The 109,680-nt window shown below is 68.1% G+C and carries 104 protein-coding genes, 1 tRNA gene and 9 pseudogenes (1 of these 114 only partly in view); 60 read left to right on the forward strand and 54 right to left on the reverse strand.

Annotated features, from left to right (window positions below):
- The coding region (locus AB5S17_RS12365; protein WP_369239754.1) for a transposase at nt 1-248 on the forward strand (248 nt) is incomplete at its 5' end.
- A 65-nt stretch (nt 249-313) separates the two neighbouring features.
- Here the strand turns inward: AB5S17_RS12365 and AB5S17_RS12370 are convergent.
- From AB5S17_RS12370 to AB5S17_RS12380, 3 genes are all read right to left on the reverse strand, one after another.
- On the reverse strand, nt 314-847 hold the full coding sequence (locus tag AB5S17_RS12370; RefSeq protein ID WP_369239756.1) for a hypothetical protein: 534 nt from the start codon (nt 845-847) through the stop codon (nt 314-316).
- 141 nt (nt 848-988) lie between these two features.
- Nucleotides 989-1,381, reverse strand: a complete 393-nt coding sequence (locus tag AB5S17_RS12375; RefSeq protein WP_369239758.1) for an FtsX-like permease family protein — start codon at nt 1,379-1,381, stop codon at nt 989-991.
- Nucleotides 1,382-1,415: 34 nt separating this feature from the next.
- Entirely contained in the window at nt 1,416-2,036 is a 621-nt protein-coding gene (locus AB5S17_RS12380; RefSeq protein WP_369239760.1) for a phosphatase PAP2 family protein, read from the reverse strand.
- A 391-nt stretch (nt 2,037-2,427) separates the two neighbouring features.
- On the opposite strand from AB5S17_RS12380, the gene AB5S17_RS12385 reads away from it, so the two are divergent.
- The 4 genes from AB5S17_RS12385 to AB5S17_RS12400 all read left to right on the forward strand — a co-directional run bounded on the left by AB5S17_RS12385 (nt 2,428) and on the right by AB5S17_RS12400 (nt 6,420).
- Nucleotides 2,428-3,270 (forward strand): ABC transporter ATP-binding protein, encoded by an 843-nt coding sequence (locus AB5S17_RS12385; RefSeq protein WP_369239762.1) that lies wholly within the window; start codon nt 2,428-2,430, stop codon nt 3,268-3,270.
- Nucleotides 3,267-4,148, forward strand: a complete 882-nt coding sequence (locus tag AB5S17_RS12390; RefSeq protein WP_369239764.1) for an ABC transporter permease — start codon at nt 3,267-3,269, stop codon at nt 4,146-4,148. The genes AB5S17_RS12385 and AB5S17_RS12390 overlap by 4 nt, the downstream gene beginning before the upstream one ends.
- A gap of 77 nt (nt 4,149-4,225) precedes the next feature.
- On the forward strand, nt 4,226-5,281 hold the full coding sequence (locus tag AB5S17_RS12395) for an ABC transporter substrate-binding protein (RefSeq protein ID WP_369239766.1): 1,056 nt from the start codon (nt 4,226-4,228) through the stop codon (nt 5,279-5,281).
- A gap of 122 nt (nt 5,282-5,403) precedes the next feature.
- Nucleotides 5,404-6,420 (forward strand): ABC transporter substrate-binding protein, encoded by a 1,017-nt coding sequence (locus tag AB5S17_RS12400; RefSeq protein ID WP_369239768.1) that lies wholly within the window; start codon nt 5,404-5,406, stop codon nt 6,418-6,420.
- Here AB5S17_RS12400 and AB5S17_RS12405 read toward each other — a convergent pair.
- The 6 genes from AB5S17_RS12405 to AB5S17_RS12430 all read right to left on the reverse strand — a co-directional run bounded on the left by AB5S17_RS12405 (nt 6,384) and on the right by AB5S17_RS12430 (nt 12,299).
- The gene (locus tag AB5S17_RS12405) at nt 6,384-7,811 is read right to left on the reverse strand and encodes a sensor histidine kinase (RefSeq protein ID WP_369239770.1); all 1,428 of its coding nucleotides are present in this window, start codon (nt 7,809-7,811) and stop codon (nt 6,384-6,386) included. The two genes, AB5S17_RS12400 and AB5S17_RS12405, sit on opposite strands and share 37 nt — an antisense overlap.
- On the reverse strand, nt 7,808-8,479 hold the full coding sequence (locus tag AB5S17_RS12410) for a response regulator (protein ID WP_369239772.1): 672 nt from the start codon (nt 8,477-8,479) through the stop codon (nt 7,808-7,810). Before AB5S17_RS12410 ends, AB5S17_RS12405 begins: the two co-directional genes overlap by 4 nt.
- A gap of 368 nt (nt 8,480-8,847) precedes the next feature.
- Nucleotides 8,848-9,240 carry a PepSY domain-containing protein gene (locus tag AB5S17_RS12415; RefSeq protein WP_369239774.1) on the reverse strand — a complete coding sequence of 131 codons (393 nt, stop codon included), beginning with the start codon at nt 9,238-9,240 and terminating at the stop codon, nt 8,848-8,850.
- Nucleotides 9,241-9,551: 311 nt separating this feature from the next.
- Entirely contained in the window at nt 9,552-9,869 is a 318-nt protein-coding gene (locus tag AB5S17_RS12420) for a hypothetical protein (protein WP_369239776.1), read from the reverse strand.
- Nucleotides 9,870-10,198: 329 nt separating this feature from the next.
- A complete protein-coding gene (locus AB5S17_RS12425) occupies nt 10,199-11,635 on the reverse strand; it encodes an ATP-binding protein (protein ID WP_369239778.1) in 1,437 nt (478 codons plus the stop codon).
- Nucleotides 11,622-12,299: a response regulator transcription factor gene (locus AB5S17_RS12430; protein ID WP_369239780.1), complete on the reverse strand. Its 678-nt coding sequence runs from the start codon at nt 12,297-12,299 to the stop codon at nt 11,622-11,624. The genes AB5S17_RS12425 and AB5S17_RS12430 overlap by 14 nt, the downstream gene beginning before the upstream one ends.
- 407 nt (nt 12,300-12,706) lie before the next feature.
- On the opposite strand from AB5S17_RS12430, the gene AB5S17_RS12435 reads away from it, so the two are divergent.
- Complete coding sequence (locus AB5S17_RS12435) at nt 12,707-13,033, forward strand: ferrous iron transport protein A (RefSeq protein ID WP_369239782.1); 327 nt, start codon at nt 12,707-12,709, stop codon at nt 13,031-13,033.
- A 4-nt stretch (nt 13,034-13,037) separates the two neighbouring features.
- Nucleotides 13,038-14,921, forward strand: coding sequence for a ferrous iron transporter B (locus AB5S17_RS12440; protein ID WP_369239784.1), 1,884 nt, complete (start codon nt 13,038-13,040; stop codon nt 14,919-14,921).
- A gap of 391 nt (nt 14,922-15,312) precedes the next feature.
- On the opposite strand, the gene AB5S17_RS12445 is transcribed toward AB5S17_RS12440, so the two are convergent.
- Nucleotides 15,313-16,110 carry a class I SAM-dependent methyltransferase gene (locus AB5S17_RS12445; protein WP_369239786.1) on the reverse strand — a complete coding sequence of 266 codons (798 nt, stop codon included), beginning with the start codon at nt 16,108-16,110 and terminating at the stop codon, nt 15,313-15,315.
- 112 nt (nt 16,111-16,222) lie between these two features.
- On the opposite strand from AB5S17_RS12445, the gene AB5S17_RS12450 reads away from it, so the two are divergent.
- Genes AB5S17_RS12450 through AB5S17_RS12460 form a run of 3 tightly spaced genes read left to right on the forward strand, consistent with a single transcriptional unit; the run spans nt 16,223 to nt 19,175 of the window.
- Nucleotides 16,223-17,362, forward strand: a complete 1,140-nt coding sequence (locus AB5S17_RS12450; RefSeq protein ID WP_369239788.1) for an ABC transporter substrate-binding protein — start codon at nt 16,223-16,225, stop codon at nt 17,360-17,362.
- A complete protein-coding gene (locus tag AB5S17_RS12455; RefSeq protein WP_369239790.1) occupies nt 17,359-18,426 on the forward strand; it encodes a FecCD family ABC transporter permease in 1,068 nt (355 codons plus the stop codon). Before AB5S17_RS12450 ends, AB5S17_RS12455 begins: the two co-directional genes overlap by 4 nt.
- Nucleotides 18,420-19,175 carry an ABC transporter ATP-binding protein gene (locus AB5S17_RS12460; RefSeq protein ID WP_369239792.1) on the forward strand — a complete coding sequence of 252 codons (756 nt, stop codon included), beginning with the start codon at nt 18,420-18,422 and terminating at the stop codon, nt 19,173-19,175. Before AB5S17_RS12455 ends, AB5S17_RS12460 begins: the two co-directional genes overlap by 7 nt.
- Nucleotides 19,176-19,391: 216 nt before the next feature.
- Here AB5S17_RS12460 and AB5S17_RS12465 read toward each other — a convergent pair.
- Nucleotides 19,392-19,755 (reverse strand): annotated as a pseudogene (locus tag AB5S17_RS12465) (YkvA family protein).
- A gap of 76 nt (nt 19,756-19,831) precedes the next feature.
- Here AB5S17_RS12465 and AB5S17_RS12470 point away from each other — a divergent pair.
- A pseudogene (locus AB5S17_RS12470) lies at nt 19,832-20,002 on the forward strand (FAD-dependent oxidoreductase); the annotation flags it as partial.
- Between the two features lie 23 nt (nt 20,003-20,025).
- Here the strand turns inward: AB5S17_RS12470 and AB5S17_RS12475 are convergent.
- Both AB5S17_RS12475 and AB5S17_RS12480 read right to left on the reverse strand, forming a co-directional pair.
- A complete protein-coding gene (locus AB5S17_RS12475; RefSeq protein WP_369239794.1) occupies nt 20,026-21,369 on the reverse strand; it encodes an ATP-binding protein in 1,344 nt (447 codons plus the stop codon).
- A 5-nt stretch (nt 21,370-21,374) separates the two neighbouring features.
- Nucleotides 21,375-22,034 carry a winged helix-turn-helix domain-containing protein gene (locus tag AB5S17_RS12480; protein WP_369239796.1) on the reverse strand — a complete coding sequence of 220 codons (660 nt, stop codon included), beginning with the start codon at nt 22,032-22,034 and terminating at the stop codon, nt 21,375-21,377.
- A 114-nt stretch (nt 22,035-22,148) separates the two neighbouring features.
- On the opposite strand from AB5S17_RS12480, the gene dsbD reads away from it, so the two are divergent.
- The 3 genes from dsbD to AB5S17_RS12495 are packed head-to-tail and all read left to right on the forward strand — an operon-like array spanning nt 22,149 to nt 25,477.
- Nucleotides 22,149-24,131 (forward strand): protein-disulfide reductase DsbD, encoded by a 1,983-nt coding sequence (gene dsbD / locus AB5S17_RS12485; protein WP_369239798.1) that lies wholly within the window; start codon nt 22,149-22,151, stop codon nt 24,129-24,131.
- Between the two features lie 6 nt (nt 24,132-24,137).
- Nucleotides 24,138-24,860: a L,D-transpeptidase gene (locus AB5S17_RS12490; RefSeq protein WP_369239800.1), complete on the forward strand. Its 723-nt coding sequence runs from the start codon at nt 24,138-24,140 to the stop codon at nt 24,858-24,860.
- Nucleotides 24,857-25,477: a DsbA family protein gene (locus tag AB5S17_RS12495; RefSeq protein ID WP_369239802.1), complete on the forward strand. Its 621-nt coding sequence runs from the start codon at nt 24,857-24,859 to the stop codon at nt 25,475-25,477. The genes AB5S17_RS12490 and AB5S17_RS12495 overlap by 4 nt, the downstream gene beginning before the upstream one ends.
- Nucleotides 25,478-25,642: 165 nt before the next feature.
- Here AB5S17_RS12495 and AB5S17_RS12500 read toward each other — a convergent pair whose 3' ends face one another.
- Together AB5S17_RS12500 and AB5S17_RS12505 are read right to left on the reverse strand one after the other, a co-directional pair.
- Entirely contained in the window at nt 25,643-26,788 is a 1,146-nt protein-coding gene (locus tag AB5S17_RS12500; protein WP_369239804.1) for a c-type cytochrome, read from the reverse strand.
- A complete protein-coding gene (locus AB5S17_RS12505) occupies nt 26,788-27,474 on the reverse strand; it encodes a cytochrome c (RefSeq protein ID WP_369239806.1) in 687 nt (228 codons plus the stop codon). The genes AB5S17_RS12500 and AB5S17_RS12505 overlap by 1 nt, the downstream gene beginning before the upstream one ends.
- Before the next feature lie 611 nt (nt 27,475-28,085).
- Between AB5S17_RS12505 and AB5S17_RS12510 the strand changes: the two genes are divergently transcribed.
- The 7 genes from AB5S17_RS12510 (at nt 28,086) to AB5S17_RS12540 (ending at nt 35,090) form a co-directional block, all read left to right on the forward strand.
- On the forward strand, nt 28,086-29,606 hold the full coding sequence (locus AB5S17_RS12510; RefSeq protein WP_369239808.1) for an ABC transporter substrate-binding protein: 1,521 nt from the start codon (nt 28,086-28,088) through the stop codon (nt 29,604-29,606).
- Nucleotides 29,607-29,703: 97 nt separating this feature from the next.
- A complete protein-coding gene (locus tag AB5S17_RS12515) occupies nt 29,704-30,645 on the forward strand; it encodes an ABC transporter permease (RefSeq protein WP_369239810.1) in 942 nt (313 codons plus the stop codon).
- The gene (locus AB5S17_RS12520) at nt 30,645-31,502 is read left to right on the forward strand and encodes an ABC transporter permease (RefSeq protein ID WP_369239812.1); all 858 of its coding nucleotides are present in this window, start codon (nt 30,645-30,647) and stop codon (nt 31,500-31,502) included. Before AB5S17_RS12515 ends, AB5S17_RS12520 begins: the two co-directional genes overlap by 1 nt.
- Nucleotides 31,503-31,508: 6 nt before the next feature.
- Nucleotides 31,509-32,615 (forward strand): amidohydrolase family protein, encoded by a 1,107-nt coding sequence (locus AB5S17_RS12525; RefSeq protein WP_369239814.1) that lies wholly within the window; start codon nt 31,509-31,511, stop codon nt 32,613-32,615.
- On the forward strand, nt 32,612-33,613 hold the full coding sequence (locus AB5S17_RS12530; RefSeq protein ID WP_369239816.1) for an ABC transporter ATP-binding protein: 1,002 nt from the start codon (nt 32,612-32,614) through the stop codon (nt 33,611-33,613). The genes AB5S17_RS12525 and AB5S17_RS12530 overlap by 4 nt, the downstream gene beginning before the upstream one ends.
- Entirely contained in the window at nt 33,606-34,592 is a 987-nt protein-coding gene (locus AB5S17_RS12535; RefSeq protein WP_369239818.1) for an ABC transporter ATP-binding protein, read from the forward strand. The genes AB5S17_RS12530 and AB5S17_RS12535 overlap by 8 nt, the downstream gene beginning before the upstream one ends.
- Nucleotides 34,593-34,598: 6 nt before the next feature.
- Nucleotides 34,599-35,090, forward strand: a complete 492-nt coding sequence (locus AB5S17_RS12540) for a RidA family protein (protein ID WP_369239820.1) — start codon at nt 34,599-34,601, stop codon at nt 35,088-35,090.
- Between the two features lie 43 nt (nt 35,091-35,133).
- Here AB5S17_RS12540 and AB5S17_RS12545 read toward each other — a convergent pair whose 3' ends face one another.
- Complete coding sequence (locus AB5S17_RS12545) at nt 35,134-35,895, reverse strand: IclR family transcriptional regulator (RefSeq protein WP_369239822.1); 762 nt, start codon at nt 35,893-35,895, stop codon at nt 35,134-35,136.
- 119 nt (nt 35,896-36,014) lie between these two features.
- Here AB5S17_RS12545 and AB5S17_RS12550 point away from each other — a divergent pair, with 119 nt between their 5' ends.
- Entirely contained in the window at nt 36,015-37,211 is a 1,197-nt protein-coding gene (locus tag AB5S17_RS12550) for an aminotransferase class V-fold PLP-dependent enzyme (protein WP_369239824.1), read from the forward strand.
- 182 nt (nt 37,212-37,393) lie between these two features.
- Here the strand turns inward: AB5S17_RS12550 and AB5S17_RS12555 are convergent.
- A pseudogene (locus AB5S17_RS12555) lies at nt 37,394-37,696 on the reverse strand (GntR family transcriptional regulator); the annotation flags it as partial.
- A gap of 212 nt (nt 37,697-37,908) precedes the next feature.
- Between AB5S17_RS12555 and AB5S17_RS12560 the strand changes: the two are divergent.
- A pseudogene (locus tag AB5S17_RS12560) lies at nt 37,909-38,262 on the forward strand (transposase); the annotation flags it as partial.
- Here the strand turns inward: AB5S17_RS12560 and AB5S17_RS12565 are convergent.
- Nucleotides 38,181-38,348, reverse strand: a complete 168-nt coding sequence (locus tag AB5S17_RS12565) for a hypothetical protein (protein ID WP_369240313.1) — start codon at nt 38,346-38,348, stop codon at nt 38,181-38,183. The pseudogene AB5S17_RS12560 and the gene AB5S17_RS12565 sit on opposite strands and share 82 nt — an antisense overlap.
- Nucleotides 38,349-39,061: 713 nt before the next feature.
- On the opposite strand from AB5S17_RS12565, the gene AB5S17_RS12570 reads away from it, so the two are divergent.
- The 3 genes from AB5S17_RS12570 to AB5S17_RS12580 are packed head-to-tail and all read left to right on the forward strand — an operon-like array spanning nt 39,062 to nt 44,348.
- Nucleotides 39,062-43,195, forward strand: a complete 4,134-nt coding sequence (locus tag AB5S17_RS12570) for a Pls/PosA family non-ribosomal peptide synthetase (protein WP_369239826.1) — start codon at nt 39,062-39,064, stop codon at nt 43,193-43,195.
- Nucleotides 43,192-43,659, forward strand: coding sequence for a GNAT family N-acetyltransferase (locus AB5S17_RS12575; RefSeq protein WP_369239828.1), 468 nt, complete (start codon nt 43,192-43,194; stop codon nt 43,657-43,659). Before AB5S17_RS12570 ends, AB5S17_RS12575 begins: the two co-directional genes overlap by 4 nt.
- A complete protein-coding gene (locus AB5S17_RS12580; RefSeq protein ID WP_369239830.1) occupies nt 43,656-44,348 on the forward strand; it encodes a 4'-phosphopantetheinyl transferase in 693 nt (230 codons plus the stop codon). Before AB5S17_RS12575 ends, AB5S17_RS12580 begins: the two co-directional genes overlap by 4 nt.
- Nucleotides 44,349-44,445: 97 nt before the next feature.
- Here the strand turns inward: AB5S17_RS12580 and AB5S17_RS12585 are convergent, their stop codons facing one another.
- On the reverse strand, nt 44,446-44,802 hold the full coding sequence (locus tag AB5S17_RS12585; RefSeq protein ID WP_369240315.1) for a hypothetical protein: 357 nt from the start codon (nt 44,800-44,802) through the stop codon (nt 44,446-44,448).
- Here AB5S17_RS12585 and AB5S17_RS12590 point away from each other — a divergent pair.
- Nucleotides 44,782-46,020, forward strand: a pseudogene (locus tag AB5S17_RS12590) (ISL3 family transposase); the annotation flags it as partial. The gene AB5S17_RS12585 and the pseudogene AB5S17_RS12590 overlap by 21 nt on opposite strands.
- Before the next feature lie 98 nt (nt 46,021-46,118).
- Here the strand turns inward: AB5S17_RS12590 and AB5S17_RS12595 are convergent.
- The 4 genes from AB5S17_RS12595 to AB5S17_RS12610 form a co-directional block, all read right to left on the reverse strand.
- Nucleotides 46,119-46,418 carry a hypothetical protein gene (locus tag AB5S17_RS12595; RefSeq protein WP_369239832.1) on the reverse strand — a complete coding sequence of 100 codons (300 nt, stop codon included), beginning with the start codon at nt 46,416-46,418 and terminating at the stop codon, nt 46,119-46,121.
- Nucleotides 46,419-46,616: 198 nt separating this feature from the next.
- Entirely contained in the window at nt 46,617-46,811 is a 195-nt protein-coding gene (locus tag AB5S17_RS12600; RefSeq protein WP_369239834.1) for a hypothetical protein, read from the reverse strand.
- A gap of 181 nt (nt 46,812-46,992) precedes the next feature.
- Nucleotides 46,993-47,067: transfer RNA gene (locus AB5S17_RS12605), tRNA-Gly, on the reverse strand.
- A gap of 107 nt (nt 47,068-47,174) precedes the next feature.
- On the reverse strand, nt 47,175-48,116 hold the full coding sequence (locus AB5S17_RS12610; protein ID WP_369239836.1) for a hydrogen peroxide-inducible genes activator: 942 nt from the start codon (nt 48,114-48,116) through the stop codon (nt 47,175-47,177).
- A gap of 111 nt (nt 48,117-48,227) precedes the next feature.
- On the opposite strand from AB5S17_RS12610, the gene AB5S17_RS12615 reads away from it, so the two are divergent.
- From AB5S17_RS12615 to guaA, 7 genes are all read left to right on the forward strand, one after another.
- Nucleotides 48,228-49,730, forward strand: a complete 1,503-nt coding sequence (locus AB5S17_RS12615; protein ID WP_369239838.1) for a catalase — start codon at nt 48,228-48,230, stop codon at nt 49,728-49,730.
- 265 nt (nt 49,731-49,995) lie between these two features.
- Nucleotides 49,996-50,286 carry a type II toxin-antitoxin system Phd/YefM family antitoxin gene (locus AB5S17_RS12620; protein WP_369239840.1) on the forward strand — a complete coding sequence of 97 codons (291 nt, stop codon included), beginning with the start codon at nt 49,996-49,998 and terminating at the stop codon, nt 50,284-50,286.
- A gap of 2 nt (nt 50,287-50,288) precedes the next feature.
- A complete protein-coding gene (locus tag AB5S17_RS12625) occupies nt 50,289-50,696 on the forward strand; it encodes a type II toxin-antitoxin system VapC family toxin (protein ID WP_369239842.1) in 408 nt (135 codons plus the stop codon).
- A 139-nt stretch (nt 50,697-50,835) separates the two neighbouring features.
- Nucleotides 50,836-52,140, forward strand: a complete 1,305-nt coding sequence (locus AB5S17_RS12630) for an RsmB/NOP family class I SAM-dependent RNA methyltransferase (RefSeq protein ID WP_369240291.1) — start codon at nt 50,836-50,838, stop codon at nt 52,138-52,140.
- Entirely contained in the window at nt 52,137-52,586 is a 450-nt protein-coding gene (locus AB5S17_RS12635) for a TspO/MBR family protein (protein WP_369239844.1), read from the forward strand. Before AB5S17_RS12630 ends, AB5S17_RS12635 begins: the two co-directional genes overlap by 4 nt.
- A 52-nt stretch (nt 52,587-52,638) precedes the next feature.
- Complete coding sequence (locus tag AB5S17_RS12640; protein ID WP_369239846.1) at nt 52,639-53,301, forward strand: 5'-methylthioadenosine/S-adenosylhomocysteine nucleosidase; 663 nt, start codon at nt 52,639-52,641, stop codon at nt 53,299-53,301.
- A gap of 78 nt (nt 53,302-53,379) precedes the next feature.
- Nucleotides 53,380-54,936, forward strand: coding sequence for a glutamine-hydrolyzing GMP synthase (gene guaA / locus AB5S17_RS12645; RefSeq protein WP_369239848.1), 1,557 nt, complete (start codon nt 53,380-53,382; stop codon nt 54,934-54,936).
- A 309-nt stretch (nt 54,937-55,245) separates the two neighbouring features.
- Here guaA and AB5S17_RS12650 read toward each other — a convergent pair whose 3' ends face one another.
- On the reverse strand, nt 55,246-56,151 hold the full coding sequence (locus AB5S17_RS12650; RefSeq protein ID WP_369239850.1) for an SDR family NAD(P)-dependent oxidoreductase: 906 nt from the start codon (nt 56,149-56,151) through the stop codon (nt 55,246-55,248).
- A 160-nt stretch (nt 56,152-56,311) separates the two neighbouring features.
- Entirely contained in the window at nt 56,312-57,235 is a 924-nt protein-coding gene (locus AB5S17_RS12655) for a LysR family transcriptional regulator (protein WP_369239852.1), read from the reverse strand.
- A 31-nt stretch (nt 57,236-57,266) separates the two neighbouring features.
- Here AB5S17_RS12655 and AB5S17_RS12660 point away from each other — a divergent pair, with 31 nt between their 5' ends.
- Nucleotides 57,267-58,142 (forward strand): alpha/beta fold hydrolase, encoded by an 876-nt coding sequence (locus AB5S17_RS12660; RefSeq protein WP_369239854.1) that lies wholly within the window; start codon nt 57,267-57,269, stop codon nt 58,140-58,142.
- Between the two features lie 203 nt (nt 58,143-58,345).
- On the opposite strand, the gene AB5S17_RS12665 is transcribed toward AB5S17_RS12660, so the two are convergent.
- A complete protein-coding gene (locus AB5S17_RS12665; protein ID WP_369239856.1) occupies nt 58,346-59,254 on the reverse strand; it encodes a LysR family transcriptional regulator in 909 nt (302 codons plus the stop codon).
- Nucleotides 59,255-59,294: 40 nt separating this feature from the next.
- Here AB5S17_RS12665 and AB5S17_RS12670 point away from each other — a divergent pair, with 40 nt between their 5' ends.
- Nucleotides 59,295-60,632: an ABC transporter substrate-binding protein gene (locus AB5S17_RS12670; RefSeq protein WP_369239858.1), complete on the forward strand. Its 1,338-nt coding sequence runs from the start codon at nt 59,295-59,297 to the stop codon at nt 60,630-60,632.
- 170 nt (nt 60,633-60,802) lie between these two features.
- Here AB5S17_RS12670 and AB5S17_RS12675 read toward each other — a convergent pair whose 3' ends face one another.
- The gene (locus AB5S17_RS12675; protein WP_369239860.1) at nt 60,803-61,675 is read right to left on the reverse strand and encodes a LysR family transcriptional regulator; all 873 of its coding nucleotides are present in this window, start codon (nt 61,673-61,675) and stop codon (nt 60,803-60,805) included.
- A 221-nt stretch (nt 61,676-61,896) separates the two neighbouring features.
- Here AB5S17_RS12675 and AB5S17_RS12680 point away from each other — a divergent pair, with 221 nt between their 5' ends.
- Together AB5S17_RS12680 and AB5S17_RS12685 are read left to right on the forward strand one after the other, a co-directional pair.
- Nucleotides 61,897-62,916 (forward strand): NADP-dependent oxidoreductase, encoded by a 1,020-nt coding sequence (locus tag AB5S17_RS12680; RefSeq protein ID WP_369239862.1) that lies wholly within the window; start codon nt 61,897-61,899, stop codon nt 62,914-62,916.
- Nucleotides 62,917-62,971: 55 nt separating this feature from the next.
- The gene (locus AB5S17_RS12685; protein ID WP_369239864.1) at nt 62,972-63,394 is read left to right on the forward strand and encodes a hypothetical protein; all 423 of its coding nucleotides are present in this window, start codon (nt 62,972-62,974) and stop codon (nt 63,392-63,394) included.
- Between the two features lie 210 nt (nt 63,395-63,604).
- Here the strand turns inward: AB5S17_RS12685 and AB5S17_RS12690 are convergent, their stop codons facing one another.
- Nucleotides 63,605-64,507 carry a LysR family transcriptional regulator gene (locus tag AB5S17_RS12690; protein ID WP_369239866.1) on the reverse strand — a complete coding sequence of 301 codons (903 nt, stop codon included), beginning with the start codon at nt 64,505-64,507 and terminating at the stop codon, nt 63,605-63,607.
- 122 nt (nt 64,508-64,629) lie between these two features.
- Here AB5S17_RS12690 and AB5S17_RS12695 point away from each other — a divergent pair, with 122 nt between their 5' ends.
- The 4 genes and pseudogenes from AB5S17_RS12695 (at nt 64,630) to AB5S17_RS12710 (ending at nt 66,800) form a co-directional block, all read left to right on the forward strand.
- Nucleotides 64,630-64,815, forward strand: a complete 186-nt coding sequence (locus tag AB5S17_RS12695; RefSeq protein ID WP_369239868.1) for a hypothetical protein — start codon at nt 64,630-64,632, stop codon at nt 64,813-64,815.
- Between the two features lie 65 nt (nt 64,816-64,880).
- A complete protein-coding gene (locus AB5S17_RS12700; protein WP_369239870.1) occupies nt 64,881-65,093 on the forward strand; it encodes a 4-oxalocrotonate tautomerase family protein in 213 nt (70 codons plus the stop codon).
- A gap of 62 nt (nt 65,094-65,155) precedes the next feature.
- Complete coding sequence (locus tag AB5S17_RS12705) at nt 65,156-65,896, forward strand: SDR family oxidoreductase (RefSeq protein WP_369240293.1); 741 nt, start codon at nt 65,156-65,158, stop codon at nt 65,894-65,896.
- 11 nt (nt 65,897-65,907) lie between these two features.
- A pseudogene (locus AB5S17_RS12710) lies at nt 65,908-66,800 on the forward strand (SDR family oxidoreductase).
- Nucleotides 66,801-66,892: 92 nt separating this feature from the next.
- On the opposite strand, the pseudogene AB5S17_RS12715 reads toward AB5S17_RS12710, so the two are convergent.
- Nucleotides 66,893-67,032: pseudogene (locus AB5S17_RS12715) on the reverse strand (IS3 family transposase); the annotation flags it as partial.
- A gap of 62 nt (nt 67,033-67,094) precedes the next feature.
- Entirely contained in the window at nt 67,095-67,991 is an 897-nt protein-coding gene (locus AB5S17_RS12720; RefSeq protein WP_369239872.1) for a LysR family transcriptional regulator, read from the reverse strand.
- Nucleotides 67,992-68,132: 141 nt separating this feature from the next.
- On the opposite strand from AB5S17_RS12720, the gene AB5S17_RS12725 reads away from it, so the two are divergent.
- Both AB5S17_RS12725 and AB5S17_RS12730 read left to right on the forward strand, forming a co-directional pair.
- A complete protein-coding gene (locus AB5S17_RS12725) occupies nt 68,133-68,774 on the forward strand; it encodes a glutathione S-transferase family protein (protein ID WP_369239874.1) in 642 nt (213 codons plus the stop codon).
- A 15-nt stretch (nt 68,775-68,789) separates the two neighbouring features.
- Complete coding sequence (locus tag AB5S17_RS12730; protein WP_369239876.1) at nt 68,790-70,442, forward strand: pyridoxamine 5'-phosphate oxidase family protein; 1,653 nt, start codon at nt 68,790-68,792, stop codon at nt 70,440-70,442.
- A gap of 177 nt (nt 70,443-70,619) precedes the next feature.
- Here the strand turns inward: AB5S17_RS12730 and AB5S17_RS12735 are convergent, their stop codons facing one another.
- Complete coding sequence (locus AB5S17_RS12735) at nt 70,620-71,105, reverse strand: MarR family winged helix-turn-helix transcriptional regulator (protein ID WP_369239878.1); 486 nt, start codon at nt 71,103-71,105, stop codon at nt 70,620-70,622.
- Between the two features lie 695 nt (nt 71,106-71,800).
- Here AB5S17_RS12735 and AB5S17_RS12740 point away from each other — a divergent pair.
- Entirely contained in the window at nt 71,801-72,418 is a 618-nt protein-coding gene (locus AB5S17_RS12740) for a ribonuclease D (RefSeq protein ID WP_369239880.1), read from the forward strand.
- A 490-nt stretch (nt 72,419-72,908) separates the two neighbouring features.
- Here AB5S17_RS12740 and AB5S17_RS12745 read toward each other — a convergent pair whose 3' ends face one another.
- The 7 genes from AB5S17_RS12745 to AB5S17_RS12775 form a co-directional block, all read right to left on the reverse strand.
- Complete coding sequence (locus AB5S17_RS12745; RefSeq protein ID WP_369239882.1) at nt 72,909-73,736, reverse strand: metallophosphoesterase; 828 nt, start codon at nt 73,734-73,736, stop codon at nt 72,909-72,911.
- Nucleotides 73,733-74,530, reverse strand: a complete 798-nt coding sequence (locus tag AB5S17_RS12750) for a 4'-phosphopantetheinyl transferase superfamily protein (RefSeq protein ID WP_369239884.1) — start codon at nt 74,528-74,530, stop codon at nt 73,733-73,735. The genes AB5S17_RS12745 and AB5S17_RS12750 overlap by 4 nt, the downstream gene beginning before the upstream one ends.
- A gap of 87 nt (nt 74,531-74,617) precedes the next feature.
- Nucleotides 74,618-74,989: a DUF4440 domain-containing protein gene (locus AB5S17_RS12755; RefSeq protein WP_369239886.1), complete on the reverse strand. Its 372-nt coding sequence runs from the start codon at nt 74,987-74,989 to the stop codon at nt 74,618-74,620.
- A 6-nt stretch (nt 74,990-74,995) separates the two neighbouring features.
- Complete coding sequence (locus tag AB5S17_RS12760; protein WP_369239888.1) at nt 74,996-76,003, reverse strand: NAD(P)-dependent alcohol dehydrogenase; 1,008 nt, start codon at nt 76,001-76,003, stop codon at nt 74,996-74,998.
- Between the two features lie 280 nt (nt 76,004-76,283).
- Entirely contained in the window at nt 76,284-77,624 is a 1,341-nt protein-coding gene (locus AB5S17_RS12765) for an ammonium transporter (protein WP_369239890.1), read from the reverse strand.
- Nucleotides 77,625-77,643: 19 nt separating this feature from the next.
- The gene (locus tag AB5S17_RS12770; RefSeq protein WP_229154447.1) at nt 77,644-77,982 is read right to left on the reverse strand and encodes a P-II family nitrogen regulator; all 339 of its coding nucleotides are present in this window, start codon (nt 77,980-77,982) and stop codon (nt 77,644-77,646) included.
- A 236-nt stretch (nt 77,983-78,218) separates the two neighbouring features.
- Nucleotides 78,219-79,097: an acyl-CoA thioesterase gene (locus tag AB5S17_RS12775; protein ID WP_369239892.1), complete on the reverse strand. Its 879-nt coding sequence runs from the start codon at nt 79,095-79,097 to the stop codon at nt 78,219-78,221.
- Nucleotides 79,098-79,220: 123 nt separating this feature from the next.
- On the opposite strand from AB5S17_RS12775, the gene AB5S17_RS12780 reads away from it, so the two are divergent.
- Nucleotides 79,221-80,471: a ubiquinone biosynthesis hydroxylase gene (locus AB5S17_RS12780; protein WP_369239894.1), complete on the forward strand. Its 1,251-nt coding sequence runs from the start codon at nt 79,221-79,223 to the stop codon at nt 80,469-80,471.
- Between the two features lie 20 nt (nt 80,472-80,491).
- Here the strand turns inward: AB5S17_RS12780 and AB5S17_RS12785 are convergent, their stop codons facing one another.
- From AB5S17_RS12785 to AB5S17_RS12795, 3 genes are all read right to left on the reverse strand, one after another.
- Complete coding sequence (locus tag AB5S17_RS12785) at nt 80,492-81,394, reverse strand: hypothetical protein (protein WP_369239896.1); 903 nt, start codon at nt 81,392-81,394, stop codon at nt 80,492-80,494.
- 59 nt (nt 81,395-81,453) lie between these two features.
- Nucleotides 81,454-82,158: a hypothetical protein gene (locus AB5S17_RS12790; RefSeq protein WP_369239898.1), complete on the reverse strand. Its 705-nt coding sequence runs from the start codon at nt 82,156-82,158 to the stop codon at nt 81,454-81,456.
- A gap of 173 nt (nt 82,159-82,331) precedes the next feature.
- Nucleotides 82,332-83,039, reverse strand: coding sequence for a dihydrofolate reductase family protein (locus tag AB5S17_RS12795; protein ID WP_369239900.1), 708 nt, complete (start codon nt 83,037-83,039; stop codon nt 82,332-82,334).
- A gap of 368 nt (nt 83,040-83,407) precedes the next feature.
- On the opposite strand from AB5S17_RS12795, the gene AB5S17_RS12800 reads away from it, so the two are divergent.
- From AB5S17_RS12800 to AB5S17_RS12830, 7 genes and pseudogenes are all read left to right on the forward strand, one after another.
- The gene (locus tag AB5S17_RS12800; RefSeq protein WP_369239902.1) at nt 83,408-83,758 is read left to right on the forward strand and encodes a DUF2849 domain-containing protein; all 351 of its coding nucleotides are present in this window, start codon (nt 83,408-83,410) and stop codon (nt 83,756-83,758) included.
- Nucleotides 83,759-84,025: 267 nt separating this feature from the next.
- Nucleotides 84,026-85,714 carry a nitrite/sulfite reductase gene (locus tag AB5S17_RS12805; RefSeq protein ID WP_369239904.1) on the forward strand — a complete coding sequence of 563 codons (1,689 nt, stop codon included), beginning with the start codon at nt 84,026-84,028 and terminating at the stop codon, nt 85,712-85,714.
- Nucleotides 85,714-86,229: a DUF934 domain-containing protein gene (locus tag AB5S17_RS12810; protein ID WP_369239906.1), complete on the forward strand. Its 516-nt coding sequence runs from the start codon at nt 85,714-85,716 to the stop codon at nt 86,227-86,229. Before AB5S17_RS12805 ends, AB5S17_RS12810 begins: the two co-directional genes overlap by 1 nt.
- A complete protein-coding gene (locus tag AB5S17_RS12815; protein ID WP_369239908.1) occupies nt 86,226-86,978 on the forward strand; it encodes a phosphoadenylyl-sulfate reductase in 753 nt (250 codons plus the stop codon). Before AB5S17_RS12810 ends, AB5S17_RS12815 begins: the two co-directional genes overlap by 4 nt.
- A 376-nt stretch (nt 86,979-87,354) precedes the next feature.
- Nucleotides 87,355-88,281 (forward strand): annotated as a pseudogene (gene cysD, locus AB5S17_RS12820) (sulfate adenylyltransferase subunit CysD); the annotation flags it as partial.
- The gene (cysN, locus tag AB5S17_RS12825; RefSeq protein ID WP_369239910.1) at nt 88,281-90,041 is read left to right on the forward strand and encodes a sulfate adenylyltransferase subunit CysN; all 1,761 of its coding nucleotides are present in this window, start codon (nt 88,281-88,283) and stop codon (nt 90,039-90,041) included. The pseudogene cysD and the gene cysN, both read left to right, overlap by 1 nt.
- Nucleotides 90,038-90,217, forward strand: a complete 180-nt coding sequence (locus AB5S17_RS12830; protein ID WP_369239912.1) for a hypothetical protein — start codon at nt 90,038-90,040, stop codon at nt 90,215-90,217. The genes cysN and AB5S17_RS12830 overlap by 4 nt, the downstream gene beginning before the upstream one ends.
- A 69-nt stretch (nt 90,218-90,286) precedes the next feature.
- On the opposite strand, the gene AB5S17_RS12835 is transcribed toward AB5S17_RS12830, so the two are convergent.
- From AB5S17_RS12835 to AB5S17_RS12850, 4 genes are all read right to left on the reverse strand, one after another.
- Nucleotides 90,287-90,481: a Trm112 family protein gene (locus tag AB5S17_RS12835; RefSeq protein ID WP_369239914.1), complete on the reverse strand. Its 195-nt coding sequence runs from the start codon at nt 90,479-90,481 to the stop codon at nt 90,287-90,289.
- 96 nt (nt 90,482-90,577) lie between these two features.
- Nucleotides 90,578-91,255, reverse strand: a complete 678-nt coding sequence (locus tag AB5S17_RS12840; RefSeq protein ID WP_369239916.1) for an LON peptidase substrate-binding domain-containing protein — start codon at nt 91,253-91,255, stop codon at nt 90,578-90,580.
- Between the two features lie 121 nt (nt 91,256-91,376).
- Nucleotides 91,377-92,402, reverse strand: a complete 1,026-nt coding sequence (trxA, locus tag AB5S17_RS12845; protein ID WP_369239918.1) for a thioredoxin — start codon at nt 92,400-92,402, stop codon at nt 91,377-91,379.
- Nucleotides 92,399-92,902: a prolyl-tRNA synthetase associated domain-containing protein gene (locus tag AB5S17_RS12850; RefSeq protein ID WP_369239920.1), complete on the reverse strand. Its 504-nt coding sequence runs from the start codon at nt 92,900-92,902 to the stop codon at nt 92,399-92,401. The genes trxA and AB5S17_RS12850 overlap by 4 nt, the downstream gene beginning before the upstream one ends.
- Before the next feature lie 484 nt (nt 92,903-93,386).
- On the opposite strand from AB5S17_RS12850, the gene folD reads away from it, so the two are divergent.
- Both folD and AB5S17_RS12860 read left to right on the forward strand, forming a co-directional pair.
- Nucleotides 93,387-94,292: a bifunctional methylenetetrahydrofolate dehydrogenase/methenyltetrahydrofolate cyclohydrolase FolD gene (gene folD / locus AB5S17_RS12855; RefSeq protein WP_369239922.1), complete on the forward strand. Its 906-nt coding sequence runs from the start codon at nt 93,387-93,389 to the stop codon at nt 94,290-94,292.
- A 102-nt stretch (nt 94,293-94,394) separates the two neighbouring features.
- Nucleotides 94,395-94,910: a methylated-DNA--[protein]-cysteine S-methyltransferase gene (locus AB5S17_RS12860; protein ID WP_369239924.1), complete on the forward strand. Its 516-nt coding sequence runs from the start codon at nt 94,395-94,397 to the stop codon at nt 94,908-94,910.
- A gap of 155 nt (nt 94,911-95,065) precedes the next feature.
- On the opposite strand, the pseudogene grpE reads toward AB5S17_RS12860, so the two are convergent.
- The 3 genes and pseudogenes from grpE to AB5S17_RS12875 all read right to left on the reverse strand — a co-directional run.
- Nucleotides 95,066-95,722: pseudogene (gene grpE, locus AB5S17_RS12865) on the reverse strand (nucleotide exchange factor GrpE); the annotation flags it as partial.
- Between the two features lie 195 nt (nt 95,723-95,917).
- Nucleotides 95,918-97,030: a heat-inducible transcriptional repressor HrcA gene (hrcA, locus tag AB5S17_RS12870; RefSeq protein WP_369239926.1), complete on the reverse strand. Its 1,113-nt coding sequence runs from the start codon at nt 97,028-97,030 to the stop codon at nt 95,918-95,920.
- On the reverse strand, nt 97,023-97,427 hold the full coding sequence (locus AB5S17_RS12875; protein WP_369239928.1) for a helix-turn-helix domain-containing protein: 405 nt from the start codon (nt 97,425-97,427) through the stop codon (nt 97,023-97,025). Before AB5S17_RS12875 ends, hrcA begins: the two co-directional genes overlap by 8 nt.
- Nucleotides 97,428-97,713: 286 nt before the next feature.
- Between AB5S17_RS12875 and betI the strand changes: the two genes are divergently transcribed.
- From betI to AB5S17_RS12890, 3 genes are all read left to right on the forward strand, one after another.
- Nucleotides 97,714-98,319, forward strand: a complete 606-nt coding sequence (gene betI, locus AB5S17_RS12880) for a transcriptional regulator BetI (RefSeq protein ID WP_369239930.1) — start codon at nt 97,714-97,716, stop codon at nt 98,317-98,319.
- Nucleotides 98,316-100,007, forward strand: a complete 1,692-nt coding sequence (gene betA / locus AB5S17_RS12885) for a choline dehydrogenase (protein ID WP_369239932.1) — start codon at nt 98,316-98,318, stop codon at nt 100,005-100,007. The genes betI and betA overlap by 4 nt, the downstream gene beginning before the upstream one ends.
- A 236-nt stretch (nt 100,008-100,243) precedes the next feature.
- Entirely contained in the window at nt 100,244-100,435 is a 192-nt protein-coding gene (locus AB5S17_RS12890; protein ID WP_369239934.1) for a hypothetical protein, read from the forward strand.
- A 118-nt stretch (nt 100,436-100,553) separates the two neighbouring features.
- Here AB5S17_RS12890 and AB5S17_RS12895 read toward each other — a convergent pair whose 3' ends face one another.
- The 6 genes from AB5S17_RS12895 to hemC form a co-directional block, all read right to left on the reverse strand.
- Nucleotides 100,554-101,357 carry a glutamine amidotransferase gene (locus AB5S17_RS12895; RefSeq protein ID WP_369239936.1) on the reverse strand — a complete coding sequence of 268 codons (804 nt, stop codon included), beginning with the start codon at nt 101,355-101,357 and terminating at the stop codon, nt 100,554-100,556.
- Nucleotides 101,347-101,814: a TerB family tellurite resistance protein gene (locus AB5S17_RS12900; RefSeq protein WP_369239938.1), complete on the reverse strand. Its 468-nt coding sequence runs from the start codon at nt 101,812-101,814 to the stop codon at nt 101,347-101,349. The genes AB5S17_RS12895 and AB5S17_RS12900 overlap by 11 nt, the downstream gene beginning before the upstream one ends.
- Before the next feature lie 51 nt (nt 101,815-101,865).
- Nucleotides 101,866-103,521 (reverse strand): heme biosynthesis protein HemY, encoded by a 1,656-nt coding sequence (locus tag AB5S17_RS12905; RefSeq protein ID WP_369239940.1) that lies wholly within the window; start codon nt 103,519-103,521, stop codon nt 101,866-101,868.
- Nucleotides 103,522-103,531: 10 nt separating this feature from the next.
- Nucleotides 103,532-106,078, reverse strand: coding sequence for a COG4223 family protein (locus AB5S17_RS12910; protein WP_369239942.1), 2,547 nt, complete (start codon nt 106,076-106,078; stop codon nt 103,532-103,534).
- Between the two features lie 136 nt (nt 106,079-106,214).
- Nucleotides 106,215-106,913, reverse strand: a complete 699-nt coding sequence (locus AB5S17_RS12915; RefSeq protein ID WP_369239944.1) for a uroporphyrinogen-III synthase — start codon at nt 106,911-106,913, stop codon at nt 106,215-106,217.
- A gap of 37 nt (nt 106,914-106,950) precedes the next feature.
- Nucleotides 106,951-107,889 carry a hydroxymethylbilane synthase gene (hemC, locus tag AB5S17_RS12920; RefSeq protein WP_369239946.1) on the reverse strand — a complete coding sequence of 313 codons (939 nt, stop codon included), beginning with the start codon at nt 107,887-107,889 and terminating at the stop codon, nt 106,951-106,953.
- Nucleotides 107,890-108,167: 278 nt separating this feature from the next.
- On the opposite strand from hemC, the gene tsaD reads away from it, so the two are divergent.
- Nucleotides 108,168-109,322, forward strand: a complete 1,155-nt coding sequence (gene tsaD / locus AB5S17_RS12925; RefSeq protein WP_369239948.1) for a tRNA (adenosine(37)-N6)-threonylcarbamoyltransferase complex transferase subunit TsaD — start codon at nt 108,168-108,170, stop codon at nt 109,320-109,322.
- A protein-coding gene (locus tag AB5S17_RS12930; RefSeq protein ID WP_369239950.1) for an NAD(P)H-dependent glycerol-3-phosphate dehydrogenase crosses the window boundary here: on the forward strand, nt 109,319-109,680 show its beginning. Its footprint extends 622 nt past the window's final position; the window shows 362 of its 984 coding nt (coding positions 1-362); it begins with the start codon at nt 109,319-109,321; the stop codon falls past the right edge of the window. Before tsaD ends, AB5S17_RS12930 begins: the two co-directional genes overlap by 4 nt.

Genomic DNA, 109,680 nt, shown 5'->3' on the forward strand with positions numbered 1-109,680 from the left:
TCGCCTTCCCCGAGGAAGTCCGCAAAATCATCTATACTACGAATGCTATAGAGGCACTGAACTCAAAGCTTCGCCGGGCTGTCCGCGCCCGCGGCCATTTCCCGAGCGACGACGCGGCGATGAAGCTGCTCTTCCTCGTCTTGAACCGGGCCGAGAAGGAGTGGAAGATGCCACCCCGTGAATGGGCGATGGCCAAGGCTCAGTTCGTCATCCTCTACGGCGACCGCTTCACGCAGGCCATGGCCTGACAATGTTCAACCGCCCGCCCGCACACGGAATTCCCGACACTGCCGGCTTCTCGACAAAGCCGGGATCAGAGACGGCTGACGCCTGGATCTCTCTGCTTTCGGCGTTTCGAGCTCCGCCGGAGGACGCCCAAGCCGACCAACAGGACGATCGAGCCGATCGGCCAGGACCACTGGCTGAGGTGTTCGATCAAAAGCGACTCGAACCGCAACGCCATCCAGAAGAAGACACCGACGTAGACGAACGCCACACACGCGTTGATCGCCGCGAACCGGCCGAACCCAATCCGCAGATAGCCGCTGGCGAGGAAGATGGGGGGCAGCAGCCAGGGGACCAGGCGCGCCGTCAGGGAGGCGTAGAAGGTGCTTCCCGTGAGATATTCCCGGCCGGACGCGATGTTGCGGTCCCCGACGAACCGGCGAATTCGGCGCGAGCGCGCCGCGAGGACGCCAAGGCCGTAGAGGAACCAGTCGCTGACGACGACACCGGCGTAAAGGGTCCCGAGCGTCAGCTCCGGCGACAGTTCGCCCGCTGCGACCAGCCCTGCGCCGGCCACGAGCGCCGCTTCCTCGAGCACGAACGGCCCGAGAAACAGCACCATCAGCTGCAGCGCCGGGTGACCGGCGCACTCTGCGAGATATTGGGTGATCGTATTCGTCAAGCGGAGCAGCCCCTCGTATCAGGGCAGCAGTGATACCCCTTGCACGCCGATTGGTGGAGACTGCGGCTTTCACCCATGCGATCAGGCGCTCGCTTCCCTTTGCACTCTTGCGAGCGTCGACCAGGTCGCCGCGACCGTGGCGAGGGCGCCGATGGCGACGAAGCCGAGAAGAAGCGCGAAAGGATAGGACAGCGCGTCCGGCGGCGGGTCGAAGATGCCGGAGAGGAGCTTCACCAGCATCTCTGCCGCCACGACGCCGATCGCTGCGCCCGCGATCGCGCCGGGGACGAGAACGAGAAGCGCCTCGCTCCAGAGGAAGCCGCCGATGTCGCGCGCCGTCGCGCCGAGGGCGGCGAGGATCTCGGCCGTGCGCCGACGCTCGGCGAAGCCGAGGAACAGCATCAGGCCGGTGGCGCCGGACAGGAGCACGACCGCGAAGGCCAGTTCGATGGCGGTCAGCCGGCTGAGGTCCACAGCGCTGACCGAACGATGGTTCTGGTCCGAAAGGTCATGTGATCTCCTGATGCTTCTTGAGGTGGATTCGCTCAGCGACGTCCTCCAGCCCGAGACCTGCGTAAGCCAGTTCCATGAGGTCTCGGCAGAAGGTGGCGAAGTCGTTCAACCGATGCAGGCGGAAGATCGAGGCGGCGGCGACGCCGAGCAGCGCCGCGGCGAGAATGTCGGTCGGGAAGTGTATTCCGAGCGCGACCCGCGCCGCTCCGACCGCCAGCGCGGCCAGCGCGACCGCCGAACCGCTCCATCGCCTTTCGCCGATGAGGAGCGCGGCCGCGACCGCGCTCATGACGGCGACGTGGTCGCTGGGAAACGAGCTGTCGAGGACGTGTCCCGTCACGTTCGGTGCGAGGCCGAGCGCAAACGGCCGGGGGACGTAGAAGAGGAAGGAGAGCATGCCGGACACGCTCAGCGCGACGCCGGCCGAAAGGGCCGCGGTGACCGCCGCCTGTCGCGCGCTCCCCTCGCCGCGGATCCAGAGCCAGACGAGCGTCGCCGGAACGACGAAGATGACCCAGCTGGCCGTCGCCTCGGACAGGTCCAGGAGCCAGGGATGCGCCGCAAGCGTCGGCCCTGCGGCCGTGACGGCAAGATGGTCGAAGCTGATCGTGGACAAGGCTTGCACCTCCTTCGCTGCGCAAGATGGCAAGCGGAAGTGGGGAGAGCTTTGCCGACTCTATACGGATCGGTAATTAGGCCGCCGGGGCCTTGGAATTCGGCGGTGGCCGCAGACCCGCAGCCTCGCACGATCCCTCCGCATCGGCCGGTGCCGAACCGGCCGGAGCGCCCCGCGGCACCGGCGCCCCGACCATCGCACGAGCAAGGCCTTCCGGCCGCCGACTGAAAGCGGAGTGAAAGCTAGCCCCGCTATGCTCCGACCCAGCCGACTGCACGGCCGGGGCGAGGAGACCCGGACCCGCAATCGGTTTGGGAGGAGTTATCTTGATGCTGATCTGGCAATTCTTGCCGGCCGGTCTCGCGACGGCCGCTTGCGCGGTGGCGCGCCGATGAGTGCGCGCAGCGAGGGTCTCGGCGGCGTCGAGCTTTCCAACGTCACCAAGCGCTTCGTCTCGCCGACGGGCGCCGCGATGACCGCGATCCGCAACGTCGATCTGACGGTGGAGCCCGGCCAGTTCTGCGCCATCGTCGGCCCGACCGGCTGCGGCAAGTCGACCACGCTGACGCTCGCCGCAGGGCTGGAGCGGCCGACCGCCGGCACCGTGCGCGTGTCCGGGCAGCCCGTGGACGGCATCACCCGGAACGTCAGCTTCATGTTCCAGACGGACGCCCTCCTGCCCTGGAAGCCGGTGCTCGACAACGTGGCGCTCGGTCCGATGTTCAAGGGCACTCCGCGCCGGGAAGCCCATGCCCGGGCGATGGACTGGCTGCGCACGGTGGGCCTTTCCGGCTTCGAGCACCATTACCCGCACCAGCTGTCCGGCGGCATGCGCAAGCGCGTCAGCCTCGCGGCCGCGCTGATCAACGAGCCGTCGGTGCTGTTGATGGACGAGCCCTTCTCGGCGCTCGACGTCCAGACCCGCGCGATCATGTCGAACGAGCTCCTGACGCTGTGGGACCGCCGGCGACCGTCGGTGATGTTCGTCACCCACGATCTGGAAGAGGCGATCGGGCTCGCCGACAAGGTGGTGGTGATCACCGCCGGCCCCGGAACGGTCAAGGCTGTCTTCGACATCGACCTGCCGCGCCCGCGCGGCGCGGTGCAGGACATCCGCTTCGATCCACGGTTCCTCGAACTCTACCGGCAGATCTGGGCGGCGCTGCGCGAGGAGGTGGACGAAGCCTATTCCCGCTCGGCGACCGCCGCCAAGGCGCAAGGGGCCCGCGCATGAGCGTCGCGACCATGGACATCCCGCACGAGGCTGCGTCCGACGAGGCGAGCCTGGCGCAGCAGGCACGGCAGCGGGCACGCCGGCACCGTCAGCTGGTGCTCCTCGGACAGCTGGCGATCCTCCTCGTCATCGTCGCCGGCTGGCAGATCGCGGCGGTGACCGGCTTCATCGATCCGTTCTTCTTCGGCTCGCCCTGGGGAATCTGCGTGCGTCTCTGGGACTGGGCGCTGAACGGCACCGCCTACGGCTCCTTCTGGCTGCAGATCTGGGTGACGCTGGAAGAGTCGATCCTCGGCTTCGTCGTCGGCGTCGTCAGCGGCATCGTCTTCGGCGTGCTGCTCGGCGAGATCCGCTACCTCGCCGAGGTGATCGGGCCCTACATCAAGATCGTCAACGCGCTGCCGCGCATCGTGCTCGGCTCGATCTTCGTGATGTGGCTCGGCCTCGGCCTCCCCTCGAAGGTGCTCCTGGCCGCGGTGCTGGTGTTCTTCGTCGTGTTCTTCAACGCCTTCCAGGGCGTGCGCAGCGTCGACCGCAACCTGATCTCCAACGCCCGCATCCTCGGTGCGTCGCGGCTGCAGGTGGTGCGCCACGTGGTGTTCCCCTCGGCGATGACCTGGATCATCGCGAGCCTGCACGTCGCCCTCGGCTTCTCGATCATCGGCGCGATCGTCGGCGAGTTCCTCGGCTCGCAGCGCGGGCTCGGCCTCGTGATCGCGACCGCCCAGAACACCTTCGACGCCAACGGCGTCTTCGGCGCCATGCTGGTCATCGGCGGGCTCGCACTCAGCGCGGAATGGCTGATGGCCAAGCTCGAGAAGCGGCTTCTCGCCTGGCAGCCCGGCAACAGCCGCGACAGCGCCATCCAGGGGACCTGACCGGCGCGAAAGCGCAGGCCGGCAGATCCCCATGACAGAAATCCAGACGACTGGATGATCCAACGGAGGAGGAATCGATGAATCTGACGAAGAAGACCGGCCTGACGGCGACCGCACTGGCGCTCGCCCTCGCCCTGCCCGGCGCTGCGGCGCTGTCCGCCCCGGCCGCGGCCGCCGACGCACCGACCGTGACGCTGATGGTCGGCGGCATCGACAAGCAGATCTACCTGCCCTACCAGCTCGCCAAGAGCCTCGGCATGTACAAGAAGTACGGCGTCAACGTCGAGCTCTCGACAGAGCAGAACGGCGGCGTCGGCGCCGAGGACGCGGTGATCTCCGGCCAGGTCGACATGGCGGGCGCCTGGTACAACCACACGATCGAGTTCCAGGAGAAGGGCAAGGACGTCATCGGCATCGTCCAGCTGTCGGTCGCGCCGGGCGAGCGGATCATGTGCGCCAAGGGCACCGACATCAAGTCGCCGAAGGACTGGAAGGGCAAGTCGGTCGGCGTCACCGATCTCGGCTCCGGCACGGATGCGCTGGTCAGCTACGTCTCCGCCCGCGCCGGACTGAAGCCGAACGACTACAGCAAGATCGCGGCGGGTGCCGGCCAGACCATGATCGCGGCCCTGAAGTTCGGCAAGGCCGCCTGCGGCATCACCAGTCAGCCGACGGTCAACGCCATCGAGAAGCTCGGCGTCGGCTATTCCGCCATCGACCTGTCGACGGGCGCAGGCGTCCAGAAGTGGCTCGGCGGCGACTATCCCGCGGCGACCGTGCTGGTGCGCGCCGACTGGGCCGCCAAGCACAAGAAGGAGACGCAAGGCGTCGTCGACGCGCTGGTTGCGACTTTGGAGTGGATGAAGACCCATTCGCCGGCAGACGTCGCCAACGTCATGCCGAAGGACTTCGTCTCGAACCAGCTGACCTCGAAGGAAGAATACGTCGCTGCCCTGATGAAGGACTGGGGCCAGTACAACCTCGACGGGCTGGGCACGATGCCGAAGAGCGGGCCGCAGACGGTCTACGACATCGAGAAGGCGGCGGGGAAGGTCCACAAGAAGGTCGACCTGTCCAAGACCTACACCAACCAGTACGTCGACGCGGCGAAGAAGAAGGAAGGCATCAAGTAGGTCCTTTCGTTCCGTCCGAGGCAGGGGCGCCGCAGTGCCCCTGCCCCAGCGCGAGCGGGTGTAAACTCCGACAGGAGTTCGACAGATTGCATGCTGCACGAGCGGGAGGAGAGCGCGGCAGAATGTCGGTCACGATGCGCAAGTTTCTTCTCCGCGCGGCCCGGCTGCTCGGCTGCATCGCCTTCGTCGCCGCGCCGACGGCCGCGCAGGCCGAGCATGTCGCGCTGATGGTCGGGGGGATCGAGAAGCAGATCTATCTGCCGCTGATCCTCGCCCGTCAGCTGCACTACTTTTCGGACGAGGGACTGGACGTCGAGATCCTCTCGGAGCCTGCCGGAGCCGAGGCGGCCGACGAGATGCTGGCCGGGGCCGCGCAAGGGGTGATCGGCTTCTACGACCACACGATCCAGCTGCAGGCGCTCGGCAAGTACACCGAATCCGTCGTCCAGTTCAGCAAGGTTCCAGGCGAGGTCGAGCTGGTCTCAAGCCGCCACCCGGAGGTGCGCAGGGTGGCGGACCTTCGCGGCCTCAAGCTCGGCGTCAGCGGCCTCGGATCCTCGACTGAATTTCTCACCGAATACCTCCTCACCCGCGCCGGGCTGAAGATGCGCGACGTCACGCCGGTGCCGGTCGGGGCGGGAGACCCGCTGATCGCCGCGCTTCGCAAGGATCACATCCAGGCAGCGATGACGAGCGAGCCGACCGTCTCGCGGCTGCTGGCCACCGGCGAGGCGCGTGTTCTGGTGGATCTGCGCAGCGTGGCCGGAACGCGCGCGGCCCTCGGCGGCCTCTATCCCGCCGCCTGCCTCTACATGGAGAGCGGTGGGGTGGCGGCACATCCCGTCACGGTGCAGAAGCTGGCGAACGCCTTTGTGAGGACCCTGCACTTCATCGCCAGCCACGACAGCAGCACGATCGCGAGCCTCGTGCCGCCCGACTTCTATGCCGACGACCGGGCGACCTATGTCCACGCGCTCGCGGAAGGGAAGGCGATGTTCACCCCCGACGGGCGCATGCCGGCCGGCGGGCCGAAGGACGTCCTCGCCGTCCTGTCGCAGTTCATGGAGAGCGTCGGCCCCGCCTCGATCGACCTGAAGCGGACCTACACCAACGCCTTCGTCGACGCCGCCGGCCGCTGAGCCAGCGGCAGCGACAGCCGCACCGCGAACCCTTTCCCGCACGGGGGATCGATCAGTTCGGCCCATCCCGCGAACATCTCGGCGATCTCCGCAACGATCGCGAGGCCGAGGCCGCTGCCTCCCCCCGCCACATCGTGGCCGCGCTGGAAACGCTGGAAGACGCGCGCACGATCCTGCGGCGCGATCCCCCGCCCCGTATCGCTCACGGTCAGGACGGCCATCTGACCGTTCCGCGCCACAGACACCGTCGCGACGGCTCCGGACCCCGCATGCACGACCGCATTGTCGACGAGGTTCGCCACCGTCTCACGCAGGAGGACGGTGCTCGCGGCGACGATGCATGGCCCATCCGAATTCACCGCCAGTTCCACCCCTGCATCGAGCGCCAGGGGCGCGATCGTGGCGGCCACGTCGCGAGCCAGCGCCGAGAGATCGACCGTTTCGACCGCCAGCTGTGCGCGCTCATGCTCGACCCGGCCGAGGGTCAGGAGCTGGCTGGTCACGCGCGCCATTGCCGTCAGCGTGCCGTCGATCTCGGCGAGGACGGCCGATACCTCCGCCGGATCGCTGCCTCGGCGCGCCAGCGCGACTTGCGTCTTCATCACCGCCAGCGGCGTGCGCAGCTGGTGCGCGGTCGAATCGAGGAAGCGCCGCTGGCGCTGCAGATAGGCGGACAATCGCGTCATATGATCATTGAGCGCCTGCACCAGCGGCCGAACCTCCGACTGCACCGCTGCCGTCGAGAACGGCTCGAACGCGTCGGCAGGTCGGTCCAAAACGGCGCGACGCAGCCGGAGCAGCGGCTGCAGCTCCCAGGTGATCCCGACCCAGATCGCGATCGCGGCCGCCACCACCAGCGCGGCCTGCTCCAGGAAGCCGCTGAGCCAGAGGCTTCGGACCATCGCCTCGCGGGCTTTCAGCGTCTCGCCGACCATCACCACGACCGGTTCGACCCCCGTCGGCGCGATGACCGGCTGGCGCAGCACCACGGCATCCATCGCCTCGTCGCGGAACTGCCGCGGCAGGTAGAGCGCGTCGAAGGAAGCGGGAAGCGGATCAGGCGGGTCGAGACCGGGAAAGCCGGCGATCAGGTCGCCGCCCCTGTCGAAGACGGCGTAGGAGACCTCGTCGTGATTGTCCGTGGAAAACAGCTCCAGCGCCGCGGGCGGCACGACCACCCGGATGGCATCGTCGCGATAGCGCGTCTGCTCAGCGATCATCCGCGCGGACGACAGGAGCTGGCGATGCATGACGAGCGTCGCCTGGCGAAAGGCCGAGGCGAAGGAGAGCCAGAGGCTGACGCCGAGGATCGCGGTGATCGGGACGATCATCCAGACGATCAGGCGGACCCGCAGGCTGCCGGCCGGCCGCGGCCTTGGGTCTCGCCTCACGGCTTGTCCTGCCGCAGGACGTAGCCGATGCCGCGCAGCGTCGCGATCGCGATCCCGGTGTGCTCCAGCTTGCGCCGCAGACGGTGGACGATGACCTCAATGGCGCTGAGGTTCACGTCCTCCTCGTGACCATAGCTGCTCTCGAGCAGCACCTCCTTGCTGACCGCCGCGCCGGCTCGGCGGATCAGCGCCTCAAGGATCACATGCTCGCGCCGCGACAGCTGGAGATCCTCGCCGGCGACGCTGAAGACCAGGCGGTTCTGGTCGAACACCAGCGCGCCGAAGGTCAGCTCCTCGCGCAGCGTCTTGGCGCTTCGGCGCATCAGCGCCCGGATCCGCGCGGTCAGCTCCTCCACCTCGAACGGCTTGGTGAGATAGTCGTCGGCGCCCGCGTCCAGCCCCTCGACGCGTCGAGCGAGCGCCCCTTCGGCGGTCAGCACCAGGATCGGCACCGAGGACCGGCGCGCCCGCAACCGCCGGATCACCTCGATCCCGCTCATGCCCGGCAGCCCCAGGTCGACGATGACGAGATCGTAATTGTCGAGGTCCGCGCCTTCTACGGCGGTCTCTCCGTCCGCTACGCAGTCGACGACGAATTTCTCGCTGCGCAGCAGACGGGCCAGCCAATCCGACAGCGCCCGGTTATCCTCGACCATCAGAAGGCGCATGGGGTTTGCCCTGTCATTCTCAATCGTCCGGCGCCACCGACGCGTCTGCGGACAATGCGGCCGCCACGCGAGGCGGATGCCGTTGCGCCTTCGGCGACAGGCGTTACGCCCGCTCTTCCGCCGCGGGGTGGCGAGCGGCAGGTGGCGGCGGCTGATCGTCAGCCTGCACTGCGGCTGTGCCTAAGTCCAGAATCCGCAAGAAGCCATCCGGCGATGAGGTTAGGAAGAACCGAAGTGCTCCGGGGCAGGACTGATGGCGGGATTCCCGGTCCCCCTTAGGGGCACGCCGGTGTCGAACAATCACTCTCGCGCCGGGGGCGTCCCCCGGCGATCGCCGGGAGACGCTGTATCGATCGAGGAGGCCAGGCTCAGTTGGCGTCTTCACCGGTCTCGCCGGCGTCGGACTGCTCGCCCTCGGCGGCGTCGCCCTTGTCGGAGGAGCCGTTCTCCATCTGCGGGTTCTGGTCGACGGCCCCGGTCGAGGGGTCGACCATGACGGTCTTCACCGAGCCGTCGTTCTGGGCGAGGTCGACCTCCCAGCCCTTGGTGCCGGATTCGTCGGCGAGACCGGCGTCGACGGCATGGCCGCCGGCGGCCTTCTCGGCGGCCTGGACCGCCTGCGTCATCGAGACCTTGGCGTTGGCGGCGGCATTCGCCATCTGCGCCGACTGGCCGGTTCCCGCCGCGCTGGCGGCGCTTCCGGCGGCCGCCAGCATGGCGGTTCCGAGGATCGCGGCAGTGGTGGCATGTCTGAAGTTCATGTCGATTTTCCCTGTTGAAACCGAGACTTATCCCCCGGCTCCCTTCAGATGGACCCGCAAGGTTTCGACAAAGGCTCCGGGAGAATACGGATCGGTATAGCGAGCGGTTGCCGGAGCCGGAGCCTCGGGAGCCCGCCACGGCGGGTCGCCTGCGTGCCGATGCAGATCGACCGGCGCGCCCTTTACAGCCAAGGCGCCCGCCGATGCCCGGCCATCTTTCGGGGCATCGACAGGCGACGACGCAAAACGGCCTGCGCCGGGCGCTTGCGGCGCCCGGCGCAGGTTCCTCGTCTGACGCCCGGACCGTTTGCTCAGCGGCAGACGGGGCTCGACGCGATCGACATGTCGATGGTCCCCATGCCGAGATGCTCGTCGCCCGGCACCAGCCGCCTGTGCGCGCGGCGGAGCGCGCTGCCATTCGGAGAACTGGCGTCGTACCGCTCGACGTTCTCGCAGCGCGGCGGGTTGTTCTGGACTTCGCCGCCCGAGTAACCGTAAGTCGTCGGCGCCGAGCTGAACGTCGTCATTCCCTCACGACCCGCTGCCATCGCCGGCGCGGCCGCCATTCCGAAGACGGCACCAGCCGCGAGGAAGGAAAGAACGGTGCGATTGAACGTATGCATGGTCATATCCTCTTGCTTGGGAGCGGGTGTTCCGCTCGAACCAAGAGATAAGACGAAGACATTGCTGCATCCGGGACGCGCGATTGTGGTTTTGTGAGATTGGGCTGATGGGTTCTCGATCGCCCGGAGGGGATGCGGGCGCACCCGCCGACCCCGTAACCGGATGTTCCGCGGAAAGCTCCTGCGGTCGCGGAAGATCGACCACCGCAAGCACCATGATCGGCTCGTACGGCATGTCATGCCCTCTCCTGTCGAAGGACGCAGCACCACCCGGCGACCGCGCGTCCGGCGGTGCCGATGATGGCGGAGCGCGCATGGCGGCGAGGTTGCGCCGGCTATACGGTTTCGTAATCGCCGGGCGCGCGCGTCGGGGCCTGGCGGATTGGAGGTGCGAAGGTCACGCGCATCCGCAGGCCGGGCGCATTGTCGAGCGCCGTGACCGTTGCGCCATGCAACTCGGCGATCGCCGCGACCAGCGCCAGACCGAGGCCGCTGCCGGGGGTCGTGCGGCTGCGGTCGAGGCGGTACAGCCTTCGGAAGACCTTCTTCCGCTCGGCCTCGGGAATGCCCGGCCCGTCGTCGGCGACGTCGAGAACCGGAGTGCCCTCGTCCGTTCCCAGCCCGAGCGTGATCCGCCCCGGGGCCGGGACGTGGTTGATGGCGTTCTCCAGGAGGTTGGCGATCATCTGGGTCAGCAGGTCGGCATCGCCCTCGACGCGGATGCCCGGCCGGATCTGCGCATCCAGGCGATGACCCTCGTCGGCGGCGACCTCGCCATAGACGTCCACCAGCCGTTCCGCCAGCGCCGACAGATCGACCGGTCCGAAGCGCTCGCGGCGGGCACCGGCCTCGATCTGCGAGATCCTCAGAAGCGCGTTGAAGGTGGCGATGATCGCATCGGTCTCGGCGACCGCCCCGTCGATCGCCGCTTCCAGCGCAGCCATGCCGCTGGGACGGACCCGCACTGCCTCCAGCCCCTGCCGCAGCCGGGCCAGCGGCGTGCGCAGGTCGTGGGCGATGTCGGTCGAGACCTGCTTCAGGTTCTCCATCAGGCCCTCGATCCGCGCCAGCATTTCGTTGATGTCGGCGGCCAGACGGTCGAGCTCGTCGCGGCGCCCCGAGACCGGCAGCCGGAGGTCGAGCCGGCCGGAGACGATATGCCGGGTCGTCGCGGCGATCGCATCGACCCGGCGCGTCGGACCGATGCTGACGAGATAGCCGCCGACGAGCGCCAGCAGCGTCGTGGCGAGGCCGCCCCACAGGAGCGCCGAGACCATGATTTCCTGCGTCTCGTCGAGAATGTGCGAGTTGCGGCCCGCCATCACCTTCAGCCCGCCCATGACCTCGCCCTGACTGAACAGCCGGACCTCGTGGTCGGAGTTCTGCGCCGCGGCCTGCTTCAGGTCGGGGCTGGCGTCGACGATCCGACCAGAGAGCTTCCGATCCGCCCAGCCTTCGATCCAGGCGGCGCGCGGGAGGTCGCCGGACAGCACCGCGTCCTGCGGCCCGATCAGCAGGTAGAATCGGTCGTCGGCGGCATTCTCGGACCGGTCTTGGACGGAATTGCGCAGCGCCACCGCGCCGCCCGTCTGAAATGCCGCGCGGAATGCGTCCAGGTCCTGCGTGACGGAGGAGCGGATGATGCTCTGCATCTCGGCCGTCGCCGCGACATAGGTCGTGCCCATGATGACCAGGACCGAGACGACGAACAGCACCGCATAGACGGCGGCGAGGCGGAACGACGTCGAACGCAGATGCTCAGGCAGGCGCATTGAGGACGTAGCCCGAGCCGCGGATGGTGCGGATCATCTCGGCCGCGAACGGCCGGTCGACCTTCGCCCTGAGCCGGCTGACATGGGTCTCGACGACATTGGTCTTCGGGTCGAAGTGGAAGTCCCACACGCGTTCGAGCAGCATCGTGCGGGTCAGCACCCGGCCGCGATTGCGCATCATGTATTCGAGCAGGCGGAATTCGCGGGGCTGCAGGTCGAGCGCGGTGCCCTCCCGCGTCACCGTCCGGGCAATGAGGTTCATCTCGAGCTCGCCGACCTTCAACACCGTCTCCTCGCGCCGGCTCGGCGCGCGCCGGCCGAGCGCATTGACGCGGGCGAGCAGTTCGGAGAAGGCGAAGGGCTTCACCAGATAATCGTCGGCGCCGGCTTCCAGCCCCTCCACCCGATCGTCGACGCCGCTGACCGAGGTGAGAAAGAGCACCGGCGTGTCCTTGCGGGACGAGCGCAGCGCCCGGACCAGCGACAGCCCGTCGAGGCCCGGCAGCATCCGGTCGACCACCATCACGTCGTATTCCCGCGTGCAGGCCAGTTCCAGCCCGGTCGGGCCGCTGGCAGCGGTGTCGAGGTCATGCCCCTCCTGCCCGAGACCGCCCGCGACATACTCGGCCATCGCCGCATCGTCTTCGATCAGAAGGATCTTCATCTTGCCGAGCCCTCCCGCCGCTCCGCCGGCAGGTCCCTTCGCGGCGCATGAACCGGGCCCGTCTGCGCTGCGGCGGCATGACGTGTTCCAGAAGGAAGAATTCGCGCGATCGGATCGGACGGCTGCATGGGCGATTTCCGCTTGCGTCGGTGAACCCTTACCGGTCCCCACTAGCGAGACCTGCTCACAGGCTCATGGCCCCGGCTATACCATTTCGTATAGTTCGTATCATCTCGGCCTGCGCGGGGCGCCGGGACCGGCCGAACTGCCTCATTCCGCTGCGTTCCCGGCGGCAGTTTAGAAGCGTTTTAAACGGGTTGAAAGAAGTTGACGGGGCCGCTCCGGTTTGTCATCGAAGGGCATCGCAAAGCGCGGCCGGGCCGCCTTTCCCGATCAGAGTTCTTTCCATGTCCATCGCAGCCTGCCCTCCTCTCCTCGGCTCGGAAGCGCTTCCGGGCGAAGAGGCCCTGCCGTCGTCCGCCATACCGCTCGGCTCCGCGCCCCGGGGCTATCGCGGCAGGATCACCGGCATTGTCGGCGGAGCGCATCTGTCCGACCTGTCGGAAGACGAGCTGGAGCTGCGTCTCCTCGAATTCGGGATGACCGAAGGGGCGGTGGTCGAAATTCTCCACGAGGGAGCTTTCGGGCGCGACCCGATCGCCGTGCGGGTGGGCGGCATGACCATCGCCCTGCGCCGGCGTGAGGCGATGACGGTCCTCGTGACTGCTTGTTGATCCGATGGATGCTTTGAATCTGGACCCAGCGCCCGTCTTCGCTCTCGTCGGCACGCCGAACAGCGGCAAGACGGCGATGTTCAACGCGCTGACCGGCAGCCGGCAGAAGGTGGCGAACTATCCGGGCGTCACCGTCGAGCGCAAGAGCGGGCCTCTGCGCCTTCCGTCCGGCGCCGTCGGACGGGTCGTCGACCTGCCGGGCACCTATTCCCTGCGGGCCCGAAGCCCGGACGAGGAGGTGACGCGGGATGCCGTTCTCGGCCGCTTGGCCGGCGAGGCGCGGCCGGACTTCCTGATCTGCGTCGCCGACGCGACGAACCTGCGCCTGGCGCTGCGCCTGGTGATCGAGCTGAAGACCACCGGCCGGCCGCTGATGCTGGTGTTGAACATGATCGACATCGCAAGGCGGCGCGGCATCGAGATCGATGTCGAGCGCCTCGCGGCCGAACTCGGCATCGCCGTCATGACCGCCGCCGCCGCCCGCCGGGTCGGCATCGCGGAGCTGACCGATGCGCTCGATGACTGGCGCAAGGCGGCGCCCGAGGGGAGCACGCCGTCCTGGCAGGCGCCGAAGGTGCGGGACGTGCGCGCGGCGCAGCGCGAGGCGGATCGCCTGATCGCGCTCGCGGTGACGAAGCCCGCACCGCCGGACACGCTGACGGCGCGCCTCGACGCGGTGCTGCTGCATCCCGTCGCCGGCCTCCTCTGCCTGCTCGCCCTGCTCTTCGTCATGTTCCAGGCCGTGTTCACCTGGGCGCAGCCGGCGATGGACCTCCTCGCCGCCGCTTTCGACCTGATCGGGACAGTCCTGGCGCAGATCCTGCCGGCCGGCTTCCTCCTCAGCTTCCTGCAGGACGGCGTCATTGCGGGGGTGGGCAGCGTCATCGTCTTCCTGCCGCAGATCCTCATCCTCTTCCTGTTCATCCTGCTGCTCGAGGATTCCGGCTACATGGCGCGGGCGGCCTTCCTGATGGACCGCATCATGGGCGGCGCAGGCCTGCACGGGCGCGCCTTCATCCCGCTCCTGTCGAGCTTTGCCTGCGCCATCCCCGGCATCATGGCGACGCGCGTCATCGACAATCCGAAGGACCGGCTGACGACGATCCTCGTCGCGCCGCTGATGACCTGCTCGGCGCGCATCCCGGTCTACACGCTGATCATCTCGGCCTTCATCCCGCACCGCCAGGTCTTCGGCTTCGCCAGCCTGCAGGGCGTGGTGATGTTCGGGCTCTATGCCGCCGGCATCCTCTCCGCGCTCGGCGTCTCCTTCCTCGCCAAGCTGTTCTTCTGGCGCGAGAACCCGACGCCGATCTTCATGCTGGAGCTGCCGGACTACAAGCTGCCGCGGCTGCGCAGCGTCGGAATCGGCCTTTTCACCCGCGCAAAGATCTTCCTGAAGCGCGCCGGGACGACGATCTTCTCGATGATGGTGCTGATCTGGTTCCTCGCTTCCTTCCCGGCCCCGCCGGCCGGCGCGACGGGGCCGGCGATCGGCTACAGCTTCGCCGCGATGATCGGCCATGCGCTGGAACACGTCCTGTGGCCGATCGGCTTCAACTGGCAGATGAGCGTCGCGCTGGTGCCGGGCATGGCCGCCCGCGAGGTCGCCGTTGCCTCGCTCGGCACCGTCTATTCGATCGAGGGCGGCAAGGCCGCGGCGGCCGAGATCGGACAGGCTCTCGCCCATCAATGGAGCCTCGCCACCGCCCTTTCCTTCCTCGTCTGGTACATTTTCGCGCCGCAATGCGCCTCGACGCTCGCGGTCATCCGGCGCGAAACTGGCAGCTCGAAGTGGATGGCGGTCAGCTTCGCCTACATGATCGTGCTCGCCTATAGCGCCTCCTTTGTCACCTACAACGCCGCCGTCGCCCTCGGCGCAGGCGGCTGACCTTTCCCGCCGCGGCGGCTCCTGGGGGGCGCCGGCCCGAGCGCGCACGGGAGAGCCGACGGGCTGACGATCAGGCCCGGCCGGATCCCTTCCCGCCAGCAACCGAACTAGCGCACGCTCGCTCCGCTCCGTGGCGTTAGGGCATGCTCCGGCTTCACGGGCTGGGCTGCAGTCTCGGCTCCTTCGTCGCCTTGCTGGGTCGGTCGCTGGGGCGGCCGCACCGCGATCCTGCGCCGGGGAAAAGACGTGCTCCTGACCAGGCACGACCTCGACGGAGACGACTTCTTCTTCTCCCGCTTCGATGGCCGGGTGGTGCGAATCGGACGGATGCCGCCGATGGCGCAGAACTCTCATCGCCCTGTCCGCCGAAGCACGGCTCGAGGACCGCTTCTCACCCGCGCGACTTGACGGCGCGGATCGCGTAACGGTGCTGGACCTGGCGGGCGAGGCCCTTCGCGAGCGGCATGGCCCGGGCCTGTGCCCGGTGAATCGGCCCGAGCCGGCGGTCGATCGCGACGCTGGCGAAACCGGCTTGGGCGAGCATCCGTGCGACCTCTCCGGCGCGGGCTCCATCCTTGAAATGCACCCGCGACAGGATGCTGCGGTGCCGCTCGACGAGATCGTCCGGAAGAACGGGACCGGGGGCGTTGCCCCCGCGCGGCTGCACGAACCGCTCGAGCCTTGCGATCAGCCGCTCCAGCGGGCTCTGCCCGACGAAATCGCCGTCGATCACGAGAAGCGTCCCACCGGGCTTCAGCACCCGCAGCCACTCCGAAAACGCCGCAGCCGGGTCTACCAGCGTCCAGACGAGGTGGCGCGTGACAACGACGTCGAAGCTGGCATCCAGCTCCATGATGCGCTCGGCATCGCCCAGCCGGAAGGTGATCCGCCGTCCACGCGAAGCGGCCTTCGCCGCCGCCCGCTCCAGCATCGCCTCCGACCAGTCGAGCCCGGTGACGTCATAGCCGAGATCGTCGAGAAGGTGGGAGACGACGCCCGTGCCGCTCGCAAGGTCGAGCGCGCGGCGGCCCGTGGCTTCTCCGAGATGCCTGGAGAACAGCGCATGCCAGGCGCCGCGCTCGCGCTCGGAGAAGATTTCGTGCCCTGGAAAATCGTCGAAGCTCGCCGCCCGCTCCGACCAGAAGTCCCGGATCTCGTCCCGCAACCCGTAATTCGCGCCTGCCGACATCGTGTCTCGTTCCACTCTCCGTCACCTTCGAAAGCCTCTAGAAGATAAATCTTGACTCTCCAAGTCATAAATTTGAAGAACGCCGCATCGATCATCCGAGGGGACACCGATCATGCGACTCTTCCGACGCTTTGCGGCCATCACTCTTGCGATGGCGGTCACGGCACTTGCGGTCTGGCCCGGCTTTGCCGCGACCACCACGGTCACGGACGTGACGGGCCGCACGGTGGAGGTGAAGACGCCCGTCGAGCGGGTTATTCTCGGAGAGGGCCGGCAGATCTATTTCGTCGCCGCGCTGGATCGCGAGGCGCCATTCCACCGCATCGTCGGCTGGCGAGACGATCTCGCCAAGGCCGATCCCGAGACCTATTCGGCCTATCTCGAGAAATATCCCGCGATCGGGAAGCTGCCGACCTTCGGTGGCATGAAGGACGGCACCTTCGACGTCGAGCAGGCCGTGGCGCTGAAGCCGGATGTGATCCTGATGAACCTCGACGCCAAGACGGCGACCGAGGAGGCCGGCTACATCGAGACGCTCAAGAAGGTCGGAATACCGCTGGTCTATGTCGATTTCCGCGAGAAGCCGATGGTGAACACCGAGCCGTCGATGCGGCTGATCGGCAAGCTGTTCGGCAAGGAGAAGGTCGCCGAGGACTTCATCGCCTTCCGCAGGCAGAGCATTTCGGCCGTGACCGATGTGCTCAAGCGCGAGAATCCGCAGCGCCCGCTGGTCTTCATGGAGCGCGCCGGCGGCTATTCCGACGACTGCTGCATGTCCTTCGGCGACGAAAACTTCGGCAAGATGGTCGAGATCGCCGGCGGCATCAACATGGCCAAGGACATCATCCCGGGCACGTTCGGCACGGTAAACCCCGAGCAGATCATCGCTTCGAATCCCGATCAGGTGATCGTCACGGGCGGCAACTGGGAGGGCTATGTGCCCGGCGGTGCCTGGGTCGGAGTCGGCTACGGCGCGGACGAGGCGCTCGCCCGAAAGAAGCTCGAGGCGCTGACGAAGCGTCCCGCCTTCACCGGCATCAAGGCGGTGAAGACCGGCGAGGTGCATGCGATCTGGCACCAGTTCTACAACAATCCCTACCAGTTCGTGGCGATCCAGCAGATCGCCAAGTGGCTTCACCCCGACCTCTTCCGCGACCTCGACCCCGACGCGACCTTCCGGGAGCTCTACGCCCGCTTCCTGCCGCTCGACTACAAGCCGGGATACTTCGTCTCCCTCGCGAGGGGCGAATGAGCGTCGTCGCGGCGCCTGCAGGCGTTCTCGCAGGACGGGAGCGCTATCGCGCTCTCGCCCTCCGGCGCATCGTGCTTCTGTCCGCGCTCGCTGCCGCGCTGTTCGCCAGCGTCTGCGCCGACATGGCGCTCGGCCCGGCCAACTACACCATCGCCGAAATCTTCGAGTCGCTGTTCCGCTCCGAGCATGTCAGCGACCAGCTCCGGGTCGTGGTCTGGGACATCCGCATGCCGATCGCGCTGATGGCGGTGACGGTGGGCGCCTCGCTCTCGGTCGCGGGGGCGCAGATGCAGACGATCCTCGCCAACCCGCTGGCGAGCCCCTTCACCCTCGGCATCTCCGCCGCGGCCTCCTTCGGCGCGGCTCTGGCGCTCGTCGCCGGCACCGCGCTGGTGCCGCTCGCCGTCGGCTACATGGTGCCGATCAACGCCTTCGTCATGGCGATGGTGGCCGCCCTGTTCATCCATTTCGCCTCGACCATGCGCGGCGTCACGGTGGAAACGATCGTGCTGCTCGGCATTGCCCTCGTCTTCACCTTCAACGCCCTCTTGTCCCTCCTCGAATATCTCGCCTCCGAGCAGGCGCTTGCAGCAGTGGTGTTCTGGACGATGGGCAGCCTCACCAAGGCGACCTGGCCGAAGGTGTTCGTCACCGCGGCGGTGCTCGCCGGCACCCTGCCCTTGTTTGCGCGGCAGGCCTGGGCGCTGACGGCGCTGCGGCTGGGCGAGGACAAGGCGGCCAGCTTCGGCGTCAATGTCCGGCGGCTGCGGCTGCAGACCATGCTGACGATCAGCCTGCTCGCCGCGATCCCGGTGTCCTTCGTCGGAACCATCGGCTTCGTCGGGCTGGTCGGGCCGCACATGGCGCGCATGCTGGTCGGCGAGGACCAGCGGTTCTTCCTGCCCGCCTCGGTGCTGTGCGGCGCGCTGCTCCTGTCGGTGACCTCGGTCGTCTCGAAGACGATCCTGCCTGGGGCGATCCTGCCGATCGGCGTCATCACCGCGCTCGTGGGCGTGCCCTTCTTCTTCGTCCTGATCTTCGGCAGCCGGAGGCGCGCATGGTAGCGGTGGCCCTTGCCGATCTCGGCGCCTCTTACGGCAAGCGCACGATCCTCTCCGGCATCGCCACCGATTTCCTTCACGGCGGCACGCTGACTGCGGTGATCGGGCCGAATGCCGCCGGCAAGTCGACCCTGTTCAAGCGGATCGCCGGGCTGCTGGCAGGCCCTGGCACCGTGCATCTCTCCGGCGCGACCAACGGCAAGGACCCGATCCGCTACATGCCGCAGGACACCGGTGGAAACGCGGTGCTGACCGTCTATGAGTCGGTGCTCCTTGCGGCCAAGCAAGGCTCGGGCTGGCGGGTCGGCGACGACGAACTGAACGGGATCGACGAGATCCTGCGGGCGCTCGACATCCAGACGCTGGCCTTCCGCGAACTCGGCGAACTATCCGGCGGTCAGCGCCAGCTGGTCGCCATCGCGCAGGCGCTGGTCCGCAGGCCCGAGGTGCTGCTCATGGACGAGCCGACCTCGGCGCTCGATCTCTATCGCCAGATCGAGGTCCTGGCCTTCATGCAACGGCGCGCCGCCACCTCGGGCATGGCCGTGCTGATCGCGCTGCACGACCTGAACCACGCGCTGCGCTACTGCGACCAGACGATCGTCATCGCAGACGGCCGGATGCGGGCCGCCGGGCCGACGTCCGAGGTGATCACGCCTGCGATGCTGCGCGACGTCTACCGGGTCGAGGCGAGGGTCGAGCGCTGCTCGCGCGGGCGCCCCGTGCTGATTGTCGACAGCCCCGCCGCGTGAGCGCCGACGGTAGCCGTCGCCGGAGACGTCGACATGGCTGCTTTTGACGGGAGCCTCAGAGGACAGAGGCCTCCGGGCGCTCGACCTTCCCGGGCAAGGGGAACGATGCCGAGATGAAAAAGCGCGTCCAGCGCATGCCCGGCGTGACCAAGGAAGCCGGCCTGATCAAGCAGCCCTCCCAAGCCGCGTCTCCGACGCACATTTCCGAGCGGCTGCTCATCCGAGGCACATAAGCAGCCGTGTCGCGACGTATGCGCCCGCCATCAGCCACAGGACGACGATAACGGCCGCGCCCAAGGCGCTTCTGGGACGATCGACCCTTCGCGCCGCCTCGACCCGGAATTCGGCCATCAGGTCAGCGGGATCAGCCAGACGACGAAGGCGATCCCCAGCGGGACGATCAGGAGATCGTCGAGATAGCCGAGGATCGGGATGAAGTCCGAAATGAGGTCGACCGGGCTCAGCGCATAGGCGGCGACCGAGCCCGCAAGCGCCTTCACATACCACGGCGTGCGCGGCTCGCGCGCGGCGATCCAGATCGCGACGACCTCCCCTTCAGCCGCCTCGCCCAGGTCTTCATCAATTCCGCCGAGATGCGCACGCGCCTTCTCTGACATCCATGGCCGGACCCGGCAATGTCGGCGCCAGGCACCGGAGTCATCTCGGGCATCGGCACCCCGCCCCGCTGGGCGCTGGCGGAGGCGGCGGGCCTGGCATTCGAGAACGGTATCGCCACCGACGCGCAGCTGACAACGTCCGGTCCGGACATCTTCGCCGCCGGACACTGCTGCTCCTTTCCGCTCGCCGCACACAGCGGACCGCGTGTCACGAACAAGCTGAATGCCCAAAGCTATGAATTTGCGGAAGCTGCCAGATGAAGCTCCGCCCTGAGCCCCGCGGGCCGTCGCCGCGAAAGCGTCAGGCGGCCGCCGAGCTTTTCGGCGCAGACCTCGACGATCGCGAGGCCGAGGCCGCTTCCGACCGGCGTCCGGTTGCTGCCGCGAAAGAAGCGGCTCGTCGCGCGCGCAATTTCTGCATCCGGCATGCCGGGTCCCTCGTCCTCGACGGCAATGCCGCCCTCGGTCCGCACGAGGTTGACCGTTCCGCCCGGGGGCGAATGGCTGACCGCGTTCTCGACGAGATTGCGCAGGGCGAGCCCCAGAAGGGTTTCGTTGCTGAAGACCGAGACGCCGGCGAGCGAGGGATCGACGAAGAACGTCCCGCCCTTCGCCCGCAGCCGCGCCTCCTGCCCGCAAACCGCTTCCTTCGCGACGCTGGCAAGATCCAGCGGCCTGAGGCCGGCCGCTGGCGCCGCTTCCGCTTCCGCCATGGCGAGGAGCTGCCGCACCAGTTGCGCCGTCCGCTCCACCGCCGTCACGATCTGGGTGAGCGCCAGCATCCGCGTCTCCGCCCGGTCCGTCCTGAGAGCGATTTCGGCCTGCGTCTTCAGGCCGCTCAGCGGCGTGCGCAGTTCGTGGGCCGCATAGGACAGGAAATCGCGCTCGCGCTCGCGCGCTTCCGCGACCCGCCCGAACAGGCCATTGAGAGCCGCGACCACCGGCCGGATCTCCGACGCGGTCCCTGCCTGCGGCAGAGCATGGAGATCGTCGGCGTCCCGGTGCTCCAGGCCCGCAGCCAGTTGCGACAGCGGCTTCAGGCCGCGTCCGACGCCGAACCAGAGGAGGCCTGCCAGCGACGGCAGGATCAGCGTCATCGGCAGTGCCAGCCCCTTCACCATATCGCGCACCAAGCGGGCCCGGATGTCGAGATTGTCGCCGACGAGGACCTGGACGCCGCGCTTCTCGTCGCGGATCGCATAGACGCGCCAGGTGGAGCCGTTGATGCGGCGCTCGGCGAAGCCGTCGGCATGATCCGACAGGCGCTCCGCCGGCGCCCCGTCGGACTTGCCGATCAACGTGCCGGTCAGCGACCAGATCTGGCAGGAGAGCTGGCGCTCATAGGGATTGTGCCTGACGTCCGGCATGATGCCGGGGTCGAGCGAGGCGACGGCGGTGTCGATCTCCTGGCTGTCGATCAGCGACGACACCATGCGCGCCGCCTCCATCAGCCGCGCGTCGAGCACGTGCTCCACCTCGGCCCGCGTGCTGAGATAGACCCAGGCGGTCGCCGAGAGCCAGACGAGGCCGGTCGCGGCGATGAGGATGAGGAACAGGCGCGCCCGCATCGATCGCATGCAGCTCATGTCCTCCGCAGGCGATAGCCGACGCCGCGCACGGTCTCGATGAAGCGGCTGCCGAACTTGCTGCGCAGATGATGGACGTGCACCTCGACGGCGTTGCTCTCGACGCCCTCCTGGAAACCGTAGAGCCGCTCCTCCAGCTGGGCCCGCGACAGGATGGCCCCCGGATGCTCCATCAGCGCGTGGAGGATGGTGAACTCCCGGCGCGACAGAGCGACAGGGTCGCCGCCGCGCACCGCCTCCATTCGGGCGGGGTCGAGGCTGACGCCGGCAAACTCCAGATGCGCCGTCAGCCGCCCGGCACCGCGGCGAACCAGAGCCCGAAGTCGCGCCGCCAGCTCGTCCAGGTCGAACGGCTTGCCGAGATGGTCGTCGGCGCCGCCATCCAGCCCCTGGATGCGGTCGGCGACCCTGTCGAGCGCAGTCAGCATCAGGACCGGGGTCGCGTCGCCGCGCCGGCGCATCGTCCGCAGGAGGTCGTGGCCGCTGCCGTCCGGCAGCATGACGTCGAGCGCGACGGCGGAGAAGCCTCCGGCCAGCAGCGCCGCGTCGGCCTCCGCCGCACAGACGGCAAGGTCAGGGGTAAAGCCGTTCATCGCCAGCCCGACCTTCAGCCCGTCCCCGAGAATTGCATCGTCTTCGACGATCAGGATGCGCATCGCCCGCCTGCCTCACCTCTTCCTTGCCGGGTCCGCCCTCGCCCGGCCGGCTTAAGCCTGCCTTAAGGCGGCAAGGCGACCCGGCATCGCAGAACAGCTGTCAGGGGGACCGGAATGTCGCATTTCAGGCGAACGCTCGTCGCGCTCATCCTGTTCGTGCTGCCGAGCGCCGCGAGCGCAAATCCCGGTCTGCCGCCCGACATCGACGAGGCATTCGCGCTCTCGGCAGACCAAACCGCCTCCGGCGGCATCGCCTTCGCCTGGCGGATCGCCGACGGCACATATCTCTACCGCGACCGCATCCAGCTGAAAACCGCCTCCGGCGAGCCGGTCCCGCTGAAGACGCCCGAGGGGGATCCGAAAGACGATCCCTTCTTCGGCCGCCTCGAAGTCTATCATCATTCCGCCACGGCGATCGTCTCCGCCGACGCATTGCGCGCCCTGGCGAAGGGGGCGACGCTGTCGCTGACCTACCAGGGCTGCCAGGACGGCGGCATCTGCTATCGGCCTCGCACGCGAACCGTGGACCCTGCCGACCCTTCCGCGCTGTCGCAGCCGCCGACGGCAGAGGCGGTGCGGGCCGGTCTCGCCCGGCTGTCGAAGCCCGGCGCGACGTCCGGCCCGTGGTCGGAAGCGGCGGCGACGGAAAGGCAGGCCGCACCAGCTTCGAACGCCGGTCCGGCGGAGCGCCCGGCAACGCCGCTGCGCACGGTCAGCAACCTTCCGACGACCGCTTCGGCTTCCAACGCGACGCCCGATGCGGCCGCAGTCACCCTGGATACCTCTCCCGGCCTCGTCGAAGGCCTGCTCGGCGACGGCGGCGGCGCCTGGGTGATCGCGGTCTTCTTCGCGCTCGGCCTCGGCCTCGCCTTCACCCCTTGCGTGCTGCCGATGTACCCGATCCTTGCCGGACAGCTTGCCCGCAGCGGCGAAAAGCTTTCGGCCACGCGCGGCTTCGCCCTCTCTGCAACCTATGTCCTCGCCATGGCCGCGGCCTTTGCGATCGTCGGCTTCGCCGCCGCCTGGTCGGGCCGGAACCTGCAGATGGCGCTGCAGTCGCAAGCCGCGATCATCCTCGTCGCATGCCTGTTCGCCGCCCTGGCCCTCTCGATGTTCGGCCTGTTCGAGCTTCGCCTGCCCGCGGCCTGGACGAACCGGTTCGCCGGAGCGAGGCCGGCAGGCCGCGGCAGCCTCGCCGCCAGCGCCGGGCTCGGCTTCACGTCGGCATTGATCGTCGGCCCCTGCGTCACCGCGCCGCTCGCCGGAGCCCTCCTCTATATCGCCAGGACCGGCGACGTCGCCCTCGGTGCCGGCGCGCTCTTCGCCCTCGGCCTCGGTCAGGGCGTCCCGCTGATCGCCTTCGGCACGGCGGGCGCGCAGGCCCTGCCGAAGCCGGGCCCGTGGATGACCCGGGTCACCCAAGGCTTCGGCTTCGTCTTCCTGGCGCTCGCGATCTGGATGGTCTCGCGCATCTTGCCGGACGCCTTGACGCTCTGCCTCTGGTCGGCGCTGCTGATCGGCGTCGGCGTCTCCATCGGCGCGCTGGACGACCTCTCGTCCGACAGCGGTTCGAGCCGCCGCCTTGCGAAGGCGGCGGGCGTCCTCGCCGTCCTCTATGGCGCGATCCTTGCCGTCGGAGCGGCGGCGGGTGGGAACGATCCGTTGCGCCCGCTGGCCCGGATCGCTTCTGCCAGGGTGATCCGCGAGGGCGCGCCGCAGTTCCGCAAGGTCGCGAGCGCCGCAGGTCTTCGCGCCGGCCTCAGGGGCGCGAACCGACCGTCGCTCGTCTACGTCACCGCCGACTGGTGCGTCTCCTGCGACGTCATCAAGCACGACGTCTTCCCCGATCCTGCGGTGACGGAGCGGATGGCCGGCATGCAGCTTCTCGAGTTGGACGTCAGCGAGGCCGATCCGGCGAAATCGGAATTGATGCGGAACCTCGGCGTCGCGGGGCCGCCGACCATGCTCTTCATCGACCGCAACGGCCACGAGGTCCCCGGCTCTCGGTTGATCGGCGAGATTTCGCCCCGACAGTTCGTCAAGGCGGCCGATCGTGCCGCGCAGGCGGCACCCCCACCTTCGGAACAACAAGAGTAGAGTTTCATGACCTTGAGAATCGCGCTGGCCGCCGGCCTCTTCGCGACGGCTCTTGCCGCCGCCGGCTGTTCGACGACGGAGGGGCCGTCGGTTCAGACCCTCGCCTATCAAAGGCCGCAGCCCCCAAAGCCGGATCCGCGCGTCACGCGCATGTACGGCGCCGAGGAGGATCACGGCTGGCACATTCCCGCCGTCGATCCTGCCAGGATGAAGCCGCGCAATGTCCGCCAGGTCGTCGACTACCGCACGGACCAGCCGCCCGGCACCATCGTCGTCGATCCGCACGCCAGGTTTCTCTACCTCGTGATGCAGGGCGGCAAGGCGATGCGCTACGGCGTCGGGGTCGGCAAGGCGGGAATGGAGTTCACCGGCACCGGCACGATCGCCCGCAAGGCCGACTGGCCGCACTGGACGCCGACGCCCGACATGATCGCGCGCGAACCGGAGAAATACGGCGGCGAGCTGCGCCACGGCATGGACGGCGGCATCCAGAACCCGCTCGGGGCCCGTGCACTCTACCTCTACAAGAACGGCCGAGACACGCTTTTCCGCATCCACGGCACCAACCAGGAATGGTCGATCGGCCATGCCGTCTCGTCCGGCTGCATCCGGATGCTGAACCAGGACGTCATCGATTTGAGCCGCCGCGTCCCGACCGGGACCAAGGTCGTGGTCGTCGGCATGGACCGATCCCCCGCAGGCACCAACAACGGAGAACCGACATCATGACAATTCACCGCAGGACCTTCCTCGCGGCGGCGCTGGCCGGCAGCGCCACGCTCGCGGCTGGGCGAAGCTTTGCAGCCGCGCCGGACCCGATGTCGAAGCAGGCGGTGCTCTACGATCCGCAAGCGCCGGTGCTGGGCAACCCCGAGGGGGACGTGACGGTCGTCGAGTGGTTCGACTACCAGTGCCCCTATTGCAAGAAAGCCTATCCGGACGTCATGAAGATCGTCGCCGACGACGGCAACATCCGGCTGGTGATGAAGGACTGGCCGATCTTCGGCCCGCCCTCCGAATATGCCGCGCATCTGACGCTGGCCGCCGGCAAGTACCGCCAGCAAGCGCTCGACGCGCTGATGCGGACGCCGGGCCGGCTGACCGACGCGGAAATCGACGCCACGCTGAAGGCGGCCGGCTTCGACATCGCGGCGTTGAAGACGGCATACCAGCACGACAAGGCGCGCGTCGACGGCATTCTCGCCCGCAACAAGACCCAGGCCGAGGGCTTCGGCTTCTTCGGAACGCCCGCCTACATCGTCGGCACCGTCGTCTTTCCGGGCGTCCCCGAGATGGCGGATTTCAAGCAGGCGATCGCCGAGGCCCGCGCCAAGAAAAGCCGCTGACCGCCACGTCCCCGAACTGCAACGTCGGAAGCTCCGGGCGGGCCTGGCGCAACCAGCTGGCCCGGAGCGGATGCTGCCGGGCCTTCGTTTGCTTCCATGGAGCGCTGCGGCTGCGCATGAAGATGCCGCAGCGCCCGACGGTGTTCCGCCGCGCGCAGACCCGCGTCAGTTCGCCGGCTGCGGGCCGGACGGCGGCGACTTCTCGCCGAGCATCACGCCGTCGACCTCGGTACCGTAAAGGTTCATCTTGGAGTCGTGGTACTTCTTGCGGGTCTCGGCCACCGACCCGGCAAAGCGGGGATCCTGCGGCCGTTCCTTCCCGTCGATGAAGGCGGCGACGTCCCAGGCATCCTTGTCGGAGAGCGAGCCGCCCTTGCCGAGCGGCATGTTCGCCTTGATGAAGGCCGCTGCGTTGGAGATCGTGCTCATGCCGGCGCCCCAGTTGTAGGAGCGCGGACCCCAGAGCGGCGGAAACACCGTCACGCCGCTCGCCGTCTTCTGCCCCTCGCCGTTGCCGCCATGACAGAGCGCGCAGTTCTGTGCATAGACCGCAGCACCGTTCTTGCGGTCGAGGCCGGAAGGCTTCGGCAGCGCGGGATAGCCGCGGCCGGGCAGGCTCGCGCCGGTCGGCGCTCCCTTTGCCAGGAAATAGGCGTAGCTTTCCAGCGCCACCAGCACCTCGTCGCCCAGCGGTGGCGCCTTGCCGTTCATGCTGTAGCGGAAGCAGCCCTGAAGTCGTTCCTCGAACGTGTTCACATGGCCGTTCTTCGAGCGATAGGCGGGATATTTCACATAGGCCGCCCACAGCGGCGCGGAGCCGGCGAGCCGGCCGCGGTCGATATGGCAGTTCGAGCACTGCAGGTCGTTGCCGAGGAACTGTCCGGCATTCTTCTGGGTGTCGTGGAAGATCGCCTCGCCGGTCCGCACCATCTGGCCGAACTCGTCGTCCGGGATGGCGCTCTCCGGCGGCGGCGTGAAGGATGCGTTCGCGGCCTTGGCTCCGGACGAGGCCGAGGAGGCTGCCGATGCGCCTTGAAGCGTGGCCGCCGTCCGGCCCGCCTTCGACGCGGCGGCCGGAGCGGCGCTGCCGGCCATGCCGGGCTCGGCGTCATTCGGCCTTGTCGCCTCGGCCGTCCGCCGCTGGAGCGCATCGTGCTGCGCCGCCGCTTTGGGCACCGCGCCGGCAGGCCTGCGGAAGTTTGCGCCGGGGTCGTCGCCGTGGCGCGGCAGGGAATAGCCGACGAGGCCGGACAGGCCGATCACCATGACGCCGATCGCCCAATTGCGCGTGTTCATCGGACCATCGCTCATCACCGGGCTCCCTTCGTGCTGGAGGCGCTCGTTTCGTCCGCAGGCAGGCTGGCATAATAGGCGGCGACGGCGGTGACGTCCTTGTCGCTCAGCCTGGCGGCGACGTTCGCCATCAGGCCGAGCGGATCGTTCGTGCGCTGCTTCGCCTGCCAGGCCTTCAGCTGCGCGGAGATGTACTCCATCGACTGGCCTGCAAGCTTGGGAAAGGAGGCGCCGACGCCCACCCCGTTCGGTCCATGACACTGCGCGCAAGCCGGCAGGCCGCGCGACCAGTCGCCCCGCTGTGCGAGCGTCTCGCCGGCCGCGACCGCCGTCTCGTCGAGCGGGTTCGGCTCGGCGGCCTTGGGCGCCGAGCTCGTGGCGTAGTAGCTGGCGACCGCCGTCATCTGGCCCGCGGAAAGCGCCTTCGCCACGGGTCCCATGATATCGCTCGCCCGCTTGCCCGAGGCGAAGTCGTGGAGTTGCTGGACGAGATAGCCGGCATCGATGCCGGCGAGCCGCGGGAACGGCCCTTCCGGTTGGCCCTCCCCATGCTCGCCGTGGCAGCTGGCGCAGGGCGGAGCGCCGGCCTCGGTACCGTTCGCGGCGATCGCCGCCCCGCCGGGATCGGCCGCGAAGGCCGTGCCGGACAGGGCGACGGGCACGACCAACAGGGCGGCCGCGACTATCCGGACGGGCGCGGTCATCCTCGCGGCCCACCGCGACCTGCGTCCCATCTCTGCGAACGCCGCCGCGTCCGCCGGCCTGATTGTCGAAAGCATGTCTCCTCCGTCATTCCCGACGCCTGCAGTACACAGATGCCGCAACGGAAGCATCCTGGCGAAGCTTAAGGCGATCTTAAGGCTGAGCGGCTTTCCGGTCTGAGGAGACCGTAGAGCGATACGCGCACCGCGTCGCGCGGCTCTTTGCAGACTACCACCTTGAAGCGCCAGGGGATCCGTCCCCTTTCGGGTCACGCTTGAAGAGAGACTTAGGCGGGCAACGCCCGTCAGTCACGCCCCAACGATCTACCGGATTTCACCTCCGTCGATGACAGGCTGCTCGCCCGTCGAGGCGACTGATGATCCTGGCCCATATCTGTGGACCGGCGCCGGTCATGACACCGATCGGCGTGTGGGGAAACGGATAAGTATCTGAAATCGCAGATGCGCGAACTGCAGATCAAGGTCAGACTGTCCGCCGAGACACGGACGCTCATCTTCATCGTCGCCACCGCAGACTCAGACTTGACAGACGATCCGAGACCGGATCATCATCCGTAATTATGGAGGCTATTCTCTAGTAAAGGAATAGAGGGATGAAGGCATATCTGACCACCGCTCTGGCCGCGATGCTCGCCGTCGTCGCCACGCCGGTCCTGGCAAAGGACGTCATTAACGTCGCCATCATCGGCGAGCCCGACACGCTCGATCCCATGGTCTCCACCAAGGACGTCGTCTCGATTGTCACCCAGCACGTCGTCGAGACGCTCTACACGTTCGACAAGTCCTGGGCGGTGGCGCCGCTGCTGGCGCAGGACCTTCCGAAAATATCCGCCGACGGCAAGACCTACGACATCACGCTGCGCCAGGGCATCACCTTCTCCGACGGCTCCAAGATGGATTCTGCCGACGTCGTCGCCTCGCTGGAGCGCTGGCTGAAGGTCGCCTCGCGCGGCAAGACGGTGGCCGACAAGGTGCAGTCGGTGACCGCCAAGGGGCCGTACGAGGTCGAGATAAAGATGAAGACCCCGTATGCGCCGCTGCTCTCGCTGCTCGCCTTCTCCAATTCCGCGGCGGCGGTCTATCCCTCGGAGATCATCCCGAAGGGTGACGGTCAGATCAAGGACGTCGTCGGCACCGGGCCCTACAAATACGGCGAGCACGTGCCCGACCAGTACCTGCAGCTCGTCCGCTTCGACGGCTTCGTGCCGCGCAAGGAGCCCGCGAACGGCGGCTCGGGCAAGCGCGGCCAGGTGCCGGACGAGATCCGCTTCGTGCCGGTTCCCGATCCGAGCACCCGCGTCGAGGGCCTGCTTTCCGGCCAGTTCGACTTCGCCGACTCGCTGCCGGCCGAGAGCTACGACCGCATCGCTGCGAGCGACAAGGCCAAGCCCGTGCTGCTCGAGAACTTCGGCTGGCCGATGTGGGCGATCAATCACAAGGCGGGTCTCCTGACCAACAAGAAGATCCGCGAGGCGCTGCTCGCCGCCCTGCCCTTCGACGACATGCTGTTCGCCGCCTTCGGCAACGACAAGTTCTTCAAGGTCGACGGCGCGATGTATCCCAAAGGCTGGGACTGGCACACCGACGCCGGGACCAAGCTTTACAACCAGAACGACCCGGAGAAGGCACAGCAGTTGCTCAAGGAGGCCGGCTATGACGGCACGCCGCTGCGCATCCTGACCTCGCGCCAGTACGAGTTCCATTACAAGATGGCCGAGGTCGCCAAGCAGGCGCTGGAGGCGGCCGGCTTCAAGGTGCAGATGGACGTCGTCGACTGGGCGACGCTCGGCCAGCGCCGCGACGACCCGAGCCTCTGGGACGTCTACATCTCGCACTCGCCCTTCCTGCCCGAGCCGGCGCTGACCGACATGTGGTTCGCCTCCTCGCGGCTCGGCTGGTCGGAGCCGGAGAAGGACAAGCTGGCGGAGGCCTTCGTCACCGAGACCGACCCGGCCAAGCGCAAGGCGATCTTCGCCGAACTGCAGAAGAAGAACTACGAGGATGTCGGCTTCATCAAGATCGGCAACTTCAACGCCCTGCTCGGGGAATCGAAGGCGCTTCAGGGCGTCGATCCCTCGCCCTGGCCGTATTTCTGGAACGCCTCGAAGAAGTAGGCTGCACCCGCGGGCGCGTCCGGTCCGCATAGTCCTCCCAAGCAGTCTCCGCCGCGGCTCCGGCCGCGGCGGCCCCGTCCTCTCCCGGCAGTCCGCAATGCGCAATTACATCCTGAAGCGCCTGTTCGGCATGGTGGTCGTCGTCTTCCTGGTGCTGACCATCGCCTTCGTCCTGGTGCGGCTCGCCCCCGGCGATCCGGCGGCGCTGATGCTGGGTCCCGACGCGACGCCGGCGGACACCGCTGCGCTCAGGGCGCGGCTCGGCCTCGACCAGCCGATCCTGATCCAGTACGTCACCTTCATCGGCCATGCGCTGCGCGGTGATCTCGGCCGGTCGCTGTTCTTCAACGAGCCGGTGCTCTCGGTCCTCGCCCATCGGGCCGAGCCGACCGCCTTCCTGGCCCTGTTCTCGCTCCTCTTCTCGGTCGCCATCGCAGTGCCGATCGGCATCTTCGTCGCCTACCGCCGCGGCACCGTCGCCGACCAGACCGCGGTCTCCGGCGCAATGCTCGCCGCGTCGGTCCCCTCCTTCTGGACCGGCCTGATCCTGCAGCGCTGGCTCGCCACCGATCTCGGCTGGTTTCCGGCCTCCGGCTACGGCGGCCCGGATGCGTCCTTCCTCGACCGGATGGGCTACCTGATCCTGCCCTCTTTCGTGCTCGGCATCGTCAACTCGGCGCTGATCCTGCGCTTCTGCCGCGCCTCGATGCTCGATGTCCTCGGCGAGGACTACATCCGCACCGCCCGCTCCAAGGGCATGTCGGAATCGCGCGTGGTGCTGCGCCACGCGCTGAAGAACGCCGCGATCCCGATCGTCACGGTCATCGGCCTCACCTTCGCCCTGCTCGTCTCCGGCGCCGTCGTCACTGAGCGCGTCTTCAACATCCCCGGCATGGGCAATCTCGTCGTCGGCGCCGTTCTCAGGCGCGACTATCCGGTGATCCAGGGAACGCTGATCGTGGTCGCGACGCTCTACATCCTGATCAATCTCGGCGTCGATCTCCTCTATCTGCTGATCGACCGGCGGGTGCGCTACTGATGGCCGCCGTATCTACCGCCGAGGATCCCGGCCTCCTGCGCAGCCTTGCGGCGCGCCCCGCCGTGCTCGTCGCGCTGATCGTCTTTTCGATCATCCTCGCCTGCGCCATCCTGGCGCCGTGGATTGCGCCGGCCAGTCCCGCCCGCATGTCGGTGCGGGCCCGGCTGTCGCCGCCCTTCGGCGACTATCTCCTCGGCGCCGACGCCTTCGGCCGCGACGTCCTCTCCCGCCTGCTCTATGCCGGCCGCGTCTCGCTGCTGATCGGCCTCGGCACTGCCGTGATCTCGACCGCCGTCGGCATCGTCATCGGTCTCGCCGCCGGCTTCTTCCGCCGCCTCGACGCGCCGCTGTCGCGGCTCATCGACGCGATGATGGCCTTCCCCGACATCCTGCTCGCCATCGCCCTCGTCGCGGTGCTCGGCGGCTCGATCGCCAATGTCGTCCTAGCCCTGTCGATCGTCTACACGCCGCGCATCGCCCGCATCGTGCGCGCCGCGACACTGGTGATCCGCGAACTGCCCTTCGTCGAGGCGGCGCGGGCGCTCGGCTCGTCCAACCTCTCGATCATGGCCTGGCACGTCCTGCCGAACATCGTCTCGCCCGTCACCGTGCAGGCGACCTTCATCTTCGCCTATGCGATGCTGGCGGAGGCCGGCCTCTCCTTCCTCGGCGTCGGCGTCGACCCCTCGATCCCGACCTGGGGCACGATGATCAACGAGGGCCGGCAATATATCGACCAGGCCCTCTACCTCATCCTCTTCCCCGGCATCGCCATCTCGTTCGCCGTCCTCAGCCTGCAACTGATCGGCGACGGGTTGCGCGATGCCCTCGATCCCCGTCTCGCCAAGGACGTCTGACAGAACATGGCCTTCACGCTCACCAACTTCCGCCCGATCGGCCTCGGCGCCGCGCCGACGGCGCTGCACGTCGCCGACGACGGCAACCTCGTCGACGCCGCGCCCGCGGGCGCCCGGACCGTCGACTGCGGCGGCGCCTATCTCTCGCCCGGCTGGTGCGACCTGCACGTCCATGTCTGGCACGGCGGCACCGACATCTCGGTACGCGCCTCCGAGGCCGGCCGCGCCACCGGCGTCACCGCCATGGCCGACGCGGGCAGCGCCGGCGAGGCCAGCTTCCACGGCCTCAGGGAATACGTCATCCAGCCCGCGGCCGAGACCATCCGCGCCTTCCTCAACATCGGTTCGATCGGCCTCGTCGCCTGCAACCGCGTGCCCGAGCTGATCGACATGCGCTCGATCGACGTCGACCGCACGCTCGCCGTGATCGAGGCGAACCGCGACGTCATCTGCGGCGTCAAGGTCCGCGCCTCCGGCGTCATCGTCGGCGGCTGGGGCATCACCCCGGCGAAGATCGCCAAGCGCGTCGCCGAGATCGCCGGCCTGCCGCTGATGGTGCATGTCGGCGAGCCGCCGCCGCTGATCGACGAGGTGTTCGACATCCTCACCGAAGGCGACATCGTCACCCACTGCTTCAACGGCAAGAAGGCCGGCTCGATCGCCGACACCGAAGCCCTGTGGGCGCAGGCGATCCGCCTCGCCGGCGAAGGCATCCGCATGGATATCGGCCACGGCGCCGCCTCCTTCGACTTCGGCGTCGCGCGAAAGGCGCTCGAGCGCGGCCTGAAGCCCTGGTCGATCTCGACCGACCTGCATCTCCACAACATCGCCGGCCCCGTCCACGACCTCGCCACCACCGTGGCCAAGCTCCTCGCCGTCGGCCTGCCGCTCGAGGACTGCATCACCGCGGTCACCGAACGGCCGCGCGCCGTCCTTGGTCTCGCCCCCGGCATTTCGCCCGGCGCGCGCGCCGACTTCACGCTGTTCGACGTCGTCGATGCCGAGATCGACGCGGTGGACAGCCTCGGCAACCACCTGCGCCTCGACAGGATGCTGGAGCCGCGCCGCACGGTGATCGGCGCCAGCGTCATGGACGCGGCCCGGCGGACATGAGCGCGAGCCCGATCCTCTCCGTCGAGGCGCTGCGCGTCGCCTTCCGCGCCCGCCGCGGCGCGGTGACGGCGCTGCGCGACGTCAGCTTCGCGCTGCAGCCGGGGCGCACCCTGGCGCTCGTCGGCGAGAGCGGATCGGGCAAGTCAGTCACCTCGCTGGCGCTGCTCGGCCTTTTGCCGCCGAACGGGCGGGTGACGCAGGGCAGCGCCCGCTACCGCACCCGCGCCGGCGAGGCGCTGGACCTGACGCAGCTGTCGCGGCGCGCCTTCCGCGGCATCCGCGGCCGCGAAATTGCGATGATCTTCCAGGAGCCGATGTCCTCGCTGAACCCGCTGTTCACGATCGGCGACCAGATCGGCGAGATGCTGTTGCTGCACGAGGACTTCGACGCCGTCGCACGCCGCCGCCGGGTGACCGAGATGCTGGAGCTGGTCGAGATCCCGGCCGCGGCGAGCCGCCTCGACAGCTATCCGCACGAGCTCTCCGGCGGCATGCGCCAGCGGGTGATGATCGCGCTGGCGCTGGTCTGCGCGCCGCAACTCCTGATCGCCGATGAGCCGACGACGGCGCTCGACGTCACTGTGCAGGCGCAGATCCTCGACCTGATGCGCCGGCTGCAGCGCGAGATGGGGATGTCGATCCTGTTCATCACCCACGACATGGGCGTCGTCGCCGAAATGGCCGACGACGTCGCCGTCATGTATGCCGGGGCGGTGGTCGAGCAGGCGGGCGTCACCGACCTGTTCGCCCATCCCGCCCATCCCTATACCCGCGGCCTCCTCGCCTCGATCCCGCGCCCAGACCGGCCGGAGGGCGTGCGGCTCGCGGCGATTTCCGGCGCCGTGCCGCCGCTCTCGGCGCTACCGCCCGGCTGCGTCTTCGCCCCGCGCTGCGGCCTCGCGATCCCGGCCTGCGAGACGCCGGTCGCCCTGCGCGAAGTCCTGCCCGGTCACCGCGCCGCCTGCATCCGCGCCGAGGAGGCGCTCGCCGATGCTTGAGACGACGCTCGCCCCTGCCGAAGCGACCATCCCCGCAGCCGAGCCGCTGCTCAGCATCCGGCATCTGTCGAAGCGCTACGCGACACCCGGAGGCATCATCCACGCGGTGGAAGACGTCAGTCTCGACATCCCGCGCGGTTCGATCACCGGTCTCGTCGGCGAAAGCGGCTCTGGCAAGACGACGCTCGGCCGGACGCTGTTGCGCCTGGTCCAGCCAAGCGCCGGCTCGATCCGCTTCGGCGGCACCGAACTGACCGGCCTCTCCGAGCGCGAGATGACGGCGATGCGCCGGCGCATGCAGATCATCTTCCAGGATCCGGTCGCCTCGCTGAACCCGCGGCTGAAGGTCGAGACAATCATCGCCGAGGGCCTGCGGGCGCACCGCATCGGCAGCCGCCGCGAGCGCCGCGACCGAGTCGCGGCGCTGATCGAGGAGGTCGGCCTGTCGCCCGACCAGATGCGCCGCTTTCCGCACGAATTCTCCGGCGGCCAGCGGCAGCGGATCGGCATCGCCCGGGCCCTCGCGCTGGAGCCGGAATTCATCGTCGCCGACGAGAGCGTCTCGGCGCTCGACGTCTCGATCCAGGCGCAGATCCTGAACCTGCTGCTCGACCTGCGCGAGCGGCGCAACCTGACGATGCTGTTCATCGCCCACGACCTGTCGGTCGTCGACTATCTCTGCGACCGCATCGCGGTGATGTATCTCGGCCGGGTCGTCGAGATCGGCCCGGCGCGCCCCTTGGTGCGCCAGCCGGCGCACCCTTATACCCGCGCCCTGCTCTCCGCCGTGCCGCAGCCGGACCCGGCCGCGACGCGCCAGCGCGAGGTGCTCGAAGGCTCGATCCCGAGCCCGCTCGACCCGCCGTCCGGCTGCGTCTTCCGCACCCGCTGCCCGCGCGCTCTGCCGGCCTGCGCCGACGCCTTTCCCCCGCCCGCGGCCGTCGGCCCGGAGCGGATCGCCCATTGCATCAATCTCTGAGGCTCCATGACTTCTTCCCAGCCGTTCAGCGACGACGACACCCCGGAAATGCGCCTGCGCCGGGCCGGCATCGCGTTGCCCGCGGCGCCGCCGGTGCCGATCGGCTCCTTCACCAATGTGCGCGAGAGCGGCGGGCTGATCTACGTCTCGGGCCAGGGGCCGGTGCTGGAGGACGGCAGCCTGATGCGCGGCAAGGTCGGCGGCGACACGGCGGCCGAGGCGGCCCGCGGCCATGCCGAGATCGTCGCGCTCAACATCCTCGCCGCCTTGCGCGGCCACTGCGGCAGCCTCGATGCGGTCGGCGGCGTGGTGAAGCTGCTTGGGCTCGTCAACGCGACGCCGGACTTCGACCGCCATTCCTTCGTCGTCGACGGCGCCTCCGACCTCCTGGCCCAGGTGTTCGGCCGCGCCGGCGTGCATGCCCGCTCGTCCTTCGGCGTCGCCTCGCTGCCGAACGGCATCACCGTCGAGGTGGAGGCGATCTTCGAACGTGCCTGAACCGCACCGCCCCGCAGCGTCCGCCGCGCGCGGCGCCGCCGCGTCAGCGCCCGAGCGAGCGCTCGACGGCCTCGGCCGCGCCCTGCACCGCTCGGGCGAGTTCGGCCTGCCGCTCCTCCGCCTTGCGGTCGGGCAGCACGATCGAGATCGTCGCGACACAAGCGCCCCGCTCGTCGCGGATCGGCGCGGCGATGCAGGCGACGGAGAACTCGCTGGCGTTGAACTGCACCGCCAGGCGGTTCTCAAAATCGGCCCGCGCCTGCGCCGACAGCCGGTCGGGATCGGTTTCCGCCATGCCGGTCGCGGACGGCCGCGCCGAGGCGGCGAAGGCGTCCCGCCGCTCCTTGTCGCCGAGATGGCCGAGCAGCAGCCGGCCGGAGGCGGTCCAGTTCAGCGGCACCCGGGTGCCGACATGCGAGGCGACGCGGAAATGCCCCTCGCCCTCCTCCATGCCGATCACCAGCATCATGCCGCCGTCGCGGGTGCAGATCTGCACGGTCTCGCCGGTCACCTCGACGAGGCGCTGCATCTCCTGCTGGGCGCTGCCGAAGACATCGAGGCGCGCCCGGTAGACGAGGCCGTAGCGCATCAGCCGGGCGCCGAGCCACACCGTGTTGTCTGGCCCGCGCGACAGCATCTCGCGCTCCACCAATTCGTCCACCAGCCGGTAGATCGTCGAGATCGGCGCCCCTGCGCTTTTCGCCAGGTCGTAGGCCGACATCGGCGCCCGCCGCTCCGCCAGGATGTCCATCACCTGCAGCGACCGGTCGATGCCGCTCGTCCTCGTCCTCGCCGTCGCGCTCATGCCGTCCTCGTCGAAATGCCCTTCCATAAAACGGGAACAACGGCCGCGGTCAAGCGCCCGCCGCCGCACTTCGCTCGACAGCCAAGCACCCTCTGAGTTCTCACCACCGGAATCCTGACATGCCTGCACCGCTCCGCCACAACTCCGACATCCGCTCCCGCCTCGGCCTGCGCCAGGTGATCAACGTCTCCGGCACCATGACCTTCCTCGGCGCCTCGATCATCACCGACGAGGCGATCGCCGCGATGGCCGCGATCGCGCCGGAATGGGTCGAGATGGACGATCTGCAGCGCCGCGCCAGCACGGTGATCGCGCGGCTGACCGGCGGCGAGGCCGGCTTCGTCACCGCCTGCTGCGCCGCCGGCATCTCGCTGACCATCGCCGGCGCGATGACCGGCACGGACCTCCTCGCCATCGAGCGGCTGCCGGATGACACCCGCGGCCTCAAGGACGAGGTGATCCTGCAGATCGGGCACGCCGTGAACTACGGCGCTCCGGTCGACCAGTCGATCCGCCTCACCGGCGCCAAGGTGGTGCTCGCCGGCACCGTCAGCTCGACCCTGCGCCATCACGTCGAGAACGCCATCACCGACCGGACCGCGGCGGTGCTGCACGTCGTCAGCCACCACACCGTGCAGTACGGCCAGCTGAGCCTCGAGGAAGTCGTCGAGATCTGCCGCCCGCGCGGCGTCCCGGTGATCGTCGACGCGGCCTCGGAATACGACCTGACGGGCTTTCTCGCGAGGGGCGCCGACATCGTCATCTATTCCGGCCACAAGTTCCTGTCCGGGCCGACCAGCGGCATCGTCGCCGGTCGCAAGGACCTCGTGCGCGCCGCCTATCTGCAGAACCGCGGCATCGGCCGGGCAATGAAGGTCGGCAAGGAATCGGTCGCCGGCGTGATGGCGGCGCTGGAGGCCTGGGAGACCCGCGACCATGCCGGCATCCGGGCGCGCGAAACGGCGGCGCTCGAGCTCTGGTCCGAAACGCTGAACCGCCAGCCCGGCCTTGCCGCCCGCATCGTCCCCGACCCGACCGGCAACCCGCTCGACCGCCTCGAGGTGGTGGTAACCGCCGAAAGCGGCTTCACCGCCTACGGCCTCGCCAAGACACTGGCGGCCGGCGACCCGCCGGTGATCGTGCGCGACCACGAGGCCGAGCTCGGCTTCTTCTTCCTCGACCCGTGCAACCTGCATCCCGGCGAGGCGGAGGTCGTCGCCGACGCCTTCGAGCGGGTGATGGCCGCGCCGCGCCCGGAGAACGCCACGGCGACAGCGCGCCACAGCGCCGAAGCGGCGCTGCGCTGGCCCGATTGACCGTCAGAGCTGCCAGTCTCTCTTTGTTGGCTCGCCGGTATCCCTGCCTTGTCAGCCCGGCGGAAGGGGCAAGGGCTCGGCGTCTGCGGCGCGGAGCGAAGGGTGCGGTCGAAGCGCCCGGTGGCGAGCAGCGCGCGCTGGAAGGCGAGGTTGGTCTCGTAGATCTCGACGATCGTGCCCTGGTCGAGCAGCGCCACGAAGCGCTCCGCCAGGCGCTGGAGCGCGGCGATCTCCGCGTCGTCGGCATGCGCCACCATGAATTCTGCGGCCGCCGTCTCCAGCATGATGCGGATGTCGCGGGTCTCGTCGGCGGCCGCATCGTCTTCGCGGTGGACATAGTAGCCGCGGTTCGGCAGGTACTCGATCAGCCGCTTTGCTGCCAGATGCTCCAGCGCCTTGCGGATCTCCGACCGGTTGGTGCGGTAGCGCTCCTGCAGGTCGATCTGCTTCAGCCAGGAGCCCGGCGAGAAGCACCCCGCCTGAATGTCGCTCGCGAGGCGATCGGCGACGCCCGGGCCGCCTCACCCGCAGCCCGGCTTCTCGAACTCTTGTCCCGCAATTCCGGGTAGCGTCCTGGGAAGTGGTGGAAATTCGTCGCCCTGCGCGGTGTAGAGGAAGGTGGCCATCGAGGTGGTCGGATACGGTGGAGCTTGCGGACTTCAACCTGACCGACGAGACCCCGATGACCTAGACGGCAATGCCGCTGATCGAGCTTTTGCGGAAGCATGACGATGGATATCTCCTGCGCGCCGTGAGTGAGGCCGTCCTGCACCTCCTGATGGAACATGATGAGGAGGGGCTGATCGGGGCCGGACGGCACGAGCGGGCGGAAAGCCGGCTCACCTATCGCCACGGCTACCGGGACCGCGATCTGAAGACGCGGCTCGAATCGTTGAACCTGCCGGTGCCGAAGCTGCGGCAGGGTTCCTACTTCCCCGGCTTTCTTGAGCCGCGACAGATCGGCGGCGTCTAGACCCGGCGTGTTGATGATCTCGTCCAGGCCATGGGCTTGTCGGGGATATCCAAGCGCACGGTATCGAAGCTGTGCAAGCGGCAAAAGACGGCCTGCGGAACAAGGGTGTCCACCTGCCGGAGCTTCGCGACGATCTTCTCCTGCCTATGCTTCTTCTGCGGCATTCTCTCGTCCTCTGATGGCTCGAAAACCATGCCTCAGGGAGGATCACTTCAGCGGGGGAAGACCGCTGAAGTGATCTGCCCTCGAAGGACTCCGTCTGCGGTCTGAGAAGTTCCAGATCGTCGTCGACGATCTGGATGGTGGGATTGGGTTTCAAGCGGAACTCCGGGACCGGCTGGCGGGTGGTGAAGATATGGCCATCCGGCGGCGCCCGCCGGGCGCGGCGCGCGCTGCAACAATCCAGAAACAAAATTCAACATGCGAGAAAATCGGGCGAAACGTCCGCGGCGCAGAGCAGTGGTGCCGTCCGAGGGGCGGTTCCTGATTCGAGACGTCCATGGGCCGCCGCCACGCACTCATCGTCCTGACGCTGATCCCTACCGGATCGGCAGTCCATGCAGCCAACCCGTCGATCGCACAGGCTGCACCCTTGCCCTCCGACCGATGCCCTCCACTCAACCGCCGGATCAGGCCGGCGGTATTCAGCGGGGCACAGAACAGGCCGCTCCAGGCGGCACGCAACCTGCAGAGAGGGCCGGCTCCAGGCTCTGTTCTCCGGGGCGAAAGACGCAAGGGCAGCGCTCCCTCTCCTACGTACTGCGGCTGCTCGGCATGAAACCCCGGATCTAGCGGTCCGAGCACGAGCGCGGGGCCGATCACGACGCAGAGGCGCCCAGCAGAGCGGTGGGCCTGAAAGAGATGAGGAAGACTGAACATGAACGAACGAGTGGATGGCGCGATGCTCGAACGGCTCGCGATCCCGACGTCTTTCAGTGACCGGCTGGACCTCGGAGGACTGGGGTCCCCGCAGGTGCTGATCGGCGCCGACTTTACCGGCCACGGGCAGACCGTCGCTCGACTGGACATCCTCTTCGAAGAACGCGCACGGCGTTGGGCGGATGCGCCCGCGGTCATCTCCGCCGGACGCAGTTGGTCCTATGGCGAGATGGACAGACGCGCCAACCAGCTCGCGCGGATACTGGCAGCCCGCGGCGTACGTGCCGGCGACAGGGTCGGGCTGCTGCTCGACCGGTCCGCCGAAACGTACATCGCGCTCCTCGCCACGATGAAGGCGGGCGCCGCCTTCGTGCCGCTCGCGCCCGCCTTCCCCGACGATCGCGTCGCCATGATCATCGAGGACGCGGAGATCGGCTTCGTGATCAGCGCCTCGCATTACGTCTCGCGCGTGGAGGCGTGGCAGCCACCCTTCCTCATGATCGACCAGATCGAAAGCGACGTCGCGGCGCAACCCGATGCTCCGCTGCCGAGGCTGGCGCAGGACCCGTCCGGGCGGGAGACGTGCTATATTCTCTACACGTCGGGCACGACCGGCAGGCCGAAAGGCGTCGTCATCGAGCACCGCAGCATCAGCAACTTCGTGCAGGTTGCGGCAGCCTCCTACGGCTACCGGCTGGGAGATCGCGTCTATCAGGGCATGACGATCGCCTTCGACTTTTCGGTCGAGGAGATCTGGGTGCCCTTCGTCGCGGGCGCAACCGTCGTCCCGGCGCCCGGCCAGATGCCTCTGGTCGGCGATGAACTCGCAGAGTTCCTGCGCTCCAACGCCATCACCTGCATGGCCTGTAGCCCCACGCTCCTGTCCTCCGTCGAAGGTGACGTGCCAAGTCTCCGGCTGTTGATGGTCGGCGGCGAGGCCTGTCCCCCCAATCTGGTGATGCGATGGACCCGACCCGGGCGGCTGATCCTCAACACCTATGGGCCGACGGAGGCCACGGTGACCGCCACGATGAGCGTACTGGAGCCCGAAACTCCGGTCACGATCGGCCGGCCGCTGCCGACATATTCGATCGTCATCCTCGATGCGAAGCGGCCGGCTCTGGCAGGCGTGGATGAGCTCGGCGAGATCGGCATCGCGGGGATGGGCCTTGCGGCGGGCTACCTGAACCGGCCCGAACTGACCGCCGCGAAGTTCATCGTCGATTTCCTCGGCCTACCGAACAACCCCACGGGCCGCATCTACCGGACAGGCGATCTCGGCCGCGTCAATGCCGCGGGCGAGGTCGAATATCGCGGCCGCATCGACACGCAGGTTAAGATCAGGGGTTATCGCATCGAGCTCGGCGAGATTGAGTCGGTCCTCCTCGGACATCCGTCCATCGTCCAGGCGGCAGTGACAACGTGGGAAGCCGCGCCGGACCGCGTCGAACTGGCGGCCTACTACGCTTCCAAGGCCGGCGCGGCGCCCATCGAGCAGTCGGAACTCCTGGCGGAGCTGAAGCGCTGCCTACCCGACTACATGGTGCCCACGGCCCTGGCCGAGGTGCCCGCCATCCCCATGACGGTCGCCAACAAGGCCGATCTGAACCGCCTGCCGAAGCCGGTCGCCGTGCGATCATCGGCAGAACGATCGCACGTTGCGCCCAGCACCGAGACCGAATGCTTTCTGGCTCGCGCCCTGGCCGAGGTTCTCGGGATTGAAGCGGTTTCGACGGAGGACAATTTCTTCGACGACCTTGGCGCCAACTCGCTGCTGATGGCAAAGTTCTGCGCCAGGATCCGCAAGCTAGACGGCTGGATGACGACGTCCATGCGCGACATCTACCTAAATCCTACGATCGCACGACTTGCGTGGCACCTCGGCGCCCCCGACCGGCTAGCCGCCCGAGCCGACGAAGAAGTGCCGGTGCACCGGGCAACGGATCTCGCCTACTGGACCTGCGGCGCGGGCCAGCTGCTCTTCTACGTCGCCTATGCCTATGGCGGCCTCTGGATGCTCGACGTGGGCCTCAACTGGATCTACGACGCCCTCGGTGATCCTTTGCAAGTCTACCTGCGATGCGTGGCGTTGTCGGCAGCGGGCTTCTTCGGCATGACAGGATTTGCCGTCGCGGCCAAGTGGGCGCTGATCGGCCGCTGGACGGCCGGCTCCATACCGCTGTGGAGCTGGGACTACTACCGCTTCTGGGTGGCCAAGACATTGATCCGCGGCGCCCCCGTGGTGCTTTTCCGCGGTAGCCCGCTCTACACGCTCTACCTGCGGCTGCTGGGCGCTCGGCTCGGCAGCAACACGGTGGTCAAGTGCCGGGCGGTGCCGGTCTGCACCGACCTGATCAGCGTCGGCGACAACACCATCCTGCGCAAGGAATCCATGATCCTCGGCTTCCGAGCCCAGGCCGGATACATCCACATGGGGCCGATCGACATCGGCCGCGATGCCTTCGTAGGTGTCGGCAGCGTGGTCGACATCGACACGCGAATCGGCAACGGCGCGCAGCTCGGACATTCATCCTCGCTGCAACGCGGCCAGCGCATTCCCGATGGCGCGCACTGGCACGGTTCGCCAGCAGTTCAAACGGATGCGGATTACTGCCCGATCAAGCCGCTGCGCTTCTCGCCGGTCCGGCGCATGCTGTTCGAAGCCGTGCAGCTCTTCGGCCTCTTTGCCATCGTTACGCCGATCCCCCTGCTCTTCCATAGCTACTGGGAGACTGTCGGGGACAACTATCAGGAGACGATCGGCCTGGTCGCCATCGGCACGACAATCACCGTCCTCGGCACGGTACTCGGGTCGCTCTTCGTCGGTATGGTCCTGCCGCGCCTGTTGCGTCGCGTGCTGAAGCCGGGCCGCGACTACCCGATCTATGGTGTCCATCACTGGCTCCAGGCCGCTGTCGAAATGGGCAGCAACTCACGCATCCTGAACCTGCTCTTCGGCGACAGCTCGGCCATCGTGCATTACATGCGAGCCATCGGCTGGAACCTCAACGAAGTGGTGCAGACCGGTTCCAATTTCGGCACTAACCAGCAGCACGAGAACCCGCTGATGTGCGAGATCGGCAGCGGAACCATGGTCTCGGATGGACTTCTGCTCATCAACACGCAGAAGTCCGCCTCTGCCTTCCGCCTCGAACCCACGCGGATCGGCGACCGCAACTTCCTCGGCAACAATATCTACTACCCGCCAGGGGGCCGTACGGGCGACAATTGTCTGCTGGGCACCAAGGTCATGGTACCGATCGACGGACCGGTACGCGAGAATGTCGGTCTCCTCGGGTCGCCTTGCTTCGAGATCCCCCGCATGGTCGAACGCGACCGCAGCCTGATCGCCGGCGTCAGCCACGAGACGCGCATGGCGCGGATCAGGGCCAAGAACCGGCACAATGCCGCGACGGCGCTGATCTTCCTGGCCGGAAACTGGCTGGTGCTCTTTGCCACGATCGCGATATGGGACCGCGCGCTGAACTATTACGACGAGTGGGGCCACATCGCCGCGTTCGCCGCCATGGGCCTGACCGTGGCCATCGCCCTGCCATTCTACATCCTGATCGAGCGGGCGAGCCTCGGGTTTAAGCGGCTGAAGCCGGCCACCATGACCATCTATGACACGCCTTTCTGGCGGCACGAGCGCCACTGGAAGCTGTCGGATACGCCCATCATCGCTCTGTTCGCAGGCACGCCCTTCCGGCCAGTCGTGCTGCGCCTGCTTGGGGCAAGGGTTGGCAAGCGAGTCTATGACGGCGGCGCCAACCTCACCGAGCGTTCGCTGGTCGAGATCGGCGACGACGCCACGCTCAACGAAGGCTGCGTGATCCAGCCGCATTCTCTGGAGGAAGGCGCCTTCAAATCCGACGTCATCCGCATCGGAGACGGTTGCACGCTCGGGCCGGCTGCCTTCGTCCACTATGGCGTGACCATGGGCGACGGCTCGATAGCCGATCTCGACAGCTTCGTGATGAAGGGGGAGGTGCTCGAACCTAACTCGGTATGGCGCGGTAACCCGGCCAAGCTGCACGGCTTTGTCAAGCCGGTATCCGCCGACATCAAGGCGCCTGCCGCTGCTTCGGCTCAGGAACCTGCCGCAGCGCCACCACAGGCGCTCGCGGCATGATGGCGATCGGGAAGGCGCCGGCCGGCCTGCGTCTCTTGCCGGTCGGCCCCGACAACCGGTCACAGGCGCTTGCTCTCCAGCTCGGCCCCGGCCAGTCGGGGCTGGTCGCCAGCAACCGCGACTCGTTGCGCGAGGCACGGCGCGACCCGGACGCGCAGCCCCGCCTGGTGCTTAATGGCGACCAAGCCGTCGGCTTCCTCATGTACGACGCCTCCCCGGGCGAGGACGAGGCGAGGCTTTACCGTTTCATGATCGATCGGACGCAGCAGCGAAAGGGCCTCGGTCGTGCCGCGTTGCGGCTGGTGCTGGACGAGATCGCAAGGCTCGACCATGTGATAAGGATTTCAATTTGCTACGAGCCATCCAATGAGGCCGCCAGACGCCTGTACACGAGCGCAGGCTTCATTGAGACTGGGCTTGACGAGGACGGCGAAATGATCGCGCTGCTGGAACTGCGGCCGTGACGAGCCCGGCTTCCATCCGCACAGTCGGCGGTGCGCAAGACGTGCCCGCACTGGAGCGAGAGCTCTCTTCAATCGCACCGCCACATGTTCTGGTCGGCTGCAAGCGCATCGAGGCCGGCGACGAGGCACTGCTGCTCGACGAGGAACGACGCTCGCTCACCGCCCTCGTCCCGATCCGACGCCGCGCCAGCGGCGCGGCGCGGTCGGTGGCGCGCCGCCTGCTCGCGCAGACAGGCCTGCCGGGTTCCGCAATCCTGCGCTCCGCCAGCGGGGCACCGGTCTGGCCGGAAGGCAGGGCCGGCTCCATGGCGCATGACGACGAGCTTGCCGTGGCCGCCGTCGCAAGGACGAGCGACGTCATGTCTCTCGGGATCGATATCGAAGCAGCAACACCACTGCCAGTGGACCTCTGGGAACTGGTGGCGCCGGCCTGCGGCCTCTGGGCTCGGCCGAACCCAGGGCTGGCAGCCAAGATCCAATTCTGCGTCAAGGAAGCAGTTTACAAGTCCGTGTTCCCGCTTGATGGCCGCATCCTCGACTTTGCGGATATCGACGTCGACCTCGAAGGTGGCTTGGCCAGCACCAGCTCCGGCCACGCGGTTCATTTCAGGTGCCGCGTGGGAGACCGCGTGACCGCTATCGCGTGTGTACTGGAACCGACAACAAACCAGGGATCATCGTCCGGATGACTACCCGCTACGCCACCGAGTCCACGAGGTAAGTTCATTGCCTGGCCAACAGACACTGTTCGATCTTCGAAGACGTGTCACGCAACGCGACGCTGCGCTACTGTGCATTCGGCTCCATCCTGAAGAATGCCACCGATGAGGAAATTGCCACGATCGGAGACGAGTTGCGCGACGCATGCGCGGCGATCGTCAAGATGCCGCTTCCGCCCATCAGGGCCGCACGACGGCACTCGTTAGCCTCGCGCTTCTGTTCCAGAACACGTGGGAAGACGACAATCCCATCATCAACGATGAAATCGCGGGGCCTTCGCCGAATAAAGCGCGACGCGTAGCTTGCGTCGCGCGTCTGCGACGCAGCGCAATGCTTCGCCGACCCGTTGCGACTCACAAATCTAAATCTTCGAAACACCTGGCTGAAATTCAAGGTGCAGGTCGGATGGAGTGCATCGTCCATCAGCTCGGGCTGGCGCTCGGCGGTCGTCCGGCCGCCAGCTTCGCCGAGCGACTGATGATGCCGGTCAGCAACGACACGCTGCTCCGGGTCGTCCAGCGTCGGGCGCGACAGCGGAACGATAGCTTGACGGCGTGGGCATTGATGACTTCGCGTTCCGCCGGAACCACTGTTATGGCTCTATCGTCTGCGATCTCGAGCGGCGGCAGATCGTCAAGCTTCTGCCGGACCGGGAGATTGCCACCGTTGCGGCATGGCTGGCTGATCACCGGGAGGTCCGGATTGTCTCTCGCGACCGCGGTGGCGGCTATGGCGAGGCAGCGGCGGTCACGTTGCCGGAAGTGGCGCAGGTCGCACACCGGTGGCACCTGATGAAGAACGCCAGCGCGGCATTCCTTTTTTGCGGTGAGGAAGTCGATGAGGCCGATCCGCGCCTCTCTCGGAGCGACAACGATCGACCCGAAGCTCCTGACTTCCGCGGAGCGGATCCAGTACGAAGGCTATCTGCGGCGGGAGGAGATGAATGGGATCGTCGCGAGCCTTGCGGCCAATGGCCTCGCGATCAAGGAGATCGTTCGGCGAACAGGTCGGAGCCGCAAACTGGTTCGCCGGATTGTCCGCGGCGAACGCACCGATGTATTCCGGACGCGACAGGGGGCTCTCGACCCGCACCTTCCCTATCTCGAGGCCCAGTGGGATGCAGGCTGCCGGAACGGCGCCGAACTCTGGCGTCGTCTTCGCGCTCAAGACTTCCACGGCTCGCTGCGTGTCGTCGGGGAATGGGCCACCCGGCGCAGACGAGCGGAACAAGTCTCGGGATGGGCGCTTCGCCGAATTCCGTCTGCGAGGACCATAGCCCGTCTGATGACGCTGAAGCGCGATCATCTGACGAAGGCGGAGACCGTCATGGTTGCCGCGATCGAAGCCGGCGTGCCCGCCCTGGCCGAGGCGAGAGCGCTGATCGACCGCTTCCACGTCATGATCCGCAGCCGGTCAGTCGGTCATCTTTCCCCTTGGATATGCGACGCCGAGGCAAGCCTCTTGGCCTCCTTCGCTCGTGATATCCGCAGGGACGCATCCGCGGTTCAGGGTGCGATCACTGAGCCGTGGTCGAACGGCCAGACCGAAGGCCAGGTGAACAAGCTCAAGCTCGTGAAGCGGCAGATGTACGGCCGGGCGAAGCTTGATCTCCTCGAAGCGCGCTTGCTCGGCGCCGCTTGATCGTCATCGGGAGTGCGTCAGCCCCCTTATTCCACGCCGGTTCACACGCAATCGCCTCGGTCCAGTCTGCGTCCGCAAACTCGATTCCGACTTTCTTATCAGCCTTCCGCTTGGCCATCACTGCCTCCCCCGTCGATGTCCCGCAACCGTTGCGCCACCTTCTCCCGGATCGACGGGATAGAGGCGCCAAAAGGTGTCGCAGCGTATTCAGCGTGCTCGTAGCGGATCTCCTTCAGCGCCGACCCGCTTCGGTTCACGGCGACGACGAGCGCGAGGTCGGTTTGGCGGGAATACCACTCGAGGACGGGCTGCTCCCTGACCGCCTCCTCCAGGAACGTCTCCGCGGACGGTCCCAGCAGGAACTCGAACTGCGGGCCCGACAAGCGTTCGCGCCGCATCGGCGTCACCAGGCGCCGCGCGCTAAGGATACCGAGCGAGGTCCGGAGGTCATCGTAGGCTCCGCGCCTCCATCTGATCATCCAGACGGTCCGGACGGACGGTTTGTCCTCGTCGAAGATGCGTCGGACCGCGACGAGCAGGGACTGGTCGCCCGTCTCGGCGTAGACGTCGAGGAGTTCGTCGGCGAGGTAGTCCGGTTAACGGAGCCAAAAGTCGATCGCCAGCGCTCGCTTTTCGCCGATGAACACCCGGTCCCAGTCTTCGCTACGCACGTCCTCGGGCAAGGATTCGCTGCCGCGGACGAGAATGAACAAAAGGCGTCGGGCGTCGCGGAACGCGTGGCCTGGCTCGGGCGGGATGGCGGCGGCCTCGCCCTGAGTTGGCGTTGGCATGCTCTTGCGTCCTCCGGGAAGAGGTGATCGGAGGTTGAGCGAGGGCGGAAGCGCCGTCAATCGGCGAAGAGCCTTTTCAATGGGTCTGGCCGTGATGCGGAGCCAGTGGACAAACCGTGAAGCCGCCGCAGAGTCTCAAAACCTGTCGTTTAGTCTCAGAGGGTCTGTCGTCAGCCAGCGCTGGAGCGGGCGATGGGGATCGAACCCACGACATCAAGCTTGGGAAGCTTGCGTTCTACCACTGAACTACGCCCGCAGCGCGTCGGACCATGCCGGGACGCCGGTCCGGCGTCAAGCGGATTCCGTGGCGATTTCGCCGCGCCCACGGCGGCGGAAGCCATTGCCGGGCCGGCCAGCGGGTCGTCAGGCGATTTCCGCCGATAGGGCGGCCTGTCCTGGGTGGGAAGCGTCCCGCCCGCAGCGACCGGCGTCGCGGATCAGTTCGGCCAGCGCCTCGTAGTCGCGGCGGCGCGCGGTCGAGGGGCGGAAGGCGAGCGCGACCGTGCGGTGGGGCGCGGGCGGGGCGAAGGGCAGGATGGCAATGCCGCCGCCGCGGGTTTCGTCGGCCACCGCCATCTCGGGGATCAGCGTCGAGCCGAGGCCGCCCGCCACCATGCGCAGGATCGTCGTCAGGCTGGTCGCGCCGAGGGCAGACAGTTCGCCGGCATCGGCGATGCGGCAGATCTCCATCGCCTGCGCCCTCAGGCAATGCCCCTCCTCCAGCAGAATCAGCCGCTCCCGGCGTAGCGCGTCGAGCGGCACCGGCGCGGACAGCCGCCCCGCCTCCGCCGCGGGAACCGCCAGATAGAACCGGTCGTCGAACAGCGCAATCGTCTCCAGACCCGAGACGTCGAGGGGCAGCGCCGCGACCGCGCAGTCGATCTCGCCGGAGAGGAGATCGTCCGCCAGCCGCTCCGTCAGACTCTCGCGCACCTCGACCTCGAGGCCCGGATGGTCCCGCGCAAGCGCGGCCAGCAGCTTCGGCAGGAGATAGGGCGCGACGGAGGCGATGATGCCGAGCCTGAGCTTGCGGTCCAGCAGCCGGTCGCCGGCGCTGGCGAGGCTTTCCAAGTCGGCGACCTCCGCGAGGATCCGCTGCACCCGCCCGCCGATCAGGTGGCCGTCGCTGGTCAGCGACACGCCGCTCGCCGCGCGCTGGAACAGCGGACCGCCGAAGAACTCCTCCATCTGCTGGATCTGCGCCGACAAGGCCGGCTGGCTGATGTTGAGGCGCTTGGCGGCGCGGCCGAAATGCAGCGTCTCGCTGAGCGCCTGGAAGTAGCGGAGCTGTCTGAGGGTGACCATGGCCGATAGGATAATCCGATTGGCAGGCGATGGAAATACGATTGGAGATTATCGGCACGATCCGTATCATCCGCGCCTGGAACAGTTCCAAACGCGAAGGGAGGCCTTCAGATGGCTGATCGCCCGAGATTGACGACGACGTCCGGCGCGCCGGTGTCGAGCAACCAGAACTCCAAGACGGTCGGGCCGAACGGTCCGGTGCTGCTCGATGACTACCAGCTGATCGAGAAGCTGGCGCACCAGAACCGCGAGCGGGTTCCCGAGCGCGTCGTCCACGCCAAGGGCTGGGGCGCCTACGGCACGCTGACGGTGACCGAGGACGTCTCGAAATACACCCGCGCCAAGGTGCTGCAGAAGGGCACCAAGACCGACATGCTGGCCCGCTTCTCGACCGTCGCCGGCGAGCAGGGCGCGGCCGACGCCGAGCGCGACGTGCGCGGCTTCGCGCTGAAGTTCTACACCGAGGAGGGCAACTGGGACCTCGTCGGCAACAACACGCCGGTGTTCTTCGTCGCCGACCCCTACAAGTTCCCCGACTTCATCCACACGCAGAAGCGCCATCCGCGCACCAACCTGCGCTCGGCGACGGCGATGTGGGACTTCTGGTCGCTCTGCCCGGAATCGCTGCACCAGGTGACGATCCTGATGTCCGACCGCGGCATCCCGACCGACCCCAGCCGGATGAACGGCTACGGCTCGCACACCTTCTCGCTCTGGAACGACAAGGGCGAGCGCTTCTGGGTGAAGTTCCACTTCAAGACCCAGCAGGGCCACGCCCACTTCGTCAACGAAGAGGCCGAGAAGGTCATCGCCAAGTCGCGCGAGAGCTACCAGGAAGCCCTCTACGGCATGATCGAGGAAGGCCGCTTCCCGAAGTGGACCATGTACATCCAGGTCATGCCGGAAGACGAAGCGGAAGAGTTCGAGAAGAAGACCGGCTGGTCCGCCTTCGACCTCACCAAGGTCTGGCCGCACGGCATGTATCCGCTGATCAAGGTCGGCGAGATGGAGCTGAACAAGAACCCGGAGAACTATTTCTCCGACATCGAGCAGTCGGCCTTCAACCCGTCGAACGTCGTGCCGGGCATCGGCTTCTCGCCGGACAAGATGCTGCAGGGCCGCCTGTTCTCCTATCCGGACGCGCATCGCTACCGCATCGGCACGCATTACGACGCGCTGCCGGTCAACAAGCCGAAGAGCCCGGTGAACCACTATCACCGCGACGGCGAGATGCCGTTCGGCCTGCGCACGAACCCCGACGCCTATTACGAGCCGAACTCGTTCAACGGCCCGGTCGAGGATCCGTCCGTCGAGGAGCCGCCGCACAACTATTCCGGCCAGGTCGGCCGCTACGAGTTCCGCGGCAAGGCCGATCACTACTCGCAGCCGCGGGCGCTCTTCGAGATGTTCGACGCCGGCCAGCGCGAACGCCTGTGCAGCAACATCGCCGGAGCGATGCAGGGCGTGCCGCAGTTCATCGTCGACCGGCAGCTGGCGCATTTCGACAAGGTGCATCCGGAATACGGGGCCGGCGTGCGCAAGGCGATCGCCGCGCAGGGCCGCGACGACGCCGAGGCGAGCCTGTCGACCAGCCACAGCGCCGCCGCGGAGTAAGCCGCCACGGCTCATCCGCCCGGCGCTAGAGCATTTCCCGTGAAAGCCGGATCGGCTTCACGGCCGGACAATGCGAAAAGACAAGACGATAGAGCGTTTCCGGTGCCCCCATGCTCGCCGGAAACGCTCTAACGAGCCGGGCAGAATCGATCGACCAGGAGGGGCCGGGCTGGCAGCAGCCCGGCCCCTTCCTGTGCGGTGATGCGTTGTTGAGGTCCGGCGGCGAGCCTATCATCTGGCCGGATGATGCTCCGGAGGCACGGCGATGGGCAATCAATGGACGCTGCAGGACGCCAAGAACAAGTTCTCGGCCGTCGTCGAGGCTGCCCGAAAGGGCGTGCCCCAGCATGTGACGAAGCACGGGGCCGACGCCGTCGTGGTGCTGTCGGCCGAGGAGTACCGGCGGCTTGCGGAACTGGACAAGGACCGGAAGCCGAAGAAGACGCTGCTCGAACATCTGCTCGGTTCTCCGAGGCTTCCCGGAGGGATGGACGACATCTTCGACGACCGGGACGGCTACCCGTCGGCACTCCGTGAGATCGATCTCGAAGACTGATCATGTATCTTCTCGACACCATGGTCTTGTCGAAAGGTCTCAAACGGCAGCGGCACCCGGACGTCGTGGTCTGGATGGAGCGATCCCGAGACGAGGAGGCGTTCCTCAGCGTGAGAAGCCTCGGCGAGATCGAGCGCGGGATCTGCAAGATCGCGAACCGCGATCCCGATCGTTCGGAACGCTATCGGTCATGGCTGCAGGACACCGTGCAAGCGTATGCCGACCGCGTCCTTCCCGTTACGGAGCATGTCGCCAGACGCTGGGGACGGCTCAGCCATGATCTCGGTAATGCGAACCCGGATCTCTTCATCGCCGCGACGGCACTCGTACACGATCTGACCGTCGTCACCCGCAACGTCCGGCATTTCGAGCCAACCGGCGTGAAGCTGTTCAATCCGTATAAGAGTTGACCGTCCGGAGCCGTACGGCTTGACGGATGCGCGGCGATACTGTGCAAGCCGACGCTTCAGGCCCGCTGACGCCATGCCCCTTCGGGCTCGCGCGATCCGGCAGGCGCGGCCGCACAACGACAGTATCAAGGACGACCCCATGCGCCTCGGCGGCCGCATCTCTGCAGCGATCGACATCCTCTCCGACATGGCGGCGCGGCATCGCCCCGTCGCCGACGCGCTGAAGGACTGGGGCCTGTCGCACCGCTTCGCCGGCTCGGGCGACCGCGCGGCGATCGGCAACATCGTCTACGACGCGCTGCGCAGGAAACGTTCCTTCGCCTGGCGCATGGAAGACGAGACGCCGGCCACCCTCGCCTTCGCCGCCGTGATGGAGGGGGCCGGCCTCGATCCGGCGGATCTGACCAAGGCGCTGGCGGGCGACCGCTTCGCGCCGGAGCTTCCCTCCGCCGACGCCTTCGCCGCCTGGCGCACGCGCGACCTCGCCACGGCGCCGGATCCCGTGCGCGCCGACCTTCCGGACTGGCTGGTGCAGCCGATCGCGCGCGCTCTCGGCGACGGCTGGGCGGAGGAGGCTGCGGCGCTCGCCGAGCGTCCGCCCCTCGACATCCGCGCGAACACGCTGAAGAGCGACCGCGAGAAGGTCCTGAAGGCGCTGGCGCCGCTCGGCGCCGCCACCGGCGGGATCGCCCCGGATGCCGTGCGCATTGCGCCGGTCGCCGGCGACGGGCGGCATCCGAACGTCCAGGTGGAGGCGGGCTTCCAGAAGGGCTGGTTCGAGATCCAGGACGAGGGTTCGCAGGTCGCCGCCCGCCTCAGCGGGGCGCAGCCCGGCGAGCAGGTGCTGGACCTGTGCGCCGGCGGCGGCGGGAAGACGCTGGCGCTCGCCGCGATGATAGAGAACACCGGTCAGATCCACGCGACGGATTCGGACCGCCAGCGCCTCGCCCCGATCCACGAGCGCCTGTCCCGCGCCGGCGTGCGCAACGTGCAGGTCCACGATCCGCGCGACGACGTCGCCGACCTTCACGCCCGGATGGATCTCGTCCTCGTCGACGCCCCCTGCACCGGCACCGGCACCTGGCGCCGGCGTCCGGACGCCAAGTGGCGGCTGTCGGAGGCGGCGCTGCAGAAGCGGATCGCCGAGCAGGACGCGGTCCTCGACCAGGCCGCCCGCTTCGTGAAGCCCGGCGGCCGGCTCGCCTATATCACCTGCTCGCTGCTCGCCGAGGAGAACGGCGACCGGATCGCGGCCTTCCTCGCGCGCGAGAGCGGGCGCGGCTTCGTCGTCGCCGATGGCGAAGTCTGCTGGCAGGGCGCCCTCCCAGCCGTCCCGGACCGCCACCGTCTCGTGCCGATCGCCGGCGGAGCCGGCGTGATGCTGACGCCGCGGCTCTCCGGCACCGACGGCTTCTTCTTCGCGATGCTGCAGCGGACGGCATGAAAGGGATCGGCAGCCTCGCCTTCTTCCTGACCCTGACCGTCGGCGGCGGCGGCCTTCTCGGCCTCGTCGTCGAGACCGGCGGCTGGTTTGCCGCGCTGGACAAGCCGAGCTTCAACCCGCCGGACTTCGTCTTCGCGCCGGTCTGGGGGACTCTGTACCTGCTGATCGGCATCGCCGGCTGGCTGGTCTTCCGAACGGGCGACGCCGGCTCGCTGCGGCTCTGGTGGCTGCAGCTCGCGCTGAACTTTTGCTGGCCGCCGCTGTTCTTCGCCGCCCACGCGCTTCTCGGCGGCTTGCTGATCATCCTCGCCCTCTTCGCGGTGATCTGCGCCTTCATCCGCAGCGCCTGGAAGGGCCGCCGGGCCCCCGCCGCACTGTTCCTGCCCTATCTCGCCTGGACCGCCTCTGCGGCGCTTCTCAACGGCGCCATCTGGTGGTTGAACTGAGAGACGGCTGGAGCCGGCAGAGCGCCGGCTCGCCGTCGCGAAAGAGGGCCGCATGAGCGATTTCGACCCGTCCAAGCTCGACTGCACCGTGGAGCGGATCGGCGGCTGGTCCGTCCTTTTCGTCATGGCGGCCGAGGCCGAATACGGCCCGCATCTGAAGAAACGGGTGCGCCCGCTGATGACCGGCGTCGGCCCGATCGAGGCGGCGCTCGGCACCGGTGTCGCGCTGCATGCGCTGACGCTCGCCGGGCACCGGCCGGATCTCGTCGTCTCGCTCGGCTCGGCCGGCTCGCGCGAACTCGAACAGGGGGAGATCTATCAGGTGTCGTCGGTCTCCTGGCGCGACATCGACGCCTCCCCGCTCGGCTTCACCAAGGGGGTGACGCCCTTTCTCGACCATCCCGTCGACACCGGACTGCCGACGCCGATCCCGAGCCTGCCGACGGCGCGCCTGTCGACGGGGTCGGACATCGTCACCGGCCTCAAGTATCGCACGATCGACGCCGACATGGTCGACATGGAAACCTTCGCCGTGCTGCGCGCCTGCCAGCGCTTCCAGCTGCCGCTGATCGGCCTGCGCGGCATCTCCGACGGGGCGGCGGAGCTTCACCACTACGACGACTGGACGACGCTGCTGCACGTCCTCGACGAGAAGCTGGCCGACGCCGTCGACCGGCTGGAGGTCGCGCTCGACAGCGGCCTCCTGACCGCCTGACGCCCGGCCCGCGCACCGCATGCCTCGCATGCGCAAAAATCGGTTTCCAGCGCGCGCCAATTTCACTATCAGTCCGCCATGACAGCGCACCCCGACACCGTCCTCATCATCGACTTCGGCTCCCAGGTCACGCAGCTGATCGCACGGCGCGTGCGCGAGGCCGGGGTCTATTCCGAGATCGTCCCGTTCCAGTCCGCCGCGGAAGGCTTCCGCCGCCTGAAGCCGAAGGCGGTGATCCTGTCAGGATCGCCCGCCTCGGTGACCGAAGCGAACGCCCCGGCGGCACCGGCCGAGATCTTCACCGCCGGCCTCCCCGTCCTCGGCATCTGCTACGGCCAGCAGACCATGTGCGCCGGGCTCGGCGGCCATGTCGAAGGCGGGCTGCATCGCGAATTCGGCCGCGCCTTCATCGAGGTCCGCAAGGCCTCGCCCCTGTTCGACGGCGTCTGGGCGGAGGGCACGCGGCATCAGGTCTGGATGAGCCACGGCGACCGCGTGACCGAACTGCCCGAAGGCTTCGAGATCGTCGCGACCTCGCCCGGCGCGCCCTTCGCGGCGATCGCCGACGAGGCGCGCCGGTTCTACGGCGTGCAGTTCCATCCCGAGGTGATCCACACGCCGGACGGCGCGAAGCTCCTGTCGAACTTCGTCCACCGGATCGCCGGCCTGAAGGGCGACTGGACGATGGCCGCCTTCCGCGAGCAGGCGATCGCCGAGATCCGCGGCAAGGTCGGCGACGGCAAGGTGATCTGCGGCCTGTCCGGCGGCGTCGATTCCTCCGTCGCGGCCGTGCTGATCCACGAGGCGATCGGCGACCAGCTGACCTGCATCTTCGTCGACCACGGCCTCCTGCGGATGAACGAGGCGGAAGAGGTCGTCGGCATGTTCCGCGACCACTACAACATCCCGCTCGTCCACGTTCAGGCGCAGGACCTCTTCCTCGACGCGCTGGAGGGCGAGACCGACCCGGAGGTTAAGCGCAAGACCATCGGCCGGCTGTTCATCGAGACCTTCGAGGCCGAGGCCAAGAAGATCGGCGGCGCGGACTTCCTGGCGCAGGGCACGCTCTATCCCGACGTGATCGAGTCGGTGTCCTTCGCCGGCGGTCCGTCGGTGACGATCAAGTCGCACCACAATGTCGGCGGCCTGCCCGAGCGCATGAACATGAAGCTCGTCGAGCCCTTGCGCGAGCTGTTCAAGGACGAGGTGCGCGAACTCGGGCGCGAACTCGGCCTGCCGGAGCACTTCGTCGGTCGCCAGCCCTTCCCGGGGCCGGGCCTCGCCATCCGCTGCCCCGGCGGCATCACCCGCGACAAGCTGCGCATCCTGCGCGAGGCCGATGCGATCTATCTCGACGAGATCCGCAAGGCCGGGCTCTACGACGCGATCTGGCAGGCCTTCGCGGTGCTCCTGCCGGTGCAGACCGTCGGCGTGATGGGCGACGGGCGCACCTACGAATTCGTCTGTGCGCTGAGGGCCGTCACCTCCGTCGACGGCATGACGGCGGACTTCTATCCCTTCGACATGGAATTCCTCGGCCAGGCGGCGACGCGGATCATCAACGAAGTCCGCGGCATCAACCGCGTCGTCTACGACGTCACGTCGAAGCCGCCAGGCACCATCGAGTGGGAATGATTCAGGCGCCGCCGAGAAATATCCGACGGCACCCAGGACGCGGCGCAAGGCTCGGAAAGCAGGACTAAACTCGCCACAGCCTTTCGTGGACTATCGCCCGCACGTGTTGCGAGTGGCGGAGTGGGTGACGGACCTCCAAACCGTCCTGTCGATGCCGTGGCGTCTTCTGTCAGGCGCCCTGTGTCGAGGCCCTGGCACCCGTCTCGCCTCTTGCAGCTCGTTCGAAGAGGGCGTCTGCGCCGTCCTTGCATCTGCTTTTCGTCGCGCAGCCGGCGGCATGCGGCCGCGTCCATCGCGGCCACACCGAACCTATGCCTTCACGCGCAGCCGGTTCACCAGAAGATCGCCGCCTAGGATCTTGTCCTTGAGAGCGGTGAGTTCGCCGACATCCCAGTTGGCGCTGAGATAGCGGCCTCTGGCCCAGTCGGCCCGGCCGGAGCAGAGCCAGACGGCGAAGCTTGCAGCCAGCTCGGGCTCGTCGACGAGATTGGCGTGCAGGCTTTCGGGCATGTTCATCCCAAGCGTTGTGGCGACGCCGCCCGGATGCATGGCGAAGCATTTGACACCGTCTTCGCCGTGATCGACGTTGACGAATTCGCACAGACGATTGATCGCGTGCTTCGAGGTCTGGTAGTCGGACGCCGTCGGCGTCAGCAACTGGGCGCCGACGGACGACAGCAGGATCAGATGCCCGCCGGCCGATCCCTCGGCGCTGCGCCTCTTGGCTGACTGGATGAGATGGGGAAGCGTGTAGCGGACGACGTGATAGGTGCCGCGGACGTTCACTTCCCAGCTTTGCCACCAGCTCTGCGGGTCCGACTCGCCGATTTTCGTCCAGCGGTCGAGATAACCGGCATTGGCATCCGCGGCGTCCATGCCGCCGAACTTCGCCACGCAGTCGGCGACCGCCGCTTCGACCTGCTTCGGGTCGGTGACGTCGCACACCGAATAGGCACACTGGGTCTGCGCATTGGCCTCCTCGACCCGCGCCCGGGTTTCTTCGAGGGCCTTGTCCGATCTTGCCATGAGATAGACCGCACGGGCTCCGGCCTGTGCGAAGGCGACTGCGGTCGCTTGGCCGATCCCGCGCGAGGCGCCAGCAATGAAGATGACCTTGCCGGTCATGCTGCCCTTGAGCGAGGTCCGCGGATCAATGGCATCGTAGACGGTGTGATGTGCCGTGAGGTCGGGAAACTGGCGTTCGATCGAAGACATCGGATGCTTCTCCTGACTGGTAGCCCGCGCGCATACGATAGGCACTCGTGAAAGAGCCTCTCTGATGAGGGAGCCATTTCCGGCGAAATTCCCGCGCCGGCCTGCCGGGGCAGGTCCTGAGGTCAGATAAGTTGCCGGCATCCGCGATCAACGCGGCGCCTTATGATCCGGGTTTCCCGGCAATGTCCCAAGGTGGGGTCTTGCCGAGTTGCACGGTCAGATGATCCAGGAAGCGCCGAAGCTTCAGGGAGGCGTGGCGTCGGCTCGGGTAGACGGCGTGGATCGCCAGGTCCGACGTCTTATGATCCTCAAGAAGTGCGACCAGCGTTCCACCGGCAAGAGACGGCCCGAACACGAAACCCGGGCCGTAAGCGACGCCGGCTCCGGTCAACGCTGCAGAGAGCAGCATCTGCATGTTGTTGGACGCAAGTCGGACGGGCCCGTCGATGGCGTGCGCTTGTCCGGCGGGATCGGTCAGATTCCAGTCTCCGGGGGAAACGGCGTCGGTGAAGACCAGTCTTGGCGCCCGGCGCAGGTCATCGGCCGTTCGCGGTGAGCCGTGCCGTTCCAGGAACGAGGGGGCCGCGCAATAGACCATCCGGCACGGAGCGAGACGCCTGGCGACCAGGTCGGAATCCTGAAGACGGCCGATGCGGATCGCCAGATCGACCCCCTCCGACAGAAGATCGATGTAGCGGTCGCTCAGCAAGGTGTCGATCGTCACGTCCGGATGAGCCTCGAGGAAGCTCGCGATCACCGGGCCGAGATGCATGGCGCCGAAGGTCGTCGGAGCGGCGACCCGCAAGAGCCCCTTGACGCTCGCCTGAGCCTCCTGCGCCTCGGCATTGGCGTCCTCTACGGCTTCGAGGATCTGCCTGCAGCGTGCGTAATAGGCGTTCCCTACCTCGGTCAGCGTCAGCATCCGCGTGCTTCGCTGCAGCAGCCGCGCCTGCAAGTCCTCCTCGATCGCCGAAACGTGTTTCCCCGCCATGGACGGCGAAAGCCCGAAGCGCCGTGCGGCGCCGACGAGACTGCCCTCCTCCACGGCCGCAACGAACACCGCCATGCTGGTCAACCGGTCCATCCGCCGCCCCACTCGATAACATCGCTATCAGATGATGATAGTCCACAGCGGATTATATCCCGATGCGACCGACCGTAAATCCCGTTGCGTCGGCTGCCAGGGCCGGCTGCAAACGAGAGGCAGGCAGATGAAAATCGCATCGAATGGAATGTCCCTTCACGTCGACGAGCAGGGCGCGGGCGAATTGTCGCTGGTCTTCCTGCACTACTGGGGCGGCTCGTCCCGCACGTGGCGGCTGGTGACGGCCGAGCTCGCGCCGCGCTTTCACACGATCGCCATCGACCACCGCGGCTGGGGGCAATCCGAAGCGCCCGGTGCCGGCTATGCGCTGGCGGATCTGGCGGCGGACGCCGAGGGCGTGATCGCGGCGCTCGATCTGCCCCGCTACGTCCTGGTCGGCCATTCCATGGGCGGCAAGGTCGCCCAACTGATGGCGTCGCGCCGGCCGGCAGGTCTCGCGGGCCTCGTCCTCGTCGCGCCGTCTCCGCCCACTCCGATGGCCCTCCCCGCGGCGGCGCGCGAGATGATGACCGGCGCCTATGACAGCCGCGCAACCGTCGAGGCAACGCTCGACAACGTGCTGACGGCGAAGCCGCTCGCGGGCGAAATCCGCGAGCAGGTCATCGAGGACAGCCTGAAAGGCGCGCCGCCCGCAAAGCTGGCCTGGCCGCTCGCGACAAGCCAGGAGGACATTACCGCAGAGGTCGGCAACATCGACGTCCCGACTCTCGTGATCGCCGGCGAGTTGGACCAGGTCGATGCGCCGGATGTGCTCAGGGCCGAGCTGTTGCCCCGCCTGTCCGGCGCCACGATGCATGTGCTGCCCGGAACCGGGCATCTGTCGATGCTGGAATCGCCCGAGGAACTCGCCGCGCTGATCCACGGTTTCTGCGAGCGGCTCGCTTAGCGGGACAGGTGGATGCGCACCAGGGATCGCTAAACTGACTCTCCCGATATTGCCGCCGGCCGCGGGCTCGATCCCTGCAACCCGCGAATGCCTTTCCCCGTGCGGGGCGCGCAGCTCTCGGCCGGCATCGGCGGCGCGCAGAGCACCATGGAGCGAAGTCTACGTGTTGCGTGTGAACGGCATGGCTCCGGCCTGCCGACACCTCAGCCGAGTTCGGCGCTCCGGCGATGAAGGCGCACATGATCGACCAGGGCGCGCAGTTTGGGCGCGAGGTTGCGGCGATCAGGAAAGTACAGATAGAAGCCCGGAAAAGGCGGACAGAAGTCCTCCAGCATCGCGACCAGTTCGCCGCGCTCGAGATACGGCCGGAAGGTATCTTCCACGCCGAACGTCAGGCCCCCGCCGGCGACGGCGGAGCGGACCATCACCCACATGTCGTTGGTCGTCACCTGAGGGCGAACGTCGACGTCAAAGTCGCGGCCGTTTTCCGTGAAGTCCCAGCGATAGGGAACCACCTCCGGCGCAGGCCGCCACCCGATGCACCGGTGGTGGATCAGATCGCGCGGATGCGCCGGTGCACCGAGCCTGGCCACATAAGACGGAGCACCGACCACCATCTGCCGCTGATCGCCGGAAATCGGCACCGCGATGACGTCTTGCGCCAACACCTCGCCGAGACGCACACCGGCGTCGAAGCCACGGGCGACGATGTCGAATTCCTCGTCCGTGACGGTCACGTCCATCTGGACCCCCGGGAACTGCTCGGCAAAGCTGGCGATGAGGGGGCCCGACAAGAAGCATTCGGCGATCGACGACACCGCGAGGCGCAGCAGCCCGGTCGGACGCGCTTCGCGATCGCTTGCTGCTTCGATGGCCGCGGTGACCTCGCCAACCGCCGGCGCGACTCGGTCGTAAAGTTCGCGGCCGGCTTCCGTGAGGCTGACGCTCCGCGTCGTCCGAAGCACGAGCGCGGTTCCCAGCCGGTTCTCCAGGGCGCGGATCGACTGGCTGACCGCGGAACGCGTCACGCCGATCCTTTCGGCCGCGGCGCGGAAATTCTGTGTCTCGGCGACGGCCAGAAACGCCGGTATGCCCGAAAGGTCTGTGCTCATTGGTTAGGAAAGCTTACCGCCGAGGTAAGCGGCGGGCAAATTGTTTTTCCAATGCTCCTGGCCCATCTCGGTCGTGACACGCCCGCCGTTTCCTCGACCGTCCCATGATCCGGCAGATCATGTCCGGCGACGCCGTGGTCGAGCCCCGCGCCGAAAGCCGGGAAGGACCGCGGCCATGCCAGAACCGGACGCAACCGACAGTTCGTACGCCGGCCTTCAACGAGACGGTCGACTGGCGCGCCCCAGCGAAATCAAACGAAAAGGAACCGCAGCGATGACTGACAATCCGATCCGCATCGGCCTTTGCACCGACCTCTCCGGCCCGTATGAAAACGTCGACGGCAACGCCGGCGCCGAAGCCATCCGCATGGCCATCGAGGAGATCAACGGCACGGCCGCCGGACGCCCCGCCGAGCTTGTGCTCGGCGATCACCACAATGACGAGCGTGAGGCCGCGTCGATTGCTCGCCGCTGGTACGCCGATGACGGCGTCGACATGGTGATCAGCGGCGTCAATTCGGACACGAGTCTCGCCATGACCGCCGTCGCGGCCGATGAGGGGAAGCCGATCTTCGTCGTCGGCGCCGGGACCTCGGTCCAGACGCGCGAGCGCGCCGCTCCCCCGGTCATCCAGTATGCCTACAGCACCGTCGCTCTCGCCACGGTGCCGGCCATCGGACTCGTCCGGGACGGCCTGAAACGCTGGTTCTTCGTCACCGCCGACTACCCGTTCGGCCGCGAATTGGAGGAGCATGGCACCGCCGCGATCGATGCCGCCGGCGGGAGGGTCGTGGGCTCGGTCAAGAACCCCCACGGCGCCGACGACTTCACCCCGTTTCTCGAAAAGGCCCGCGACAGCGGAGCCGAGGTGCTGGGCCTCGCCAATGGCCATGCCGAGCTCCTCAAGGCGATGGCGGCGATGGAGACGCTCGGCCTCGGCGACCGCATGAAGCTTGTCGGGCTGCTCACCTTCGTGGATGACATCCATCACATGGGCCTCGAGAAGGCGCAGGGGCTCTATCTCGCCGACAGCTGGTACTGGACTCGCGACGACGATACCCGCCGCTGGTCGGAGCGTTTCCACGAACGGCGGCAGCGCATGCCGTCCTCACTGCAGGCCGCCGACTATTCGGCCGCTCTCCAGTTCATGAAGGCGGTGGAGGCGGTCGGCGGTACCGATCCGGAAGCGGTCATCCGGCACCTGCGCGCAGCCACCCTGAACGACATGTATGTCAGGAACGGGCGGATCCGGGACGACGGAACGATGCTGCACGACATCCACCTGCTGCGCGTGAAGACGCCGGACGCATCCGAAGGCGAGTGGGACGTCTACGAGCACGTCGCGACGGTTCCCGGTCCCGAGGCGTTCCCCCATTGACCGCGGGACCCGCTGGCGGCCGCTCGGACGCCGGCGGGTCCGCCTGATCGCGTCCTGTCGTTTTCGCAATAGCCGCCCGACGATGTATCGTCGGTTGTCGAGCCTTGCGCTTCAATGCAAAGCGGCGGTCGAAGGATCGGCCGGCGGAGAGTGGGGATCTTCGCCCTCGATCAGTCGGAACGCTTCCGCAGGTGATCGATGACGGTCCGTGCCGCCGGCGACAGCGTGCGCCGGCTCGGATAATAGAGGAAGTCGCCCGGCATTGTGACCGACCAGCGCCGAAGGACCTCGACCAATCCCCCGGCTTCCAGCTGGTCCTCGACGGCGTCGCGGGGCACGAAGGCGAGGCCGAGGCCGAGTGCGGCCGCCCGTTGGGACATCTGGACATCGTCGACGATGAGCGAAGGCTCGAAATTCGTCTCGAATTCACGATCCCCCTCGGCGAACCGCCAGACGAAAAGGCGGCCGGAGGTGACGAAGCGATAGCCGATGCAGCGGTGCTGCTGAAGGTCCGCCGGCGTGTCCGGTGTTCCCATCTCCTCGAGGTAGGAGGGGGCGGCGACCACGGCGGTCCGGTGGTCGGGGCTCAGCCTGACGGCGATCATGTCCTCCGCCAGCCGCTCGCCGATGCGGATGCCCATGTCGTATCCCGCAGCCACGATGTCCGTGAGACCCTCGTCGACCGACAGCTCAAGCGTGATCTTCGGATGCTCTTTCTGGAGCGCGCCGAGCTTCGGCAGCACGAGCAGTTCCGCCCCGTTGCGGTGTGCGTTGATGCGCACATGGCCTGCGATGCGGCCGCTCGTGTCGGCCAGGTCCAGAAGCGCCCGGTCGATGTCGTTCAGGGCCGGCTGCAGGATCCGCAGAAACCGTGCTCCGGCTTCTGTCGGCGCGACGCTCCGCGTCGTTCGGTGCAGCAGCGCGGAGCCGAGCTGATCCTCCAGCCGGCGTATGGCGTGGCTCAGGGCGGAGGGGGACAGGCCCAGCCTGCCCGCCGCGCCCCTGAAGCTTCCCTGTTCGGCAACGACAGAGAAGGCCAGCAAATCCGGAAGATCTTCGCGCCTCATTGATGCACCCGGTTCAGCAGAGTGTTCGCGAGACTCACCCTAATGAGACACTCATGGGCCGGCTATCTCTCTGAGCGAAAGCCGCGATGGCGTCGCGCGTCGACGCCCCGACGGCGGAGCCGCCCAAGATTGCTGCTCCTGCCGCCCAGGGAAGGCAGCTCGCCGGCGGCGTCACTGGTATGAGAAGGAGAACGGCCATGCCCAGGGAAACGATGAAGGCAGTTCGCCAGCACAAGTTCGGCGGTCCGGACGTGCTGGTCTACGAGGAAGCCCCGATGCCGGAAGTGAAGCCGGGCGAAGTGCTGGTGCGCGTGCATGCCGCCAGCCTCAATCCGCCGGACTGGTACCTGCGCGACGGCTTCAGCTCGCTCCCGCCGGAATGGCGGCCCCAGGGCGACTTTCCCCTCATTCTGGGAACGGACATCTCGGGCGTCGTCGACGCGGTCGCCGACGACGTCACGGGCTTTGCCCCCGGCGACGAAGTCTATGCCATGGTCCGCTTTCCCGAGGGCATGTTCGGCGACAGCCGCGGGCATGCGCAATATGTCGGCGTTCCGGCGTCCCACCTCGCACTGAGGCCCACGAACATCGATCATGCACAGGCCGCCGGGGCGCCGATGTCGCTGCTCACCGCCTGGCAGTTCCTGGTGGAACTGGGGCATGACGAGCCGAACCCGCTCCAGCCCCACCGACACGAACCGGTGCCGCTCGAGGGCCGGACGGTGGTCGTCAACGGGGCTGCCGGCGGCGTCGGCCACTTCTCGCTGCAGGTGGCGAAACTGAAGGGCGCGCGCGTCATCGCCGTAGCGTCCGCCAGGCATGAAGCCCTGCTGCGGGACCTCGGAGCCGATGAATTCGTCGACTATACGAAGACGACGCCCGAGGACGTCCTGCGCGACGTCGACCTCGTGGTCGATGCGGTGGGTGGCGCAGGCGCCGGGCGCTTTCTGAAGACGATCAAGCCCGGCGGCGCCCTGTTCCCGGTCAATCCCATCGGCTTTGCCGACGGCGAGGAGGCGGAGGAGCGCGACATCAGGGTCTCGGCGGCCCAGGTTCGATCGAGCGGCGCCCAGCTGGCAGAACTCGCGCCCCTGCTCGACGACGGCTCGATCCGCGTGGTCATCGACAGCAGCTTTCCCTTGGCCGACGCCCGCAAGGCCCATGAGCGCGCTGCGCGGGGACATGTCCAGGGCAAGATCGTCCTGACGGTCGACTGAGAACCGGTCACCGGCCGCGGCGCCTGGCGCGGCCGGTCCGGAAAGGAGCGGAAAAATGATCGGACATGACAAGCTTCAACAGGGCACGACAGAGTGGTTCGACATGGTCGGAACACTCATGTCCGACGCCGCTTTGCGGTCGGGGCTGGCACCGGATTTCACCGTCTCCTTCGTGGAGCGCTATACCGACGGCGTCGAACTGCCCGGAGGCCTTGTCCAAGGCATTCGCTTCGACATCGTCGACGGGAAGCCCTCCTACCGGGTCGGCGCCCGGCTGGAAGAGCAGGCTGACATCACGGTCGAGGTGACGGCAGCAGCCGCACGCGCCCTCAACCTCCTGCCCGGTGGCGACCAGCGATATGCGGCGGTGCGCGACGAGGTTCTGCGCGCGTCCGAAATGCGCGTCGAAGGGGATGTATCTCGTTTGGGCGCCTGGCTGGAGACAGTGCACGATCGGATCGTCGAGCGAACGAAGTAGCGCGCGAGGCAGGATCGGGCCATCGCGCCACGCTTGGTCCGGTGCTCCGGTGGAGCTTCATGTGTGTCCTGGCGGCGATCAGGGTTCGACATGACCGGTAGCAGCATCGCCGATCAATACCGCGCGGATCGGCGAAGTGCGCTGCGTCGGATGCTGGCGCTATGATTGACGGGCATGCCGGCTACCGGTCGGTGGCTCCCTCGGATAGCGTCATTGCTCATCGAGCTCGGCCACGCGAAACGTCTCCGTGAGCCAGTCGATGAACACTCTGACGCGAGACGAGAGGTGCCGGCTCTGCGGGTAGAGCACGGACACCTCCATCGATGGCGGCGGAAAATTGTCCAGCACCGACACGAGCGCGCCGGCAGCAAGCTGATCCCGGACACGATAGCGTGGGACCTGAATCAGCCCGAGACCGGCGGCGCCTGCGGCCGTGTAGATCTCGGCGCCCCGGACGATCACGTCATGGGGCAGAGGGATCTCCCAGTGCCGGCCGTCGCGGCCAAATTCCAGTGGATAGGGCTGTCCCGTGGCGGACGCGGCATAACCCACCATACGGTGCCCCTCCAAATCTTTCGGGGATGCGGGAATGCCGAAGCGTTCGAGATAGGCGGGACTGGCAAGAGTGACTTGGGGCAACGTCGCTATCCGTCGGCCGATCAGCGAAGAGTCCTGGAGAGAGCCGGCGCGGAGAACGCAGTCGACACCTTCGGTGATGAGGTCGACCATACGATCGCCCTCGCTCAGATTGAGCGCGATATCCGGGTAGCAGGCGATGAACGCCGGGAGTGCCGGCATGACGAAGAAGCGGGCGAGCGTGCCCTGCATGTCGACCCGCAACGGCCCCTTGGGCTCAGCATTGCGGAAGACGCTTTCCGTTTCGTCCAGGTCGGCCAGAAGTCGAACGCAGCGCTCGTGATAGAGCAGACCGTCGAGAGTGGGCTTCACCGTTCGCGTGGTCCGTTCGAGAAGCCGCACGCCGAGATCCGCCTCGAGACCCTGGATGGCGTGGGTCGCCGTAGGGCGATGGACCCGAAGGTCACGCGCCGCCTGGGCGAAGCTTCCGCGCTCTACGATCCGCACGAAAAGCCGCATGACGTCGATACGATCCATGCCCCACCCTAGCAGATTGTTATGGATTTCAAAATGGTGATGTCAAATCTGGGTTTCTACCGCCCGATTTAGGAATGGTTATCTTGCCCCCGAGGTCAGCAGACAGGAGGTCGAGATGACGGATGAAGCAAGAGCAGCCGGCGACGGCGGCGGGCCGCGCCTCATCAATCCGTCGCTCGCGCCGTTCGGCGACTGAGACCTTCGGCGGTCTGGCATCGGCGGTGGGCCGTGGGGCGCGGCTCCTCGCCGCGATGCTGGCGGTGGAGATGATCTTCGTCAGCGATGCGCTTGGCTCGATCGTGGGCTGATCGTCCGCCCGTAGCAACGCCTCTCGTCCAAAACGCAACCTCAACCACCAGAAGGAGAATAGATCATGCCTTTTGCCAATTTCAAAGTACCCGAAGCCGCACTTACCCGCGCCCAGAAGGAAGAGATCGTCCATCGCACGACCGCGATGCTTGTCGACTACTTCTCGGAGGCGGCGCGGCCGCACACCATGGTGCTGATCGAAGAGATCAAGGACGGCGGCTATGCCCGTGCGGACACCGTGTTCGTGATCCCGGAGGAGTATCGCGCCAAGGAATGACGCGGGGCGCCCGCCGGCCCCGCGGCCAGGTGGGCGCCGCCCTCACGAGAAAGGAGACGACAATGAACACTTCATCCAACCGCGTTGCGATCGTCACGGGCGCTTCTCGTGGCATCGGCGCCGCCATAGCCCGCCGCCTGGCGGACGATGGCTTCACCGTCATCGTCAACTATGCGGGCAGCGCCAAGGCGGCCGCCAGGGTGGTCGATGAGATCGAAAAGACCGGCGGTCGCGCGATCTCCGCACAGGCCGATGTCAGCGACGCGCAGGCCGTGAAACGGATGTTCGATTCCGCCGAGGCGGCCTATGGCGGGGTGGACGTGCTGGTGAACAACGCCGGCATCATGAAGCTCGCGCCCGTCGCGCAGGTCGACGACGCCACCTTCGATCAGACGATCGCCGTCAACCTCAAGGGCACCTTCAATGGCCTCCGCGAGGCAGCGAAGCGGCTGCGCGATGGCGGCCGGATCGTGAACTTCTCGACGAGCGTCGTCGGGCTCTACCAGCCAACCTACGGCGTCTACGCTGCCACGAAAGCGGCGGTCGAGGCCCTGACCCACATCCTCGCAAAGGAACTCGGCGCGCGAGGAATCACGGTTAACGCCGTGGCGCCCGGGCCGGTCGCGACCGAGCTCTTCCTCGACGGCAAGGATCAGGCGACGCTGGATCGCATCAAGCAGATGAACCCGCTCGGCCGCCTGGGCGACGTCGACGACATCGCCCGCGTCGTTTCGCTGCTCGTCGGCCCGGACGGCGGCTGGATCAACGGCCAGATCGTGCGCGCCAATGGCGGCGTGGTTTGAGGAGGAGAACGATGCAACAGGTCATTCTCGTCACCGGGGCATCGAGCGGCTTCGGTCGCCTGATGGCCAATGCCCTGGCCGCCTCCGGACATACGGTCTACGCGTCCATGCGGGACCTGAGCGGCAGGAACGCCGAACAGGCAGCCGAAGTGACGGCCCATGCAAAGCAGCACGCCGTGGATTTGCGAGCCGTCGAGCTGGACGTTCAGTCGGAATCATCGGCGGCTTCCGCGATTGCCACCATCATCGAACGCCACGGTCGTCTCGACGTCCTGATCCACAATGCCGGCCACATGGTCTGGGGTCCGAGCGAGGCGTTCACGCCCGAACAGCTCGCGCAGCTCTACGACGTGAACGTGCTCGGCACACAGCGCGTCAACCGGGCCGTCCTGCCGTACATGCGCAAGGCCGGGCGCGGCTTGCTGGTGTGGATCGGCAGCAGCAGCACGGCAGGCGGCGTTCCGCCGATGCTGGGCCCGTATTTGCGGCCAAGGCGGGCATGGATGCGCTGGCGGTCTGTTATGCGCGGGAATTGGCTTCGTTGGGCATCGAGACCTCGATCGTCGTGCCGGGTGCCTTTACCAAGGGCACGAACCACTTTGCCCATGCCGGTTCGCCCGCCGACCAGGCCCGCGTGGCCGAATATGAGGCAGCACTGCCCGACGGCTTCGCCGACACGATGCGGAAGGCCCTCTCGGCGACGGTGCCGGAGGACGCGGAGCCGAGGACGGTGGCGGACGCCGTCGTGAACATCGTCGACGCTCCATTCGGAAAGCGGCCTTTCCGTGTGGTCGTCGATCCGGCGAATGACGGTTCTGCCGTTGCCTTCCCGGTGATCGACAGGGTGCGGGAGGAATTTCTGCATCGCATCGGATTTGCCGATCTGTTGCGGCCGCGCGAATAACCCGCATGATCATGATTGTGCTCGAATGGTGCCGCGGATTTGCTTGGAGTTCGTGGAGAGCGTTCCCGGTTTTGCGCGGCCCGCGTTACGAGCTGAAGCGGATTGACGAAACCGAGCGCCGAATGGCGCCGCACGGGTTACAGAAGCGATCGATGTAGCGGCCGATCGCAGTGGTCGCGTCGACCCGGCTCCAGAAGACGGTGCGCCAGACGAGTTCGGCTTTCGACGTCCGGGCCAGGCACGTTGCGCCATCGCCCGCACGAAAAGATGCTGCCGAAGCCTCTACCGGTTCCGTCAGTTCAGCCCGGCGGTATGGCGCAGGCGCTCGGCTGCGAAATCGATGAATGCGCGGACCTTCGATGCGGCGCGGCGCCCCTCGATGTGGACCAGATGGATCGGCAGCGGGTCGGGCTCCCAGTCTTCGAGCACCACCTTCAGCCTCCCGGCCTCGAGATCGGCACTGACCTGGTAAGAGAGCGCCTGGCAGATGCCCCAGCCGCGCCGCGCGATCTCGATCGCCGCGGCGACACTGCTGACGCTGAGCCTCGGATCCAGCCTGACCGTCTGCTGGCCGTCCGGGCCGAAGCGCCACGGCCGGCCGGCATTCAGCGGCGCGACCGCCACGACACGGTGAGAGGCAAGCTCGGCCGGATCCTGCGGGCAGCCCCGCTCGGCGAAATATCCTGGAGCACCGCAAACCACGCGGCGAACCTGCCCGACCCTGACGGCGACGAGGCCGGACGACGGCAGCGGACCGATGCGCAAGGCGACATCGAAGCCTTCCTCAACGAGGTTCACGACCCTGTCGACCATCAGGACGTCGGCGTTCACGCCAGGATGTCGGTCGAGAAACTCGGTCAGGACGGGAGAGATGTGGATCCGCCCGAACTCCTGCGGGCACGTGATGCGCAGCTGCCCGACCGGCGTCCGGGCCGCTCCGGACGCTGCCTCGTCGGCAGCCTGGAGGCTGGCCAGGATCTCACGCACGTCCTGAAGATAGGCGCGCCCCGCATCCGTCAGCCTCACCTGCCGTGTCGTGCGGGTGAAAAGCCGGGCGCCGAGCGCCGCCTCGAGCGCGCTCACCCCCCGCGTCGCCGATGGCGCGCTGAGCCCCAGGGCCCGAGCGCCGGCGGCGAAGCTTTCGGCTTCTGCGACGGCGACGAATACCCTCAGGCTTTGCAGGCGGTCCATGACGTCTCGATTGCTGCAGAAGGCGAAACGCTGCCTTTCAGGTGAGAGGCATTATTTCAATGCTACCGCCTGAATAAATCAAGCTCCGTACGCACCCCGCAGCAGGGGAGAACCCAACTCAAGGTCTGAAGGAGCTGACCGATGTCCGAAGCAAATGCCAGAGACGACGCACCCGTCATCCTCTACCGCAGTCCGAAATCCGGCCATTGCCACCGGGTCGAGCTGATGCTCGCGCTGCTCGACATACCCTATGAAACGGTCGATCTCGACATGCAGAACGGAGCGCACAAGGCGCCCGGATATCTCAGGATCAGCCCGCTCGGGCAGGTTCCCGCGATCGAAGACAACGGCGTCGCGCTGTCGGATTCGAATGCAATTCTCACCTATCTGGTCGAGCGATACGGCGACAGCGCCCTCTGGAGGGGGGCCGATCCGGTCGAAAAGGCGCAAGTGCAGCGCTGGCTCTCCATAGCCGCCGGAGAAATCGCATCCGGACCCTGTGCCGCCAGGCTGGTCACGCTGTTCGGCGCCGATCTCGACCACGAGGCGGCCAAGGCCAAGGCGCACGCCCTGTTTGCCGTGATGGAAACGCATCTGGCCGACCGCGACTGGCTGGTTTCGGATCGGCCGACCCTCGCCGATATCGCCGGCTACAGCTACATCGCCCACGCGCCCGAGGGCGGCGTGAGCCTCTCTCCCTATCCCGCAATCCGCGCCTGGCTGGCCCGCATCGAAGCGCTGCCGGGCTTCGTCGGTATGGCGCGCTCTCCGGAGCTGGCCTGAATCGGGAGTTGCAGAATGGACGCGAACCCAGTCATGTCACCCGCAGAAAACCCGTTTCATGCCGGCGAACGGGAGGCACAGCGTCGCGCCGAAGTGGGCGATGTCGCCTCCTGGGCCGGCAGCTTCATCCGCGACCACATGCCCGATCAGCACCGGGATTTCTTTGCCGCGCTGCCGTTTCTTGTGCTTGCAGGTGGCGACGGCGAAGGCTGGCCGTGGGTCACGATCCTCGAAGGGCCGGCAGGGTTTGTCCGTTCGCCCGACCCGCGAAGGCTTTCGGTCGCAGCCACGTTGCACCCGAACGATCCCTTGGCGGCCGGATTCTTCCCCGGTTCCAGAATCGGAATCCTCGGGATCGAACTGGCGACCCGGCGCCGAAACCGGCTGAACGGCCTGATCCGCGCCGTCGATGACGGCTTCGAGATCGAGGTGCAGCAGAGTTTCGGCAACTGTCCGCAGTACATTCACGAGCGCGCCTGGCACCGCGCCGAACCAGCCCGGGCGGGCACGGTTCGGATCTCGCAGCGGCTCGAGCCGGATCAGCAGGCTCGGATCGCGGCAGCAGACACCTTCTTCATCGGCTCCGGCCACAGCGCGGACGGAGAACGGTCATCCGATGGCTACGACGCCTCTCACCGCGGCGGACCGCCCGGCTTCGTCCATGTGGCCGCCGACGGAGCACGGCTGTGGTTTCCCGACTATGCGGGCAACAACTATTTCAACACCCTCGGCAATCTGGTCCAGGATCCGCGCGTCGGTCTGCTCTTCGTCGACTTTGCGACGGGCGGCCTTCTGCACATTGCCGGGCGAGCCAGGGTCGATTGGGCGCCGAAGGACGCCGACGACCCGAACGCGCTGCGGATGATCGAGGTCGTGGTCGAAAAGGTGATCGCGCGTCAGGCCGCCTTGGCGCTTCGATGGAGTGAGGACAATGCAGACCTGCGGCGCCTGAAGGTGACCGACAAGGTGACGGAGAGCGAGTTGATCACTTCGCTCCACCTGGCCCCCCTCGATGGCAAGGCGCTTGCGCCCTTCAAGCCCGGCCAGCATCTGCCCGTCGAGTTGCAGGTGCCGGGCCAGCGAGGCAGGGTCAGCCGAACCTATTCGCTCTCCGGTTCGCCACGCGCGCCGACATACCGGCTCAGCGTCAAGCGCGAGGACCGCGGTGTCGCCTCGTCCTTCCTCCACGTCGGGATACAGGTCGGCAACACGATCGAGGCGCGCCCTCCGGCCGGCGACTTCACGCTTCCGGATGACGAAGCCGCCTTCGTGCTCGTCAGCGCCGGCATCGGCGTGACCCCGATGCTTTCGATGCTGTATGCCGCCGTGAACGATCAGCCCGCGCGGCGCGGCTGGTTCATTCACGGCACGCGCGACGGGAAGAGCCACATCTTCAGGGCCGAGGTGAACGCCCTCATTGCAGCCGCCCCCAACATCCGTCGGAAAGTCTTCTACAGCAGGCCCGCAGCGGCGGATGTACGAGGCAAGGATTTCGATGCTGAAGGACGCATAACGGCAGACGATCTGTTAGCGCTCGGGGCCGGAGCGGACGCGCACTACATGCTCTGCGGCCCGGCACGTTTCCTTGCCGACATCCGTGCGGGCCTCGAAGCCGGCGGTGTGTCGCCGGATCGGATTCACTTCGAGACGTTCGGCCCTTCCGGATGAGCAGCGGCGGGCCGCTCGGCCGTGGGGGCGGAGGAGATGACGCAGTTGACGTCCCAAGACTGGCGCTCTGGAATGAATCGTTCGTCCCGACTTATAGCTTGGCGGAGCTTCCCGGTCGGCGGAGCTACCTGGCGCGTCGAAGGCGGCCCCCCCTCCTCGACATGCATGGGTCCGGGTTCAGCGCAGGCGCCTGAGGCGCGTCGACAGAATGTCGTCGGTGCGTTCGAGCGACGAGCGGATGGCGCCGAGTTCCTCGTGGCTGAGGGAGTCGGTGATGTACTCGTCCATGCGCTTCCAGATCTGGTGGACGGCAGCCTTCGCCTTCTCGCCGGTCGGCAGCAGCCGGACCATGGTCTGGCGCGCGTCGGCGCTGCTGGCACAGCGCTCGACCAGCGCCTTCTCCACCAGCCGGTCCAGCATCTTCGACACGGTGGACGGCCGCACGCCGAGGTCTTCCGCCAGCGTCGACACCGTGACCGGGTGCTCGGGGTCCAGCCGGTCGAGCAGCTGGTCCTGACCCGGATGCAGGCCGATTTCCGCAAGGCTCAGCGTGTTGAAGGCCCGCGTCGACTTGGCGATGCACAGAAGCGCAGGAACGATCGTGTAGGGGTCGCTCGGCGCGCCCTGGGCCGCGGCCTGCGGCATTCCCTCGATGTTGCTCATGTCCTGTCCCTTTCGGTCTGCGGCTCCCGGCGGGCGCCAGACAGGCTTAACCCACGCCGCGAGCGGCGCTCCCTTTTCGTTGTGCGCCGAAAGATAGTGTGAGGGGGAAGGTCGGGAACATTGCAAATCCGGTCCCGTCAACTGTTTGGTAATGTTTCGGCAAGGTCCCTCCTGCAAACGCTTATGATCTCAAAGTCTTCGTCCCGACCTTACCGAATTGTCATCATCCGCGGCCGAGCATTTTTGGGGTCGACGGACCGCGCACCAGCCGAAAGATGCCGCAAAAGGATCGGGCGATCCCGCGCTGGGACGGCAGCGACTTGCGGATTGACTGCAAATGGACAGGAACCGATTCGATCAGGCGGCGGCTAGCGAGCGTGGCAGCCCATCCCGCCGCGTCGCGGAGGGCCCTGTCCCCACCGAGAAGCGCCAGCGCTGCAGCCGTCCGGGCCGGGCCGCCGTCGGGAAATCTTTCCCCGGCGCACCGAAATCCGCTAGGGATCGGGTTCCGACCTTTGCGCCGCCGCTCACGAAGGCTCGATACGGATTCCCGAAGCGCCGCCACGGCCTGCGCGGCTCGCCGGTCGTGGCGGCGCTTCGGATCCGGGCCTGTCGGAGCGAATGTCGCAGACGATTGAAATCCGCCAGCCGCTCCTCCGGGGCGGAGGACATTGCTCCGAAAGGCCTCATCCAGCATGACGATCCGCGTCCACAAAGGCGATCTTCCCGACATATCCCGCTACACCGGACCGGTGGCGATCGATACCGAGACCCTCGGCCTCGACACCCATCGCGATCGGCTCTGCGTCGTGCAGCTCTCGCCGGGGGACGGCACCGCCGACATCGTGCAGATCGCCAAGGGCCAGCGTGAGGCGCCGAACATCTCGGCGCTGCTCAAGGACGCCTCGAAGACCAAGATCTTCCACTACGGGCGTTTCGACGTCGCGGCGCTCTATCATGCCTTCGGCGTGATGACCGACGGCATCTTCTGCACCAAGATCGCCTCGCGCCTCACCCGCACCTATACCGATCGGCACGGGCTGAAGGACCTCGCGCGCGAGCTTCTCGGGGTCGACCTGTCGAAGCAGCAGCAGTCCTCGGACTGGGCGGCGGAGACCTTGTCGCCGGCGCAGATCGAATATGCCGCCTCGGACGTGCTCTATCTTCACGACATCATGGGCGTCCTCTACAAGCGGCTCGACCGCGAGGACCGCATGGATCTGGCGCGGGCCTGCTTCGCCTTCCTGCCGACGCGCGTGAAGCTCGATCTCGCCGGCTGGGGCGACGAGGACATCTTCTCGCACTCGGTCTGAGACTCTCCGCCGGCAGTAAGGGCGAGAGCGGCCGGCGCGGCGAGAAGAGGCCCAGAGACCTCTGGCTCCGGCCTTGTTCGGCAGCGCGCCGGCCATCGCCTGCTGCGGTCGCGAGAAATCTTGCGCCGGACCTGAGATCGTCTCGTTCACGCCGTCCGGTGTCGCAAACCGGACGTTGGAGCGCGGCGAAAACCGCCACATGCGCCGCATCACCCACGCGCTCCAATGAAAGGCGCACAAGATGCTTCGCAGCCAGACCGCTCAGACCCTCGCCGTCACCTCCCTCATCGCCGTCGCGCTCACCGCGACGGTCGCCATCCTGCATCTGATCGGTTGATCGGAGGCGGCGGGCGAGGGTCCGTCCGACGCGCCACGCCTGCACAAGGCGGCAAGAAATCAGAGCGGCGCGGCAGCCCGGGACGGCTGCCGCGCCGCTTGCGTTCGCGCCACCCGATTCCGCGGCGGCCGCCCGCCGAGCGGTCACGCATCGTCAGACGGTGATGCGCCGGAGCGCGGCGTCCGGCGCCCTGCGCCCCCGCCACTGCTTGGGATAGCCGAAGGAGACCTCCTCGAAGGCGACGCCGTCGATCCGCCGGCTGGACGGCATGTGCAGGTGTCCCGAGACGACCGCCCTCGCCCGGTATCGCAGATGCCAGTCCTCGGTTTCCTTCGTGCCGCACCAGATCGAGAAGCGCGGGATGCGCGGCGGCTTCGCCAGTTCCTCGCGCAGCGGCCAGTGGTTGACGAGGACCGTCGGCAGCTCGTCGTCCAGCGCATCGAGCCGCGCCTGCGTCTCCGCGAGCCGCGCGGTGCACCAGTCGGAGCGGCTGGCGTGCGGGTCGGGCGCCAGGAACTGCTCGTCGGCGCAGCGAAGCCCCGCCTCGCGGGCCCAGGCGACCGCCGCCTCCTGCGACACGTCGCCCGGCCGGAAGGAGTAGTCGTAGAGCAGGAACATCGGCACGATCCGCGCCGGAGCGCCGTCCACCTCGACGACGGGATAGGGATCCTCCGGCGTGGTGACGCCGCGCTCGCGGCAAAGGTCGACGAAGCGGCGGTAGCGAGCCTCGCCCCGCAGCGGCCTTTCTCCCGGCTCGGCGTCGCGGCCGGTCACCGACCAGAGCTCGTGATTGCCGGGCACCCAGACGATCTGCCGGAACTTTCCCTGCAGCGCGTCGAAGGCGAGATGCATGTGCCGCTCGGTCTCGCCGACGTCGCCGGCGAGGATCAGCCAGTCGTCCGGCCGCGCCGCGATCTCGTGGATCGCCTCGCGGTTCGCCTGATAACCGAGATGGATGTCGCTGACGGCGTAGAGCCTCACGCCGCGGCTCCGGCCGAAGGGGGAAGTGTCACCCGCTCCAGTTCCTCCTCGGCACCGGCAAGCGGCACCGTGCGCACGAACCGCACCGACAGTTCCGCCTGCGGGGCGGAAACCGCAAGCGCCAGCCGGTGGGTCGCGCCGAAGCGTCGGCGCAGGAAGCGCCAGCGGGCGGGATTGTCCGGGCAGGCGTCGGTGAAGGCGATGGTCGGCGGCCCCTCGCCCCGGATGTCGTAGGCAAAGCCGTCGAGCGGGAGGGCGAGGCCCATGCCGCGCGCCTTGATATAGGCCTCCTTCAGCGTCCAGAAGGCGAAGAACCGCTCGGTGAGTTCGGCGCCCTCCGCCGCCCAGGCATAGGCGGCTTCGGACGGCGCGAAATAGCGGCCGGCAAGGTCGTGAATCGCACTCTCGCGGGCGATCATCTCGACATCGATGCCGAGGTCGCAGGACCGGCCGACCGCAAGCGCCACGAGGCCGCGCGTGTGGGAGAGGTTGAAGACGAGGCCGGGGGCGAGGTGCGCCTGTTCCGGCGCGATCGCCGGCCGGCCGTAGCGGTTCGCCGCGAAGCGCCAGTCCGCCGGCGCGACATCGGCAATGCGCGACAGGGTGGTACGCACCAGCGCCCGGCCGACCAGATATTCGCGCCGCGCGCCCTCGACCTTGTAGCGCTCGAAACGGCGCCGTTCGTCCGCATCTAGCATGCGCTCATAGGCTGTGGCCGCCGCCGCATCGACCGCGTCGAGGTCGGTCAGCCAGACGGTGATCTCGCCCGACCGGTGCAGGTGGTCGTCGTTCATTCGATCCACATTCATGCCCCGCCCGACAGCCTGCCATCCCCGCCTGATGTGTCCCGCGCGATGCCGAACGGGCCGGCGCCGCAAGGGTCATCGAACCCGCGTACCCTGGTGAAACCGCATCTGCCACCGCCCGTCCTTGCAGGTCCAGATCGAACTGCGCAGGTTGACGACGCTCGCCGTGCCCGGACGGCCGCGCCGGACCCTGTATGTGATCAGCGCGACCTCGGGAGACAACAGCCGCACCTCCATGTCCGAGACCTGCCGGTCGACAGGACCGTCCGCGGCCTCGACGGCGAGAGCGGCGATGATCGCCGCCCTGCCCGACACCGCACCGGAACTGCCGATCTCGACGAAGTCGTCGGCGAGGAGCGCGCCCACACGGTCCGGATCGGCGCGCAGCGCCGGATCGAGCAGGCTGACCTCCAGTTCCATCAGATGCCCGGCGAGACGCCGGTCCATCGGCAGTCAGATCTCCAGGCAGATCTTGCCGAAGTGCCTGCCCGATTCCTCGTAGCGGAAGGCGTCGGCGATCTCGGCCAGCGCGAAGGTCTTGTCGATTTCCGGCTTGAGGCCGCTCGCCTCGATGCCGCGCACGAAGTCCATCTGGTGCTTGCGGCTGCCGACGATGATGCCCTTCAGCGTCTGCTGGCGCGCCATCAGGGCGGCGGTCGGAACTTCGCCGGAGCGGCCGGTGAGCACGCCGATCAGCGCGATGTGCCCGCCGATCCTGGCGGCGGTGATCGACTGGCCGAGCGTCGCCGGGCCGCCGACCTCGACGACATGGTCGACGCCGCGCCCGCCGGTGAGGTCGCGGACCTTCTCGCCCCAGTTCTTCGTGCTCTTGTAGTTGATCACGTGGTCTGCGCCGAGCGCGGTCAGCCGTTCCAGCTTCTCGTCGGACGAGGACGTCGCGATGACGCGCGCGCCCATAGCCTTGGCGATCTTCAGGCCGAAGATCGACACCCCGCCCGTGCCGAGCACCAAGACGTCGTCGCCGGCCTTCAGCTTGCCGTCGACGATCAGCGCCCGCCAGGCGGTGAGGCCCGCGGTGGTCAGCGTCGCGGCCTCGGCGTGGCTGTAGCCCTTCGGCGCGTGGGTGAACCAGGTCGCGGGCCGCACGACCAGTTCGCGCGCATAGCCGTCGATCCCGTCGCCGGGCGTCGTCTCGAAGTGGTCGACCGGCGGCTCGCCGTCCTCCCACAGCGGGAAGAAGCCGGAGACGACGTGGTCGCCCGGCTGGAACTCGGTGACGCCCTCGCCGACAGCCTCGACCTCGCCGGCGCCGTCGGCCATCGGGATGCGACCATCCTCCGCCGGGCTCATGCCGGAGGCGACGGCGTAATCGTGGAAGTTCAGCGAGCTCGCGCGGATGAGGACGCGTATTTCGCCGGCACCGGGCTGGCCGGGGTCTGCCATGTCGGTGAGGGTGAGCTTGTCGAGGCCGCCGGGCTTGGCGAGTTTGATGGCCTTCATCGTGTCTCTCCTTGCGAAAGGCCGCGGAACGCCGAGGCCGCCGCTCCTGCGGGGCCTGTCGGTGTCGCGGCGGATTATGCGTCGAGGGAGCGACATATTGCGGAGCGTGCGACCGCAAAGGGAACGCAGCGTCGCGAGATGGCAGACGGCCAAGCATGGCAGACGCTGCGCCGGGCGGCGGCAGCTGTGGGTGGATACAAAAAGCGGCCCGCACGCCGGAGCGCACGGGCCGCGATCGGTTCGACGGCAGCGGGCGGAGAACCGCCCGCCGTCCGAAGCGTCAGGCGTGGTAGGCCGCCTCGCCGTGATAGGCGAGATCGAGACCCTCGCGCTCTTCCTCGATGCTCGGGCGCAGGCCGGTGACCGCCTTGGTGATGGCGTAGAAGATCACCGAGCCGATGCCACACCACACGATAGTGATGACGACGCCCTCGAGCTGGACGAGCAGCTGGCCGCCCATGGTCTGGCCTTCGGCATAGCCGACGCCGCCGAGCGAGGAGGAGGCGAAGATGCCGGTCAGGATCGCGCCGGTGATGCCGCCGATGCCGTGGACGCCGAAGACGTCGAGGCTGTCGTCATAGCCGAAGGCGTTCTTCACCACCGAGACGAAGAAGTAGCAGACCGGCGAGACGATCAGGCCGAGGATGATCGAGCCCATCGGACCGACGAAGCCGCAGGCCGGGGTGATCGCGACGAGGCCGGCGACCATGCCGGAGGCCGCGCCCAGCATCGAGGCCTTGCCGCGGCCGATGCCCTCGACGACCGACCAGGACAGGATCGCCGCGGCCGTCGCCAGGAAGGTGTTGATCATCGCTAGGCCAGCCGTGCCGTTGGCGGCGAGCGCCGAGCCGGCGTTGAAGCCGAACCAGCCGACCCACAGGATGGAGGCGCCGACCATGGTCAGCGTCATCGAGTGCGGGGCCATGATGTCCTTGCCGAGGCCGGTGCGCTTGCCGACGAAGAAGCAGCCGATCAGCGCCGCGATACCGGCATTGATGTGGACGACCGTGCCGCCGGCGAAGTCCATCGCGCCCTGCTTGAACAGGAAGCCGTTGGCGTCCCAGACCATGTGCGCGATCGGGAAGTAGACGAAGGTCACCCAGAGCGCGACGAACAGGAGCACGCCGGTGAACTTCACCCGCTCGGCGAAGGAGCCGATGATCAGCGCCGGGGTGATGACGGCGAAGGTCATCTGGAAGACGACGAAGACGTATTCGGGGATCGACCCGGAGACGGTGTCCGGCTTGATGCCGGCCAGGAACATCTTCGCGGTGCCGCCCCACCAGGGGGAGTCGGAGCCGCCGAAGGCGAAGGAATAGCCCCAGAGCGCCCAGATCACCATGACGAGCGCGGTGATCAGCGTGCACTGCATCAGCACCGAGAGCATGTTCTTGGCACGCACGAGGCCGCCGTAGAACAGTGCCAGGCCCGGCAGTGTCATGAACAGGACGAGCAGCGACGAGGTCATCATCCAGCCCGTGTCGCCCTTGTCGATGGTCGGAACGGCCGCGGCCGCAGCGGCGGCGGGGGCCGCCGTGGTGGTGGTGTCCTGCGCGAAGGCGGCTGTCGCCGCCAATGCGGCGAGGATGCCGCCGGCCAGCAGAGTCTTTGCAAGACGCATGTTCGAAAATCCCCTCAAATCAAAGCGCGTTGGCGTCGGTTTCGCCGGTGCGGATGCGCACGGCGGAATCGATGCCGAAGACGAAGATCTTGCCGTCGCCGATCTGGCCGGTCTTGGCCGCGGTCTGGATCGCCTCGACCGCCCGGTCGACCATGTCCACCGGCACCGCCACCTCGATCTTCAGCTTCGGCAGGAAGCTCACGGCGTATTCCGTGCCGCGGTAGATTTCGGTGTGGCCCTTCTGCCGGCCGTAGCCCTTCACTTCCGTGACGGTCAGGCCCTGGATGCCGACGCCCGTCAGCGCCTCGCGCACCTCGTCCAGCTTGAATGGCTTGATGATCGCCATCACGATTTTCATGTTCACCTCGAACCTTGGGCGACACCCCCAAAAGCGCCGCCGAGTTGAGCCATCCGCCGCCTGGGGCGGGATGCCCGTGCGGTCACGATCAGACGGTAATCAAGGTGCGTGCCAATTGATGGAGGCGACCACGGTTCGGCCGTATTTTCCCGCAGATGCGCGCCGTTTCGCCGCAACTGCCTGCCAAGCAGGCATGCGGCGCTGCGGAAACGACGGTCAGGAATTGCCCAATGCGCCTATTTCTTGGGCAGGTCGGTCCGGCGCGGGCGGATCAGCCCTTCCTGCGCCCCCGAAGCGACCAGCGTTCCGTCGGCGGTGAAGAGCGAGCCGCGGGTGAGGCCGCGCCCGCCCGTCGAGGACGGGCTGTCCTGCGCGTAGAGCAGCCAGTCCGAGACCCTGACCGGGCGATGGAACCACATGGCGTGGTCGAGGCTCGCCGCCTGCACGCGCTCGTCGAAGACCGATAGCCCCTGCGCGAACAATGCCGTGTCGAGCAGAGTCATGTCGGAGAGATAGGCGAGCACGGCGGCGTTGAGGTTGACGTCGGCGCCGATGTCGCGCCGGCAGCGCACCCAGATCCGCTGCAGCGGCTCCAGCTTCTCGTCGGAGACGTAGTGATCGATGAAGATCGGCCGCAGCTCGATCGGGCGCGGGCGCTGCCAGTAGCGCTTCACCGCCGCCGGCGCGTTCTGCAGGATCGTCTCGGCGAAGGCCGCGCCATGCGGCAGCTCGTCCGGTCCCGGCACGTCGGGCATCTGGATCTGGTGGTCGAAGCCGTCCTCGTGCCGCTGGAAGGAGGCCGACAGCGAGAAGATCGCCGCGCCGTGCTGGACGGCGACCACGCGCCGGGTGGTGAAGGAGCCGCCGTCGCGGATCCGGTCCACCTCGTAGACGATCGGCACCTTCGGATCGCCCGGCCGCATGAAATAGGCGTGCAGCGAGTGGCAGGGCCGGTCGGCCGGCACCGTGCGCTGCGCCGCGACCAGCGCCTGCGCGATCACCTGGCCGCCAAACACCCGCTGCCAGCCGTTCTCCGGGCTCGTCCCGCGAAAGAGGTTCTCCTCGATCGTCTCCAGATCGAGGATCGTCAGAAGCTGTTCAACGGCGTCGGCCATCCTAGTCTTACTCCGTGATCGACGGGGGCTTCCCCGTCTTCATCCATTTGCCGCAAGGCGCGTTTCCCGTCGACGCCGACGGCTCGCGCATATAGAACGCGCCGATCAGCGAGGAGACCCGTTATGGCCGAATCCGACGTTTCCGCCGAGACCGGCGAGCGCGCAGACATCGTCATCGCCGGTGCCGGCTATGTCGGCCTGACCACGGCCGTCGCGATCAAGGACGCCGCGCCGCATCTTTCGATCACCCTCGTCGACGCCGCCCCGGAGGGCGTGTGGGAGAAGGACGCCCGCGCCTCTGCCGTCGCCGCGGCGGCCGTGCGCATGCTCTCCCGGCTCGGCATCTGGCAGGAGGTGCAGGACGAGGCGCAGCCGATCACCGAGATGATCGTGACGGATTCCAGGACCGGCGACGCCGTGCGCCCGGTCTTCCTCACCTTCGGCGGCGAGGCGAAGCCCGGCGAGCCTTTCGCCAACATGCTGCCGAACACGGCGCTGAACGGCGCGCTGCGCCGCCGCGCGGCCGAGCTCGGCATCGCCATTCGACAGGGCGTCGCGGTCTCGGGCCTCGACCAGGGCATGGCGGCGGTGACGGTGCGCCTGTCCTCCGGCGAGACCATCGCCGCGCGGCTTCTGATCGCCTGCGACGGCGTGAAGTCGGCGGTCCGCGACATGGCCGGCATCCGCACCGTCCACTGGGACTACGGCCAGTCCGGCATCGTCGCGACCGTCGCGCATGAGCGCCCGCACGAAGGCCGCGCCGAGGAGCATTTCCTGCCCGCCGGCCCCTTCGCCATCCTGCCGTTGAAGGGCAACCGCTCCTCGCTGGTCTGGACCGAGACGACGCGTGAGGCCGAGCGCCTGCTCGCCGCCGACGACATGGTGTTCGAGCTGGAGCTGGAGCAGCGCTTCGGCCACAAGCTCGGCGCCCTCACGGTCGAGGGGCCGCGCCGCGCCTTCCCGCTCGGCCTGACGCTCGCGCGCGACTTCGTGAAGCCCCGCATCGCGCTCGCCGGCGACGCCGCCCACGGCATCCACCCGATCGCCGGCCAGGGCCTCAACCTCGGCTTCAAGGACGCCGCGGCGCTGGCCGAGGTCGTGGTGGACGCCGAGCGCCGCGGCCTCGACATCGGCGCGCTGGACGTGCTCGAGACCTACCAGCGCTGGCGCCGTTTCGACACGCTGCAGATGGGCGTCACCACCGATGTCCTGAACCGGCTGTTCTCCAACGACCTCGGCCCCTTGCGCGCCCTGCGCTCCTTCGGCCTCTCCCTCGTCGACCGCGCCCCGCCGCTGAAGGAGTTCTTCATCGGCCAGGCCGCGGGGCTCGGGAAAGGGCCGAGCCCGCGGCTGCTGCAGGGGGAGGCGATCTGAATTCGGCTGCCCCGACTACTCTACTCTGGATAACTGCGCGCTACGAGCGGCTTCAAACCGCGGCGAAAATCTTGATCTGAAGTTTGGCGGACCACTTCCGATACGATGAATTGCGCTCCCATTACGAGATGCCCAACATCACGACGATTGGGCTGCTCAGCAGAGTAACGATTGATGACATAGGGTGGCTGGCCTGCGATGACGCGTTGGACACGGGCCACGTCGAATGAAGGCCAAACATCTCCCAAAAACTGGGCAGTCTGAGCGACTTTGTGCGCGAACCGATCTTTGATTTCCCGCTCTGTCAGACCGGAAGCCGCAGCCCCTGCCTTCAACGCGAGTTCGGTTGCCAGCAATCCTGCCTGCACCGCGCCGCGATAGTCGTACCCACCTGTCAGTATCGCGGCAGCAGCATGCAAATGGAGGCGAGAAAGGCCAAGGAAACGATGAAGGACCTCCGCGTCCTTATAAGATCTCCGCCGCTTCTGAAGGCCGTACTGAATATCCGCCACATCGCAGAATTGGTCTATATATCTAGAATACTCTTCAGTCTCTACTTGTATCATACGAAGCTGAATTCTGGTCAGATCGACGAAATCGAACGGATTGATACTCACTCTTCCGTAGCAATGGGGAATACTGAATCGCGCAAACACGTCACGGTACATAAATACGCCGATGTGGCCTCCCACTGCGAGATCTTGGCTCCTGTAGATCGACGCGAAAATTGCCCTGATGCGTTCGAGTATCACAGGAGTTCCGGCTCCAGCTATGACGAAGCTGGCATAGCCGAGCTTTTTCATCACGGCATTTGGGACCTCCCAATCTCGCTGTCTTATATCCCTGCCTGCGTCGAACAGCTCCTTGTCCGTGGTGCCCACGAGGTAAAGAAGCTCTTCGTCGCTAAGGCTATCAAGATTCATTATACCTCACAGGTGCTATCGTTCAGAAACCGGCGACAGGTTCTCGTCGATCAGGACCTTCACGCCGCCTGAAGCCTTTCCTCGAACTTCATCGCATCCCGCACTGTGGCCGGTTTGACCTCGAACAACTGCGCGACCCGCTCGACCGACTCTTCGGATGTCACCGCCCTGGCGAGAACCGCCGTGGGAATGCCGGACTCCGCCGCGATCGGGCGTCCGAAGGACCGTCGCGGATCGATGAGGATAGACGCCTTGCTGTCATAGGGACGCCAGCGTGCAACGGCGCCCTCCTCGATGTCGAGGTCCTTGAAACTCTTTTCGAAGACCGTGTGAAAGACGTATTGCCGCCTTCGCAGATCGAGCAGCTTCGGATCCTCGGACCCTTCCGTGCTTTGCAGAAAGATGGTGCGCCCGTCGGTCTTGAACCGCTGCGTCGAGAATGGACGCTCGTCGGCGAGGCACGCTCGGGCGAAGTTCAGGCAGTTCCGGACAGCAAGCAGTCCGACGCCGGCGTCCACGAACGCTTTGACGAAGCGCAACTCGATGAGGTCACGGAAGCCAAGCTCAAGGTGTTCTTCGATCATGGAGAGCTGAGAGGACCAGAGCGGCGGCACCTTCCGCAGCTCGCCGTCGCGGCGGTAGGTGTAGCCGCCCAGCCACCGACGGATATTGAGCGGCGGCGTGCCTAACAGGCGCGCCGCTTCAGCGACGGTGTAGGAACCGACGTCAGCGGGGATCACAACCTGGTGCGCCATCTCGTTCATCGTCGCGACAATATCCTGATTTCCCCCCGAGGCAATTCAGGCGATGCACGCGACGGGGGTGATGACTTCACGCTAGCCGCGGATCTGGATCGGCCCTAGCAGGCCGACTGAGAACGCGCGGGACAAGGCGAGGCGCCCACTGCCTTTCAGGCGGCGCCGACAGATGGCATGCCTCACACCGCCTCCACCGTGTACCGCAGATGCACCGCCCCATGGTCCAGCCGCTCGCACCCCGTCAGCGCGAGCCTGACCTTGCCCTTCAGGCCGCCGTCGAAGGCGACGATGCCCTGGACGTCGGTGCCGCCGTCGAGCGCGGGGGCGACGACGACGCTCAGTTCGTCGACAAGGCCGGCGGCAAGGAACGAGCCGTTGGCGCCGGCGCCGCCTTCGAGGAGCAGCGTCTCGATGCCGAAGCGGCGCTTCAGGACGGACAGGGCTTCGGCCAGATCGATGTCCGGCCCGGGCGAGACGACATAGGAGATGCCGTCGGCGGTCAGTTCCGCGAGATGGGCGTCGGAGACCTCGCTGCCGAGCAGCACGACGACGTGATCCCCGCCGATGTCGGCCTTGGCGAAGTGGACCTTGCCCGAACGGTCGAGCGCGACGGCATAGGCGTCCGCATCGGCTTTCGCGACGTGGCAGGAGCGATCCACCGGCCCATGCGCCGCCGGCGGATGCGGCTCGCCCTTCGCCATCTCCGCCATGGTGACGCGGCCGACCAGCCAGGCGTCGGCGCCGAACGTGTCGTGCAGCGCCTCATAGGCGGCGCTCCAGTCCTTCACGACGCCGTCGGGGCTTTCGGTGTAGCGGCTCGGATGGAGGCGGCCGTCGATCGAGGAGGTCATGTGGCAGATGACGGTGGGGCGCTCGGCAGCGGCCATGGCGGTGTTCCTTTGCATGAGGGGAAGCGGACGGACCGGCGGCACCGGCGCGCCGGTTTCGGCTCGCGGATCGCGGCATCCCGCTGTTGGTCACCGCGAAGAACGCCCTGCGGGCCGGCAGGTTGCCCGGCCCGGTGCCGGCCGGAGCCTCTGCACCGGCGGGTCGGCTGATCGTCCGGACGCGGCTGCAGAAAATTGCCCTCGCCCGGCGCAGCGCCGCAAATCCATTCCCCTTCCCCGTCCCAATCCGCAATCGGCGTCGGTGACCCCCGGGGCGATCCGGCCTATCTAGAACGAACCCAAATCGGCTCGGCGCGCGGCGGCTCCCGTCGTGTGGCGGCCAGGAAGACCGACAGGCGGAGACACCCATGGCGAAGGACCACCGCGCGGGATCGAAGGTGCGCGGCGACAAGCTGCCGGCGATCGTGATGGCGAATCACCTGCTCGAGGGCGACGTCGTCTTCCTCGCCGAGACCGGCTGGACGCTCGACCCGTCCGCCGCGCGCGTCGCCTATGACGCGGAGACGGCGGCGGCGATGGAGGCCGAGGGCAAGGCGGCGGCGGCCGCCAACATGGTGGTCGATCCCTATCTCGTGCCGGTGGACCTCTCCGGCTCCGGCCTGCCGGTGGCGCGGCACTTCCGCGACGCCATGCGCCAGAAGGGGCCGTCGGTGCATCCCGACATGGGCAAGCAGGCGGAATATACGCCGCTGGGGTGATACGGCATGGAACAACTGCCGCGGCAGAAACGGAAGGGCGGCTTTCTTCTCCCCCCGGGGGAGAAGGTGGCCCGAAGGGCCGGATGAGGGGGCCTGGCAGATGTCTGGAGAGATTATGCCAATCGGCGCTTGCCTCATCGACAGAAGCGCGAAACGCCCTCCTCGCCTGCCGGCACTTCTCCCCGCGGGGGAGAAGAAGGCGGTGACACCGTGCGCGGCTGCCCCTGCAGTCGTCCGCACCAGAAGAGACAGCGAGTAGGACGGACCATGTACCGCTACGACGAATTCGACGAACGCTTCTTGCGCGAGCGCGTCGCCCAGTTCCGCAGCCAGGTGGAGCGGCGGCTCGACGGCTCGCTGTCGGAGGAGGAGTTCAAGCCGCTGCGGCTGAAGAACGGGCTCTACCTCCAGCTCCACGCCTACATGTTGCGAATCGCCGTGCCATACGGGACGCTGAATTCGAAGCAGCTGCGCCAGCTCGCCTATATCGCCGACACCTACGACAAGGGCTACGGCCACTTCACCACGCGCCAGAACCTGCAGTTCAACTGGCCGAAGCTGAAGGACGTGCCGGACATCCTGGACCTGCTCGCGGACGTCGAGATGCACTGCATCCAGACCTCCGGCAACTGCATCCGCAACGTCACCTCCGACCAGTTCGCGGGCGTCGCCGCCGACGAGGTGGAGGATCCGCGCCCGACGGCCGAGCTCTTGCGCCAGTGGTCGAGCCTGCATCCGGAATTCGTCTGGCTGCCGAGGAAGTTCAAGATCGCCGTCACCGGCGCCGAGCACGACCGCGCGGCGATCATGGTCCACGACATCGGGCTGAAGCTGAAGCGCAACGAGGCCGGCGCCGTCGGCTACGAGGTGATCGTCGGCGGCGGGCTCGGGCGCACGCCGATGATCGGCAAGAAGATCAAGGACTTCCTGCCGAAGGACGAGCTGCTCGCCTATCTCGAGGCGGTCATGCGGGTCTACAATTCTGAAGGCCGGCGCGACAACAAGTTCAAGGCGCGGGTGAAAATCCTCGTCCACGAGACCGGCGAGGAGGAGTTCCGCGCCCGGGTCGAGGCGGAATACGCCAAGCTCGACGGCCCGACGATCAACGCCCCGGCCGAAGAGGTGGAGCGCATCGCCGCCTATTTCGCGCCGCCCGCCTACGAGACCCTGCCCGAACAGTCGCAGGCGCTGGACACGGCGCGCGCTGCCGATCCCGCGCTCGACCGCTTCGTCGAACAGAACGGCTTTGCCCACAAGCAGCCGGGCTACATCGCGCTGACGATCGCGCTGAAGGAGATCGGCGCGGTGCCGGGCGACATGAGCGCCGACCAGATGCGCGCCTTCGCCGACATCTGCGAGCGCTGGTCCTTCGACGAGTTCCGGGTGACGCACTCGCAGAACCTCGTTCTGCCGCATGTGAGGAAGGACGACGTGCCGGCGGTGTTCGCGGCGCTGAAGGCGGCGGGTCTCGCCTCGGCGAATGCCGGGCTCATCACCGACATCATCGCCTGCCCGGGCCTCGACTACTGCGCGCTGGCGACGGCGAAGTCGATCCCGATCGCGCAGGCGATCGCCAAGACCTTCGCCGACGAGGCCCGCCAGCGCGAGATCGGCCACCTGCCGATCAAGATCTCCGGCTGCATCAATGCCTGCGGGCATCACCATGTCGGCGCGATCGGCATTCTCGGGCTCGAAAAGGGCGGGCGCGAGAACTACCAGATCACCGTCGGCGGCGACGCGACCGAGCATGCGAGCCTCGGCGAGCGTCTCGGCCCGGGCATCGACGCCGAGGACGTACCGGGCGCGATCGAGACGATCGTCTCGACATACCTGGCCGAGAAGCAGGGCCAAGAGAGCTTCATCGAGACCGTGCGCCGCGCCGGCCTCGAACCGTTCAAGGCTGGCTTCACCGACTTCGTCGCGAGCCGGAGCAGTGCGCAGGAGGCGGCGGAGTAATGACGCTGATCACGCAACACGGCGCCAAGGACGACGCCTTCACAAGGATCGACAGCCTGGAGGCGGCCAGGACCGCCAAGGGGCCGGTGATCCTGCCGCTGGCGCTCGCCGCGGCGGCCGGAGGCGACCGGCCGGATGGGGCCTTCGGCCTCTCCGTGCCGGCCACCACGCCGGTCGAGGAGATCGCGCCCTTCTTCGATGCGGCCGAGATCATCGCGGTCGAGTTCCCGTCCTTCTCCGACGGGCGCGGCCTGTCGCTCGCCAGGCGCCTGCGCCGCGCGGGCTTTACCAAGACGCTGCGCGCCTCCGGGCCGCTGATCGCCGACGAGTTCGCCGACGTGCTCGCCTGCGGCTTCGACGAGGTCGAACTGCCGGAGACGATGGCGAACCGCCAGCCCGTGCAGCAGTGGATGGCGGCGAAGGACGCCATCACCGATCACTACCAGACCGGCTATGGCGAGCGGCCGAGCATCCTGCAGCAGCGCCTCGCCGCGCGGAAAGGGGCGACCCCATGATCCAGGACCCGAAGCTCCTCGCCGAGACGCTGAACGCCGAGTTCCACGAGCTGACGCCGCTGGAGCGCCTCCTCGACCTGCGCGAGAAGGTGAAGGGCCGCATCGTCTTCACCACCAGCCTCGGCATCGAGGACCAGATGATCACCCATCTGATCTTTGCCAACGCGATCCCGATCGAGGTGGTGACGCTCGACACCGGCCGGCTCTTCCCGGAGACATACGACGTCTGGCGCAAGACCGAGGAGAAGTACGGCAAGCGCATCCACGCGAAGTATCCGCAGGCAGACGCCCTGGAGAACCTCATCGAGGAACAGGGCATCGACGGCTTCTACTACGCCAAGGAGTTCCGCCTCGCCTGCTGCGGCGTGCGCAAGGTCGAGCCGCTGAAGCGGGCGCTGGACGGCGCTAGCGCCTGGGTGACCGGCCTTCGGGCCGACCAGTCGGCCAACCGCCACGACATGGACTTCGTCGGCTACGACAGCGTGCGCAAGCTGGTGAAGGCGAACCCGATCTTCGACTGGTCGCGCCCGCGCGTCGTCGACTTCTGCGAGATGAACGCCGTGCCGGTGAACGCGCTGCACGCCAAGGGCTTCCCGTCGATCGGCTGCGCGCCCTGCACGCGCGCCGTCCAGCCGGGCGAGCCCGAGCGCGCGGGCCGCTGGTGGTGGGAGGACGACACCAAGCGCGAATGTGGCCTGCACGTCCCGGACCCGGATCCGGCGGCGGTGTCGGAGGGTGCGGGGATCTGAGGCGGCCGCCGACTCTTGCGCAGCGCTCGAGCACTCGTCTCGCTTCGACGCCTCGTCGGGTGTGACGGCGCAGGAAAAGGCGCCCTCCTTCTCCCCCATGGGGAGAAGTGCCGAGCAGAGCGAGGCGATGAGGGGGGCTTGCGCTGCGTGTGAGGTAGCCCCTGGAGGCGGTGCCTCTGGCGACGAGTATCGAATGAAGGGGCCTCCCCCTCATCCCCTGCCGGGACTTCTCCCCACGGGGGAGAAGAAACCTGCCAGCGAGGTCGGGCAAAAAGTCCGACTCTTTATCCTCGGGGACGAGGATGAAGGCGAAAACGAAGACGCCAGCTTGATCAGCGCCGACAGCCTGTAAGGACATGCTGCCGAACCGGCAGCAACTACAACGAAAAGGCTTCCAGCCATGAAGCACATGACCCATCTGCAGCGGCTCGAGGCGGAGTCGATCTTCATCATCCGCGAGGTGGCGGCGACGGCCGAGAACCCGGTGATGCTCTATTCCATCGGCAAGGACTCGGCGGTCATGCTGCACCTCGCCATGAAGGCCTTCGCGCCGGGCAAGCCGCCCTTCCCGCTCCTCCATGTCGACACGACCTGGAAGTTCCGCGAGATGATCGAGTTCCGCGACCGCCGCGCCAGGGAACTCGGCATCGACCTGATCGTCCATACGAACCAGGAAGGCCTGAAGCGCGGCATCAACCCGTTCGCCTCGGGCAGCCGGGTCCACACCGACGTGATGAAGACCGAGGCGCTGAAGCAGGCGCTCGACATCTACAAGTTCGATGCGGCCTTCGGCGGCGCGCGGCGCGACGAGGAAAAGTCCCGCGCCAAGGAGCGGATCTTCTCGCTCAGGACGCCCGAGCACCGCTGGGACGCCAAGAACCAGCGCCCGGAGCCCTGGCGGCTGTTCAACACTCGCAAGAAGAAGGGCGAGAGCTTCCGTGTCTTCCCGCTGTCCAACTGGACCGAGCAGGACGTGTGGGACTACATCGCGCTGGAGAAGATCCCGGTCGTACCGCTCTATTTCGCCGCCCCGCGGCCGATCGTGAAGCGTGACGGCGCCCTCATCATGCGGGACGACGACCGGATGGAGCTGCGACCCGGCGAGAGCGTCGAGACGATGATGGTCCGCTTCCGCACGCTCGGCTGCTACCCGCTCACCGGCGCCGTCGAATCCGAGGCGCAGACCCTCGACGCGGTGATCTCCGAGATGCGCGGCTCGCGCGTCTCCGAGCGCCAGGGCCGGGTGATCGACCAGGACTCCGGCGCCTCGATGGAAGAGAAGAAGCAGGAAGGCTATTTCTGATGACCAGCGCACTTCGCGACCAGCGCCTTCCCGACGAGGCCGACCGGGCGACGCCCTCCCCCGCGGCCGCGCTGGAGGACGAGACCTTCGCCGGCCCCGCGCCGGATCAGGCGGACACCGAAAGCCTTCCCGTCGTCGATCCGCAGGCGCACATGCAGCCGCTGGTCTCGCCGGCGGAATCGCTCCTGCGCTTCATCACCTGCGGCTCGGTCGACGACGGCAAGTCGACGCTGATCGGCCGCCTGCTCTACGAGACCAACGCGGTCTTGGACGATCAGATGGAGGCGCTGAAGCGCGACTCGAAGAAGTTCGGCACGACGGGCGAGGACCTCGACTTCGCGCTGCTGGTCGACGGCCTGTCGGCCGAGCGCGAGCAGGGCATCACCATCGACGTCGCCTATCGCTATTTCTCGACGGGCGGGCGCGCCTTCATCATCGCCGACACGCCGGGGCACGAGCAGTACACCCGCAACATGGCGACGGGCGCGAGCCAGGCCGAGCTCGCGGTGATCCTCGTCGATGCGCGCAAGGGCATCCTGCCGCAGACGCGGCGGCACTCCTTCATCACCTCGCTCGTCGGCATCAAGTCGGTGATCGTCGCGATCAACAAGATGGACCTCGTCGACTTCTCCGAGGAGCGCTTCGCGGCGATCCGCCGGGACTACGAGGCGATCCTGCCGGCGCTCGGCTTCACCGACGTCACCTTCGTGCCGGTGTCGGCGAAGAACGGCGACAACATCGCCAAGCGCTCCGAGAACACGCCCTGGTATGACGGCGAGACCCTGCTGGAGCGGCTGGAGAGCGTCCAGCCGGAGACCTTCGACGCCGCCGCAGAGCCCTTCCGCCTGCCGGTGCAGTGGGTCAACCGGCCGAATCTCGACTTCCGCGGCTTCACCGGCACGATCGTCGGCGGACACATCGCCAAGGGCGACCCGATCGCGGTCCTGCCCGGCGACCGGCGGAGCACGATTAAGGGCGTCTACGGCCCGAATGGCGAGGTCGAGGAGGCCGGGGCCGGCGAGGCGGTGACGCTGACGCTCGCCGACGAGATCGACGTCTCCCGCGGTGATGTACTGGTCGCGCCCGGCGATGCCGTCGCGGTCGGCCGTGGCTTCGAAGCCGACCTTCTCTGGATGGTCGACCGGCCGCTGGTTCCCGGCGGGCGCTTCGTGCTGAAGCTCGCCTCCAGCCAGACGCCGGCAAGCGTGCGGTCGCTCGACGCGGCGGTGGACATCCATTCCTACGAGGAGAAGCCGGCGAACGCGCTCCTGATGAACGAGATCGGCAAGGTGACGATCGCCACCGACCGGCCGGTCGTCGCCGCGCCCTATGCCGAGAACCGGGAGCTCGGCTCGTTCATCCTGATCGACGCGATCACCAACGAGACGGCGGCGCTCGGCGTCGTGCGGCGCGCGACCCGCGAACCGGCTGCCGGCCGGGACCCGGCAGGGGCTTCCGCGGCAGCCGCGACGGCGGCGCCGCAGAGCCTGCCCCGGCGCCTCGCCACGATGTGGCTCGGGGAGGCAGCCAACGCCCCTGTGGAGCGGCGGGACGCGATCCTGCGCGCCCGGATCGCCGGGTCGATGCTGGTGGCATTCCTGGCGCTCCTGTTCGGGATGGAGTTCGGCCTGATCTTCGTCCTCGCCCTCCTGGACTTCGCGCTCCGGCCGTTCCTCGCGGTCGCCTTCGGCGCCAGCCAGGCACCGGAGCCGAAGCGGCCGGACGATCCGACGACGGTGGGTGACGGAGGCGGCATATGAGCCGGGAGCCGAACCTGGAGACCTGCGCCGGCAGCGCCTGCCTCGACGGCCGCGGGTTCCGCCCGATCGGCGGCGAGCACCGGGCCTACCACCCGCCGGTGCCGGTGCTGCAACTCGCGCTGCTGGCGGGCGCCGTCGCTCTCTGCCTCGCCTTCACCGCGGGGCTCCTCGGATAGGGCGATCTTGAGGAGGCGAGACCGGCGGAACCGGCTCGCGGGGCATTTCCGGTCCGGACGGCAGCCGCGCTACGCGTCGAGTTCGCGCGCTTCGGACGGCAGCATGATCGGGATGCCGTCGCGGATGGGATAGGCGAGCTTGGCGGCCCTGGAGATCAGCTCGTTCCTCTCGCGGTCGTAGACGAGCTGCGTCTTGGTCAGCGGGCAGACCAGGAGTTCCAGGAGCTTGGGATCCGGCTGTCCGGCCTTCTGGCGGTCGTTCATCGTCGTCTTCCGTCCTGGCTGTCGCTGCGATGGTCTCGGCGCCGCCGATGTCTAGCGCCGAACGGGCCGCCGGCAAAGACCGGCATCCTGGCCCGCCTATTGCAGCGTCCGCGGCGCCCCGTCGTCGCCCTCGCGCGCCAGCGCGATCTCGGTGATGGCGATCAGCGTCTCGGCCCGCGTCTTCAGGTCCGGGGCCTCGAGCAGCGCCTGCTTTTCCGCCGCGCCATAGGGCGACATCATGCACAGCGCGTTGACCAGCGTCTCGTTCGAGGCGCGGCTGACGGAATCCCAGTCCGCTTCCAGCTGGTTGGCCTCGAGATACTGCCGGAAGGTCTTCAGCAGCGAGTCGCGGTCGACATCGCCGGCACCCGCGCCGAAGTCGAGGTCGGAGAGGAAGGCCGCGATCCGGCAGCACCGATAGGGCTTGTGCCGGTGCAGTTCCTCGACCACGCGGAATCGCGCGATCCCGTGCAGGTTGATGATGTAGCGGCCGTCGCCGGTCTCGGTCAGCGAGGTGATGCGGCCGAGGCAGCCGACCTGGCAGAGTTCCGGCTCGCCGTCGGAGCGCTGGGCGCCATCGAGGCGCGGCTGGATCATGCCGATGATGCGATCGGAGCCGACGGCATCGTCGATCATCGCGATGTAGCGCGGCTCGAAGATGTTCAGCGGCAGCTGTCCGCCCGGCAGGAGCAGCGCCCCTCCGAGCGGAAAGACCGGCGCCACCGCCGGAAGGTCGGACTCGTCCGTGTATGTGAAGTTGCCCGCCTGAACCAATCGCCGCCTCCGTGACACTCCTCTCGCATTTGGGAGCCGGACGAGCGATCTCAAGAGAGCGGCGGGCGACTGCGGCAACCCGCGCACTGGCGACCGATCGCCGGCCGCGCGGGCCGATCCGTCAGGAGAACAGGAGCGACGACAGCCGGCGGCGCGCTTCCTTGGTGGCGGGGTCGCTCGGCCCCCAGGCCTCGAAGAACTCCAGCAGCTTCTTGCGCGCGCCGTCGTCGTTCCAGCTGCGGTCGCGCCGGATGATCTCCAGGAGATGGCCGGCCGCGGTGGCGCGGTCACCCTTCGCCTGCGCGATCAGCGCCAGGTCGTAGCGCGCCTGATGGTCGTCCGCGTCGCCCTCGATCCGCGCCTGCAGCTGTGCCGGGTTGCCGAGCTCGGCGATCTCCTCGGCGAGCTTGAGCTTGGTGCGCACGGCCGCGACCGCCGGGTCCTCCGCCTTGTCGGCCGGCACCTGGTCGATCAGCGCCTTGGCGCGGCCCGCATCGCCCGCCGCGATGTAGCACTCGGCAAGACCCGCCGTCGCGCCGGGATGGCCCGGCTCGTGCTGCAGGATCGCGCCGAAGAGCTGCGCGGCATTGCCGGCGTCGCCCTGCTCCAGAAGCGTGTTCGCCTCCGCCAGCGCCTCGGCGATCGGGTCGTCGCCCGCGCCGCCCTGCCCCTTCGTCAGGCGGTCGATGAAGGCCTTCACCTCGCTCTCCGGCAGTGCGCCCATGAAGCCGTCGACCGGCTGGCCGCCGACGAAGGCGAAGACCGCCGGGATCGACTGGACACCGAGCTGGCCGGCGATCGCCGGATGGTCGTCGATGTTCATCTTGACGAGCTTGACCTTGCCGCCGGCCGCCTTGACGACCCGCTCGAGGATCGGCGTCAGCTGCTTGCACGGGCCGCACCACGGCGCCCAGAAGTCGACGAGGACCGGCTGGCGCCGCGATTCCTGGATCACGTCGGCGGAGAACTTCGCCGTCGTCGTGTCCTTGATCAGGTCGGCCGGAGCCGGCCCCGCGGCAGCGCCGAAGCCGGAGAGGCCGGCGGCCGGTGCCGGGCCTGCGGCAGGCCGGGCGCCTGTCGCCCCACCCGTGGTCGTGGTCTGCCGGCCGTAGCCGCCCGAGGAATTGCCGTAGGGATTGTTGCTCATCGGTCTTGCCCGTCGCCGTCGGTGTCGGTGGCCTCGAGCCCGATGACGAGCGGCTCGTGGCTGGTGGATCGGAAGAACGCCATGAGATCCGCCGTCGCAATCGTCGTGGTCGCTTCGTTCGTCAGCGGATGGCAGTTGACCATATCGTATGCGAGCAGCCGCTCATCAAGCACGACGTTGACGGCGCCCTCGGTGTCGTTGAGGACGCCGAAGGCGGTGACCGAGCCGGGCGTGACGCCGAGCCGCTCCTGCATCGCCTCGGCGCTGGCGAAGGACAGCCGCCCCTGCGCGCCGATCCGCTTGTGCAGCCCCTTCAGGTCGACTTCGGTGCCGTGCTCGGCGACGACGAGGAAGATGCGGCCCTTCTTGTCCTTGACGAAGAGGTTCTTGGTGTGGGCGCCCGGCATGGCGCGGTGGATGTCCTGGCTCTCCGCCACGGTGAACACCGCGGGATGGTCGACGGTCGTCACGGCAATGCCGAGGCCGTCGAGATACCGCATCAGATCGTCTCGCCCTGCCGCCACGGCCCCAGTCCCCATCGCGTTCCAAGTTTACCCGCCATAGCGGAAACGGCCCGCGATGCGAAGGGTCCTCGGCCGCAGGAAGATGCATCCGTCGCGCCGGGCTCGGGCGGACGATGGCCGGGGCCGGGGGTCGCGGTCGGGCGGAAACGCTGGGCGACAGGGCGCGCCCGCAAACGGCTGCGGACCCTCGACCGGGGGAGCCGAGGGTCCGCTCTCATCATGCCGGCAAGCGCGGGGCGGGACTCGGCGGCAGATGGTCCGAGGGTCGGCGTGGGAGACGCCGCCCGGGGATGCGACGGCGATCGATCGTTCGCCGATGAAGAGAACATAGATGCCGGCCGGCCCCGGCGCTGTGACGTCGGTCACAGGTGAAACCGCTCGTCCGCGCCTCTTTTCCCCCGCGATCCGCCTGTCTATGAAGCGGGCGGCACCGCCCTTGAAGACAATCCGGGAGCTCGAAATGGCAGAGGCACGGCGGATCGACGGCAAGGCCGTCGCGGCGCAGATCGTCGAGAGGGTCAAGGCGGAGACCGCGCGGCTGAAGCGCGAGGCGGACGTCGTGCCGGGGCTCGCCGTGCTGATCGTCGGCGAGGATCCGGCAAGCCAGGTCTATGTCGGCTCCAAGGCGAAGATGGCAGCCGAGTGCGGTTTCAGGTCGGAGAAGTTCACGCTGCCCGCTGATACCAGCGAGGCGACGCTGCTCGACCGGATCGCCGCGCTGAATGCCGATCCCGCCATTCACGGCATTCTCGTCCAGCTGCCGCTGCCGAAGCAGATCGACGAGGCGAAGGTCATCGAGGCGATCGACGCTAACAAGGACGTCGACGGCTTCCACCTCGTCAATGTCGGCCGCCTGTCCACCGGCGCGCGAGGGGCCGGCTTCGTGCCCTGCACGCCGGCGGGATCGATGCTCCTCATCCGCAGCATCCTCGGCGACGACCTCTCCGGGAAGACCGCCGTCGTCGTCGGCCGCTCCAACATCGTCGGCAAGCCGATGGCACAGTTGCTGCTGGCGGCCAACGCCACTGTGACGATCGCCCATTCCCGCACCAGGGATCTTGCCGGCGTCTGCCGCGGCGCGGACATCCTCGTCGCCGCCGTCGGGCGGCCGGAGATGATCACCGGCGACTTCGTCAAGGACGGCGCAGTGGTGATCGACGTCGGCATCAACCGGATCGCCGCGCCCGAGAAGGGCGAGGGCAAGACCCGCCTCGTCGGCGACGTCGCCTACGCCTCGGCCGCTCAGAAGGCCGCGGCGATCACGCCGGTGCCGGGCGGCGTCGGGCCGATGACCATCGCCATGCTGATGGCGAACACGCTCGTCTCGGCCTGTCGCGCCGCCGGTCTGGAGCCGCCGCGATTCTGAGCGCATAGTCGCGTTCGGAGCGCCGGCCATCCGGCGCGCCCCACACGGACGCGCCGAGAACGATCTGGATCGGCAGCGTCCCCACCGAGGCGGGTTGCGCAGATGGCGCTGGCATTGTCCTACACCCATGTCGACAGTCCGGTAGGCCCGCTGCTGCTCGCCGGCGACACCGAGGCGCTGCATGTCCTGCGCTTTCCCGGCAGGCACGGCGCCGCCGCGCCGCGGCCGGAGTGGCGGCAGGACGCGGAGCCCTTCCGCGAGATCGAGCGCCAGCTGGCTGCCTATTTCCAGGGAGAGCTTCGGCGCTTCGACGTGCCCTTCCATCTTCGCGGCTCGCCGTTCCAGGAACAGGTCTGGCGCATCCTCGCGGAGATTCCCTTCGGCGAAACCCGCAGCTACGGCGCGATCGCGGCCATGGTCGGTGCGCCGGGAGCGGCTCAGGCCGTCGGGCGGGCGAGCGGCGACAATCCGCTTCCGATCATCCTTCCCTGCCACCGCGTCATCGGGTCGGACGGCTCGCTCACCGGCTTCGGCGGCGGCTTGCCGGTAAAGCGCTTCCTGCTGCGGCTGGAGGGAAACGCGGCCGGCGCCGAACCCGCCCAGCTCTCGCTGTTCTGAGGCTTCCGCCCGAGCCGGCCCCTCGGCCGGAATCGGCGCGATCGACAGCGGCCATCCCGTAACGGAAGAGGCGCCGGACGATCTCGCCCGGCGCCTCCCCGCATTCTTCGATCGGCATCGATGACCGCAGCGGCCGCATCAGGCCGCCGGGTGCCTCAGGCGGCGCTGCCGGGCTCGCCGGTCGCGCCCTCGCGCGTTTCCTGGGCGGGCTTGGCCTCGCCGGCCGCCTGCTTCGGGCCGCCCTTCGACACGCCGACCATGGCCGGCCGCAGCACGCGGTCGCCGATGGCGTAGCCGGCCTGCACGACCTGGACGACCGTATTGTTCGGCACCTGCGGGTTGGGAACCTCGAACATCGCCTGGTGGAAGTTTGGGTCGAAGCGCTGGCCCTCCGGCTCGAGCCGACGGACGCCGTGCTTTTCCAGCGACGCGAGCAGGCCGCGCTCGGTGACCTCGACGCCCTCGATGAGGCCCTTCAGGCCGGAGGATTCGTCCTGCCGGTGCTCCTGCGGCACGGCGTCGAGCGCCCGGTTCAGATTGTCGGCGACCGACAGCATCTCACGCGCGAAGCTCGTCACGGCGTAGGTGCGCGCATCCTTGATCTCGCGCTCGGTGCGCCGGCGAAGGTTCTCCATGTCCGCCGCGAGACGCAGCATGCGGTCCTTCACGTCGGCGTTCTCCGCCTCGAGCGCGGCGATCCGCTCCTGGTCGGCCTTGGCCGCAGCGTCACTGTCGGCAAAGCCGCTCGCCGGCGCATCGGCCGCCTCGCCGCCATTGCCGTTGGCGGCCGCCTGGCGCTCTGCGGCCTCGGCTCCCGCCTGCCCGGGCTTGCCCTGCGGGCCGAGCTTGTCCTCGTCGCGCTTGCCGGTCTCGCTCGTCATCCTGATATCACCCCGTCTTCCTGCTTTGGAGCCGCAGCAGGCCGTGCCGCCACCTGATGCGGCGGCCTCGGCCCTGCAGCACGAATTCGTTATCGCTGCCGGATATCGAATTGCGGCGCCGAGAAATCAAGCCTTGCCGGACGCCGAGCCGCGCGTCAGCAGCCGCGAGACGATCCGCGCGGTGTAGTCGACCATCGGCACGATGCGCCGGTAGTTGAGCCGCGTCGGGCCGATCACCCCCACCGCGCCGATGACGCTCTCGGTGCCGCCCCTGTAGGGCGCAACGACGAGCGAGGAGCCGGAAAGCGAGAACAGCTTGTTCTCCGAGCCGATGAAGATCCGCACGCCCGAGCCGGTCTCGGCGAGGCCGAGCAGTTCGATCATGCCGCTCTTGGTCTCGAGGTCGTCGAACAGGAGCCGCAGCCGCTCCAGATCCTCGGCGGCAGTGACGTTCTCCAGAAGGTTGGCGCGTCCGCGCACGATCAGCCGCGCCGGCTGGTCGGCCGAGGCCCCGGACCAGACCGCGAGCCCCCGGTCCACCAGCTCGCGCGAAAGCGTGTCGAGCGCGCTGGCGGTCTCGTCCTTCAGCCGCGCGATCCGGTCCTTCGCCTCCGATAGCGTGCGGCCCACCACGTGGGCGTTGAGGAAATTCGCCGCCTCCAGGAGCTGCGACGCCGTCACCCCGGCCGGCAGGTCGAACAGCCGGTTCTCCACCTCGCCGTTCGCTCCGACGAGGACGGCGAGCGCCCGCGTCGGCTCCAGGCGGATGAACTCGATATGCTTCAGCCGGAGATCCGACTTCGACGTCAGGACGATGCCGGCCCCGCGCGACAGGCCGGACAAGAGGTTGCTCGCCTCGGTCAGGAGCGAATCCATCGGCCGCCCGTCGCCGATGAGCCGCACCTTCTCCTCGATCTCGTCGCGCTCGGAAGGCGCGAGGTCGCCGACTTCCAGGAAGGCGTCGACGAAGAAGCGCAGGCCGAGCTCGGTCGGCAGCCGGCCGGCCGAGACATGCGGCGCGTAGATGAGGCCGAGCGTCTCGAGGTCGCTCATCACGTTGCGGACCGAGGCCGGCGAGAGCGAATTCGTCAAGAGCTTCGACAGCATGCGCGAGCCGACGGGCTCGCCGAGGTCGAGATAGCTTTCGACGATCAGCCGGAAGATCTCCCGCGCCCGCTCGTCGAGAACGGCCGCGGACGCATTGGCCAAGTCACTGACGGGCATGCGCAAATCAGTCATGGCGAAAGCCGGTTGGGGTCATGCCGTCAGTATAGGGAGGCTTGGCGCGCTCTGGAAGAGGTTGCGCAGGCGCGCAGACGCCGGATAGGCCGCCGGCAAGGCTTTCGGCGGCACCGCTCGTCCGATCCGAGCGCTGCGGAGCGGACCGAACCGGCGCCTTCGCAGGCCCCTCTCCATCGACCCGTTCGAAGAAGGCCACCGGCGTGACGCTGAAAATCCGGCAGATCTCGTAGAGCCGGCCCGCGCCGATCCGCATCGTCCCGTCCTCGAAGCTCTGGATCTGCCGAGGCGTCAGGCCGAGGACCGATCCGAGTCGGGCCTGCGACAGGCCGGCGGAGATGCGGATCTCGCGCAGCCTTTGCCCGACGCAGACGTCGATCGCGCGGTACCTTTGCATGCCGGGCCTTTCGAGGCAGAGGCGAGGAACAGGAGCAACCAAGGAGGTCGCCGCGACAGCCTTCGCAGCACGCACGTGTTGCGGAATCTGTGGGGGCCTTTGCGGGCTTCGTGCGAGACGGCTTGTCCGGACGCAATAGGCATTCGCGGAACAAGGCGTCCGGAGGCCCTCACATCATCGTGTCGACCGGCGTGAAGCGCGTCGCTTCCTTGGGTCGCGCCCCTTGAGCGACTTCCGCGAAGGTCGTTTGATTGACGGATCAGTCAGGTTCTCTATGCTGCACCGCATGTCCAGTCTGACCACACGACGAGCCGGCCGCAGCGGGGCCGAGAAGGAACGGCGCGAGGCGATGATCGCCGCGGCCGTCGGCGCCATCGAGGAAGCCGGCACGCTGGAGGTGACCGTGGCGGACATTGCCGCACGCGCTTCCGTCTCCCCCGCCCTCGTCCACCACTACTTCGGCACCAAGGACGATCTGATGATCGCCGCGATGCGCCATCTCCTGCGCAACTTCCGCGCCGGCGTGACCCGGCGCCTGCGGGCGGCGCAGACGCCGCGCCAGCGGGTGAGTGCGATCGTCGAGGGCTGCTTCGACGAGGGCCAATTCACCCGCGAGACCATCGCCGCCTGGCTGGTCTTCTATGCCTATGCCCGCCGCTCCGGCGAGGCGGCGCGGCTGCTCCGCATCTACTTCCGCCGGCTGGAGACCAATCTGGTCTCGGCGCTCTCGCCGATCGCCGGCGTGCCGGCCGCAACGCGGATCGCCGCGGCCGCCGGCGCGATGATCGACGGCGTATGGCTGCGCCAGGCCCTCACCCCCCTGACCCAGCCGGATCCGCGCGCAGCGGCGGCCATGATCGAACGGTTCATCGACGCGGAGATCGCCCCATGACGACCACCATCGATGAAGCCGATTACGTCGTGGTCGGTTCCGGCTCCGCCGGTTCCGCCCTCGCCTACCGCCTGTCGGAGAGCGGCAAGTACGAGGTGCTTGTGATCGAGGCGGGGGGCTCGGACGCCGGGCCCTTCATCCAGATGCCGGGCGCCTTGTCCTTCCCGATGAACATGCCGCGCTACGACTGGGGCTACAAGGCCGAAGCCGAGGACACGCTGGCCGGCCGGCGCCTCGTCACGCCGCGCGGGCGGGTGATCGGCGGCTCCTCCTCGATCAACGGCATGGTCTATGTGCGCGGCCACGCGCTCGACTACGCGCATTGGGCAGAACAGGGCGCGGCCGGCTGGGCCTATGCCGACGTGCTGCCCTACTTCAAGCGGATGGAGAACTTCCACGGCGGCGCCGGGCGCGGCGTCGACCCCGCCTGGCGCGGCACCTCCGGCCCGCTGGACGTCAAGAACGGCGACATGAAGAACCCGCTCTACGACGCCTTCGTCGAAGCGGGCCGGCAGGCCGGCTATCCCGTCACCGAGGATTACAACGCCCGCCAGCAGGAGGGCTTCGGCCCGATGCAGCAGACCATCTGGCAGGGGCGCCGCTGGTCTGCCGCCAACGCCTATCTCAGGCCCGCCATGGCCCGCGGCAACTGCCGGCTGATCCATGCGAACGTCACGTCGGTCGCCTTCGGCGGCGACAACTCCGCCCGCGCGGTCGGCGTCAACGTCCGGCGCGGCCGGCGCACCGGCCTCGTCAAGGCCCGGCGCGAGGTCGTGCTTGCGGCCGGCGCGATCAACTCGCCGCTCATCCTCATGCATTCGGGCATCGGCGACGCGTCCGAACTGAACCGCGTCGGCATCAGGACGCGCGTGCCGCGGCCGGGCGTCGGGCAGAACCTGCAGGATCACCTGGAACTCTACATCCAGCAGACCTGCATCCAGCCGATCACCCTCAACGGCTATCTCTCGCTGTTCTCCAAGGGCCGCGTCGGGCTGGAATGGATGTTGATGCACACCGGCTACGGCGCCACCAACCATTTCGAGGCGGCGGCCTTCATCCGCTCGGCCGCCGGTGTCGAATATCCCGACATCCAGTACCACTTCCTGCCCGGCGCGATCCGCTACGACGGCAAGGCGGCGGCCCCCGGCCATGGCTGGCAGGCGCATGTCGGCCCGATGCGCTCGAAGTCGCGCGGCGTGATCCGGCTGAAGAGCAGCGATCCCGGCGCGGCGCCCTCGATCCGCTTCAACTACATGTCGCACGCCGACGACTGGACGGATTTCCGCAAGGCGATCCGCCTTACCCGGGAAATCTTCGCGCAGGCCGCCTTCGATCCCTATCGCGGGCCGGAGATCCAGCCGGGCGAACAGGCGCAGAGCGACGAAGACCTCGACCGCTTCGTCGCCGAGCACGCCGAGAGCGCCTACCATCCGTGCGGCGCAGCCCGTCTCGGCGCGGCGGACGACGCAGAGGCCGTGGCCGACCCGGAATGCCGGGTGATCGGCACGGAGAACCTGCGCCTTGCCGACTCCTCGATCTTCCCGCGGATCACCAACGGCAATCTCAACGGCCCCTCGATCATGGTGGGCGAGAAGGCGGCCGATCACATCCTCGGCCAGGGCATGCTCCCGCCGGAGACGGAGATGACGCCCTGGATCAATCCCGACTGGCGTGAAAAGCAGCGCTGACGGCAGCGGCAACGCGCCCCGCCGGCCCTGCGACCCCTTGATTAACAAGGGTGAATTTTCGTCCCGACGGCGGTTGCGGGCGCCGGTGCGAGACCGGCGCCGCGGCAAGCCGGTTGCGATTGAAATCGTTACAGAATTTCGATGGCGCCGGAGCCGAAAAAATGCGCCCGACGGTCGGAACCGATCTGCGACCACTTTGCTTGTGCAGGAAAGGATTTTCGACAGAGGCTGGAAAAATGCGCGGACGGGCGGACGAGTGGGTCGACCAGCGGGGACGCTCCCGCATCGCGCCCGGCTTCCGGCAAAGCGCGCTCTTCAGCTATAGCGAGACGCTGCCGCTCGACCTGGCGGAACTGCTGGAGCGGCTCGATCGGGCGGAGCAGCGGGCGGCGTGCCGCGCGAAGGCGGGGACGCCGGCCAACGACTGAGGGATCTCGCCGAACCGGGTCGGCCATCCGCGGAATTCTCCGGCAACCCCGGCTGATGCCAGTCCCGGGTGGAAATAGCTCTTCACCGTCTTATCGAGAGTGCTGACAGGCGGCAGCCTCAAGCATCCGCCTTCCGGCCGAAAACCCGCGCCAGGAACGTCTCCAGCCAGCGCTTCACCGGCGCGTCGTAGATCGCGCGTCCCTCGAAATGGGCGCGCCGGCCCTGCGCGCCCGGCAGCTTCATCCGCTCATGGCCGCGCGTCGTCCAGCGATACATCATCGCCAACGTCAGCTCGGCGTGGAACTGCACGCCATAGGCGGCCGGACCGTAGCTGAAGGCCTGGTTCGGGTAGCGCTCGCCGGCGGCGAGCAGCGTCGCATCGCGCGGCAGGTCGAAGCCCTCGCGATGCCACTGGTAGACCATCTCCGGCCAGTGCGGCAGGAGCAGGCGGCCCTCGGTCGTCGACTTCAGCGGGTAGTAGCCGACTTCGGCATATCCTTCCGGATCGGGACCCACCCTGGCGCCGAGATGCTTGGCGAGCATCTGCGCGCCGAGGCAGATGCCGAGGAACGGGCGCTCCTCCTTCAGCGGCACGTCGAGCCAGTTCACCTCCTGGACGAGATGCGGGTCGGTGTCGTTGGCGCTCGGCGGGCCCCCGAAGACGATCGCGCCGCGATGGTCGTCGAGCGTCGTCGGCAGCGCGTCGCCCATCACCGGGCGGCGGATGTCGAGCTTGACGTCGTGGGCCGAGAGGATCTGGCCGACGCGCCCCGGCGTCGACGTCTCCTGGTGCAGCACGATCAGGACGGGCCGCGGGTCCGTCCCGTCGAGGATGAAGTGGTGGTGGGCAATGGCGTCGTGAACGGTGCGCGCGGCGTCCGATCGCGTGTCCTGGAGATAGGCCATGGCGTCAGTCGGCAACTCCGCTGTTGTCCGCCGCCTGGCGCTTCATCAGCATGCGGTCGCGCGTTGACACGCCCATCAGCTCCGAGATGCGCCAGATCAGGTTGTCCTCGAGTTCGTGCACCTCGCCGTCGGCATAGGTGACCTCCCACAAGAGCTCGATGAACCGGATCCGCTGCTCCTCCCCCAACCGGGACTTCAGGATGGAGGTGAAGTGATAGAGGTCGACGGATTCCTGGTCGGCCTCGCGGCCGGCTTCGGCGATCCGGTCGGCCTCCGCCGGCGCGAGGCCGAATTCGGTGCCGAGCACCTCCCTCAGACGCAGGCGCTCGGACGTGGTGACGATCCCGTCGGCATCGACGATGTGGAAGAGCAGGGCAGCCGCCGCGACCTGCACCTCGTCGGCCGGATCGCTCCGGCGGCGCGGCTCGTCATCGGCAAGCGTGCGGATGAAATCTCGAAAGGCTTCGAACATCGTGCTCCGTCTTCAGGCGGGTCGGCGGCGGGAGATTCCCGCCGCGAGAGGCTAACCGAAGCGCGCCGCCTTGCGTTCCTCGCTCGTGCGCCCGAATGCCTTTTCGGCGACCTCTCCCTGCCCGGTCTGCGGCTTTGCCGCGGCCGTCGTCGACACCGGCACGCCGGCGCCGTTGGTGCGCTGCGAGCCTGCGACCTCGGCGGTGTCGACCGGCGCGGTCTGCAGCGACACGGTGGAAGCAGCCGGCTCGCCGGCGCCCACCGTCGCGGCCCCTTTCTCGGGAGCTGCTGCAGGCTTGGCTTCGTGCGTCGCGGCACCGACATTGACCGGCGCGGCGCTCGTCCCGGCGGCCGGGGCGGCCTCGATCGTCCTGGCGTTCTCGCCCGGCTCCGCCTCGATCACCGGCGCGTCGCCATTGCGGATGCGCTCCACCGGCACCTTCCACCGGAAGGCGTCGATCCGGCCGGACACCGGCGAAACCGGCGCCCAATGTTCCGACACCATGCCGTCGGCGGTCCAGGCCGGATCGCGCGGCGCCCGGATCGCCCGCGACAGCCATTCGCGCACGCGGCCGGCCTCGCCGCCCTCCTCGTCGATGTCGGCGAGGAGCAGGTAGACGCTCTCGCGCGGCTCGGCCTCCAGCGCTTCCATGGCCGACTTGCGGGCAAGGTCGATGTCGCCGGCGTCGAGCGCCGCGCGGGCGAGGCACATCGCCGATTCCACGTGGTTCGGCTTCAGGTCGTGGAGCTTGCGGGCACGCCGCAGGCGGTCCTCGACGGAGTCGCCCGGCCGCGCGTCGACATAGGCTTCGGCAATCTCGGGATGCGGGCTGTAGGTCCAGCTCTTCTCGAGGATCTTGGCGCCGCGACGCAGATCGCCGAGGCGGAACAGCGCCTGCGCCGCGACCAGCGCGGCGGGCACGAGATCCGGCGCCAGCTCGTGCGCCTCGATGCCGGCGCGCTTGGCGCCCTTCGGGTCGGCGTCCGCGAGCTGCATCGCCTTGGCGGTGAGCAGCACGGCGCGGGTGCGCTTCGATTCGTCGCGGTCGATGAGCCGGGTGTTCTTCTGCGCCTCGAGGATCTCCAGCGCGCCGTCCCAGTCGCCGGCCAGCGATTTCGATTCGAGCACCGCGCCGCCGGCCCAGGGCACATGCGGCGCGATCCGCACCGCGCGCTCGGCATAGTAGCGCGCCGCGCCCTCGTCGCCGACGCGCTCGGCCTCGAGGAACAGGCCGCGCATGGCGAGAAGCCGCGTCTCGGGATCGCGCTCCATCTGCTCGAACACCGAGCGGGCGCGGGCGTGGTCGCCCTCGATCATCGCCGTCTGCGCATCGAGGAAGCGGATCAGCGGCTCCTTGCGGGTGTCGAGCAGCTTGGCGCTGCGCTTGGTCATCCGACGGGCGAGCACGGCGTCGCCGGCCCCGGCCGCGATGATGCCGCTCGACAGCGCGGAATAGCCGCGGTCGCGCCGGCGCTTGCCCCACCAGCCGCCGATCGCGCCCGGCGTCTTGAAGAAGGCCCGCACCAGAAAGACCACCACCAGCACGGCGAAGATCAGCACCGCCAGCGCGATCAGGAAGACCATCAGGCTGGTTTCGACCTGCTGGCCCTGCCAGACGAAGGTCACCGTCCCCGGATTGTCGGCGAGCCAGGAAAATCCGAGCGCGGCCGCGAGGACGACGAGGAAGAAGGCGAGGATACGCAGCATTCTTGATTCCTTAGCCCTGGGTTTGCGCGGTCGGAGCGGGCGTCGACCCGCCGGCTCCGCCACTGCCGGACGCGCCCTGGCTGCCGCTTCCGCCGTTTCCGCCGCTCTGGCCGCCATTGCCGCCGCTCTGCCCCGGCTGGCCCTGGCCGCTGCCGCCGCCCTCGCCCGACTGCTGCGGCTGGCCCGACTGCTGCGGCTGGATGGCCTGCGAGAGCGCGCCGGAGACGACGCGCTCGGCGGTCAGCCGCGCGGCGACCTTGTCGGCAAAGTCCGCACTCGCCTGCTGGGCGTCCTTCGGCAGCTTCTGCCACTCGCTCTGCCACGCCTTGAGGTCGCCCGACTGGATATCGGCGTTCATGCGCGACAGGATCGCCGGCGGGCCCGACTGGCTCGCCGGCGCCGGCCCTGCCGGACGCACCTGAACGAGCGAGCGCAGGCCCGACCAGACCTGGTCCTGCACCGGCGCCTGCGGCTGCGGCGGCGACAGGCTGGCGGCAATCTGGTTCTCGACATCCGGCCACTGCGCCGCGAGCTGGCGCTCGGAGGGCACGCCGTTGGCGGCGTAGTTCCGCAGCGCTTCCGTCGACTGGCTGGAGCCGGACGATCGCGCATAGCTCTCGAGCTCGCTCATGAACGGCCCGCCGCGATCGATCGCCGACTTGAGGTTGGCCGCGGCGAGCGCCGTCTCGGCGCGCTTGTTGCTCGCCTCGATTGCCGCGATGCGATCGTCGAGACCGGAGAGCGTCTTGGTGACCTGCTGGCCCGTCGCCTCGGCCGTCTGCTGGGCCTTCTGCGCCGCCTGCGACGCCGCATCGGCCGACTGCTGCGCCTTGCCCGCCGCCTGCTGGGCCGCATTGGCCGCCTGCTGCGCGCCGCTGGCTGTGTCCTGCGCCTTGGCGGCGGTCGACTGCGCCTTTTCGGCCGCCTGCTGGGCATTGCTGGCTGCGCTCTGGGCCGCCGAGGCGGTCTGCTGCGCCTGCACGGCGGAGGTCTGCGCGCCGCCGGCCGTCTGCGAGGCGGCGTTCGCGGTGGTCGCGGCCTGGTTCGCCGCCTGCTGCGCCGATTTCGCCGCGTCGGTCGCCGAGGCGACCGCCTGCCGGGCGGAGCCGGCCGTCTTGTTGGCGGCCTCGGCCGTCTGCGCGGCCTGCTGCGCCGTGTCGGCGGCGGACCTCACGCTGGATTGAAGCGAATCCACCCGCTGCGACAGCGCCGCCACCTGATCGCCGCTGCCGCCATTGCCGCCCGAGGCGGTCTGCGGCAGCTGCGCCACCGACGACTTCAGCTGCGCAACCTGGTCGCCCAGCGACTTCACGTCTTGCGCCGACGCATAATTGCCGGCCGTCTGGCCACCTGCAACGGTCTGCTGGCCGCCCGAACCGGACACCGGCAGATAGCCGTTCGCCTGCAGCACCCACGCGGCACCGAGCGCCACCACCGCGCCGATCAGCCCCGCCGCGAGCGCTCCGCCGAAGCCGACGCCGCCGGACCGCCTGGGCGGCTCCGCGGTGGTCGTGCGCGGCGTGCCCGTCGACGCGCCGCCGCCGGACGATGCCCCCGATCCCGCCGGTGTCGTCGAACCGGGCTTGGTCCCCGACGATGTGGAGCCGGATGCGGCAGAGGTCGACGAAGACGAACCGGACGAGGTGGAGGCGGCCGGCTTGGCCGCGGCAGAAGAGGGAGACGCCGACGAGCCGGAGGCCGGCTTGCTGTCCGCCGGCTTCGTCGCCGATCCGGAGGGGCTGCTCGCCGTGTCGGATGCCTTTGCCGCGCCGGCGGAAGCGGCCGCAGCGGCTGGAATTGCGGCTGCCGCGCCGGTCTTGCCCGATCCCGAGGAAGCGGCCGGCGCGCCGCCGGTGGCCGTCCCCGCGTCCGCGGACTTTGCGGCGCCGGCGCTCGGCGATGCGGCCGTCGCGGCGGCAGCGGGCCGGGATGCACCGGATGCGGCCGAGCCAGTCGCCGAGGTGCCCTTCGGCTGCAGGCCTTCCTCGGCCGCGAAGCCACGCGTCGCCGCCTGTTCGCCCGGACCGGCGGAGCCGGTCGCGGTCTTCGGGCCGGTCGCGGACGGAGCCGGCGCACGGCCGGCATCCTCGGGCCCGCCGGGCTTCGACGGATGTGCGGCCTTCGGGTCCAGCCCCTCCTCGGTGGCGAAGCTGCGCGTCGCCTCGTCCTTGCCGGAGGCGGCCGTCGCACCGGCGGGCGTTCCCGCAGCCGGAGCCGTCGCCGGGGAGCTCGCGACCGCGCTGCTCGATCGCGGCGAAGGGCCGCCGTCGCGGACGCCGGAGGCCGCCGAGGGCGTGGCGGATGCAGAGGGCGATGATGCCGCCGCGGCGGGCTTGGCTTCGCCGGCCGCAGCAGCGGGAGCCGATGTCTTGGCGGTTTCGGCCGCCGGCGTTTGCGGTGCCGATGCCGCCGCGGGCTTGCCCGTCTGCGCCGAAGCGGTCTTCGATCCTGCCGTGTCCTTGTCGCCGTCGCTCAAATTGGTCTTCTTTTCCGCTGTCAGGTCGATCGTCTGGCCGCGCGTCTTCTTCGGCCGCGAGCGCCGGGGACGGTTGGTCATCGAGTTCGCTCCATTCTTGCCGGCTGGGCCGGCCGGTCAGCCAATGGCAGAATCTCGGCGGCACACGTCAAGCGCATTGGTCCTTCATTCCCCTGGATCGTGCAAGGGTCGTCTCGTTCCATCGGCCCAAACTAGGTTATCCCAGCCATTCGAAAAGCGAGGCAAGGCGCGGGGTCGGCGAAATTCGCGCAGCGCCCGCCAGCGCCGGCGGCAACGCTTCGGCAATCCGGGCGGACAGCGCAAGCAGCGTCGGCAGCGGCTCGAAGAGGCCGGGGTGGCGCGCGGCGAGACGGCCGAAGGCTTCCGCCTGGCCCGCCGACAGGATGAGGACGGCATCCGGCGGCACCCCGCCGAGCGCCGCGCGCACGACCGCCGCGTCCGGCTCGACCGGCACGACGGCATAGACCTCCCAGACCGCGAAGCCGAGGCTGGCTGCTGTCAGGGCCGTCTCCAGCGTGCCGGTCCGCCGTCGCCCCGCGGCGTAAAGAAGGTGATCCCCCGGCTCGAGCCCGGTCGCCAGCGCGAGCTGCCCGATCGCATCGGCCGTGCCCGGAGCGGCCTGCACATGCGGCAGGCCCGCAGCCCGCGCCGCCGCTGCGGTCCGCTCCCCGACGGCGAAGACCGGGCGCGCGTCGCCGGGAAAATGTGCGGCGAGCGCCGGAACGGCCCGGGCGCTGGTGACGGCGAAACCGGCGAAGCGGCCCGGCGGCGGCGGATCGTCGAGGCTGCGCGTCTCCTCCACCGGCAGGAGGAGCGGCTCGTGGCCGAGCGCGGCGAGGTCCGACGCCGTGCGCCCGGCATCCGCAGCCTCGCGCAGGATCAGGACACGGGCCATGGGATGGTCCCGTGCGACGTCGCCGGGTGCAACGGCGCTACTCCGCCCAGCCCTTGAAGAAATCCGGTCCGGCGGCCTCCAGGACGTCGCGGCCGGCGAGCCGACCCATCGCCTCGGCATCCTCGTCGATGCCGGTGCGCCAGGTCTCGTGCATCCCTGTCCCGTCCGGCGTCAGGATCACGCCGTGCAGCGTCAGCGTCCGGTCCTCGCGGTGATGCGCATAGGCGGCGATCGGGGTCCGGCAGGAGCCGTCGAGCTCGGCGAGAAAGGCGCGTTCGGCGGTCAGAGCGACGGCCGTCGCGGCATCGGCGATCGCCGCGACGAGGCCATCCACCCGGCCGTCGCCGATCCGGCTCTCGATGCAGATCGCGCCCTGCCCCGGCGCCGGCGGAAAATCCTTGGCCGACAGGATCTCGGTTGCCGTGTGCTGCATGTCCATGCGGTTCAGCCCGGCCATGGCGAGGAGCGTGCCGTCGGCCTGGCCTTCCTCCAGCTTGCGCAGCCGCGTCTGGACGTTGCCGCGGAAGGTGATGACGTTGAGGTCCGGCCGCAGGCGCTTCAGGAGCGCCTGGCGCCGCAGCGAGGCCGAGCCGATCGTCGCCCCTTGCGGCAGGTCGGCGATCGTCTTCGCGGTGCGGCCGATGAAGACGTCGCGCACGTCCTCGCGCGGCAGGAAGGCGGAGATCCTGAGACCCTCCGGCAGCACCGTCGCCATGTCCTTCGACGAATGCACCGCGATGTCGATGCGCCCGTCGAGAAGCGCCGCCTCGATCTCCTTTGTGAACAGGCCCTTGCCGCCGACTTCCGACAGCGGCCGATCCTGGATGCGATCGCCGGAGGTGGAGATCACCGCGATGTCGAAAGCCTCCCCCGGCAGGCCGTGCGCCGCCATCAGCCGCGCGCGCACCTCGCTCGCCTGCGCCAGCGCCAGCTGGCTGCCGCGCGTGCCGATCCGGATCACCTCGTTCGTCGCCACCGCAATCTCCCTTTCCGCTCCCGGCCCCTGTGCAGAGGCCGACCTTGGCCCCTTCCTAGAACGCGAGGCGATCCGGCGAAACTGCAGGACCGGCAATTTCTCGGCCGCCGGCTGACTCCCGCGGCGGCGAGCGACGTCCGACCGGCGCTGATCCCGGCCCCTGGCCGCGCGAGGCGGCACGAGCGGCTGCACCCCATTCCGGCGCATCGGCGGTGGCGCAGCCAGGCCGGATCGCCTATCTCCGGCGGTGACGAACGCCGCCGGACGACATGCCTTCGATGCCAGATGACCGCCATGGCCACGCCACCCCTTCGAGCCTTTCGCGCGACACCGCGACGTCCCCGGCCGCGGGCGCGCTGATCCTCGGCATCGAGACCAGCTGCGACGAGACCGCCGCGGCCGTGGTCGGCCGAGATGCTTCGGGCAGACCGGTCATCCTGTCGAACGTCGTCCTGTCGCAGATCGCCGAGCATGCGGCCTTCGGCGGCGTCGTGCCGGAGATCGCCGCCAGGGCGCATGTCGAGGCGGTGGACGGCATCGTGCGTGCCGCGCTGATCGAGGCGAAGCTGGGCTTTGCCGATCTCTCGGCCGTTGCCGCGACCGTCGGTCCGGGTCTCGTCGGCGGGCTGCTCGTCGGCGCGATGACCGGCAAGGCGTGTGCCGCCGCCTGCGGCCTGCCCTTTCTCGGCGTCAATCATCTTGAAGGCCATGCGCTGACGCCGCGCCTCACCGACGGCCTCGCCTATCCCTATCTCCTGCTGCTCGTCTCCGGCGGCCACAGCCAGATCGTCCTCGTGCGCGGCCTCGGCGACTACGAGCGCTGGGGCACGACGATCGACGACGCGCTGGGCGAAGCCTTCGACAAGACGGCGAAGCTGTTGCAGCTGCCGCATCCCGGCGGCCCGAACGTCGAGACGCGCGCGGCGGCGGGCGATCCGAAGCGCTTCCCCCTGCCGCGGCCGCTGAAGGGCGAGGCGCGGCTCGACTTCTCCTTCTCCGGCCTGAAGACTGCGCTGCGGCTCGCGGCGGAGGCCGCCGCACCGCTGTCGGCCCAGGACGTCGCCGACCTCTGCGCCAGCTTCCAGGCCGCGGCCGCCGAGAGCCTCGCCGACCGTGTCCGGCGGGCGCTCGCCCGCTTCCGCGAGACCTTCCCCGGCCTGGCGGATCCCGTCCTCGCGGTCGCCGGCGGTGTCGCCGCCAACAAGGCGATCCGTGCGGCGCTGGAGGCGGAAGCCGAAGGCGCCGGGGTGCGGCTGGTCGCCCCGCCGCTCAAGCTGTGCACCGACAATGCCGCGATGATCGCCTATGCGGGCCTCGAACGCTTCGAGGCCGGACGCACCGATGCGCTCGACACGCCCGTGCGTTCGCGCTGGCCGCTCGACGAGACGGCGCAGCCGCTCGTCGGCTTCGGCCGCCGCGGAGCCAAGGCATGAGCCGCTTCGCCGTCATCGGCGGCGGCGCCTGGGGCACGGCGCTCGCCAGCCTCTACTGCCGGGCGGGCCATGACGTCGTCCTCTACGCCCGCAACCCCGCGACGGTCGACGCCATCACGGAGCGGTCGGAAAACCCGCGCTACCTGCCCGGCATCGCACTGCCTGCGCCGCTGCGGGCGACGGGCGATCCGGCGCAGGCTGTGGCCGGCGCAAAGGTCGTGCTCCTCGTCGTGCCCGCGCAGAGCCTTGCGGGGGTGGCGACGGAGCTGACGCCGCTGATTTCGCCCGACGCGCTGACGGTCCTCTGCGCCAAGGGAATCGAGCGCCACACCGGCCGCTTCGCCTCGGACATATTCGC

Origin of the sequence: Jiella sp. M17.18 (assembly GCF_041027365.1) — a bacterium.
In the GTDB taxonomy this organism is placed as follows: domain Bacteria; phylum Pseudomonadota; class Alphaproteobacteria; order Rhizobiales; family Rhizobiaceae; genus VKMB-3413.

Bases quoted from the DNA above. Each gene is read 5' to 3' on its own strand.
- AB5S17_RS12735 (WP_369239878.1), bottom strand. From the start codon at position 71,105: ATGAGCAACATCGAGGGAATGCCGCAGGCCGCGGCCCAGGGCGCGCCG.
- AB5S17_RS12850 (WP_369239920.1), bottom strand. From the start codon at position 92,902: ATGCGGTATCTCGACGGCCTCGGCATTGCCGTGACGACCGTCGACCAT.
- AB5S17_RS12800 (WP_369239902.1), top strand. From the start codon at position 83,408: ATGGCGAAGGACCACCGCGCGGGATCGAAGGTGCGCGGCGACAAGCTG.
- AB5S17_RS12835 (WP_369239914.1), bottom strand. From the start codon at position 90,481: ATGAACGACCGCCAGAAGGCCGGACAGCCGGATCCCAAGCTCCTGGAA.
- AB5S17_RS12740 (WP_369239880.1), top strand. From the start codon at position 71,801: ATGACGATCCGCGTCCACAAAGGCGATCTTCCCGACATATCCCGCTAC.
- AB5S17_RS12600 (WP_369239834.1), bottom strand. From the start codon at position 46,811: ATGCCAACGCCAACTCAGGGCGAGGCCGCCGCCATCCCGCCCGAGCCA.
- AB5S17_RS12430 (WP_369239780.1), bottom strand. From the start codon at position 12,299: ATGAAGATCCTTCTGATCGAAGACGATGCGGCGATGGCCGAGTATGTC.
- hrcA (WP_369239926.1), bottom strand. From the start codon at position 97,030: ATGACTGATTTGCGCATGCCCGTCAGTGACTTGGCCAATGCGTCCGCG.
- AB5S17_RS12625 (WP_369239842.1), top strand. From the start codon at position 50,289: ATGTATCTTCTCGACACCATGGTCTTGTCGAAAGGTCTCAAACGGCAG.
- AB5S17_RS12660 (WP_369239854.1), top strand. From the start codon at position 57,267: ATGATGATAGTCCACAGCGGATTATATCCCGATGCGACCGACCGTAAA.
- AB5S17_RS12765 (WP_369239890.1), bottom strand. From the start codon at position 77,624: ATGCGTCTTGCAAAGACTCTGCTGGCCGGCGGCATCCTCGCCGCATTG.
- AB5S17_RS12775 (WP_369239892.1), bottom strand. From the start codon at position 79,097: ATGGCCGACGCCGTTGAACAGCTTCTGACGATCCTCGATCTGGAGACG.
- AB5S17_RS12760 (WP_369239888.1), bottom strand. From the start codon at position 76,003: ATGAAGGCCATCAAACTCGCCAAGCCCGGCGGCCTCGACAAGCTCACC.
- AB5S17_RS12515 (WP_369239810.1), top strand. From the start codon at position 29,704: ATGCGCAATTACATCCTGAAGCGCCTGTTCGGCATGGTGGTCGTCGTC.
- AB5S17_RS12680 (WP_369239862.1), top strand. From the start codon at position 61,897: ATGCCCAGGGAAACGATGAAGGCAGTTCGCCAGCACAAGTTCGGCGGT.
- AB5S17_RS12550 (WP_369239824.1), top strand. From the start codon at position 36,015: ATGCCTGCACCGCTCCGCCACAACTCCGACATCCGCTCCCGCCTCGGC.
- AB5S17_RS12425 (WP_369239778.1), bottom strand. From the start codon at position 11,635: ATGCGCCTGCCTGAGCATCTGCGTTCGACGTCGTTCCGCCTCGCCGCC.
- AB5S17_RS12730 (WP_369239876.1), top strand. From the start codon at position 68,790: ATGGACGCGAACCCAGTCATGTCACCCGCAGAAAACCCGTTTCATGCC.
- AB5S17_RS12770 (WP_229154447.1), bottom strand. From the start codon at position 77,982: ATGAAAATCGTGATGGCGATCATCAAGCCATTCAAGCTGGACGAGGTG.
- AB5S17_RS12620 (WP_369239840.1), top strand. From the start codon at position 49,996: ATGGGCAATCAATGGACGCTGCAGGACGCCAAGAACAAGTTCTCGGCC.
- cysN (WP_369239910.1), top strand. From the start codon at position 88,281: ATGACCAGCGCACTTCGCGACCAGCGCCTTCCCGACGAGGCCGACCGG.
- AB5S17_RS12420 (WP_369239776.1), bottom strand. From the start codon at position 9,869: ATGACCATGCATACGTTCAATCGCACCGTTCTTTCCTTCCTCGCGGCT.
- betI (WP_369239930.1), top strand. From the start codon at position 97,714: ATGTCCAGTCTGACCACACGACGAGCCGGCCGCAGCGGGGCCGAGAAG.
- AB5S17_RS12450 (WP_369239788.1), top strand. From the start codon at position 16,223: ATGCGACTCTTCCGACGCTTTGCGGCCATCACTCTTGCGATGGCGGTC.
- AB5S17_RS12535 (WP_369239818.1), top strand. From the start codon at position 33,606: ATGCTTGAGACGACGCTCGCCCCTGCCGAAGCGACCATCCCCGCAGCC.
- AB5S17_RS12755 (WP_369239886.1), bottom strand. From the start codon at position 74,989: ATGGACCGGCGTCTCGCCGGGCATCTGATGGAACTGGAGGTCAGCCTG.
- AB5S17_RS12615 (WP_369239838.1), top strand. From the start codon at position 48,228: ATGGCTGATCGCCCGAGATTGACGACGACGTCCGGCGCGCCGGTGTCG.
- dsbD (WP_369239798.1), top strand. From the start codon at position 22,149: ATGTCGCATTTCAGGCGAACGCTCGTCGCGCTCATCCTGTTCGTGCTG.
- AB5S17_RS12455 (WP_369239790.1), top strand. From the start codon at position 17,359: ATGAGCGTCGTCGCGGCGCCTGCAGGCGTTCTCGCAGGACGGGAGCGC.
- AB5S17_RS12905 (WP_369239940.1), bottom strand. From the start codon at position 103,521: ATGCTGCGTATCCTCGCCTTCTTCCTCGTCGTCCTCGCGGCCGCGCTC.
- AB5S17_RS12440 (WP_369239784.1), top strand. From the start codon at position 13,038: ATGGATGCTTTGAATCTGGACCCAGCGCCCGTCTTCGCTCTCGTCGGC.
- AB5S17_RS12370 (WP_369239756.1), bottom strand. From the start codon at position 847: ATGGTGCTGTTTCTCGGGCCGTTCGTGCTCGAGGAAGCGGCGCTCGTG.
- AB5S17_RS12610 (WP_369239836.1), bottom strand. From the start codon at position 48,116: ATGGTCACCCTCAGACAGCTCCGCTACTTCCAGGCGCTCAGCGAGACG.
- AB5S17_RS12480 (WP_369239796.1), bottom strand. From the start codon at position 22,034: ATGCGCATCCTGATCGTCGAAGACGATGCAATTCTCGGGGACGGGCTG.
- AB5S17_RS12795 (WP_369239900.1), bottom strand. From the start codon at position 83,039: ATGGCCGCTGCCGAGCGCCCCACCGTCATCTGCCACATGACCTCCTCG.
- AB5S17_RS12570 (WP_369239826.1), top strand. From the start codon at position 39,062: ATGAACGAACGAGTGGATGGCGCGATGCTCGAACGGCTCGCGATCCCG.
- AB5S17_RS12565 (WP_369240313.1), bottom strand. From the start codon at position 38,348: ATGCCGCAGAAGAAGCATAGGCAGGAGAAGATCGTCGCGAAGCTCCGG.
- AB5S17_RS12900 (WP_369239938.1), bottom strand. From the start codon at position 101,814: ATGTTCGAAGCCTTTCGAGATTTCATCCGCACGCTTGCCGATGACGAG.
- AB5S17_RS12385 (WP_369239762.1), top strand. From the start codon at position 2,428: ATGAGTGCGCGCAGCGAGGGTCTCGGCGGCGTCGAGCTTTCCAACGTC.
- AB5S17_RS12445 (WP_369239786.1), bottom strand. From the start codon at position 16,110: ATGTCGGCAGGCGCGAATTACGGGTTGCGGGACGAGATCCGGGACTTC.
- trxA (WP_369239918.1), bottom strand. From the start codon at position 92,402: ATGAGCAACAATCCCTACGGCAATTCCTCGGGCGGCTACGGCCGGCAG.
- AB5S17_RS12910 (WP_369239942.1), bottom strand. From the start codon at position 106,078: ATGACCAACCGTCCCCGGCGCTCGCGGCCGAAGAAGACGCGCGGCCAG.
- AB5S17_RS12705 (WP_369240293.1), top strand. From the start codon at position 65,156: ATGAACACTTCATCCAACCGCGTTGCGATCGTCACGGGCGCTTCTCGT.
- AB5S17_RS12805 (WP_369239904.1), top strand. From the start codon at position 84,026: ATGTACCGCTACGACGAATTCGACGAACGCTTCTTGCGCGAGCGCGTC.
- AB5S17_RS12815 (WP_369239908.1), top strand. From the start codon at position 86,226: ATGATCCAGGACCCGAAGCTCCTCGCCGAGACGCTGAACGCCGAGTTC.
- AB5S17_RS12700 (WP_369239870.1), top strand. From the start codon at position 64,881: ATGCCTTTTGCCAATTTCAAAGTACCCGAAGCCGCACTTACCCGCGCC.
- AB5S17_RS12395 (WP_369239766.1), top strand. From the start codon at position 4,226: ATGAATCTGACGAAGAAGACCGGCCTGACGGCGACCGCACTGGCGCTC.
- AB5S17_RS12415 (WP_369239774.1), bottom strand. From the start codon at position 9,240: ATGAACTTCAGACATGCCACCACTGCCGCGATCCTCGGAACCGCCATG.
- AB5S17_RS12690 (WP_369239866.1), bottom strand. From the start codon at position 64,507: ATGGATCGTATCGACGTCATGCGGCTTTTCGTGCGGATCGTAGAGCGC.
- AB5S17_RS12750 (WP_369239884.1), bottom strand. From the start codon at position 74,530: ATGAACGACGACCACCTGCACCGGTCGGGCGAGATCACCGTCTGGCTG.
- AB5S17_RS12830 (WP_369239912.1), top strand. From the start codon at position 90,038: ATGAGCCGGGAGCCGAACCTGGAGACCTGCGCCGGCAGCGCCTGCCTC.
- AB5S17_RS12875 (WP_369239928.1), bottom strand. From the start codon at position 97,427: ATGCAAAGGTACCGCGCGATCGACGTCTGCGTCGGGCAAAGGCTGCGC.
- AB5S17_RS12525 (WP_369239814.1), top strand. From the start codon at position 31,509: ATGGCCTTCACGCTCACCAACTTCCGCCCGATCGGCCTCGGCGCCGCG.
- AB5S17_RS12640 (WP_369239846.1), top strand. From the start codon at position 52,639: ATGAGCGATTTCGACCCGTCCAAGCTCGACTGCACCGTGGAGCGGATC.
- AB5S17_RS12585 (WP_369240315.1), bottom strand. From the start codon at position 44,802: ATGGACGATGCACTCCATCCGACCTGCACCTTGAATTTCAGCCAGGTG.
- betA (WP_369239932.1), top strand. From the start codon at position 98,316: ATGACGACCACCATCGATGAAGCCGATTACGTCGTGGTCGGTTCCGGC.
- AB5S17_RS12475 (WP_369239794.1), bottom strand. From the start codon at position 21,369: ATGCGATCGATGCGGGCGCGCCTGTTCCTCATCCTCATCGCCGCGACC.
- AB5S17_RS12400 (WP_369239768.1), top strand. From the start codon at position 5,404: ATGTCGGTCACGATGCGCAAGTTTCTTCTCCGCGCGGCCCGGCTGCTC.
- AB5S17_RS12490 (WP_369239800.1), top strand. From the start codon at position 24,138: ATGACCTTGAGAATCGCGCTGGCCGCCGGCCTCTTCGCGACGGCTCTT.
- guaA (WP_369239848.1), top strand. From the start codon at position 53,380: ATGACAGCGCACCCCGACACCGTCCTCATCATCGACTTCGGCTCCCAG.
- AB5S17_RS12725 (WP_369239874.1), top strand. From the start codon at position 68,133: ATGTCCGAAGCAAATGCCAGAGACGACGCACCCGTCATCCTCTACCGC.
- AB5S17_RS12810 (WP_369239906.1), top strand. From the start codon at position 85,714: ATGACGCTGATCACGCAACACGGCGCCAAGGACGACGCCTTCACAAGG.
- AB5S17_RS12545 (WP_369239822.1), bottom strand. From the start codon at position 35,895: ATGAGCGCGACGGCGAGGACGAGGACGAGCGGCATCGACCGGTCGCTG.
- AB5S17_RS12780 (WP_369239894.1), top strand. From the start codon at position 79,221: ATGGCCGAATCCGACGTTTCCGCCGAGACCGGCGAGCGCGCAGACATC.
- AB5S17_RS12915 (WP_369239944.1), bottom strand. From the start codon at position 106,913: ATGGCCCGTGTCCTGATCCTGCGCGAGGCTGCGGATGCCGGGCGCACG.
- AB5S17_RS12665 (WP_369239856.1), bottom strand. From the start codon at position 59,254: ATGAGCACAGACCTTTCGGGCATACCGGCGTTTCTGGCCGTCGCCGAG.
- AB5S17_RS12655 (WP_369239852.1), bottom strand. From the start codon at position 57,235: ATGGACCGGTTGACCAGCATGGCGGTGTTCGTTGCGGCCGTGGAGGAG.
- AB5S17_RS12495 (WP_369239802.1), top strand. From the start codon at position 24,857: ATGACAATTCACCGCAGGACCTTCCTCGCGGCGGCGCTGGCCGGCAGC.
- AB5S17_RS12785 (WP_369239896.1), bottom strand. From the start codon at position 81,394: ATGAATCTTGATAGCCTTAGCGACGAAGAGCTTCTTTACCTCGTGGGC.
- AB5S17_RS12685 (WP_369239864.1), top strand. From the start codon at position 62,972: ATGATCGGACATGACAAGCTTCAACAGGGCACGACAGAGTGGTTCGAC.
- AB5S17_RS12720 (WP_369239872.1), bottom strand. From the start codon at position 67,991: ATGGACCGCCTGCAAAGCCTGAGGGTATTCGTCGCCGTCGCAGAAGCC.
- AB5S17_RS12540 (WP_369239820.1), top strand. From the start codon at position 34,599: ATGACTTCTTCCCAGCCGTTCAGCGACGACGACACCCCGGAAATGCGC.
- folD (WP_369239922.1), top strand. From the start codon at position 93,387: ATGGCAGAGGCACGGCGGATCGACGGCAAGGCCGTCGCGGCGCAGATC.
- AB5S17_RS12460 (WP_369239792.1), top strand. From the start codon at position 18,420: ATGGTAGCGGTGGCCCTTGCCGATCTCGGCGCCTCTTACGGCAAGCGC.
- AB5S17_RS12530 (WP_369239816.1), top strand. From the start codon at position 32,612: ATGAGCGCGAGCCCGATCCTCTCCGTCGAGGCGCTGCGCGTCGCCTTC.
- AB5S17_RS12635 (WP_369239844.1), top strand. From the start codon at position 52,137: ATGAAAGGGATCGGCAGCCTCGCCTTCTTCCTGACCCTGACCGTCGGC.
- AB5S17_RS12505 (WP_369239806.1), bottom strand. From the start codon at position 27,474: ATGACCGCGCCCGTCCGGATAGTCGCGGCCGCCCTGTTGGTCGTGCCC.
- AB5S17_RS12650 (WP_369239850.1), bottom strand. From the start codon at position 56,151: ATGTCTTCGATCGAACGCCAGTTTCCCGACCTCACGGCACATCACACC.
- AB5S17_RS12890 (WP_369239934.1), top strand. From the start codon at position 100,244: ATGCGCGGACGGGCGGACGAGTGGGTCGACCAGCGGGGACGCTCCCGC.
- AB5S17_RS12695 (WP_369239868.1), top strand. From the start codon at position 64,630: ATGAAGCAAGAGCAGCCGGCGACGGCGGCGGGCCGCGCCTCATCAATC.
- AB5S17_RS12520 (WP_369239812.1), top strand. From the start codon at position 30,645: ATGGCCGCCGTATCTACCGCCGAGGATCCCGGCCTCCTGCGCAGCCTT.
- AB5S17_RS12410 (WP_369239772.1), bottom strand. From the start codon at position 8,479: ATGCGCCTTCTGATGGTCGAGGATAACCGGGCGCTGTCGGATTGGCTG.
- AB5S17_RS12435 (WP_369239782.1), top strand. From the start codon at position 12,707: ATGTCCATCGCAGCCTGCCCTCCTCTCCTCGGCTCGGAAGCGCTTCCG.
- AB5S17_RS12860 (WP_369239924.1), top strand. From the start codon at position 94,395: ATGGCGCTGGCATTGTCCTACACCCATGTCGACAGTCCGGTAGGCCCG.
- AB5S17_RS12595 (WP_369239832.1), bottom strand. From the start codon at position 46,418: ATGCGGCGCGAACGCTTGTCGGGCCCGCAGTTCGAGTTCCTGCTGGGA.
- AB5S17_RS12575 (WP_369239828.1), top strand. From the start codon at position 43,192: ATGATGGCGATCGGGAAGGCGCCGGCCGGCCTGCGTCTCTTGCCGGTC.
- AB5S17_RS12510 (WP_369239808.1), top strand. From the start codon at position 28,086: ATGAAGGCATATCTGACCACCGCTCTGGCCGCGATGCTCGCCGTCGTC.
- AB5S17_RS12500 (WP_369239804.1), bottom strand. From the start codon at position 26,788: ATGAGCGATGGTCCGATGAACACGCGCAATTGGGCGATCGGCGTCATG.
- AB5S17_RS12630 (WP_369240291.1), top strand. From the start codon at position 50,836: ATGCGCCTCGGCGGCCGCATCTCTGCAGCGATCGACATCCTCTCCGAC.
- tsaD (WP_369239948.1), top strand. From the start codon at position 108,168: ATGCCAGATGACCGCCATGGCCACGCCACCCCTTCGAGCCTTTCGCGC.
- AB5S17_RS12790 (WP_369239898.1), bottom strand. From the start codon at position 82,158: ATGAACGAGATGGCGCACCAGGTTGTGATCCCCGCTGACGTCGGTTCC.
- AB5S17_RS12390 (WP_369239764.1), top strand. From the start codon at position 3,267: ATGAGCGTCGCGACCATGGACATCCCGCACGAGGCTGCGTCCGACGAG.